The sequence below is a fragment of the Burkholderia sp. MSMB1588 genome (assembly GCF_001546925.1).
In the GTDB taxonomy this organism is placed as follows: Bacteria; Pseudomonadota; Gammaproteobacteria; order Burkholderiales; family Burkholderiaceae; genus Burkholderia; species Burkholderia humptydooensis.
The window spans coordinates 2,063,122-2,178,464 of sequence record NZ_CM003770.1; the positions used below are offsets into that span (position 1 = coordinate 2,063,122).

At 68.4% G+C, this 115,343-nt stretch carries 93 protein-coding genes and 11 pseudogenes (2 of these 104 only partly in view); 37 read left to right on the forward strand and 67 right to left on the reverse strand.

Going from position 1 to position 115,343, the window contains the following annotated elements:
* The 3 genes from WS92_RS08280 to WS92_RS08290 all read right to left on the reverse strand — a co-directional run.
* On the reverse strand, positions 1-301 hold the start of the coding sequence (locus WS92_RS08280) for a carbohydrate ABC transporter permease (protein WP_059933769.1). The gene continues 578 nt to the left of window position 1, outside the view; 301 of the gene's 879 nt are visible here — the first part of the coding sequence; the start codon lies at positions 299-301; its stop codon lies off the left edge, out of view.
* 115 nt (positions 302-416) lie between these two features.
* Entirely contained in the window at positions 417-1,697 is a 1,281-nt protein-coding gene (locus WS92_RS08285; RefSeq protein WP_006027111.1) for an ABC transporter substrate-binding protein, read from the reverse strand.
* A 91-nt stretch (positions 1,698-1,788) separates the two neighbouring features.
* Positions 1,789-2,790 carry an alpha/beta fold hydrolase gene (locus tag WS92_RS08290; protein WP_059933766.1) on the reverse strand — a complete coding sequence of 334 codons (1,002 nt, stop codon included), beginning with the start codon at positions 2,788-2,790 and terminating at the stop codon, positions 1,789-1,791.
* Between the two features lie 89 nt (positions 2,791-2,879).
* On the opposite strand from WS92_RS08290, the gene WS92_RS08295 reads away from it, so the two are divergent.
* Together WS92_RS08295 and WS92_RS08300 are read left to right on the forward strand one after the other, a co-directional pair.
* Positions 2,880-3,266 carry a MerR family transcriptional regulator gene (locus WS92_RS08295; protein ID WP_059933764.1) on the forward strand — a complete coding sequence of 129 codons (387 nt, stop codon included), beginning with the start codon at positions 2,880-2,882 and terminating at the stop codon, positions 3,264-3,266.
* A gap of 214 nt (positions 3,267-3,480) precedes the next feature.
* Positions 3,481-3,951, forward strand: a complete 471-nt coding sequence (locus tag WS92_RS08300; RefSeq protein WP_006027114.1) for a DM13 domain-containing protein — start codon at positions 3,481-3,483, stop codon at positions 3,949-3,951.
* 13 nt (positions 3,952-3,964) lie between these two features.
* On the opposite strand, the pseudogene WS92_RS08305 reads toward WS92_RS08300, so the two are convergent.
* A pseudogene (locus tag WS92_RS08305) lies at positions 3,965-4,126 on the reverse strand (transporter); the annotation flags it as partial.
* Between the two features lie 170 nt (positions 4,127-4,296).
* Between WS92_RS08305 and WS92_RS08310 the strand changes: the two are divergent.
* Together WS92_RS08310 and WS92_RS08315 are read left to right on the forward strand one after the other, a co-directional pair.
* A pseudogene (locus WS92_RS08310) lies at positions 4,297-4,764 on the forward strand (CorA family divalent cation transporter); the annotation flags it as partial.
* Positions 4,765-4,868: 104 nt separating this feature from the next.
* The gene (locus WS92_RS08315) at positions 4,869-5,342 is read left to right on the forward strand and encodes a VOC family protein (RefSeq protein ID WP_059933758.1); all 474 of its coding nucleotides are present in this window, start codon (positions 4,869-4,871) and stop codon (positions 5,340-5,342) included.
* A 25-nt stretch (positions 5,343-5,367) separates the two neighbouring features.
* Here the strand turns inward: WS92_RS08315 and galU are convergent, their stop codons facing one another.
* From galU to WS92_RS08335, 4 genes are all read right to left on the reverse strand, one after another.
* Positions 5,368-6,249 (reverse strand): UTP--glucose-1-phosphate uridylyltransferase GalU, encoded by an 882-nt coding sequence (gene galU, locus WS92_RS08320; protein ID WP_059933755.1) that lies wholly within the window; start codon positions 6,247-6,249, stop codon positions 5,368-5,370.
* A 72-nt stretch (positions 6,250-6,321) separates the two neighbouring features.
* Positions 6,322-8,661, reverse strand: a complete 2,340-nt coding sequence (mdoH, locus tag WS92_RS08325) for a glucans biosynthesis glucosyltransferase MdoH (protein WP_059933751.1) — start codon at positions 8,659-8,661, stop codon at positions 6,322-6,324.
* A gap of 1 nt (position 8,662) precedes the next feature.
* Positions 8,663-9,793, reverse strand: coding sequence for a polysaccharide biosynthesis/export family protein (locus WS92_RS08330; protein ID WP_059933747.1), 1,131 nt, complete (start codon positions 9,791-9,793; stop codon positions 8,663-8,665).
* Entirely contained in the window at positions 9,790-10,830 is a 1,041-nt protein-coding gene (locus WS92_RS08335; RefSeq protein WP_015603967.1) for a KpsE/RkpR family capsule polysaccharide export protein, read from the reverse strand. The genes WS92_RS08330 and WS92_RS08335 overlap by 4 nt, the downstream gene beginning before the upstream one ends.
* Positions 10,831-12,207: 1,377 nt before the next feature.
* On the opposite strand from WS92_RS08335, the gene WS92_RS34495 reads away from it, so the two are divergent.
* Positions 12,208-13,314, forward strand: a complete 1,107-nt coding sequence (locus tag WS92_RS34495) for an ornithine cyclodeaminase (protein WP_231755978.1) — start codon at positions 12,208-12,210, stop codon at positions 13,312-13,314.
* Positions 13,315-13,659: 345 nt separating this feature from the next.
* Here WS92_RS34495 and WS92_RS08345 read toward each other — a convergent pair.
* Positions 13,660-14,791 (reverse strand): annotated as a pseudogene (locus WS92_RS08345) (hypothetical protein); the annotation flags it as partial.
* Positions 14,792-14,941 (reverse strand): annotated as a pseudogene (locus WS92_RS35660) (metal-dependent hydrolase); the annotation flags it as partial.
* Between the two features lie 292 nt (positions 14,942-15,233).
* Here WS92_RS35660 and WS92_RS08350 point away from each other — a divergent pair.
* Positions 15,234-16,982, forward strand: a complete 1,749-nt coding sequence (locus tag WS92_RS08350; protein WP_059934796.1) for a cation:proton antiporter domain-containing protein — start codon at positions 15,234-15,236, stop codon at positions 16,980-16,982.
* Positions 16,983-17,114: 132 nt separating this feature from the next.
* Here the strand turns inward: WS92_RS08350 and WS92_RS08355 are convergent, their stop codons facing one another.
* From WS92_RS08355 to WS92_RS08390, 9 genes and pseudogenes are all read right to left on the reverse strand, one after another.
* Positions 17,115-17,900, reverse strand: a complete 786-nt coding sequence (locus tag WS92_RS08355) for an SDR family oxidoreductase (protein ID WP_059934795.1) — start codon at positions 17,898-17,900, stop codon at positions 17,115-17,117.
* Positions 17,901-17,949: 49 nt separating this feature from the next.
* Positions 17,950-18,951, reverse strand: coding sequence for an arabinose ABC transporter substrate-binding protein (locus WS92_RS08360; RefSeq protein ID WP_015602651.1), 1,002 nt, complete (start codon positions 18,949-18,951; stop codon positions 17,950-17,952).
* Positions 18,952-19,232: 281 nt separating this feature from the next.
* Positions 19,233-21,023, reverse strand: coding sequence for a peptidoglycan D,D-transpeptidase FtsI family protein (locus WS92_RS08365; RefSeq protein WP_059934794.1), 1,791 nt, complete (start codon positions 21,021-21,023; stop codon positions 19,233-19,235).
* Positions 21,024-21,556: 533 nt separating this feature from the next.
* On the reverse strand, positions 21,557-23,110 hold the full coding sequence (locus WS92_RS08370; protein WP_015603398.1) for a methyl-accepting chemotaxis protein: 1,554 nt from the start codon (positions 23,108-23,110) through the stop codon (positions 21,557-21,559).
* A gap of 244 nt (positions 23,111-23,354) precedes the next feature.
* A complete protein-coding gene (locus tag WS92_RS08375; protein WP_082761070.1) occupies positions 23,355-24,452 on the reverse strand; it encodes an IS5 family transposase in 1,098 nt (365 codons plus the stop codon).
* 298 nt (positions 24,453-24,750) lie between these two features.
* A pseudogene (locus WS92_RS08380) lies at positions 24,751-25,218 on the reverse strand (ThiF family adenylyltransferase); the annotation flags it as partial.
* Entirely contained in the window at positions 25,215-25,751 is a 537-nt protein-coding gene (locus WS92_RS34500; RefSeq protein ID WP_141667997.1) for an aminotransferase class I/II-fold pyridoxal phosphate-dependent enzyme, read from the reverse strand. The pseudogene WS92_RS08380 and the gene WS92_RS34500, both read right to left, overlap by 4 nt.
* Positions 25,718-25,963 (reverse strand): aminotransferase class I/II-fold pyridoxal phosphate-dependent enzyme, encoded by a 246-nt coding sequence (locus tag WS92_RS36975; RefSeq protein ID WP_269435028.1) that lies wholly within the window; start codon positions 25,961-25,963, stop codon positions 25,718-25,720. Before WS92_RS36975 ends, WS92_RS34500 begins: the two co-directional genes overlap by 34 nt.
* 254 nt (positions 25,964-26,217) lie before the next feature.
* Entirely contained in the window at positions 26,218-27,204 is a 987-nt protein-coding gene (locus WS92_RS08390) for a helix-turn-helix transcriptional regulator (protein WP_015603795.1), read from the reverse strand.
* A 576-nt stretch (positions 27,205-27,780) separates the two neighbouring features.
* Here WS92_RS08390 and WS92_RS08395 point away from each other — a divergent pair.
* From WS92_RS08395 to WS92_RS08415, 5 genes are all read left to right on the forward strand, one after another.
* Positions 27,781-28,512, forward strand: a complete 732-nt coding sequence (locus tag WS92_RS08395) for a methyltransferase (RefSeq protein WP_059929843.1) — start codon at positions 27,781-27,783, stop codon at positions 28,510-28,512.
* Between the two features lie 76 nt (positions 28,513-28,588).
* Positions 28,589-30,328: an ABC transporter ATP-binding protein/permease gene (locus WS92_RS08400; protein ID WP_059929841.1), complete on the forward strand. Its 1,740-nt coding sequence runs from the start codon at positions 28,589-28,591 to the stop codon at positions 30,326-30,328.
* Positions 30,325-32,109, forward strand: a complete 1,785-nt coding sequence (locus tag WS92_RS08405) for an ABC transporter ATP-binding protein (protein ID WP_059929839.1) — start codon at positions 30,325-30,327, stop codon at positions 32,107-32,109. Before WS92_RS08400 ends, WS92_RS08405 begins: the two co-directional genes overlap by 4 nt.
* Positions 32,110-32,372: 263 nt before the next feature.
* Positions 32,373-34,568 carry a TonB-dependent receptor gene (locus tag WS92_RS08410; RefSeq protein WP_059929854.1) on the forward strand — a complete coding sequence of 732 codons (2,196 nt, stop codon included), beginning with the start codon at positions 32,373-32,375 and terminating at the stop codon, positions 34,566-34,568.
* An 11-nt stretch (positions 34,569-34,579) separates the two neighbouring features.
* Entirely contained in the window at positions 34,580-35,854 is a 1,275-nt protein-coding gene (locus WS92_RS08415) for an MFS transporter (protein ID WP_059929835.1), read from the forward strand.
* 22 nt (positions 35,855-35,876) lie between these two features.
* Here WS92_RS08415 and WS92_RS08420 read toward each other — a convergent pair whose 3' ends face one another.
* The 4 genes from WS92_RS08420 to WS92_RS08435 are packed head-to-tail and all read right to left on the reverse strand — an operon-like array spanning position 35,877 to position 39,471.
* Positions 35,877-36,473 carry a peroxidase-related enzyme gene (locus WS92_RS08420; protein ID WP_059929833.1) on the reverse strand — a complete coding sequence of 199 codons (597 nt, stop codon included), beginning with the start codon at positions 36,471-36,473 and terminating at the stop codon, positions 35,877-35,879.
* On the reverse strand, positions 36,470-37,000 hold the full coding sequence (locus WS92_RS08425; protein ID WP_059929831.1) for a CMD domain-containing protein: 531 nt from the start codon (positions 36,998-37,000) through the stop codon (positions 36,470-36,472). The genes WS92_RS08420 and WS92_RS08425 overlap by 4 nt, the downstream gene beginning before the upstream one ends.
* A gap of 45 nt (positions 37,001-37,045) precedes the next feature.
* Entirely contained in the window at positions 37,046-38,470 is a 1,425-nt protein-coding gene (locus tag WS92_RS08430) for an NAD(P)-binding domain-containing protein (RefSeq protein WP_059929829.1), read from the reverse strand.
* Entirely contained in the window at positions 38,467-39,471 is a 1,005-nt protein-coding gene (locus WS92_RS08435) for a LysR family transcriptional regulator (RefSeq protein ID WP_059929852.1), read from the reverse strand. Before WS92_RS08435 ends, WS92_RS08430 begins: the two co-directional genes overlap by 4 nt.
* A 356-nt stretch (positions 39,472-39,827) precedes the next feature.
* Here WS92_RS08435 and WS92_RS08440 point away from each other — a divergent pair, with 356 nt between their 5' ends.
* The 4 genes from WS92_RS08440 to WS92_RS08455 are packed head-to-tail and all read left to right on the forward strand — an operon-like array spanning position 39,828 to position 44,497.
* Positions 39,828-41,021: an ABC transporter substrate-binding protein gene (locus WS92_RS08440; protein WP_059929827.1), complete on the forward strand. Its 1,194-nt coding sequence runs from the start codon at positions 39,828-39,830 to the stop codon at positions 41,019-41,021.
* A 34-nt stretch (positions 41,022-41,055) separates the two neighbouring features.
* Positions 41,056-42,867, forward strand: coding sequence for an ABC transporter permease (locus WS92_RS08445; RefSeq protein ID WP_006027143.1), 1,812 nt, complete (start codon positions 41,056-41,058; stop codon positions 42,865-42,867).
* Positions 42,868-42,878: 11 nt separating this feature from the next.
* The gene (locus tag WS92_RS08450) at positions 42,879-43,736 is read left to right on the forward strand and encodes an ABC transporter ATP-binding protein (protein WP_015602895.1); all 858 of its coding nucleotides are present in this window, start codon (positions 42,879-42,881) and stop codon (positions 43,734-43,736) included.
* Positions 43,733-44,497, forward strand: coding sequence for an ABC transporter ATP-binding protein (locus WS92_RS08455; RefSeq protein ID WP_059929825.1), 765 nt, complete (start codon positions 43,733-43,735; stop codon positions 44,495-44,497). Before WS92_RS08450 ends, WS92_RS08455 begins: the two co-directional genes overlap by 4 nt.
* A gap of 80 nt (positions 44,498-44,577) precedes the next feature.
* Here the strand turns inward: WS92_RS08455 and WS92_RS34505 are convergent.
* From WS92_RS34505 to WS92_RS08475, 4 genes and pseudogenes are all read right to left on the reverse strand, one after another.
* Positions 44,578-45,374 (reverse strand): annotated as a pseudogene (locus WS92_RS34505) (transposase).
* A gap of 96 nt (positions 45,375-45,470) precedes the next feature.
* Positions 45,471-45,983, reverse strand: a pseudogene (locus tag WS92_RS08470) (DUF4158 domain-containing protein); the annotation flags it as partial.
* Positions 45,984-46,460: 477 nt separating this feature from the next.
* Complete coding sequence (locus tag WS92_RS35665; protein WP_015604080.1) at positions 46,461-46,610, reverse strand: hypothetical protein; 150 nt, start codon at positions 46,608-46,610, stop codon at positions 46,461-46,463.
* Positions 46,611-46,718: 108 nt separating this feature from the next.
* On the reverse strand, positions 46,719-47,321 hold the full coding sequence (locus WS92_RS08475; RefSeq protein ID WP_015602737.1) for a nucleotidyltransferase family protein: 603 nt from the start codon (positions 47,319-47,321) through the stop codon (positions 46,719-46,721).
* Positions 47,322-47,831: 510 nt separating this feature from the next.
* Here WS92_RS08475 and WS92_RS08480 point away from each other — a divergent pair.
* Together WS92_RS08480 and WS92_RS34510 are read left to right on the forward strand one after the other, a co-directional pair.
* Complete coding sequence (locus WS92_RS08480; protein WP_006027150.1) at positions 47,832-48,407, forward strand: cysteine hydrolase family protein; 576 nt, start codon at positions 47,832-47,834, stop codon at positions 48,405-48,407.
* 106 nt (positions 48,408-48,513) lie between these two features.
* Positions 48,514-48,798, forward strand: coding sequence for a hypothetical protein (locus tag WS92_RS34510; RefSeq protein WP_141667998.1), 285 nt, complete (start codon positions 48,514-48,516; stop codon positions 48,796-48,798).
* Positions 48,799-48,861: 63 nt separating this feature from the next.
* On the opposite strand, the gene WS92_RS08485 is transcribed toward WS92_RS34510, so the two are convergent.
* The 4 genes from WS92_RS08485 to WS92_RS08500 all read right to left on the reverse strand — a co-directional run bounded on the left by WS92_RS08485 (position 48,862) and on the right by WS92_RS08500 (position 54,083).
* The gene (locus WS92_RS08485) at positions 48,862-49,545 is read right to left on the reverse strand and encodes a Fe2+-dependent dioxygenase (protein WP_059929821.1); all 684 of its coding nucleotides are present in this window, start codon (positions 49,543-49,545) and stop codon (positions 48,862-48,864) included.
* Entirely contained in the window at positions 49,542-50,285 is a 744-nt protein-coding gene (locus WS92_RS08490; RefSeq protein ID WP_006027152.1) for a tetratricopeptide repeat protein, read from the reverse strand. The genes WS92_RS08485 and WS92_RS08490 overlap by 4 nt, the downstream gene beginning before the upstream one ends.
* A gap of 4 nt (positions 50,286-50,289) precedes the next feature.
* A complete protein-coding gene (locus tag WS92_RS08495) occupies positions 50,290-52,536 on the reverse strand; it encodes a TonB-dependent receptor (protein ID WP_059929819.1) in 2,247 nt (748 codons plus the stop codon).
* Positions 52,537-52,787: 251 nt separating this feature from the next.
* A complete protein-coding gene (locus tag WS92_RS08500; RefSeq protein WP_059929817.1) occupies positions 52,788-54,083 on the reverse strand; it encodes an aspartate carbamoyltransferase in 1,296 nt (431 codons plus the stop codon).
* Between the two features lie 272 nt (positions 54,084-54,355).
* Between WS92_RS08500 and WS92_RS08505 the strand changes: the two genes are divergently transcribed.
* Entirely contained in the window at positions 54,356-54,490 is a 135-nt protein-coding gene (locus WS92_RS08505; protein ID WP_004528487.1) for an entericidin A/B family lipoprotein, read from the forward strand.
* Positions 54,491-54,932: 442 nt separating this feature from the next.
* Here the strand turns inward: WS92_RS08505 and WS92_RS08510 are convergent.
* The 5 genes and pseudogenes from WS92_RS08510 to shiA all read right to left on the reverse strand — a co-directional run.
* Positions 54,933-55,178 (reverse strand): annotated as a pseudogene (locus WS92_RS08510) (cupin domain-containing protein); the annotation flags it as partial.
* An 84-nt stretch (positions 55,179-55,262) separates the two neighbouring features.
* The gene (locus WS92_RS08515) at positions 55,263-55,700 is read right to left on the reverse strand and encodes a carboxymuconolactone decarboxylase family protein (RefSeq protein ID WP_006027157.1); all 438 of its coding nucleotides are present in this window, start codon (positions 55,698-55,700) and stop codon (positions 55,263-55,265) included.
* Positions 55,701-55,930: 230 nt separating this feature from the next.
* Entirely contained in the window at positions 55,931-57,412 is a 1,482-nt protein-coding gene (locus WS92_RS08520; RefSeq protein ID WP_059929815.1) for a MocR-like pyridoxine biosynthesis transcription factor PdxR, read from the reverse strand.
* A gap of 189 nt (positions 57,413-57,601) precedes the next feature.
* Entirely contained in the window at positions 57,602-58,372 is a 771-nt protein-coding gene (locus WS92_RS08525) for an IclR family transcriptional regulator domain-containing protein (protein WP_059929813.1), read from the reverse strand.
* A gap of 25 nt (positions 58,373-58,397) precedes the next feature.
* On the reverse strand, positions 58,398-59,705 hold the full coding sequence (gene shiA / locus WS92_RS08530; RefSeq protein ID WP_059929811.1) for a shikimate transporter: 1,308 nt from the start codon (positions 59,703-59,705) through the stop codon (positions 58,398-58,400).
* 368 nt (positions 59,706-60,073) lie between these two features.
* On the opposite strand from shiA, the gene WS92_RS08535 reads away from it, so the two are divergent.
* Positions 60,074-61,207, forward strand: a complete 1,134-nt coding sequence (locus WS92_RS08535) for a 4-hydroxyphenylpyruvate dioxygenase family protein (protein WP_015603142.1) — start codon at positions 60,074-60,076, stop codon at positions 61,205-61,207.
* Between the two features lie 92 nt (positions 61,208-61,299).
* Here WS92_RS08535 and WS92_RS08540 read toward each other — a convergent pair.
* Positions 61,300-61,470: pseudogene (locus WS92_RS08540) on the reverse strand (acyl carrier protein); the annotation flags it as partial.
* Between the two features lie 282 nt (positions 61,471-61,752).
* Between WS92_RS08540 and WS92_RS08545 the strand changes: the two are divergent.
* Positions 61,753-63,471, forward strand: a complete 1,719-nt coding sequence (locus WS92_RS08545; RefSeq protein WP_059929809.1) for a CocE/NonD family hydrolase — start codon at positions 61,753-61,755, stop codon at positions 63,469-63,471.
* A gap of 337 nt (positions 63,472-63,808) precedes the next feature.
* Here the strand turns inward: WS92_RS08545 and fnr are convergent, their stop codons facing one another.
* The 5 genes from fnr to WS92_RS35670 all read right to left on the reverse strand — a co-directional run bounded on the left by fnr (position 63,809) and on the right by WS92_RS35670 (position 68,520).
* Positions 63,809-64,534, reverse strand: coding sequence for a fumarate/nitrate reduction transcriptional regulator Fnr (fnr, locus tag WS92_RS08550; protein ID WP_231755891.1), 726 nt, complete (start codon positions 64,532-64,534; stop codon positions 63,809-63,811).
* Between the two features lie 69 nt (positions 64,535-64,603).
* The gene (locus WS92_RS08555) at positions 64,604-65,014 is read right to left on the reverse strand and encodes a response regulator (protein ID WP_009915080.1); all 411 of its coding nucleotides are present in this window, start codon (positions 65,012-65,014) and stop codon (positions 64,604-64,606) included.
* A 226-nt stretch (positions 65,015-65,240) separates the two neighbouring features.
* Positions 65,241-65,888: a response regulator gene (locus tag WS92_RS08560; protein WP_059929806.1), complete on the reverse strand. Its 648-nt coding sequence runs from the start codon at positions 65,886-65,888 to the stop codon at positions 65,241-65,243.
* Positions 65,885-67,936 carry a PAS domain S-box protein gene (locus WS92_RS08565; protein ID WP_059929803.1) on the reverse strand — a complete coding sequence of 684 codons (2,052 nt, stop codon included), beginning with the start codon at positions 67,934-67,936 and terminating at the stop codon, positions 65,885-65,887. Before WS92_RS08565 ends, WS92_RS08560 begins: the two co-directional genes overlap by 4 nt.
* Positions 67,937-68,244: 308 nt before the next feature.
* Entirely contained in the window at positions 68,245-68,520 is a 276-nt protein-coding gene (locus WS92_RS35670) for a hypothetical protein (protein WP_156442977.1), read from the reverse strand.
* 8 nt (positions 68,521-68,528) lie between these two features.
* On the opposite strand from WS92_RS35670, the gene WS92_RS08570 reads away from it, so the two are divergent.
* The 6 genes from WS92_RS08570 (at position 68,529) to WS92_RS08595 (ending at position 77,376) form a co-directional block, all read left to right on the forward strand.
* Complete coding sequence (locus WS92_RS08570; RefSeq protein WP_059929801.1) at positions 68,529-72,278, forward strand: nitrate reductase subunit alpha; 3,750 nt, start codon at positions 68,529-68,531, stop codon at positions 72,276-72,278.
* The gene (gene narH, locus WS92_RS08575; RefSeq protein WP_059929799.1) at positions 72,275-73,804 is read left to right on the forward strand and encodes a nitrate reductase subunit beta; all 1,530 of its coding nucleotides are present in this window, start codon (positions 72,275-72,277) and stop codon (positions 73,802-73,804) included. Before WS92_RS08570 ends, narH begins: the two co-directional genes overlap by 4 nt.
* Positions 73,801-74,493 carry a nitrate reductase molybdenum cofactor assembly chaperone gene (narJ, locus tag WS92_RS08580; RefSeq protein ID WP_059929797.1) on the forward strand — a complete coding sequence of 231 codons (693 nt, stop codon included), beginning with the start codon at positions 73,801-73,803 and terminating at the stop codon, positions 74,491-74,493. The genes narH and narJ overlap by 4 nt, the downstream gene beginning before the upstream one ends.
* Positions 74,494-74,587: 94 nt before the next feature.
* Positions 74,588-75,271: a respiratory nitrate reductase subunit gamma gene (gene narI / locus WS92_RS08585; protein WP_006027170.1), complete on the forward strand. Its 684-nt coding sequence runs from the start codon at positions 74,588-74,590 to the stop codon at positions 75,269-75,271.
* An 8-nt stretch (positions 75,272-75,279) separates the two neighbouring features.
* Positions 75,280-76,077, forward strand: a complete 798-nt coding sequence (locus WS92_RS08590; protein WP_059929795.1) for a peptidylprolyl isomerase — start codon at positions 75,280-75,282, stop codon at positions 76,075-76,077.
* 24 nt (positions 76,078-76,101) lie between these two features.
* A complete protein-coding gene (locus tag WS92_RS08595; protein WP_059929793.1) occupies positions 76,102-77,376 on the forward strand; it encodes an MFS transporter in 1,275 nt (424 codons plus the stop codon).
* Positions 77,377-77,389: 13 nt separating this feature from the next.
* On the opposite strand, the gene WS92_RS08600 is transcribed toward WS92_RS08595, so the two are convergent.
* The 6 genes from WS92_RS08600 to WS92_RS08625 form a co-directional block, all read right to left on the reverse strand.
* Entirely contained in the window at positions 77,390-77,719 is a 330-nt protein-coding gene (locus WS92_RS08600) for a hypothetical protein (RefSeq protein ID WP_006027173.1), read from the reverse strand.
* Positions 77,720-77,759: 40 nt separating this feature from the next.
* A complete protein-coding gene (locus WS92_RS08605; protein ID WP_006027174.1) occupies positions 77,760-77,978 on the reverse strand; it encodes a ribbon-helix-helix protein, CopG family in 219 nt (72 codons plus the stop codon).
* A 106-nt stretch (positions 77,979-78,084) separates the two neighbouring features.
* Positions 78,085-78,894 (reverse strand): fused MFS/spermidine synthase, encoded by an 810-nt coding sequence (locus WS92_RS08610; protein ID WP_006027175.1) that lies wholly within the window; start codon positions 78,892-78,894, stop codon positions 78,085-78,087.
* A gap of 41 nt (positions 78,895-78,935) precedes the next feature.
* Complete coding sequence (locus WS92_RS08615; protein WP_059929791.1) at positions 78,936-79,196, reverse strand: HPr family phosphocarrier protein; 261 nt, start codon at positions 79,194-79,196, stop codon at positions 78,936-78,938.
* A gap of 60 nt (positions 79,197-79,256) precedes the next feature.
* A complete protein-coding gene (locus tag WS92_RS08620) occupies positions 79,257-79,703 on the reverse strand; it encodes a hypothetical protein (protein WP_006027177.1) in 447 nt (148 codons plus the stop codon).
* A 342-nt stretch (positions 79,704-80,045) separates the two neighbouring features.
* The gene (locus WS92_RS08625) at positions 80,046-80,819 is read right to left on the reverse strand and encodes a YoaK family protein (protein ID WP_006027178.1); all 774 of its coding nucleotides are present in this window, start codon (positions 80,817-80,819) and stop codon (positions 80,046-80,048) included.
* Between the two features lie 375 nt (positions 80,820-81,194).
* Between WS92_RS08625 and hyfB the strand changes: the two genes are divergently transcribed.
* The 7 genes from hyfB to WS92_RS08660 all read left to right on the forward strand — a co-directional run bounded on the left by hyfB (position 81,195) and on the right by WS92_RS08660 (position 89,276).
* Positions 81,195-83,201 (forward strand): hydrogenase 4 subunit B, encoded by a 2,007-nt coding sequence (gene hyfB / locus WS92_RS08630; RefSeq protein ID WP_015603842.1) that lies wholly within the window; start codon positions 81,195-81,197, stop codon positions 83,199-83,201.
* Positions 83,195-84,145 (forward strand): respiratory chain complex I subunit 1 family protein, encoded by a 951-nt coding sequence (locus WS92_RS08635; RefSeq protein ID WP_006027180.1) that lies wholly within the window; start codon positions 83,195-83,197, stop codon positions 84,143-84,145. Before hyfB ends, WS92_RS08635 begins: the two co-directional genes overlap by 7 nt.
* Positions 84,146-84,805 carry a formate hydrogenlyase gene (locus tag WS92_RS08640; RefSeq protein WP_004533049.1) on the forward strand — a complete coding sequence of 220 codons (660 nt, stop codon included), beginning with the start codon at positions 84,146-84,148 and terminating at the stop codon, positions 84,803-84,805.
* A complete protein-coding gene (locus WS92_RS08645) occupies positions 84,798-86,258 on the forward strand; it encodes a hydrogenase 4 subunit F (protein WP_015603024.1) in 1,461 nt (486 codons plus the stop codon). The genes WS92_RS08640 and WS92_RS08645 overlap by 8 nt, the downstream gene beginning before the upstream one ends.
* Positions 86,259-86,261: 3 nt before the next feature.
* A complete protein-coding gene (locus WS92_RS08650; protein ID WP_059929789.1) occupies positions 86,262-87,950 on the forward strand; it encodes a hydrogenase large subunit in 1,689 nt (562 codons plus the stop codon).
* Positions 87,950-88,474 carry an NADH-quinone oxidoreductase subunit B family protein gene (locus WS92_RS08655; RefSeq protein ID WP_006027183.1) on the forward strand — a complete coding sequence of 175 codons (525 nt, stop codon included), beginning with the start codon at positions 87,950-87,952 and terminating at the stop codon, positions 88,472-88,474. Before WS92_RS08650 ends, WS92_RS08655 begins: the two co-directional genes overlap by 1 nt.
* Positions 88,475-88,859: 385 nt before the next feature.
* On the forward strand, positions 88,860-89,276 hold the full coding sequence (locus tag WS92_RS08660) for a hypothetical protein (protein WP_059929787.1): 417 nt from the start codon (positions 88,860-88,862) through the stop codon (positions 89,274-89,276).
* 83 nt (positions 89,277-89,359) lie between these two features.
* Here WS92_RS08660 and WS92_RS08665 read toward each other — a convergent pair whose 3' ends face one another.
* The 4 genes and pseudogenes from WS92_RS08665 to WS92_RS08680 all read right to left on the reverse strand — a co-directional run bounded on the left by WS92_RS08665 (position 89,360) and on the right by WS92_RS08680 (position 92,488).
* Positions 89,360-90,319: a universal stress protein gene (locus WS92_RS08665; protein WP_041861913.1), complete on the reverse strand. Its 960-nt coding sequence runs from the start codon at positions 90,317-90,319 to the stop codon at positions 89,360-89,362.
* Positions 90,320-90,466: 147 nt separating this feature from the next.
* Positions 90,467-90,610 (reverse strand): annotated as a pseudogene (locus WS92_RS36460) (taurine catabolism dioxygenase TauD); the annotation flags it as partial.
* Between the two features lie 364 nt (positions 90,611-90,974).
* Entirely contained in the window at positions 90,975-91,757 is a 783-nt protein-coding gene (locus tag WS92_RS08675; RefSeq protein WP_015603156.1) for a hydroxyethylthiazole kinase, read from the reverse strand.
* A gap of 173 nt (positions 91,758-91,930) precedes the next feature.
* Complete coding sequence (locus WS92_RS08680; RefSeq protein WP_006027188.1) at positions 91,931-92,488, reverse strand: PadR family transcriptional regulator; 558 nt, start codon at positions 92,486-92,488, stop codon at positions 91,931-91,933.
* A gap of 146 nt (positions 92,489-92,634) precedes the next feature.
* Between WS92_RS08680 and WS92_RS08685 the strand changes: the two genes are divergently transcribed.
* The 3 genes from WS92_RS08685 (at position 92,635) to WS92_RS08695 (ending at position 96,353) form a co-directional block, all read left to right on the forward strand.
* Positions 92,635-94,656, forward strand: a complete 2,022-nt coding sequence (locus WS92_RS08685) for an NADPH-dependent 2,4-dienoyl-CoA reductase (protein WP_059929785.1) — start codon at positions 92,635-92,637, stop codon at positions 94,654-94,656.
* A 76-nt stretch (positions 94,657-94,732) separates the two neighbouring features.
* A complete protein-coding gene (locus WS92_RS08690; RefSeq protein ID WP_059929783.1) occupies positions 94,733-95,173 on the forward strand; it encodes a nuclear transport factor 2 family protein in 441 nt (146 codons plus the stop codon).
* Between the two features lie 406 nt (positions 95,174-95,579).
* Positions 95,580-96,353, forward strand: coding sequence for a helix-turn-helix transcriptional regulator (locus tag WS92_RS08695; RefSeq protein ID WP_009915055.1), 774 nt, complete (start codon positions 95,580-95,582; stop codon positions 96,351-96,353).
* A gap of 45 nt (positions 96,354-96,398) precedes the next feature.
* On the opposite strand, the gene WS92_RS08700 is transcribed toward WS92_RS08695, so the two are convergent.
* The 14 genes and pseudogenes from WS92_RS08700 to WS92_RS08760 form a co-directional block, all read right to left on the reverse strand.
* Positions 96,399-97,817, reverse strand: a complete 1,419-nt coding sequence (locus WS92_RS08700; protein WP_059929781.1) for a DUF6687 family protein — start codon at positions 97,815-97,817, stop codon at positions 96,399-96,401.
* Between the two features lie 18 nt (positions 97,818-97,835).
* Positions 97,836-98,327, reverse strand: coding sequence for a DUF2165 family protein (locus tag WS92_RS08705; protein WP_006027193.1), 492 nt, complete (start codon positions 98,325-98,327; stop codon positions 97,836-97,838).
* A gap of 64 nt (positions 98,328-98,391) precedes the next feature.
* Positions 98,392-99,795 (reverse strand): MFS transporter, encoded by a 1,404-nt coding sequence (locus tag WS92_RS08710; RefSeq protein ID WP_015604081.1) that lies wholly within the window; start codon positions 99,793-99,795, stop codon positions 98,392-98,394.
* A gap of 32 nt (positions 99,796-99,827) precedes the next feature.
* Positions 99,828-100,694 (reverse strand): VOC family protein, encoded by an 867-nt coding sequence (locus tag WS92_RS08715; RefSeq protein WP_006027195.1) that lies wholly within the window; start codon positions 100,692-100,694, stop codon positions 99,828-99,830.
* Between the two features lie 2 nt (positions 100,695-100,696).
* The gene (locus WS92_RS08720; RefSeq protein ID WP_059929778.1) at positions 100,697-101,749 is read right to left on the reverse strand and encodes a methyltransferase; all 1,053 of its coding nucleotides are present in this window, start codon (positions 101,747-101,749) and stop codon (positions 100,697-100,699) included.
* A 58-nt stretch (positions 101,750-101,807) separates the two neighbouring features.
* Complete coding sequence (ribD, locus tag WS92_RS08725) at positions 101,808-102,935, reverse strand: bifunctional diaminohydroxyphosphoribosylaminopyrimidine deaminase/5-amino-6-(5-phosphoribosylamino)uracil reductase RibD (protein ID WP_059929776.1); 1,128 nt, start codon at positions 102,933-102,935, stop codon at positions 101,808-101,810.
* A gap of 124 nt (positions 102,936-103,059) precedes the next feature.
* Positions 103,060-104,043 (reverse strand): formylglycine-generating enzyme family protein, encoded by a 984-nt coding sequence (locus tag WS92_RS08730; RefSeq protein ID WP_015602818.1) that lies wholly within the window; start codon positions 104,041-104,043, stop codon positions 103,060-103,062.
* Complete coding sequence (locus WS92_RS08735) at positions 104,040-104,750, reverse strand: 1,6-didemethyltoxoflavin N1-methyltransferase (protein ID WP_006027199.1); 711 nt, start codon at positions 104,748-104,750, stop codon at positions 104,040-104,042. Before WS92_RS08735 ends, WS92_RS08730 begins: the two co-directional genes overlap by 4 nt.
* Positions 104,747-106,444: a WD40 repeat domain-containing protein gene (locus WS92_RS08740; RefSeq protein WP_059929773.1), complete on the reverse strand. Its 1,698-nt coding sequence runs from the start codon at positions 106,442-106,444 to the stop codon at positions 104,747-104,749. Before WS92_RS08740 ends, WS92_RS08735 begins: the two co-directional genes overlap by 4 nt.
* Positions 106,441-107,085: a GTP cyclohydrolase II gene (gene ribA, locus WS92_RS08745; protein WP_045554747.1), complete on the reverse strand. Its 645-nt coding sequence runs from the start codon at positions 107,083-107,085 to the stop codon at positions 106,441-106,443. Before ribA ends, WS92_RS08740 begins: the two co-directional genes overlap by 4 nt.
* Positions 107,086-107,103: 18 nt before the next feature.
* Positions 107,104-107,309, reverse strand: a pseudogene (locus tag WS92_RS31560) (hypothetical protein); the annotation flags it as partial.
* 55 nt (positions 107,310-107,364) lie between these two features.
* A complete protein-coding gene (gene oprB / locus WS92_RS08750) occupies positions 107,365-108,987 on the reverse strand; it encodes an efflux RND transporter outer membrane subunit OprB (RefSeq protein WP_242425343.1) in 1,623 nt (540 codons plus the stop codon).
* Positions 108,988-108,989: 2 nt separating this feature from the next.
* A complete protein-coding gene (locus WS92_RS08755; protein WP_059934811.1) occupies positions 108,990-112,100 on the reverse strand; it encodes an efflux RND transporter permease subunit in 3,111 nt (1,036 codons plus the stop codon).
* Positions 112,097-113,194 carry an efflux RND transporter periplasmic adaptor subunit gene (locus WS92_RS08760; protein ID WP_041861912.1) on the reverse strand — a complete coding sequence of 366 codons (1,098 nt, stop codon included), beginning with the start codon at positions 113,192-113,194 and terminating at the stop codon, positions 112,097-112,099. The genes WS92_RS08755 and WS92_RS08760 overlap by 4 nt, the downstream gene beginning before the upstream one ends.
* Before the next feature lie 150 nt (positions 113,195-113,344).
* Here WS92_RS08760 and WS92_RS08765 point away from each other — a divergent pair, with 150 nt between their 5' ends.
* Positions 113,345-114,037 carry a helix-turn-helix transcriptional regulator gene (locus tag WS92_RS08765; RefSeq protein WP_059934810.1) on the forward strand — a complete coding sequence of 231 codons (693 nt, stop codon included), beginning with the start codon at positions 113,345-113,347 and terminating at the stop codon, positions 114,035-114,037.
* 10 nt (positions 114,038-114,047) lie between these two features.
* On the opposite strand, the gene WS92_RS08770 is transcribed toward WS92_RS08765, so the two are convergent.
* Positions 114,048-115,343, reverse strand: partial view of an N-acyl-D-amino-acid deacylase family protein gene (locus tag WS92_RS08770; RefSeq protein WP_059934809.1) — the 3' portion only. The gene runs 459 nt beyond the window's last position; the window shows 1,296 of its 1,755 coding nt (coding positions 460-1,755); its start codon lies off the right edge, out of view; the stop codon is at positions 114,048-114,050.

A 115,343-nucleotide genomic window follows, 5' to 3' on the forward strand; every position in this document is an offset into this window, starting at 1 on the left:
AGCGGCCGCGCACGCGCTCGAACAGGAACACCGCGAGCGCGATGCCGACCACGACCGCGCCCGCGACCGTGACGATCTCCCACAGCGCCGACACTTCGATCGCGTTCACGAAGCGCCGGTCGGACGCGAGCCGCGCGAAGTTGCGCAGGCCGACGTAATCGCTGTCCGCGTAGCGCAGCACGCGGTTCTTCAGCGCGAGGTTGATCGCGGCGATCGTCGGCACGAGGCCGAGCACCGCCATCAGCGCGAGCGGCGGGCCGAGAAAGAGCCAGGGCAGGCTCGTCTTGCCATGATTGAACATTGGAATCTCCTGCGAGGCGGGCGACGGGGCGACGGGGCGATGATGCGAAGCGGGCGAAGGCGCGCGGCCGCGTCGTCCGATGGCCGCATGGCCGCCGCGCCGCCCGCGCATGGCGTCACTTGCGTGCGCCGTGCGCCATCGCGTCCTTCGCGTACTGCGCCGCGTCGTCGAGCGCGCCCCGCACGTCGGTCTGCGTGCCCGTGAAGATTTCCTCGAGCGCGATGCCGAGGTTGTCGCCGATGTCGGGCCATTGCGGCGTCGCCCAGATCGTCGCTTTCGTCACCGGGTTCGTATCGGCGAGGCCCGCGAGGATCTGCGGCTTCACGTGCTGCCTGAAGTAGTCGCCGCCGATCGTGCTCGTGCGGTTGTAGTCGCTGAACACGCCGTTGCGCAGCCGCGCCTGCTCCTGCTCCTTGCTCGTCGCCCACGCGATGAAGCGGCCCGCTGCCTGCCGCGTGCAGTCGTCCTTCGCGCCGACCGACGAGATCGCGAGCCCGTGTCCGTAAGCGGCCGACGGCAGCGGCGCGGGCGGCCGCACGTAGCCGACCTTGCCTGCGACGCTCGACTTGGACGGGTCCTCCATCCAGTCGGCGAACGGCGTCGATTCGATCATGAACGCGACCTTGCCCGAGCGGAACGCTTCGAGCGCGTTGCTCCAATCGTAGGTCGCCGCGCCGGGCGGCGCGTACTTGAAGAGATCGCGGTAGCGTTCGGTCGCCTGCACCGCGGCGGGCGAGTTGAACGCCGGCTGGCCGCTCTTGTCGGTCCACGCGCCGCCCTGCGCGAGCATGAACGGCGCCCAGCGCCACACGTTCATGCCCGAGCCGCGCTGGCCGCGCGCGACCCAGCCGTACAGCTTCGGCGGCGCGTTCAGCTTCCTGATCGCGGCGACGAGCTCGTCGACCGTCTTCGGCACCGGGATGCGCGCGGCGTCGAGCAGGTCGCGGCGATAGAACAGGAAATCGCCGCCGCCGATGAGCGGCGCGAAGTACGCGACGCCCTTGTAGCTCGCGACCGCGCGGCGGCCGGGGAGGAAGTCGTCGTAGTCGTATTCCTTCGGGTAGTACTTGAGGAGCGGCGCGATCCAGCCGGCCGACGCGAATTCGGCGACATTCGCCTCGTCGACGTAGTAGACCTGATACGAGCCCGCGCCCGTCGACGCGTCGAGGCGCGATTTCGCGCGGCGGTCGTTTTCGCCGAAGTAGCTGATCTCGATTCGGGTGCCGCTCGTCTTTTCGTAGTCGGGCAGCGACTTCTCCATCACCGAAAGGCCGAGGCTCTTCTGCGCGAGCACCTTGAGCGTCGGCACCTTGCAGACTTGCGTCGCGGCCGTCGCCGCGACCGGCACGCACGCGCCGACGAGCGCTGCGGCCAACAGGAATCGCATCGTGTTCACCAGTGTCTCCTTGATTCTGCTTGTCTTCCGTCGTGCGGGCGGCGCCGACGGCAGGAGCAACTGTAGTGAGTCGCAGCGCGGGTTCACTACGTCAAAAGAAATCGGCTGCCGATACTTTTTTGTCACGTTGGCGTTGCGCTGCACAATTCATGTCGGTCGGCGCGACTCCGCCGCATCGCCCTCCATTGCCCCCATCGACTCCATCGACGAAATCGGCGAGATCGCGATTGAAACGCTCGGGCTCTTCGAGAAACGGCGCGTGCCCCGAGTCGGGATACAGCGTGCTCCGGACCCGCGTGTTGACTGCCTTCGCGCGGGCAATCGACGGCTCGGCATGAACGAGCGCGTCCCGCGCGCCGTAGACGAGCCATATCGGCACCCGGGCTCGCCCGAGCCCGTGCGCGAGCGGAATCGTCATCGACGGAACGGCCCGTTGCATGTCCCACGAAGCGAGCGCGGCGTTCGCGAGCAGGCGCTCGAACGTCTCGCGATCCGGCGGCCGATGGAAGCACCGGCCGACGAACGCGCGCTCGCCGTCCAGATGCGTTTTCAGATCGGCGGACGTCATGTCGCGGTAGACGTCCGGATGCGCGACGATCTGATCGGGCGCCAGCTCGATCACGCCGTCGACATACACGGCGCCCGCGATGTCGCCGTCGCCGTAGGCCGCCAGATAGTTCGTGATGACGGCCGCGCCGAGCGACCAGCCGACGAGCACGGGCTTGCGCGCGTGCGACGACCGGATCACGGCCGCCAGATCGTCGGCCCAGCGGCGGCCGTCGGCATAGGCGCCTGTCCCGGCCGGTTTGCCGGACAGGCCGTGGCCGCGCAGGTCGTACGTGATGAGCCGGTGCCGCAGAAGCCGCGGGTCTTTCAGTTGCGCGTCCCAATTCAGGCGGCTGCCGAGGAGGCCGTGGACGAAGATGATCGGCGAACCGTCGGGGTCGCCCGACTCCTGGATCGCCAGCGTCACGCCGTCGGGCGCGACGGCCGTGTAGCCGTGCGTGTCAGCCGGCGCGCCGGCAGCGGCGACGCAGAGCCAGAGCGCCGCCGATAGCGCGGCGAAGGTGCGGCGAAGCAGGTGTGAACGCATGAATCGAGACTCCGGAGTGGATGGAGCCGGTAGTTTCAACCCTCACACCGGTGTCAGAGTCAAGCGGAAACGGTGCTATCCTCGCCGACATGAACGAGACCCCGGCACCGCGCGCGTTGTCGATCGGCGAGCTCGCGCGCGAGACCGGCGCGAGCGTCCGGTCGATCCGACATTACGATCAGCACGGCCTGCTGACCTCGGCGCGGGCGTGCAACGGCTACCGGTCGTTCCCGATCGCGGCGATCGCGCAGGTCGCGCAGATCCAGCGCCTGATCGCAACAGGATTCAGCCTTGCCGAGATCCGTTCGTTTCCTGACTGCATGCGCATGATCGAAGGCGCGGCCATGTGCCCGGAAACCACCGATGCGCAGCGCAGGCGGCTCGCGTCGATCGAGCGCCAGATCGTCGAGCTCGAGCGCCGGCGCGCGCGTCTGATCAGGACGCTGACCGAAGGCACGGTGCCGCCGCTCGACTGAGCGGATTCGGGTGCTTCAGGACGAGCTGCTGCGGATACGCGAGCGCGGCGGGAGCGTGACGGGCGAAGGGCGGCCGCTTGCTGGGCGTGTCGGCATGCCGCACGCGGCGCGTGCCTCGCCATCTGTCATATTCCGGCCGCCGCGCCGACTGTAGTCGTGCCGGGCCCGTTCGCGGGCGTCCGGCGCATCGATTCGACTACGGAGGACGGCAGTCATGAAAAAAGCAGGGTTCCGGATCGGCTCGCACGCGATCGCGCTCGCATTGGGTTTCGCGCTCGGCGTGTATGCGTTGCCGATCCTGACCGCCGAGCCGGGCGCGACCGAAACCGAGCTGCGCCCGCTCGCCGATCGCGCGCTCTACACCGGGCGCTTCGAGCGGGGCCTCACGCGCGGCGATCCGCTGCACTGGGCGGACGGCAAGCTGTCCGTCGCGCGCACGGCGCTCGCATTCGAGGGGCGCGTCGCGCCGGGCCCCGACTACAAGATCTACCTCGTACCGGGGTTCGTCGCATCGAAAGAGGCGTTTCTCGCGGTGAAGCCGCGCGCGCGGCGAGTCGGCGAGCTGAAGACGTTCGGCGATTTCGTCGCGCCGCTCGCGGCGGACGTCGATGTCGATGCGTACACGACCGTCGTGATCTGGTGCGAACGGTTCTCGCAGTTCATCGGCGCGGCGCAGTACCGGTGACGCGCGCCGCCCGTTACGTTCGGTTCGCCGTCACCACGCGAGCGCAAAACGGAACGAGGCACAGCAGGGCGGCGAGCATCCAGAGCGCGCTTTCGAGCCCGACGCTGCGCGCGACGAAGCCCATCCCGGCCGGGTCGACCAGATGGCCCGCGTAGCCGGTGATCAGCAGCGCGCTCCAGTCGAGGCATCGCGCCGACGCGATCTCTCCGAAAAACGGCCTCGCGGCCATCCGGCCGTCATCGTGATTCCGCTCTGGTATCGTACGCTTCGCATCAGGCGCGGCCGCGTCGCGTCCGGCCCCGCCGCGCGCGGGCGGGCCGGCGGCCGAGAACAGCGGAACAGTCGATGAAACCCGAAATGATCATTCAAACCTACGGCGCGGACACGTCCGGCATGGTGTGCGGATTCCGCTTCGCGTCCGCGGCCGAATGGGCGGCGGGCCGCGACGCGCGGCCGGGTGAATTCCTGTGGCTGCACTTCAATCTGGCGCACGGCGCGAGCGAGCGCTGGATGCGCGCGCACCTCGATCTGCCGGAGACGTTCTACGAGTTCCTGCGCGAAGGCTCGCACTCGACGCGGATCGAGCAGCAGGAGGGCGCGCTGCGCGCGGTCGTCAACGACGTGATGTTTAGCCTCGATCTGGAGGCGTCCGAGAGCGCGACGATGTGGGCGTACGTGGATCGCCGGATGAGGGTGACCGCGCACGCGAAGCCGCTGCGCTCGCTCGGCACGTTGCGCGAGAGCGTGCGTCAGGGCGGCGAGTGGCGGACGGGGGGGCATCTGCGCACCGCAGCAACTCGCCAGGAAGAACGAAACTTTTTTCTCGCAAAGTGTCGATTTCGGCGGGCCCGTCCGTCGTCTGCATGACCGCATGCGACTCGCGCATGCATCGAGCCACCCCTGACAGGAGATTTGCGATGGCGATTCAAAAGATCACGCCTTTTCTTTGGTACTCGACGCAAGCCGAGGAGGCCGCCGCTTTCTACGCGGGCATCTTTCCGGATTCGCACGTGGTGCGTGTCACCGCGGTGCCGAGCGCCGGCTCGACGAAGCTCGTCGAGTTCGTGCTGTTCGGGCAGCCCTTCTTCGCGATGAGCCACCCGCGGACCGAGTCGTTCAACCACGCGATATCGTTCCTGGTGAGCTGCCGCGATCAGGCGGAGCTCGACCGCTACTGGAACGCGTTGCTCGAAGGCGGCGGGGCGCCCGACGACTGCGGATGGCTGCGGGACCGCTTCGGCGTCTCGTGGCAAATCGTGCCGGACGATCTGATCGCGATGATGGCCGACGCCGACCCCGTGAAGGCCGCGCGCGTCGCCGATGCGATGATGAGCATGCGGAAGTTCGACGTCGCCGCGCTCAAAGCCGCCTATGCGGGGGCGACGGATTGACGAAAAGGGGCCGCCGGCGAATCCGTCAGCCGTTCAGCGGCAACGTCCGCTCGGCAAGATACCGCGTGAAGTCGCCGCGAACTTCGGGGTGGCGAAGCGCGAACTCGACCGTCGCCTTCAGATAGCCGAGCTTGCTGCCGCAGTCGAAACGGGCGCCGTCGTATTTGTACGCGAGCACCTGCTCTTCGGACAGCAGCGACTGGATCGCGTCGGTCAATTGCAGCTCGCCGCCCGCGCCGGGAGTGAGTTCGCGCAGATGCTTGAAGATCCGCGGCTTCAGCACGTAGCGGCCGACGACGCCCAGGTTCGACGGCGCATCTTCGGGCGCGGGCTTCTCGACGATCGCCGACATCTTGACGACCGACTCCGCCCACTCCTTGCCGTCGACGATTCCGTAGGATCGCGTATCGTCGGGCGGAATCTCTTCGACGCCGATCACCGAGCTGTGATAGTGGTCGAACACATCGACCATCTGCTTCATCACGGGCGGCCTGCCGTCGAGCAGGTCGTCCGCGAGGATCACGGCGAACGGCTGGTTGCCGACGAGCTTTTCCGCACACAGCACCGCATGCCCGAGGCCGAGCGCTTCGGACTGGCGCACGTAGAAGCAGTCGACGTGGCGCGGCTTGATGCTGCGCACGAGATCGAGCAGCTTTTCCTTGCCGCGAGCTTCCAGTTCCGCCTCGACTTCATACGATTTGTCGAAGTGATCCTCGATCGCGCGCTTGCTGCGGCCCGTCACGAAGATCATTTCGGTGATGCCCGCCGCGATCGCCTCTTCCACCGCATACTGGATCAGCGGCTTGTCGACGACAGGCAGCATCTCCTTCGGGCTTGCTTTGGTCGCCGGCAGGAATCGCGTACCCAATCCGGCCACGGGGAATACGGCTTTCGTTACTTTGAGCATGGTGTTTTCCTGGTGCGTGCAGTGTTTGTGTGTAGAGGGCGGCGTGGCGCGCCTTGCCGACGGGAGCGCCGGTCATGCGAAGGACTCCGCCTCGTCGCGAACCGGCGTCCTCGCGTCGTCGTGCGGCATCGCGCGGCGGCTTCGCGCCTGCGCGTGCAGCGCGTCGAAGCAGCGCCGCTCGCTCAGCGCGAGCAGCAGGTTCTTGCCCGCGAGCGGCTTGCCGGCGATGATCGACGGCAGAAGCCGTGCGGCGACGTGCGGGCGGCCGCGCGTTTCGGGCCGGTGCTTGACATAGAAGCCGACGTCGCGCACGGCGAAATCGATGACGGCCTGCGGATCGTCAATGTCGGGCAGATCGCTTCGCAATCGGCGCTCCCACGCAATCGTGTCGTCGATGACCTGCGGGCGATCGATTTCCTCCGGAATGCAAAAGAGTTTGCGCGATTGCACGGCGTCGATGGTCAGGCTGGTGAATCTCGCTATCCACACGCTGCCCGTGAATCCGGCGAGAATCGGGAAGAACCACAGCATGATGTCGCCGGGCGAGACCCAATTGCGCGAGAGCGCCGCGATCATCAGCGCGCGGGCGCCCGAGATGCCATGAACGGCGTAAGCCATCGAGGCCCAGCAGACGACGCCGATCACGCTGATCCAGCCGAAGTGCCGAAAGCATGCGGACCAGGGCAGGGGCTCGTCGTCGCGCTGCTGGGTGCCCCATGAAATGCTGCGCCGTTTGATCCAGAGCCACACGAAGCGGGTCACGTAGATCATCATGATCGGCGAGAAGAAGAACGAGAATATCGTCTCGAGCAGCAGCGACCACATCAGCTTGTCCTTGCCGCCGAAACCGCGCGCGCGGTCGCGCTTCACATGCACGACGAAGGCGAGGACCCGCGGCATGAACAGGAACACGAGCGACGAGATCAGCAGCATCAGCATCGGCATCTGCAGAACCTGGATCGCGCCGATGACGAGCGCGCCGTGGCTCAGGAAGTGAACCATTCCGTAGGCCGAGACGACGAGGAACATCGCCCACAGCGGCGCGGCGAGATAGCCCATCGAGCCGTTCAGGAACGTCTCGCGATGCACCGAGCGCAGGCCGTCGATGAACAGGAACCGCAGATGCTGCATGTTGCCCTGCATCCACCGGCGTTCGCGGATCAGGAATCCGAGAAGATTCGCCGGAATTTCCTCGTAGCTCCCTTCGAGCTCGGGCAGGAACCAGACCTCGTAGCCCGCGCGGGCCATCATCGCGGATTCGATGATGTCGTGGCTCAGCGGCTTGCCGCCCCAGGGCGGCGTTCCGGGCAGCTCGGGCAGGATGCAGTACTTGATGAACGGCTTCATCCGTATCATCGCGTTGTGGCCGATGTACGACGCGTGCCCCATGAACATCGCCTGCAGGCTGTACGAGAAGACCGAGCCGTACAGCCGGGCGGCGAACTGCTGCATCCGGCCGAAGAGGCTTCGCCGCATCACGGGCTTCGGGTTCGTCTGCAGGATGCCGATCCGGAGGTTGCCCTCCATCATCCGGAGCAGCGCGACGATCGCGTTGCCGTCCATGATGCTGTCGGCGTCCATTACGAGCATGTACTCGTACTTCTTGCCCCAGCGGCGGCAGAAATCGGTGACGTTGCCGAGCTTCGCGTTCAGGTTGACCGGACGACGGCGATAGAAGAACCGGCCGCCCGGGAACTGCTCCCTCAGCTTGTGAACGGCCGCCTGCTCGACGACGCCGTACTCGAGCCTGCGGCTGTCCGACAGCAGGAAGTTGTCGAAATGATGGCTGTATTCCGGGTGATCGCGCTCGATCGACGCCCACGTGGCGGCCATCCCGGCGGCGACGCGCGCGACGTCCTCGTGATACACCGGATAGACGATCGCGACCTTTGCGCCCGCGCGCGGCTCCTGCGCGGATTTCGACGGATGCCACGGATTGTTGCCGGGCCCGCGCAGCGTATGCCACGTCCCGATGAGGAGCTTGAAGAAATTGGCGGCCAGGAACCACGTCATGATCCCGTAGATCACGAGATAGATCCTGATCGTGATCTCGGGCATTTGTTGCGCGCGCAACGTGTAGTGGGACAGCATCAGGATCACGATCGTCGTGATCAGCGTGAGCGCGAGCGACACCTTGCGCCGGTATTCGACGACCTGCTCCCAGCCAGGCGGCTGGCCGACAGGCGCCTTCAGCGATCGGGACCGACGAAAGCGCCGCCAGACATTGTGTTTCCACGACACGTTCAGCGGCGGCGGTGCGACGGTGATCCGCTCGGGCCTCGGCTGGATGACGGGCGCCTGATTCGCGTCGAGCCACGCGTGGAGGTCGTCCCACGTGCGCACCGATGCGCGAAGCCGCCGGGCCTCGCCGGCGGGGAGGCCCAACTGGTCGATATAGGCGTCGAACGTCATGTCACTTCACGGCCTGCACGGGCAGCGCGAGCTGGAACAGGATGCCGATGGCCCGCTCGACCGGGACGATCGGCGCTTCGGCGACGTAGATCATGTCGCCGTCCTTGATCGGGAAGCTGTGCGAAGCGATGAGGCCCTGCAGGTTGTTCCATGCGAAGTCGTAGAGCACCGGGCGTTCGCCTTGCGGCGTCTGTTCGAGAACGAATACCGCGTGGTCGTCGGCGAGGTTCGCGTCGAGCCCGGACGCCGACGCGAGCACTTCGGCCAGCGTCGGCGGATGGGCGAAGCCGAATTGCCCGTTCTTGCGCACGCCGCCGCCGACGACGGTCACGCGCACGAGCGGCGCACGCTTGACCAGCACGCGATCGCCCGGTTCGAGCGCCGCTTGCCGCGCGAGCGCTTCTTCGAGCGGCAGCGTGACCGATGCGCCTTTGCGCAGGACGGTCACTTGCGTCGCGACGTTGTCGCTGTCGCGCCCGCTGGTGGTGCCGACGAGATCCGCGCCGTTGCCGAGCGCCTGCGTGAGGGCGGATGTCAGCGACAGGCCCGCGGGCGTCCACGCAATGAGCTTCGGTGCGCCGATCGCGCCCGTCACGATGACGCTGCTCTGCGACGTCGATGCAATGGTGATCTTCGCCGACGGGCTTTGCAGGATGCCGAGCGACGCGTAGCGGCGCGCGACAGCCCTCTGCGCGTCGTCGGGGCCGAGTGCGCCGACAGGCGTCGGGCCGACATAGGGCAGATCGATCGTGCCTTTTTCGGACACCGTATAGTTGCCGAGATCGATGGGCGACGGGACGTTCGACGCGCCTTGCTGCGAATCGGCGCCCGGCCACGGGGAGATCGTCCACAGGGTCACGTGCAGGACGTCGCCTGGGGCGAACGTGAACGCGCCGTGATGCGTCGCTTGCGACAGATCGGAAACGGCTCGCTCGATCGCGGCCCGGCGGCTCGCCGCTTCCTTCTCAGCGCGTTCCCGCGCGAGCGCCGGCGTGACGTTGACGATGTCGACGTCGGTGTTCGACCTGACGGTCGAGACGGACGGGCCGGCGGACGGCAGCAGGCCGCATGCGGACAGCGCCAGCGTCGCGCCGGCGAGCCCGGCGCGAGCGGCTCGGGAGAAGTGGGTCATCGGAGTAGTCCCCAAAGAACGAGAGTCGCAAGGAAGACGCCGGCGATCCATTCGAGGCGCCGGGGCAGTTCGGGCGCGCGCGGGCTGGACGGTGCGCTGATGATGTTCAAGTAGTACTTGTTCTTCATCGCGTTCAGTTGCGCCTGCTGCACGGCCGTTTCGATTTCCCGCAAGAGCGCGACGTCGTTGTTGCGCGCGACGGTCAGCTCTTCATAGCGCGCGGCGCGCCGCGACAGCGTCTTGCCTTCCGCTTCGGTGCTCGCGATCTTGGCCTGAATGGCCGTCATCGCCGCGCGCAGGTTTTGCGCGACCGGATTGTTCGGCGTTGCTTTCACGATTGCGTCGTACTGCGAGGCGAGGCGGGTCTTCTGCTCGTTCAGCGAGTTCAGCAGCGCGAGATTGGATGTGTACAGCTCCGACGGATCGTGGATGCCGGTCGACACGCGATACGCCGACAGCGCCGCTTCGTCGCTCTTCAGCTTCGCCTCGATGGCGGCGCGGCGATCGACGGCGTTTTTCATGTAATCGCTTTCTTGCTGGCGATTCATGTTGTCGATGTGGCGGACGGAATCCTGCAGCACCCGCTCGGCGACGGCTGCGGCCGCCGTGGGCGAATAGCCTTGCACCGACAGCGACACGATCCCGCTGTTCTGGTCGATCGCCGCATTCACCCGATTCTGGTAGTAGTGCCACAGCGCGACGTCGTTCTTGCGGAAAAGCGTCGCGAGGCCGCCGTAACGGCTCACGAAATCGCCTTGACCGTAGTGTTTCGGCAGATCGACGGACTTCGCGACGTTCCGGTACTCGTCCCACGATCCGATGTAGTCCTTGACGATGTAGGCGCCTTCGATCGAATTGCCGCCGCCCGTGCCGGACAGCATCGTCGCGAGGCTCTGCGACGACTGCTGGGGCTTGTAGACGATCAGCGACGCAGTCGAAACGTAGACCGGCGATGCGAGGAGAAGGAAGTAGGCAAGGCAGATGAGATTAGGAATCCCGACGATAGCCCAAAAGAGAGGCTGGCGAGGCGTTTTCATATTCTCCCGAAGGTGATTGTGAGTTTTGGTGTCGGGCGTCGCCCGCGCGTGCTAAGTGTTCAAATCAACGGCGATCGAGAAGAGGTCCGCGCGCACCGGATACGGATGGACTGTGGATGTCGTCGCGCCACGGTGGAAGGCGGCGAGCGCGGGGCCGAATCGCCGGCAATCGGTTTGACCGAAGCGGCGGCGCATGGACAGGCGTCGTGGTCGATGATCCGGGGGGCTGCGATGTCGTGCTTTGCACAGGTCTGGTGAAACTCGTATTTCGAAGGTGAAGCCAATACGCAAGCTGCTGTACCTATGCACTATCGACAACGGGAGGGATGACGCAATAGCAGGTCAGGCGAGTTGCAAATTCAATAAATTGTTACAAATTATGAGGGAAACTACCTATATGGTCAAGGCGGTATTCGTCTCTTTTTGTCTTAATCCGTCAAATTGTTTTGACCTTCCTTGCGTCGCGAGAGGAATAGGCGTTGCGGCGAAAGGGCGGACTGAATGTGCAATACACAGCTTTTTGCACAAGTCGAGCGTTTCATTGCGACGGAATTAATCCTTTTGCATCGGAAACATTATGTGCCCGACCCCGAGTGTGCCGCCGTTGCGTCGTTCGACCGGATTTTCGACCACACATGCCGGCTGCGAAGACCGCACGGCGATATTCGGCGGGTAAGCTTACCGGGGGGGCGGAAGGTAAGGTTCGTATCTATCGGTTTCGCCGAGTAAGGTGGGTCGATTTGTATTCGATCATTTCGCGGATTTATGCTCGTCCATGTATAGGCAATCAGGCCGATCGTGCTCGGACGAAAGCAATTCGCTACGTACTGCGATGCGAGTCGGCCGGCTGGCTGAATTGAATCGGACATTCATGCGAAGCAGCGAGTGCCGATCGATATCGCGAAGAAGCCTGTCTGCAATTCGCACTGTCCGACGCGCCGGCGATCGACGGCAATCCTGCGCATCAGATCGGCCATACGCTCATGCCGGATATGGACTCGCAATGAAATGGAAATCTGGCGGGAGATCGTCGCTGTGCGAATTCCCGACGTTGACGATATTGCGGGCATGCTCGTCGGCGCGATGCTCGGTGAGCGGTGACGAAGCACGTGTCGATGAGGGGGGCATTTCCGGCCGCCGTTCGGTGCAAGCGGTGTTCGATGCATGCATCGGCGTCATGCGCGCTTCGCGGCGTCCTGATATTACTGGCGCTGCCCGCGCCGTCGCGCCGCGAATGGTTCGGATACCGGATGGATCGATCCGTATCGTCGCCGGCAGCGCAGCGGCACGATGGTGCGGATTCGGCTTGACTTGCTCTCGCCGCGTTCTATGCTTGCCTCAAATGAGGATGGGGGAGTCGCTCGTGGCGCGGCGTGAATGTTCGGGCGCATGATGACGTCATGCGTGATCGGACAGCGCCGGCCGCGCGGCACGGCGCGTACCGGGGACGTTGCCATGATGAAAAGAAGTTGTGTTGCGTTCGTAATGTGCGCTGCGATGCTCGCCGGATGCGATGACCGCAAGCAACTGGACGCGCCGCGCACGACGGTCTCGGCATTCGCGTCGGGGACGGACGAGGCGGCGGAGAACGCGGCCGCGCCGGACGCATCGATGCCAGATGTCATCGCGCCAGGCGAAAGCCCGCAGGGGGCGATGCCGGCGGCCTCCGCACCAGGGGCCGCCGCGCCGAATACTTCCACGGCCGATACTTCCGCGTCAGCGATCGCATCGGCTCCGGACGCGCAAACACAGGAAAAATTCCTGCTGATGCGACCGCTCCGGCCGCCGCCGGCGACCACATCGAATCAACCGATCACGCCCGACACGATTTCGAAAGCGAATCGCGTCACGCAGGCGAACCCCCAGCCGTCGCCATCCCCGATACAGCCGACCGGGCAAGCGCCGTCCGCGACGCCGCCGTCCGCATTCGCTTCGGTCGACGAGGCGCTTGCGAAGATGATCGAGGGCAATGTCGTGTTCAACGTGCCAACGCCCGTCGATATCGACGGCACCTGCCCCTGCCAGATCGACGCAGTGTTGAGTCCGAAGGAGAGCGTCGCCGCGTTGCAACAGCAGATCGCGGAGAACAATCCGTCGGCGGGCAACTTTCAGCACGCACGCATCAAGATCAGCGATCGGATGATCGCACGGCTCAGCGCGGACCCGGACGATTTCTCGATCGATCCGGCCGGCGATCAGGAGCAGGCGGTCGGGGTGGCGGCGCCCGTCGTGTGGTCCTGGCGGATCACGCCGAATCACTGGGGCCGGCACAGGCTTCGGCTCGTTCTCAAGGCGCTCGTCACGGTCGACGGCGGGGCCGTGCCCGCTCGCCTGACGACACTCGACAAGCCGATGCTCGTGACCGTCACGCCGCTCGGCCGGGTCAGGCATTTCGCCGGCGACAACTGGCAATGGCTGTGGGGCGCGCTGCTCGTGCCGGCCTTCGGATGGATGTGGAAAAGACGCCGCCGGACGGCGAGTTGACGGCGCTCCTTCCGCAGCCGGGAAACGAGAAAACGCTTCGATTCCTGCGTGGCGCGCGGATCACGAGGAGCGAAGCGATGGCGTATCAGGACTTGCGCAGCTATCGCGATGCGCTAACGATGCGCCCGCGCTGCTGTTTGACAACGTGTGCGACGCCGAGCACTATCCGGCCGCGTTCAAGCTCACGCACGCCGCACGCACAGCCGCGCGACGAGCATCACGACGATCCACGTCACGCCGAACGACGCGAGCATGAACCCGGCGTCCGCGATCACGCACGCGATCGCGTAGCGCAGGCGATTGCCGATGCGCGCGCGATGCGTGCGAACCCGCGCGCCCGCCTGCGATCCCGTACGGGAACGCGTCGCGCCCCTGGAACGCCCACTTGTGATGCGTGAGCGCGAGCTGCAGGTTCTGGCCCGGGAACCACGCGGCCATCTTCACGACGAGCGGAAACAGATAGTGCGACACGGCGCGCCAGAAGCCGCCGTCGGGCAGGTGGATGATCGTGAACGTCCCGGTTTTCGGATCGAAGCGCGCGACCTCGTTCGATGCGACGATCGTGAACCAGACGATGCCCGCGCGATCGATGCGGATCGTGTGCGGGTACAGGTGCGAGTGGCCGAGCGGGTAGAGCTTGAAGCGCTTCGTCGCCGGGTCGAACGATGCGAGCGTCGACGATAGCGCGTTCATGATCTAGAACCGGCCGTCGGCCGCCTGCGCGAGGCTGTGCGGCCCGTGTGCCGCTGAACACGCCGATCGGCAACTGCACGCCGGAGAGGATGCCGCCCACGGGCAGATCGATGTCGGGCTCCTTCCATCCGGTGAGCTTGCCGGTCTTGCGGTCGAGCTCCCAGATCTTGTCGTGGCCTTCGTCGGCGCCGTACAGGTGATCGTCGGCGCCGACGTCGGCGTCGTGAATGAACGTGAGGCCGTCGCCCCCCCCCCCCCCCCCCCGCCCATTCGCGGATCTTCCCGGGCGCGAGCCGGTCGTCGTACAGGTATTTCTCGATCGCTGCGACCGCGCGTCCGTCCATCCCCTGATAGAGCGTGTGCGTGATGTCGCGCGCCTGCCGGTTCGTCAGCAGCGCCGCGTAGCCTTCCATCCGGCGCACGGTCGCGCCCCACGCGCTTCGTCGCGCGGCGTGCGCGTGAGCGCGTTGCCGACCTGATGGCAATAGTTGCACTGGCTGATGAACGTCGTGCGCGAGTCCTGGCTGCTCCACGGCAGCGTGGCCAGATGCGCGGACGCGGGCAGGCTCGCGGACAGCTCGTCGGCCACCGTCTGCCACGCGAGCGCGAAGTCGAGCGTCTTGCTCGCATCGGGCGCGAGCGCGAGGTCTTGCGCGGCGTCCCTGAAGTATGGCGTGCGGGTGCGCCCGCGCAACTCGCCCGCGAAGTCGACGGTGATGCGGTAGCGGCCGTTGCGGTCGGTGTAGACGGTGTCGCGGCGCGTCTGCGCCGCGTCGAACACGGTGAACCACAGCTCGCCTTCCGGGAACAGCAGGTTCAGCGTGTCGATGATGTGCGTGCTCGCCGGGTCGCCCGGAATCCATTGGAGCGGCGTTTCGCCGAAGTCGAATTTGACGTGACGCGCCTTGATCAGGTGATGGTTGCCGACTGCTATGTGTACCTCCCTGTAGTTTGAGTTCATCGGACGGCGCGAGGCCGTTCCGTATCGCGTGTGGCTGGAGAAAGCGGGATCGCAACAAACCATTGCATTGAGCGATGTAACAGTGATAATCGCTTGGCCGGCGAGCACCAGTCGATTTGCGTGGGGATTTCCCCTGATCGGAGATGGGAATATCGGTACTTCGGAAAATGGCGAAGAAGGGCAAATTTTGGCCGGTTCGCACATTTGTCGCCGCAATCCCTTATTCTTCGATTCTTACGAAATAGTTACATTCAATGGAGCACGGATGCCTCATGACGTCAGCCTGATTGCACTGCTCGCGGCCGGTTTCGGTCTCGCGATGATCCTCGGTTACTTCGCGTCGCTGCTGAAGATGCCGCCGCTCGTCGGCTATCTGCTCGCCGGCATCGTGATCGGCCCCGGCACGCCCGGCTTCGTCGGCGATCTCGCGCTCGCGCAGCAGCTCGCCGAAATCGGCGTGATGCTGTTGATGTTCGGCGTCGGCCTGCATTTCTCGCTCGGCGATCTGCTCGCGGTGCGCAAGATCGCGCTGCCCGGCGCGATCGTCCAGATCGCGGTCGCGACCGCGCTCGGCGGAGGGCTCGCGCTCTTATGGGGCTGGAATATCGGCGGCGCGCTCGTGTTCGGCCTCGCGCTGTCGGTCGCGAGCACGGTGGTGCTGCTGCGCGCGCTCGAAGGGCGCGGGCTCATCGAATCGGTCAACGGGCGGATCGCGGTCGGCTGGCTCGTCGTCGAGGATCTCGTGATGGTGCTCGTGCTCGTGCTGCTGCCGCCGCTCGCGGGGCTCCTCGGCGGCGGCGCGAACGCGCCCGGCGAACCGGCCGCGCACGCGGGCGACGCAGGCGCCAGCCTGTGGGGCGCGCTCGGCGTCACGCTGCTGAAGGTCGCGGCGTTCGTCGCGCTGATGCTCGTCGTCGGCAAGCGCGTGTTTCCGCGCATCCTGTGGCTCGTCGCGCGCACCGGCTCGCGCGAGCTGTTCACGCTGTGCATGATCGCGGCGGCGGTCGGCGTCGCGTTCGGCGCGGCGAAGCTGTTCGACGTGTCGTTCGCGCTCGGCGCGTTCTTCGCCGGGATGATGATGCGCGAATCGGAATTCAGCCGCCGCGCGGCCGACGAGACGCTGCCGCTGCGCGACGCGTTCTCGGTCCTCTTCTTCATCTCGGTCGGCATGCTGTTCGATCCGCGTGTGCTGATCGACCAGCCGCTGCACGTGCTCGAAGTGGCTGCGATCGTCGTGCTCGGCAAGACGATCGCGGCGGTCGCGCTCGTGCTCGCGTTCCGCTATCCGCTGAACACCGCGCTCACGGTCGGCGCGGGCCTCGCGCAGATCGGCGAGTTCTCGTTCATCCTCGCGAGCCTCGGGCGCGGGCTCGGGCTGCTGTCGGCCGAAGGGCAGAGCCTGATTCTCGCGGTCGCGCTGCTGTCGATCGCGCTCAACACGCTGCTGTTCGCCGCGATCGATCCGGCGCTCGCGTGGGTCCGCAAGCACTCGGCGTTCGCGCGCCGGCTCGAGTCGCGCGACGATCCGCTCGCCGCGCTGCCGATGTCGACGCCGCAGACGCATCTGACGGGGCAGGTGGTGATCGTCGGCTACGGGCGCGTCGGCACGCGGATCGCGCACGCGCTCGATGCGCGCGGGATCGCGTATGTCGTCGTCGAGCAGAACCGCGAGACGGTCGAGAAACTGCGCGCGGACGGCGTGGCGGCGGTGTCCGGCGACGCGATCGAGCCGATCGTGCTCGTGCAGGCGCACATCGCGCGCGCGGGGATGCTCGTCGTCACGCTGCCGGACGTGTTCGACGTGCGGCAGATCGTCGACATCGCGCGCACGCTGAACCCCGCGATCGAGGTTGCGCTCTGCACGAACGGCGACGAAGAGGCGGCGCTGCTCGCGAGCGAAGGGATGGGCGAGGTGTTCGTGAGCGAGACCGAGCTCGCGCGCGGGATGACCGAGCACGTGCTCGCGCGGATGGGCGCGGCTGAGGGCCACGCGCGGCGGGCGGCCGCGCATTGATCGAACGCGGCGGAACGCGCGCCGGCGCGCGATGAGGGGCCGTCGCCCGGCGTAGCGACGCCCGGCGTAGCGACGCCCGGCGTAGCGACGCCCGGCGTAGCGACGCCCGGCGTAGCGACGCCCGGCACAACGTCAATAGAACGACTCGAGCGTCAGCTCCTGCGCCATCACGCGATTGCCCGCGAGCAGCCCGCCGTCGACGGGCAGCATCGCGCCGGTGATCGCGCGCGCCGCGTCCGACGACAGGAAGAGCGCCGCGTTCGCGACGTCCTCGGGCGTCGCGAAATCGTCGAGCGGATACCACTTCTTCAATTGCTCGAACACCTGCGGGTTCTGCCGCACCCGCGCTTCCCACGCGGGCGTTTTCACGGTGCCGGGGCACACGACGTTCGCGCGCACGCCGTCGCGCCCGTATTCGATCGCGAGCGATTTCGCGTAGCTGATCAATCCGGCCTTCGCCGCGCTATAGGCGGGGTGGCCGAGCGCGGCGACGCCGTTGACCGAGCCAACGATCGTGATCGCGCCGCGCCGCCGCGCGCGCATGCCGGCGAGCACGGCCTCGACGCTCACGTAGGTCGCGGTGAGATTCGCGTCGAGATCCGCGCGCCACGATGCGCTCGTCGTCGTGCGCAGCGTCGCCGACGCGGCGGTGCCCGCGTTCGCGACGAGCACGTCGACGGGCTCGTTCGCGAGCGCGGCCGCGAGGCGTTCGGCGTCGCTCAGATCGTCGACGATCGGTGCGACGGCCGAATTGCCCGCTGCATCGCCCAACGCGTCGACGAATGCGGCGAGCGCGGCGCGGTCGCGGTCGAGCGCGAGCACGCGGTCGCCCGCGGCGAGAAAGCGGCGCACGAGCGCCTGGCCGATGCCGCCCGCGGCGCCCGTGATCAGCGTGGTGCGTGGTGTCGTCATGCGCATTCCTCCGGTTCGAAACGCAACGTCGGCGCCGCTTGCCGCGCGGCTCCGCTCACAGCCCGAGCTGCGCGCGCGCCGTCTTCTCGTTCGCGCGCGTGATCAGCGTGCCGGACGTCAGCACGAGCGGCGGCGGCGTCCGGTTCTGCGTGATCCAGTCGTACATGTTGACCGACGTGTCGTAGCCGTGCAGCCGCGGATTCAGCAGGATCGAGCCGAAAAAGCCCGTCGGCTTCGGTTTCGCGAATTCGTTCAGCGCGACCTGGCTGCCGTTGATGCCGACCGCGATCATGTCGTCCGCGCCGATGCCGCGACCTTCGCCCGCGCGCACGGCGCCGACCGTCGTGTCGTCATTCGATCCGAACGCCACCCAGTGCCTGAAGTTCCGATGCTTGGTGAACGCGATGTTGGCGGCGTTGAACGCGCCTTCGGTGTCGGCCGTCATCTCCGGCGCGTCGACGACGTTCGCGGCCGGAAAGCCGGCGGCCTTCAGCGCGTCGACCGCGCCCGTCGTGCGCTCGCGCGCGGTCGGCAACTGGTCGTACGCGAGCCGCAGCACGCCGACCTCGGCCGGGTTCCAGCCGCGCCGCTTCGCCTCGGCGGCGATCGCTTCGCCGACCTGCCCGCCGATCCTGTATGCGGAGATGCCCATGTGCGGCACGTCGGCAAGCGGCGCGCCGCGCCCGTCGACGAGCTGGTCGTCGACCGACATCAGCTTCATCCCGGCGCGCTTCGCCTTCGCGGCGATGCCGGGGCCGAGCTTCACGTCGGGCGCGCAGATGATCACGCCCTGCGCTTTTTGCGCGGCGAGGCTGTCGAGCGCGGTCGATACTTTCTCGCCGCTCGGCGCGGCGATCTTCACGAGCGTGAAATGCCTGTCTTTCGCCGCCTGCTCGGCGAAGCGCCATTCGTCCTGAAACCACGGGTCGTCGGGCTGCTTGACGACGAAGCCGATCTTCACCGGGGCCGTGCCTTGCGCACGCGCGGGCGCCGCCGCCGACAAACCGGCGGCGAGGCTCGCGCAAACGAGGGCGGCTTGGGGCCAACGCAATCCCATGAGCGTCTCCTTCGTGCTCCGTTTTATGGATGCGGCCTTGCGAGCCGCGCAACGGCATGCATGTCGTGCGGCAGATTGTAGGAGGCGGGTCGGCGGGCTTCCAAATAATGCGAGGCGATCCTAGAGAATGGGATCGGGGCGGCGGGGCGAAGGTGGGGCGTGGGATCGAAAAACCGAAAAACTGAAACGCTGAAGAGGCGAAGCCGCCGAAGCAGCAAAGATCGAAGGCGGCGGCGTATCGAGCGAAAGGAAAGAATCGCGTCGGCCGCCGCCCGGCTCCGTCACGTCCTCGCTTTCGCCGGCGGCTTCGCGCCGCCTGCACTCGTCGCCGGCTTGTCGGCGACGACGGGCGCGTCGGGCGGCACGCCGAGCAGTTGCAGCGAGCCGCTCATCACCGACGAGAACACCGGCCCCGCGACCGTGCCGCCGTAATAGCTCCGCGCGGCCGGCTCGTCGATCATCACGGCGATGATGAGGCGCGGATGACTCATCGGCGCCATCCCGGCAAAGAGCGCCCGGTACTTGCCCTTCGCGTACGACGCGCCCACCTGCTTGCGCGCGGTCCCCGTCTTGCCGCCGACGCGGTAGCCGTCGACACGCGCCGCGCGCCCGGTGCCGCCCTGGCCGACCGCCATCTCGAGCATCGAGCGGATCGCCGCCGCGGTGGCGGGCGTCGTCACGCGATGGCCGCGGTGCGTATCGGCCGATTGCGGATCGGCGTTCGCCTTCAGCAGCGACACCGGATGGATCGTGCCGTCGCCCGCATACGCGGTGTAGACCTGCGCAATCTGCAGCAGCGACGCCGACAGCCCGTAGCCGTATGCCATCGTCGCCTGCTCGATCGGCCGCCAGCGTTTGTACGGACGCAGCCGCCCGGACGCGACGCCAGGGAACGTCAGCTCCGGCGCGCGGCCGATGCCGTATTCCTGGTACTTGTTCCAGATCGTCTCGGCGGGCAGGTTGAGCGCGAGCTTCGCGAGCGCGATGTTGCTCGACATCTGCAGCGCCTGCGCCACCGTGATCGCGCCGTGGTTCGACGTGTCGTGAATCACGTTCGGGCCGATCCTGTATGAGCCCGGCGAGGTATCGACGATCGTCTGCGGCCGCACCTTGCCCGTGTCGATCGACAGCGCGACGACGACCGGCTTGATCGTCGAGCCCGGCTCGAACGTGTCGATCACCGCGCGGTTGCGCAACTGCTGGCCCGTCAGGCGCGTGCGATCGTTCGGGTCGAACGTCGGATAGTTCGCGAGCGCGAGGATTTCGCCGTTCTGCGCGTCGAGCACGACGACGCTGCCCGCCTGCGCATTGTTCGCGATGATCGTCGATTTGAGCTGCGCGTACGCGAGTTGCTGAATCCGCCGGTCGATCGTCAGCTCGATCGTCGCGCCGTGCTGCGCGGGCACGAGCGGGCCGGTATCGGAGACGATCCGCCCGAGCCGGTCGCGGATCACCTGGCGCTGGCCCGCGGTGCCGGACAGCCGCCCGTTCGCGGCAAGCTCGACGCCTTCCTGCCCGTGATCCTCGACGTTCGTGAAGCCGACGACGTGCGCGGCCGATTCGCCTTCCGGATAGAAGCGCTTCGAATCGGCGACTTGCGTGACGCCGTCGATGTCGAGCTTTTCGATGCGGGCGGCCGTTTCGGGATCGACCTGGCGCTTGAGCAGCACGAACGAGCGATCGCCCGTCAGGCGCCGCCGCACTTCGGCGAGCGGCATGTCGAGCAGTTTCGCGAGCGGCGCGTATGCAACCTCGTCGACCTGTTTCGGATTCGCCCAGATTTCATAGGTCGTGAGGCTCACGGCGAGCAGCGCGCCGTTGCGATCGACGATGCTGCCGCGCATCGCGCCGAGCTCGATCGTGCGCTGATAGCGCTTCTGGCCCTGACCGACGTAGAAATCCTGGTTCGCGACCTGCACCCAGAACGCGCGGGCGATCAGCGTGCCGAACGCGAGGAACACGAGGATCACGACGAGTTTCGAGCGCCACATCGGCAGGCTCGTCGGCAGCATCGGACTTTTCGCGACGGCGACGTAAGGATCGGACGACTTCGGTTTTTTGTTCAGGCGCATGGGCTGGCTATCGCTGGGCAGGACGGCAAATCGCGTCCCGAAGACGGAATTGTAATGAATGAGTAATGATTTCGTCTGGTTTGGCGGCCAAATCGTTGAAAAATCTGACAAACCTCCAAGAACCGCGCGTAGCGCCGGGACCGGCGCGGGGTGAAAACAGGGAGAGCGCGGCGCGCGGACACGTCGATCAGCGGGCGCGAGATCGCCCGCATGTGGCGAAAGAGCCGGCGTTCGGCGAACGGAAACGGGCGAACCGCGAATAGTGGCCGGGCGCGGCGCGTCGGCAGTGCAGGCGGAAAAACGTCGGCTCGTGACGATCATCCGCGCGACGTCGCTCAACGCAATCCAGTCCACCGCAATGCTGCGTGCCGCGGCGGGAATGTGGGGCGGTCAGCGCACGTTTGCGAGCGTGCGAATGGCGAGGGCGCGGCTGCACAGCGAGAAAAGGATGCCGGCGCGGCAAAAAAAGGATGCAGTCCGACGAAAGAAGAAACGGAGCGGCCGAACCGCCCCGTTTCGCCCGCCGGCGCCGATCAGGCGGGCAGCGCGAACTGCGCGACCGCGGAGCGCAGCGCGTCCGCCTGATCCTTCAGCGAGTGCGCGGCGGCGGCCGCCTGCTCGACGAGCGCGGCGTTCTGCTGCGTGACCTGGTCCATCTCGCCGACCGCGCGATTGACCTGGTCGATGCCCGCGCTCTGTTCGCGCGACGCGTGGCTGATTTCCTCGAGGATTTCGTTCACGCGCCTCACCGATTGCACGATTTCCGTCATCGTCGTGCCCGCGCGCGTGACGAGCGTCGCGCCGTGCTCGACCGTCGTGTTCGACGTCTCGATCAGCGACTTGATTTCCTTCGCGGCCGTCGCCGAGCGCTGCGCGAGCGTGCGCACCTCGCCCGCGACGACCGCGAAGCCGCGTCCCTGTTCGCCCGCGCGCGCCGCCTCGACGGCCGCATTGAGCGCAAGGATGTTGGTCTGGAACGCGATGCCGTCGATCACGCCGATGATGTCGCCGATCTTGCGCGACGCGTCGGTGATGTCGTCCATCGTCCGCACGACGTCGTCGACGACCGCGCTGCCGCGCGTCGCGACCTGCGCCGCCTGGTCGGCGAGCTCGGCCGCCTGCGACGCGCTGTCGGCATTCTGCTTCACGTTCGTCGTCATCTCGTCCATGCTCGACGCGGTCTCGACGAGCGCGGCCGCCTGCTGCTCGGTGCGCTGCGACAGATCGGTGTTGCCGGCCGCGATCTCCGATGCGCCCACGTTGATGTTCTCGGTGCCGAGCCGCACGCGCGACACCATGTCGATGAGCGCCGTCTGCATCGTGTGCAGCGCGTGCAGGAGGCTCTTGCGGTCGCCGTGGCGAATGTCGACGTGCGCGGTCAGGTCGCCCTGCGAGATCCGCTGCGCGGTCGCGACGGCCGCCTCGAGGGCGCCGCCGAGGCTGCTGCGCACGCTGCGCAGCACGAGCACCATCAGGATCGTCGCGGCGACGCCGAGCACGACCGTCATCGCGAGCCAGCGGGCGGTGTTCGCGAGCATGGCGGCCTGCAGGTCGTCCATGTACATGCCGGTCACGATGTACCAGTCCCACGGCGCGAAATGGCGAACGGCGCTCGTCTTGTCGATCGGCTTGTCGGCGCCAGGCTTCGGCCACATGTAGTCGACGAAGCCGAGGCCGCCTTGCGCGTTGCCCGCCTTGACGATTTCGACGAACAGGTGCTTGCCGCCCGGATCGGTGAAGCCGGATACGTCCTTGCCGTTCAGTTCCGGCTTGATCGGATGCATGACGACGACGGGCTTCGAATCGTTGATCGACAGATAGCCGTCCTTGCCGTAGCGCATCGCGGCGATTGCTTCGAGCGCGGCGCGCTTCGCGTCCGCCTCGGGCATCGCGTTCTGCTGCGACAGCTTGTAGAAATGATCGCTGACGCTGTATGCCTGCGCGGTCAGATACCCGAGCTGCTCGCGCCGGTCCGCAATCATCGACGAGCGGTTCTGCCACGCCCCGGTCGCCCCGATCAGCAGCAGGCCGATCCAGAGGATGACGATCATCGACGTGAGCTTTTGGTTCAGTGAAAGAGAGCGCATGGTGGGTGTCGTGGGGCGGCTGACGCATGGGGACGAATGCCTGTTTATCGGCGCGGGAGACGGGGGGCGCAGGCGGGTATTCCCTAGCAGGCTGTTGAAAAGCCCTCCGTCATGACAACCGGAGCGCTGGTTAAAAGGATTTCACGTGCGATCAAGCGGTGAATTACAGCAGCACCATGCAAATCTCCCGGCTGGTGGACATGCCAGCCGGCATGCCGACGCACGTCGGCCCCGCTCAGGCGGCTTATTGCGCAACTCGGGGCGACGCCACCGTCAGTATTCGAGCCATGCGAGTCAGGTTACTGGCGAGCATCGTCAGCTTGAAGTGCTGATCGACGCGCCGGATGCCGCGATACACCGTCTGCCGAATCCGGCCCACCGTCTTGCCCCAACCGAAGTGCTCTTCGATGCGTTTGCGGATGACTTGGCTGATCCGGTAGCCGGCATGCCGCGAGGTGCGGCCGTCGATCGCGCTGCCGCCTTGGCGGGTGTCGTTGCGTGCCACGTGCGGCGTCACCTTGCGTGCCCGGCAATCGCCAACGAAGTCGCGCATGTCGTAACCCTTGTCGGCGCCCAGCGTCTTGGCATGGCGGCCCGGTACACAATCAAGCAAGCGCAGGGCGCTCGCGCGTTCGGCAAAGCCGTCGGCATGGCTCACCACGGCACCCACCACCAGGCCCGAGCGGTTCTCCATGAGAATGTGTCCTTGGTAAGCGAGGATGGCCCCGCTTTGCTTGCTCTTCCTGAACAGGCGTGCATCCGGATCGGTACTCGACTGGTGTGTCTCGTTGCTGCGCCGCTGGCCACGCCAGTCAGTGTCGGCGTTGCGAGCGCCACCCGCGGGCGGCTCGTCGCCCGGGCCGTCCTTGGGGCGGAAACTCTTGTGGCTGGCCCAGGCCTGGATCAGCGTGCCATCGACCGAGAAGTGCTCGCGCGAGAGCAGGCCACGCTGCTCGGCCAAGCCCATGACCTTGGTGAAGAACGCTTCGACGACCTCGTGTTCGAGCAGCCGGTCGCGGTTCTTGGAAAACGTCGAGTGGTCCCACACGGCGTCCTCGATCGCCAGCCCGACGAACCAGCGGAACAGCAGGTTGTAGCGCATCTGCTCCATCAGCATGCGCTCGCTGCGCACCGAGTACAGCACCTGCAGCAGCAACGCCCGCAGCAGCTTCTCCGGCGCAATCGACGCGCGGCCGCTGTCCGCGTAGATCACGCTGAACAATCCGTTGAGCTGCTTGAGCGCTTCGTTGACAAGTTGCCGTACCGGCCGCAGCGGGTGATCGGCCGGCACGAAGTCTTCCAGCTTGACCGTTGTGAACAGCGGTTCTTGCATCTCGTCCATTCCGCGCATCGCTCTCATTGCCCAAGGTCATGAACACGATATCCATAACGCGCGACTCTCAACGCCCGTTTACGCTGGGCCCAAATTCAACAGCCTGCTAGGGTCTGTTTATATACGGAACGCATGTGCGTTCCGCTTCTTACCAGACCCTAGGTGCGGGGCGAGGGCGAGCAAGTGCTGGCAGAGATTGGGCGGATGCGGGGTGGTGCGGGCGCGTGTCGGCGGAGTCGGGGTATGACCAAGATTCGTTATGCGCTGCAGAGCATAAACGCTCATCCCGGCCGACCCTCACGTAGGTTTTGCCGGCCAGCACGCAGGCGTCGTTGACGAGGTAGCGCGTCGCGAAGTTGTCGGTGCCGTCGACGATCAGGTCGTACTGCGAGAACAGCGCGATCGCGTTGTCGTTGTCGAGCCGCTCGTCATGCAGCCGCACGTCGACGTGCGGATCGAGCGCGACGATCGGGTTGCGCGCGCTGGCCGTCTTCGGCATGCCGACCGTCGACATCCGGTGGATCACCCGCCGCTGCAGGTTCGATACGTCGACGCGGTCGAAATCGATCACGCCGAGCGTGCCGCCCCCCGCGGCGGCGAGATAGAGCAGCGCGGGCGAGCCGAGGCCGCTCGCGCCGACCACGGGCACGCGGGCGGCCTTCAGGCGCTGCTGGCCGGTCAGGCCGAGTTCCGGCAGCAGGACATGCCGGCTGCAGCGGGTCAGTTCGTCGCCGGACAGCGGCGCGAGCGTCGTAACGAGAGGCGGTAGTTTCATGGCGGATCATCGGTAGGCGGTTGAACGGAATGACGGGGCGCGCTCATGTGGCGTCGCGCCCGGCAGGCTCGCCGAGCACGCGCATGAGCGCCTCTTTCAGCGCGTCCATCTCGTCGCGCGTGCCGATCGTGATGCGCATCCAGTTCGGCATGTCGGGTCAACTGCGTCCGACATGCACGCCGCGCGCGGCGAGCGCCGCGATCACGGGTGGCCCGGCGCGGCCGAGGCCGACCATCACGCAGTTCGCGCGCGAAGGCAGGCACGCGAGGCCGCGCGGCGAACCAGCGGATCAGGTCGTCGCGGCCGGCCGCCGTGTATGCCTTGCACTCGCCGAGCCGGTCGCGCAGCGCAAGACTCGCGAGGGCCGCGGCGGCGGCCGGCACCGACACGTCGTGCGGCGGCATGGTGTGGATGCACCCGATGGCATCGGGTTGCGCAACCGCATAGCCGAGCCGCAGGCCGGCCATCCCGTAGATCTTCGAGAACGTGCGCGCGACGATCAGCCCCAGGTCCGTACGTACCGCGTCGAGCATCGACGGTTCGTGCTGTACTCGATGTACGCCTCGTCGACGAGCACGGTCGTGCCGGGCCGGCGGTCGCTCAGCAGGCGTCGCAGCGCGTCGTGCGGGGTCACGGTGCCGGTCGGGTTGTTCGGGTTGGCGACGTAGATCAGTCCGCGCGGCGCCGCCTCGCACATCGCGGCAACGTCGTGCGCGCCGTCCGCGCGAAGCGGTACGCGGCGCACGGGCCGGTTCGCGAGCGTCGCGTAATGCAGCGCGCGATTCGAGCCCGGTACAGCGACACCCAGCCGGTGGGCACGTCGTGCGCGGCGGCGATCGCTTCGCGCAGCCGTTCGACGAGCGGGAACTGGTAGCGGCCCGCCTCGCGAGCGAGCGCGCGGCGGCGGCTTCGGCTTCGTCGAACGGGCCGAACGGCGATTCGTTGCGGTTCAGGAAGATCTCGCGCCGGCCGGCGGCGCGGGCGGGTGCGGCATGCAGGTCAGTCGTGGCTGGCACATTCGGCGGATCGGGGGAGGGCTCGGCAGGATCGGTTGCCGAGGACGGATTTCGGCGTGCATCCGAAGAAACGCGTGAACGCGGCGCTGAGATTGCTCGGATGCTGGTAGCCGACGCGATAGGCTGTCTCGGCCACCTGGTGGCCGGCTTCGAGCAGTTCCTGCGCGCGGTGCATCCGCAGTTCGAGCAGGTGCTGCGCGGGGCTCGTGCCGTAGGCCTGGCGGAAGCACTCCTTCAGCTTGTATTCGCTGATGCCGAGCGAGGCCGACAGGTACGCGTTGTTGAGCGGCTTGTCGAGGTGCGCACGCATGAATGCCTCGACGTGCGCGAGCTTGTCGAGGTCGCGCGCGCCGAGGCGACCGGTTCGCACGGGTGCCGGTGCGATCGTGTGCAACTGGTCGGCGAGCAGGCTCAGCGCGTGGATGCGCAGGCTCAGGCCGTCCTGCTGCAGCAGGTCGGGGTCGCGGAAGAAGCGCAGATGCGGGCTCGTGCCGTTCGCCATGAATGCAACTTGCCGGAATCCTTCGAAATGGCCGAGCATCGGGCCGAGCAGCTCGCGGCAACGGTCCTCGCCGACGAAGCTCGACAGCGTGCTTTCCGATACGACGAGCCGCAGTTGCCGCACGAACTGGTTCGCCGCGAAGCGGCGTTCGCCGCCGCCGCTGCGGAACACCGACGCCGTCGTGTGACCGGACGAGAACGGCAGGCGTTCGCCGCGCCGGTCGCAGAACTCGGAGTCGCCTTCGAGCCCGATCGCGACGACGAGCTGGCGTTCGGCGCCGTCGTGGCTGCAGGCCTCGGTCAGCTCGCGCTCCGACAGCACGCTCGAGCGCACGACCGAGAAGCCGGGCTCGCAATTCAGGCGTTCGACCGCGTAGCTGCCGCATTCGGCGTCCCCGCGTGCGACGGTCCAGGTCTGGTTTGGGGCGACGTCCATTGCGGACGCGCTGGGCATGGTCAGTGCGTGCATCCGAACAACTCCTCTCAGGTTCTCCACGGCAGACCGGGCGTCTCGTATGAGTCTCAGGCGCCTCGGTGGCCGCAAGACTAGCTACAAAGTTTTTGGGATGGAACGGCTTCACCCGGCCTGCATATGAAATTCGCCGATATCCATATGAAATGAGAATGATTCTCATTAATACGTAAAATATCATTGTGGATGTCGACCATCAACCGATGGCGTGGCTGCCGGACAGGCGGGAAGCGGTGCGTTTCCTCCGCTCGGGGCTAGATCAATATCCATGCCTATGACATACGTTGAACGAAATGCCGCGAGGCTCGCGGCCGGCGCGCCCGTGTCCGATGCGCTGCTGCAGGCCGCGACCGGCATGACGGGCTGGCATGCGCGTGCGGCGCGCGCGTGGCGGCCGCTCGGCGTCGACTACGCGTCGACGCTCGGCGCGTCGCCTGCCGTGCTGTCGCAGTGTCTTGCCGATGCCGCGCTGTTCGCGATGAGCCAGTACCTCGCGATGGATCATGCCGGGCAGCACGCGCAGCAGCCGCGCGACGCGAACGATCGTCCGCCGCCGTTCGAAGCGGCGACGGCATGCGCTTCGAACTCGAAGCGCTCGACCCGGACGCGTGGGGGCGCTTCTGGCGGCGCGCGGCGGCCGGCGCGGACGATATCGCGGCCGGGTGGCGTCCGTTCATGCTGCGCTACACGCAGGCGCGCGCGCCGCTGCCGGCCGGCCTGTTTCGCGCGGCGGCCCGGCTCGACTATGCGTCGCTGGGCGCGATCGCACGCGAGACGGGTACCTACGTGAGCGCGGTGCGCGATGCGGCCGCGCTGCGCGACGATCCGCGCGACGCGCGCAGGCGCGGCCGAAGGCGACCGTGTGCGGCGTCGACTGGCCGTCGATGCGCGACGCGTGTGCGCGCCGCGCACGAATTCGGTGTCGAGGCGCGCGCGCGGTTCGTCGGCGGCGACCTGTTCGACGTCGAGATTCCGGGGCAGTACGACCTCGTCATCATGAGCCAGATCCTCCATCACTTCGACGAGGACGCATGCCGCCGGCTGCTCGCGCGCGCATGCAGCCTCCTCGCCCCCGGTGGGCGGATCGCGGTCTGCGATTTCATGATCTCCGACGCGCCGCCCGCGAGCGAGCCCGTGCCGCGCCTGTTTGCCGCACAGATGCTCGGGCTTACGCAGGCGGGCGATTGCTATCCGGTCGCCGCGGTCAGGGCGTTGCTCGCCGAGCAGGGGCTCGTCGACGTCATGGCCACGCCGCTGAAGGGCGTACCGGTGCACTGCGTGACGGGCGACCGCGCGGCCGGCTGACCGGCGCGTCGCATCCATGCCATTGCGGCGCGGCGCGAGCCGCATCGATCAGGTATCCAGACGAAGGAGAAATCAGATGCAACCTCAGTTGTGGCGGCTCGCGGGAGTCGTCTATGCCGATATCGCGGCGAACGTCGCGATCGGGCTGGCCGTCACCGCGTGCCACGCGGCCCAGGCGCTGTGTCTCGCGCTCGGGATCGCGGCCGTGCTGTCGGGCGCGCCGCCGTCGGGCGTGTTCGGCTGGGCGCTTGGCTTCGCAGCGTTCGCGCTCGTGCGGATCGCGCTGATGTGGGCCGGTGAAGTCGCGGCGCTGCGCACCGCGAGCCGCACCAAGGCGCGGCTGCGCGCGCGGTTGCTGCCGCAGGCGCTGGCACTCGGCGCGGACGGCGGCGCGGGCCGTACCGCCGAACTGCAGAACACCATCGTTGGCGGCGTCGAGGCGCTCGAGATGTATTACGGTCGCTACATCCCGGCCGTTTGCGTCGCGCTCGTCGGCTGTACCGGCGTGATCGGCGCCGTCGCGTGGCTCGATCCGCTGTCCGCCGGCGTGCTCGCCGTCTGCGTGCTGGCGGTGCCCGTGGTCGACCGTGTGTGGCTGCGGCTGTGCCGGCCGAAGGCCTCGGGGCTGATGGCGTCGATGGGGCGTTTCGGCGCGACGATGCTCGACAGCCTGCAGGGCATCGTCACGCTGAAGGCGTTCGACGCGGCCGGTACGCGCCGCGCGGCGCTGGTCGCCGCGGCGGCCGAATTGCGCCGCGAAGCGATGGGGATTCTTTACGCCACACTGATGCGCAACGGCGTGACGGGCCTGTTCGGGCTCGGCTGCATCGCGCTGGTCGCGGCGCTCAACGCGTCGCGCGCGGCGTCGGGCGCGCTGCCTGCGACGACCGCGCTGATCACGCTGTTCCTGGCGCGCGAGGCGTTCCGGCCGGTCGACCGGCTCGACAAGACGTTCCATATCGCGTGGGGCGCCGCGAGCGCGGCCGCGCCGGTCGCTGCGCTGCTCGACGCCGAACCGCCGGTGCGCGAGCCTGCGTCGCCGCGCGCGCCGGGCGCGCGCTCGGACGTCGCGTTCGACGACGTGACGTTCGCATGGCCGGGCAGCGATCGTCCCGCGCTCGAGCGCGTGTCGCTCGCGGTCGGCGAGCGCGAATTCGTCGGCGTCGTCGGGCCGTCGGGCGCCGGCAAGTCGACACTCGGCGCGCTGCTGATGCGGATGGCCGATCCGCAGCGCGGCGCCGTGCGGATCGGTGGCGTCGACCTGCGCGACCTGCCGCTGGCGGCGATGCGCGCGCAGATCAGCGCGGTGTTTCAGGACATCGTGCTGTTCCACGGCAGCATCGAAGACAACCTGCGGTTCGCGCGTCCCGACGCGGACGCGCAAGCGATCCGCGACGCGGCGCGCGTCGCGCACATCCACGATTTCATCGAAAGTTTGCCGCATGGCTATGCGACCGCGGTCGGCGAGCGCGGCGCGCAACTGTCGGGCGGCCAGCGGCAGCGGCTCGCGATCGCGCGCGCGTGGCTGAAGGGCGCGCCGGTGCTGCTGCTCGACGAGGCGACCTCGAACGTCGATCCGGCGAGCGAGCAGGCGATCCAGGCGTCGATCGAGGCGTTCGCCGGGCAGCGCGCGCTCGTCGTGATCGCGCATTGCCTCGCGACGGTGCGGCACGCGGACCGGATCGTCGTCGTCGACGGCGGCCGGATCGTCGAGGAAGGCAATCACGACACATTGACGGCGCGCGGCGGACTGTATGCGCGCCTGCTGGCCGCGCAGGATGCGCAGGCCGGCGCATCGCAGGAGAAAACCGCATGAGCACGACCTCGACAACGATCCGCGACCGCGCGGCGGCGCCGCGCGACGACGCGCCGCGCGCGCGCAGCGGATGGGCGGACTTGATGCGGCTAGCGGGCGGGCAGGAACGGCTGATGGCGCTGACGATCGTCGCGACGGTTCTCGCACAGGGCGGGATGGTCGCGACGCTCGCGACCTGCGCGTGGCTGGTGGGGATGGCGGTCACGGGCGCGGGCGCCGCACAGTGGCAGCCTGGCCTGTGGGTGCTCGCCGCGGCGGTGGCCGCGGGCGCAGGCGGCCGCTGGTGGCAGGCGCACGTGTCGCACGAATTCGCGTTCGCGCTGATCGAGACGATGCAGATCGGCATCTACGACGGGCTCGAACGCGCGGCGCCCGGTTCCGTGGCCGGGCGCCGCACGGGCGAACTCGCGGCGACGGCGACGCGCGACGCGCAGGCGATGGAGCATTTCTTCGCGCACACGCTCGCCGACGCGATCGCAGCGGGCGTCGTCCCGCTGCTGGCGCTCGTGGCGCTCGCGTTCGTGCAGCCGTGTCTGACGCTTGCGCTGCTGCCGTTCCTGCCGCTGCTCGCCTCGGTGCCGTTCTGGCTCGGCGATCGCGCGCACCGCCAGGGCCGCAAGCTCGCGGAAGCGGCTGCGCGGCTCGACGCCGACGTGATCGAAGGGATCCAGGGGCGCAAGGAGATCGCGCTGTTCGGCCAGGCGCGCGCATGGCTCGACCGCGTCGCGTCGCGCGTGGCCGAGATGGAGGACGAGCAGCGCCGCTACGGCGTGCGCGCGGGGCTCGAGCAGGCCGCGATCGAACTGCTGCAGGCATGTGCGCTGCTCGCCGCGCTCCTGACCGGCGCGGTGCTCGTCCAGAGCGGGCTGCTCGGCGGCGCGTTGCTGCCGTGCGCGGTCGTGCTGGTCGGCGCCGCGTTGATCCCGCTTGCCGAAGTTGCGCAGGCCGCGCGCAAGCTCGGCGAGCTGAAGGCCGGCGCCGAGCGCATTCTCGCGATCCAGCGGCAGCCCACGCAGATCGTCGACCACGGCAGCGCGGAACCGGCCGATGCGACGGTGCGCTTCGAACAGGCCGCCTTCGCGTACGACGGCGCGCGCGCGCCGGCGCTGCGCGGTGTCGATCTCGACGTGAAGCCGGCCGAGACGGTCGCGCTCGTCGGTGCGTCGGGAGCGGGCAAGAGCACGTGTGTGAGCCTGCTGCTGCGCTTCCGGGACGTACAGTCGGGACGCGTGACGCTCGGCGGCGTCGACGTGCGCGACATCCCGGTCGCGCGGCTGCGGCAGCTCGTGTCGGTGGTGCCGCAGGACGTGTACCTGTTCGACGATTCCATCGCGAACAACATCCGCCTCGGGCGGCCGGAGGCGAGCGACGCGGACATCGAGCAGGCCGCGCGCGACGCGCAGGCTCACGACTTCATCGCCGCGTTGCCGAACGGCTATGACACGCGCTGCGGCGAGCGCGGCGCGCGGCTGTCGGGCGGCCAGCGGCAGCGGATCGCGATCGCGCGCGCACTGTTGCGCGACAGTCTCGTGCTCGTGCTCGACGAAGCGTCGTCGAGCCTCGACACCGAAAGCGAGCGCGCGTTCCACGACGCGCTCGCGCGGCTGCGCCGGCATCGCACGGTGCTGATGATCGCGCACCGGCCGTCGACGATCCGCCAGGCCGACCGCATCGTCGTGCTCGACGAAGGCCGCGTCGTCGAGCAGGGTACGCACGCCGAACTCGTCGCGCGCGACGGACGCTATGCGCGCCTGATTGCCAGCGATGCCGGGCACGCGTGAATCGCGTCGCCCATTGCAACCACCACTATCACCACGCTTCACGGGGTTCGCGACGAGGCCGTTGCCGGCCGGTCGCGAACGGAGCATCAGCAGGGGAAGGTTTCATGAGTCGTCGTTGCTGTCGTACCGCCCGGACTCGCCGGGCGATTTCTCGTATCGCTTCACCGGATCGATTCGCCGTTCAATTGTTCCGTTCACGGAACGTTTCACCCGTCGGCGTCGCGGAATCCGCCGATGCCGGGTTGCGCCGCAAGGTCCCGTCGATGCTGCCGCTGTCGCTTGCGCTGGCTGCCGCGTTGGCGCCGACGCCGTCCGCGCACGCGGCTGAAACGGCGACGCCGGCCGCGGCCCGGCCGTCAACTGCCGCTTCGTCCGATCCGGCCGACGGCTCGCAGCTCGAAGCGGTGACGATCACCGCGCGCCGTCACAGCGAATCGCAGCAGAAGGTGCCGGTCAGCGTGACGGCCGTGAGCGGTGCGGATCTCGCGGTCGATGCGGCGCCGTCGGCCGGCAACGCGGGCCTGGCGCGCTCGGTGCCGAACCTCGCGTTCGCCGATATCGGCGCGACCTATGCGAACGTGTTCAGCATCCGCGGCGTCGGCTCCTTCATGCCGCTCGCGGCCGACGACGAATCGGTCGTGATGTACGTGAACGACGTGCCGCGCGCGACCACGGGCGCGCCGCCGACCTTCATGGACGTCGACCGCGTCGAGGTGCTGCGCGGCCCGCAGGGCACGCTGTTCGGCCGCAACACGCAGGGTGGCGCGATCAACGTGATCACGAAGCAGCCGACCTTCAAGCGCGAATTCTCGGCCACTGCGGAAGCCGGCACGCACGGCCGCTGGCTCGGCGAGGTGATCGGCAACGGGGCGGTGTCGGACGATGTCGCCGCGCGCGTCGCGGTGCGGATGTCGAACCTGAACGGCAACGTGCCGAACCTGGCGACGGGCGGCGCCGACGGGCGCGTGAAGATCGGCGCCGCGCGCGGCACGGTGCTGTGGGTGCCCGACGACCGTACGTCGGTCACGGTGTCGGGCTTCGTCGACCAGACAGAGACCACCGCGCCGCGCTTCGTGATGCTGCAGAACCGCGATTTTCCGCAGGTCGAGCTGAATCCGTCGACGTACAGTCGCTGGCGCGACGCGGGCGGCAGCGTGCGGGTCGACCGCGAGTTCGAGCGCGTCAGGCTCACGTCGCTGACGAGCTACCAGGATTCGCGCAACGTCCAGCAGTTCGACCTGACCGACGGGCTCATCTATTCGGCGCTGTCGAAGCGGCCGGCGACCGCGTTCGACGTGCCGGGCGCGGACTATACCGAGATGCATTTCGGCGAAACGACGTTCCAGCAGGAGGTACGGGTGAGTTCGCGCGACGACAGCCCCATGATGTGGACGGCCGGGCTCAACTATTTCCATTCGCGCTTCACGAACGACACGTCGGCGGTTGCGTCGCAGGCCGCGTTCAATTTCGTGACGACGCAGAACGGCCAGCAGCACAACCGCATCAATACCGACAGCGTGTCGCTGTTCGGCGAGGCGAGCTGGCCGCTCACGGCGCGCCTGAAGGCGATCACGGGCGTGCGCGCGACCTGCGAGCGCAAGGACGCGCGCTATGCGTTCGACGGCAACGGCAACCCGAAGGTCGTGAGCCGGTTCCGCGAGGAGGACAGCCTGAGCGACACGTTCGTCACAGGCCGCGCGGGCCTGACGTTCGACTGGACCGATACGCTGATGACCTATGCGACCGTGTCGCGCGGCGAGGCGTCGGCCGGGTTCCCGGCCGTGACCGTGAACGGGCCGCAAGGCAGGCGCGAGTCGTCGTTTCCGGCGTCGACGAGCTGGACCTACGAGCTCGGCTTCAAGTCGCTGTGGCTCGACCGGCGGCTCAGCGTCGACGGTTCGGTGTTCTACAACGACGTGAAGAACGGCCACCTCGTCGCGTTCTTCCCGTCGAACGGGTTGTTCATGCCTGCGTCGCTCGACTACCGGACCTACGGCGCGGAGCTCGAACTCGGCGCGAAGGTGTCGCGCTACGTGCGGTTGACGGCGGGGCTCGGCTATACGCAGGGCGAACTGCGCTCGGTGCCCGCCGGCGATGTGACGGGCGCGCGGTCGGGCAACCGGTTGCCGAACGTACCGCGCACGACGGCCAACCTCGGCGTGCACGGCGAACTGCCTGGCGGCGCGGTCGGCATGCCGGGACGCTTCAACGCGGACGCGGCGTGGCAATTCGTCGGCTCGCGCGCGGTCGACGTGCGCAACAGCTTCAATCTCGCCGCGTACAGCGTGGTCAACCTGCGGGTCGGCTGGACGTACCGGAACTGGACGCTGTACGGCTTCGCGGAGAACCTGCTCGACCGCCGCTACGTCGTCGCGGGGCAGAGCTGGGCGCCGGGCGTCGGATCGGTGCGCGTCGGCCAGCCGCGCGTCGTCGGCATCGGCATCACGACGCAGCTTTGACAGGAGATCACATGAGCGAACCGCATCGTCTCGCCGGCGATCGATCGCCGGCCGTTGCGCAGGTGCCCGGCATCGCGCGCGTGCTCACGGTCGTCGCGATCCTCTACATCGCGATCGGCAGCGTGCTCGGCTTCGTGCAGGGCGGCCTCGGGCCGATCCTGCGCGCGCAGGGCGTGACGCTGGCGTCGCTGCAATGGGTCTATGCGCTGTATCTGCCTTTCGGCGTCGCGTTTCTGTGGGCCCCGTGGCTCGACGCGCGGCGGCTGCGCCGGCTCGGGCACCGGACCGGCTGGATCGTCGCGGCGCAGGGCGTCGCGGTCGTCGCGACGCTCGGCATCGCGGCGTTGCCGGGCGCGCCCGTCGCGTGGTTGTTCGCGCTCGGGCTCGTCGCGACGGCGGCCGTCGCGACGATGGACCTGTCGCTCGACGCGTTGACGGTCGAGCAGACGCCGCCGTCGGGGCGGACGCTCGTCGCGGCCGCGAAGATGGGCGGGATGGCGTTCGGCCTGCTGCTGGGCGGCGGCGTGCTCGTGTGGGCGTATCCGTCGGCCGGCTGGCGGCTCACGTTCGCGCTGCTGGCTGCGATCCTCGCCGTGTCGCTGTTGCCGGTCGCGCTGCTGGTCGCGGCCGATCGCGCGGCGCCGCGCATCGCGAACCGGTCGCTGCCGGGGTGGCGCGATGCACTGCGCGACGCGCCGACGCGGGCGCGGCTGCTCGCGACGATCGCGCTGACCGTGATGCTGATGCTGCTGTTCAACTTCAACCGGCTGCTGCTGGTCGATCTCGGCCTGCCGCTGCAGCGGATCGGCGCGCTGCTCGGCACGCTCGTGCCGGCCGCGAACCTCGCGGCGGCGGTGGCGGCCGGCTGGGCCGCGCGCCGCTGGCGGCCGGCGACGATCTGTGCGACGGGTGCCACGGCCTGCGTCGCGAGCGTCGCCGTGCTGGCGGTCGCCGCCGCGCGCGGCGATGCGGCGCTGGCCACGACGGGGGCGGTGCTGGTCGGCGCGGCCAGCGCATGGACCTTCATCAGCATCGGCGGTGCCATTCTCGGCTGGGCGGCCGGCCGTCAGCCGGCGACCGTCTATGCGCTGTTCTACAGCAGTGGGCGGCTCGTCGGCACGTTCGGTCTGCTCGGGATGCCGAAGCTGATCGCGACGGTGGGCTGGCCGGCGTTCTATGCGGGCGCGGGTGTCGCGTTCGCGCTGGCGGCGGCGGTGTTTCTCGCGTTGCTGGCGCGCGGCTGCGCGGTGCCGGCGGAGCCGGGGCGGTGCGGCCGCGCAGCTTGAGGGCCGGCCCAGGCGGGCGCGTTCACGCGGATCGCTCGCCCGCTGCGGGAAACACCGGCTCCCCGAGCGTCAGCATCAACCGGTTCGCCCACGCGAAAATCGCGATCGCATGCGACAGGTCGAGAATGTCCTCATGCGTGAGCCCTTCGGCTTCGAGCGCGGCGATGTCGTTTGCGTCGACCGTATCGGGGCGTTCGGTCAGCGCGATCGCGTAACGCACGATTGCGCGTTCGCGTGGCGTCGTGCCGGCCGTCGCCGGATCGTCGAACACCTGTTCGATCGCGTCGGTGCGCTTCGCGAGCTGCGCGAAGCGCTGCGCATGCACCGACGCGCAATACACGCAGCCGTTCATGCGCGACACGGCCGTGCTCGCGAGTTCGCGCTCCGCGCGCGGCAGGCCGCCGGGGCCGTACATGATCGCGTTGAACACGCCCGAGCGCTGCCGCAGAATCTCCGGCTGGTGGACGAGCAGCAGGTAGTAGTCGGACGTCTTCGCGTGCGGATGGCTTGCTTCGAGCACCGCGATCTGATCGGGTGTCGCGGCATCCAGCGGCACCGTGTCGAGCCACGCGCGCCAGCCAAGCGTGCCGGACGTGAAGCCGTGGGCGGGCGTCGTCATGCGGCCTCCTCGGTCGCGCGTGCGTGCAATGCCAGCGCGGCCGCCGCGACGCGCACCTGATAGGCAACGAACGCCACGAGCTGCGACAGCGCGACGATCGCGGGCGTCGTGAGGCCGGCCGATTTCAGCGCGCCGAGATCGGATGCGCGCGCGTAGACGGGGGAGAGCGTCACGCGCTTCGCATGCACGAGGATCGCGCCGAGGCGTCGAGGCAGCGCGTCGAACGCCTCCGCATCGACACGTTCGACGTCGTCCAGCGTGCCGCCTGCGTCGATCAGCCGGGCGCGATATACCTCGGCCAACGCATGCGCATTCGACTTCCGCGCGACATATCGCGCGGCATGCAGCCGCTCGACCAGGGAAAGCTCGGGCAACGCAGGATCGAACAGCGCCGCTTCGCTCAACTGCGCATGCAACAGCACCTTGCCGCGCGTGCGCCGCAGCGCCGCGACCGCATCGCCGTCGCGCAGGCCGGCCACCGCGTCGATCGTGTCCGGCACGGCGGCCGGCGTGATGGAGTCAGTCATCGTTTCGGTTTTCCTTCTTCGTCCAGTTGATCGATGGGCGCGCGTTCACGCATCGGCGTCGCGCCACTCGTCGCCTTGCAGCTCCGCGTGCGCATACGCGACGAGCGCGTCGTAGTGGCGATCGCGATCGGCGTCGAACAGCCGGCTCGCGATGCCGCGCGCGAGCCGTTCGGCGCCCGCGCTGATCGCGGGAATGTCGCCGGACAGCTTGCCGTGGCTCAGGCTCGCCGCGTGATTGAAGCAATGGATCCGCGTGACGGCCGGGCACACGCCGGGCTCGCGCTCCTGAAACGCGAATGCGGGGCCGAGGTCGGGCGACTCGGCCAGCTCGTCGAGCCACGCGCCCGGTTCCGGCCGATAGCGATCCTTCCAGCGCCGCACGTGCGCGCCGAACGCGGCGAATTCCGCACGCGTCGTCCAGTCCGAATGAAAGCCCGTCGCGAAGATCAGAAAGTCGATCTCGTAGCGCCCGCGCGGCGTCGTCACTTCAAGGCCGTCCGCGCGTTCCGCGAGCGTCTCGATCGGGCTTGCGGCGTGGAAATGCGCATGGCCGTGCCGCGACACGCGCAGCACGCTGTCGCGCGGCGGCGGCGTCTGCGACGTCAACGCGTAGTGCATGAAGCGCCACTTCGTCGCATCGTCGAGATCGGCGTAGCCGTGCACGAGGCCCGGGCTGCCGATGCCGGTCAGCTTGTTGATGCGCGGAATGTCCGCACGGCGGAAGAACAGGTCGACGCGCGCGGCGCCGGCTTCGAGCGCTGCGCCCGCGTTGTCGAACGCGGATGCGCCCGCGCCGACCACGCCGACGCGCTTGCCGGCCAGCGCCGCGAAATCGATCGGCTCGGATGAATGCGCCCAGCGCGTGCGCGGCGCGCGTTGCGCGACGGGCGGCACGTACGGGCCGCCGAGCCCGTCGCGGCCGGTGGCGAGCACGACGTGCCGCGCGAGGAGCGTCCGCGCTTCGCCGCTGCCGCGCACGTCGAGCGCGAGCAGCCCGTCGTCGCGCGGGCGCAGCGCGGCAAGCGTGGTGTCGTTGCGCACCGGCAGGTCGAGCACGCGCCGGTACCAGCGCAGGTAGTCCATCCATTGCATGCGCGGAATCTTGTAGAGCGCGTCCCACGCGTCGCGGCCGTTCTGCGCTTCGAACCACGCGCGGAACGTCAGCGCGGGCAGGCCGAGCGCGGGGCCCGCGAGCTGCTTCGGCGAGCGCAGCGTCTCCATCCGCGCGAACGTGACCCACGGGCCTTCGTAGCCGGCCGGCGCGCGATCGATCACGCACTGGTTGTCGATGCCGAGCAGGCGCAGTTCGGCGGACGCCGCGAGCCCCGCCATCCCGCCGCCGACGATCGCGACGTCGAGCACGCGCGTGCCGTCGGCCTCGCGCGGCGGCACCCACGACGGGGCAGGCAGGTCGAGCCAGCGCAGGTCCTGCGCGAGCCGCGCTTCAAGTGCGTCGAGCGGCGTCGTCATGCGGCCTCCGGGCGGGTGCGGCGCGTCCGGGCGGTGTGCGGCGTGCGCTCGCTGCGCAGCCGCTCGCCGCGCAGCAGCGCATCGTGCGCGGCGGCGTCGTGAAAGATCACGTCGTCGAGCAGCGCGCGCGTCGTGCGATGCAGTGCGTCGAGCAGCGCATCGACGGCCGCGGTGCGCGCCTTGCCGGCCGGCGTCGCGACGCCGAACGCGAACGGAATGTCCACGTCGAGCGGGCGTGCGACGACGCCGTCCATCGGCAGCGCGACGCCCGTGGCCGGGTCGACGATGCCGATCCCGACGCCCGCGCGCGCGGCCATCACCGCATTCAGCGACGCATTGGTTTCGATGAACACGCGCGCGTCGACGCGCGCGGCCGCGAATGCCGCGTCGATCCGCTGGCGCAGCCGGTGCCGGTTCGCGACCGTCACGACGCGGCGGCGCGCGAGATCGCGCAGCGCGATGCGCGGCTTCGCCGCGAGCGGATCGCCGACGGGCAGCACGGCCACGCACGGCGTCTGCGCGATCCAGTGCACGTCGAGCCCCGCGTGCGCCATCGGCAGCGTGACGACGCCGACGTCGGCCGTGCCGGCCAGCACTTCATGCACGACGTGTTCGGCCGATTCGCTGCGCAACTGGTAGTGCGGCGCGTGCGCGCCGTCGGGCAGTGCGGCGAGCGCGGCCGGCACGAGCGTGGCCGCGAGCGCGGGCGTGGCCGCGATGCGTACCGGCTCGGCCGTCTCGTTGCCGATCGCACGGGCACGGGCCTCGATTGCGCGCAGCCCGATCAGCGAGCGCTCGACTTCCTCGTACAGCAGGAACGCGCGCCGCGTCGGCGTGACGCGCGGGCCGTGCCGGTCGAACAGCGCGTAGCCGAGATCGGCCTCGAGCTCCTGGATCTGCCGCGTGACGGCCGGCTGCGAGCGGCCGAGCAGTGCGGCTGCGCCGGTCACGCTGCCGGCCGACATGACCGCGGAAAAGGCTTCGAGTTGATGCAGCTCCATGACGCGTTCCGATGATGCAATTTGCGCATTGTAGGAGTGCGAGTATGCGAAATTCATATAATGATTTTTGCTATCGACAGCGCGAAAACTGCGAAGCGGGCCGGCGCGGCGAACGCCGGATGTGCGCGCATGCGCAACCGGCGGGCCCGACGTCGGCCGAGAAACGGCAATCGAATCAATGCGATGCGATGTATGCCCGCGCCTCGCGCGATGCCGGATTCGAACGCGGCTGCTGGTGCGCGGCCCGCGCTGCGCGTCGCCCGCAATATCGATATGCGCAAAACTTCGTTGGATCGACCTGAACCGGATGGTTACATGCCCTCACTCTTTTCGACTGACTGACGTTTGGGGGATGAATGAACGTTTCGGGGAACGGCGCACGCGGCGGATGGCGGCGCGTGCTGGGCACGGTGGCGGCACTTGCCGCCGCATGGGGATTGTCGACGGGCGTCGCGCTGGCCGCCGGCGTGTCGGGCGAGCCGGTGGTGATCGGCGTGAGCGGGCCGCTCACCGGCCAGGATGCGCAGTACGGCGAGCAGTGGAAGCGCGGCTTCGATCTCGCGCTCGACGAGATCAACGGCGGCGGCGGCATTCACGGCCGGCCGCTCGCCGTCGACTTCCAGGACAGCCGCAGCGACCCGCGTCAGGCGGTGGCGATCGCGCAGAAGTTCGTCGCCGATCCGCGCGTCGTGATCGAGCTCGGCGATTTCTCGAGCGCGACGTCGATGGCCGCGTCGCCGATCTACCAGCGCGGGCAACTGATCCAGTTCGGCTTCACGAACTCGCATCCGGATTTCACGAAGGGCGGCGACTATCTGTGGAGCACCGCGCTGAGCCAGGCCGAGGAGCAGCCGCTGCTCGCGCGCTACGCGGTGAAGGAACTCGGCTTCAAGCGGATCGCGGCGCTGTACCTGAACACCGACTGGGGCCGCACCAGCAAGGACATCTTCGCGAAGGCGGTGGCCGGGCTCGGCGCGCAGGTCGTCGCGGCCGAAGGCTATCAGCCGGCGGAGAAGGATTTCCGCTCGACGCTCGTGCGGATCGGCGCATCGAAGCCCGATTCGATCGTGCTGATTTCGTACTACGCGGACGGCGCGCAGATCGTGCGGCAGGCGCGCACGTCGGGCGTCACGCTGCCGATCGCGGCGGTCGGCTCCGTGTATTCGCCGAAATTCCTCGAGCTGGGCAGCGCGGCCGTCGACGGCGTCTATACGGAATCGAACTTCTTCCCGGCCGAGCCGCGCCCCGAGGTGCAGGCGTTCGTGCAGCGCTACCGCGCGAAATTCCATGCCGATCCCGATTCGTTCGTTGCGCGCGCATACGATGCGCTGATCCTGTCGGCCGAAGTGCTGCGCCGTTACGGCACGACGCGCCAGGCCGCGCACGACGGTTTCGCGAAAATCAGCGACGTGCCGAGCGTGATCTTCGGCAAGGTGCGCTTCGATCCCCAGACGCGTCGCGTCGCGGGCGCGCGCACCGTGTATCTCGTCGTGAAGCAGGGGCAGTGGGCGCTGTGGGACGGCGCGAAACCGCAGCTCGCCGCGCGCTGACCCTGAACCGCATGCAAGTGACGGACGCATCGTGATGGCTTCCTGGCTCGACTACACGCTCAACGGCCTCATCGTCGGCAACATCTACGCGCTGCTCGCGGTCGGGCTCGCGCTGATCTTCGGCGTATCGCACCTGATCAACTTCGCGCACGGCTCGGTCTACATGGTCGGCGCGTTCATCGGCTGGCTGTGCCTGACGCGCTGCGGGCTGCCGCTGCCGGTCGCGCTTGCCGCGGTCGTGGCCGGCTGCGGCGCGCTCGGCATCGCGATCGAGCGGATCGGGTTGCGGCCGCTGCGCCACGCCGCGCGGATCGCGCCGCTGCTTGCGACGATCGGCATCAGCTTCATCCTCGACCAGCTCGCACAGCTCGCGTTCGGAGCCGACCCGCGCGCGGTGCCGACGCCGCTGCCGGACTGGCATCTGCGGATCGCCGGCGCGACGCTCGGCTCGCTCGACCTGCTGATCGCGGGCATCGGCATCGCGGCGGCCGCGCTGCTGTACGGGTTCCTGCGCTTCACGCGGCTTGGCTGGGCCGTGCGGGCGACCGCGCAGGATCGCGACGCGGCGCTGCAGATGGGCGTCGACGTGAATCGCGTGAACCAGACCGTGTTCGCGATCGCATGCGCGCTCGGCGGCGTGAGCGGGCTGCTGGTCGGCATGTACTACAACAGCATCGACCCGGCGATGGGCTTCCAGGCGACACTGAAGGGCGTGGTCGCGCTGCTGATCGGCGGGCTCGGCAACGTGCCGGGCGCGATCGCCGGCAGCCTGCTGCTCGGGCTCGTCGAGAGCTACGGCGTCGCGCTGTTCGGCACGAGCTATCGCGACCTGTTCGCGTTCGCGCTGCTGATCGTGTTCCTCGTGTGGCGGCCGAACGGGCTGTTCAGCGCGAACCGCGCGTTGCCGCCCGAGCCAATGACGGGCACCTTCCTCGCGGCCGCGAAGGCCGTGCGCGTGCCGCGCCCGGTGCTCGTCGCGCTGGTCGTGCTCGCAGCCGTGCTGCCGTGGCTCGGCGCATCGCCGTACGTGCTGCAGACGCTGACCAACGCCTGGCTGTACGGGCTGCTCGCCCTGAGCCTCACGCTCGTCGCGGGCACGGTCGGGCAGATTTCGCTCGGCCACGCGGCGCTGCTCGTGATCGGCGCCTATGCGTCGGCGCTGCTGTCGTCGGATCTCGGCTGGTCGCCGGCCGTGACGATTCCGTGCGCGGGCGCGATCACGGCCGTGCTCGGCACGCTGCTCGTCTATCCGGCGTTCCGGCTGCGCGGGCACTACGTGTCGATCGCGACGCTCGGCATCGGCGAAGTGGTGAGCCTCGTGATCCTCAACTGGGACGGCCTCACGCGCGGGCCGCTCGGCATCGCCGGCATCGCGCCGCTGCCGTGGGCGACGACCGCGCGTGCCGCGTACTGGTTCACGTTCGCGGTGCTGGTCGCGTTTGCGCTCGTGCAGGTGCGGCTGCTGCGCTCGCATCTCGGCCGCACGCTACGCGCGGTGCGCGAGGATGACGTGGCCGCGCGTGCGCATGGCATCGCGCCGAACCGCTACAAGGCGATCGCGTTCGCGGTCGGCGGCGTCGCGGCCGGCGTGAGCGGCGGCATCGCCGCGCATCTGTACAGCTACATCAATCACCAGACCTTCGACTCGCAGGTGTCGATCCTCGCGCTGACGATGGTGATCCTCGGCGGGCTCGGCAACGTGCTCGGCGGCATCGCCGGCGCGCTCGCGCTGATCGGGCTGCCCGAGCTGTTCCGCTGGGCGGCCGACTACCGGATGCTGATCTACGGCCTCGTGCTGCTGCTGCTCGTCCGGTTCCGGCCGCAGGGCCTGCTCGGCACGGTGTGAGGAGGAAAGCAATGACGACCCATCGACCGCTGCTCGACGTGCAGGGGCTGACGCGCCGCTTCGACGGCGTGACCGCGCTCGACGGCGCGAGCCTGACGCTCGCCGACGGCGAACTGCTGAGCGTGATCGGGCCGAACGGCGCGGGCAAGTCCACGCTGTTCAACCTGATCGCGGGCGCCGACCGGCCCGATGCGGGCCGCGTGACGTTCGACGGCCGCGACGTCACGGGCACCGCGCCCGAGCGGCTCGCGGCGCTCGGCATCGCGCGCACGTTCCAGCATGGCCGCGTGTTCGGCAACCTGAGCGTGCTCGACAACGTGCTGATCGGCGCGCATGCGCGGCTGCGCGCCGCGCGGCCGGGCTGGCCCGCGCTGGGCGCGGCGGCGGAAGTGTGGCGCGCGCTCGTGCGGCCGGCGTCGGTGCGGCGCGAGGAAGCCGCGCTGCGCGAAGAGGCGCGCGCGATCGTCGCCGGGTTCGGCGAGCGGCTCGCGCCGCGCATCGATCATCCGGCGCACAGCCTGTCGTATGCGAACCGGCGGCGCGTGGAGATCGGCCGCGCGCTCGCGCTGCATCCGCGCCTGCTGCTGCTCGACGAGCCGACCGCCGGGATGAACGAAACCGAGACCGCCGAGATGCTGCAACTGATCCGGTCGCTGAAGGCGCGCGGCCTGACGATCCTGCTGATCGAGCACAAGCTCGAACTCGTGATGCGCGTGTCCGACCGCGTGATGGTGCTCGACAACGGCGTGAAGATCGCCGAAGGCGCCCCGCGCGACGTGCGGCACGATCCGCGCGTGATCGAGGCGTACCTCGGCCGCCGCCATGCGGGCGGCGCGCCGGCCGGGCACGCGGCGCAGGCGGCCGCATGACGGCGCTTTCCGACGGACACGATACGGCCATGACCGACGCCTTGCTGAAACTGGAGCACCTCGACACGTTCTACGGGCCGGTGCAGGTGCATTTCGACGTGAATTTCGAAGTCGGCCGCGGGCAGATCGTCAGCCTGCTGGGCGGCAACGCGAGCGGCAAGTCGACGACGATGAAGCTGATTCTCGGGCTGATGCGGCCGCGCCGGGGCGTCGTGCGCTTCGACGGCGACGACGTGACGGCGCTCGCGACGCCGCAGCGCGTGCGGCGCGGGATCGCGGCCGTACCCGAGGCGCGGCGGCTGTTCGGCGACATGAGCGTGCGCGAGAACCTGCTGATGGGCGCGTACACGCGCGGCGATCGCGCGGCGGTGGCCGACGACTGCGAACACGTGCTCGACCTGTTTCCGCGCGTGCGCGAGCGGCTCGCGCAGCGCGCGGGCACGCTGTCGGGCGGCGAGCAGCAGATGCTCGCGATGGCGCGCGCGCTGATGGCGCGGCCGAAACTGATCTGCATGGACGAGCCGACGATGGGGCTGTCGCCGCTCTACGTCGACAAGGTGCTCGAACTGATCGACGCGATCAACCGGCAGGGCGTGACGGTGTTCATGGTCGAGCAGAACGCGAGCCTCGCGCTGGAGATCGCGCATTACGGATACGTGCTGCAGACCGGGCGTGTCGTGCTCGAAGGGCCCGCGAAGGCGCTGCTCGACGACGAGCGCGTGCGCGATGCGTATCTGGGCGGGGAGGCGGCGCTCGCGTGAGCGCCGCGCGCACCGGCACCGCCGGCCGCGCACGCACGCACGCGGATTCTCCGCTATTGAGAATTACGTAAATCATGACATCAGCAAAGCTCAGCTTGCTTCCAACAAGCAGCGATGATCGATTTGCGCTTCTGGCCGCTCTTGAGTTTGCATCGAGCGGTGTACTTCAGTTCGATCAGGTTGCTGGGACAGAAGTTGGCCAAGGCGTGCCGCATGAGCCAGGCCCAGAGGTATTCGACTGGATTCAGATCGGGCGCGTAACCGGGCAGCAGGGTCATCTGTACGGCGCCATCCGTGCTGTCGAGGTACTCGCGCACGACGCGGCTCTTGAGTTGCGCTGCACCGCCCCACACGATCATCAGCTTGCGTCGGAGTTGCGCGCGCAGTGCTTTGAGGAATTCGACGATCTGCGCGCTTTTGATCGCGCCGTCATGCAGGCGGAACAGGAAGTTTGTACGGGTGAGGCCGGCGACGGCCGAAACGTGCTTCCAGTTGAAGTGATACTGAATGATCGGCGTGCAGCCCTTGGGCGCCCACGTACGCACCCGCGTTGGGCGCTCCGAGAGACCCGATTCGTCAATGAAGACGATCAGTCGTCGCTCGGGCTTTTGCGAGCTGAACCCCAATGCGCTCAGCAGCCGCCCTGCAGCAGCGCTACGCGCAATCCTTCGAGCTGGCTCGTATCCAATTGCGCCGGCCGCCCCGCGGCTATCACGCGAAGCGCCTCGATGCCGCCTTCGTCGAGCCGGGCTTTCCACGTGTATGCGGTTTGCCGCGCGACCCCGACCGCCCTGGCTGCTTCGACGGGTGTTTTGCCTGCCAACATCAGGCGTCCAGCACGCACCCGCTTGCGCGGGGCTTCGTCCATTCTGGCCATCAACCGAGCCTCCATTCAGCGTGATGACTGTATAACGCGTCGGCAGAGAATCGGTTGTCATGGATTTAGTCATTCTCAATTCTCAATAGATCGACGCTTCCGCCCGTCGGTGAGCCGCCGTGCGACGCGCCGGAGCAGGCGCGTCTGCGTCTTCGCGTGAATCTGCTCAGCGATCCGGTCCAACGTGGAGAACGCCGGCAGCTCGATGTTCTGCGCGATGAACTCGTCGATCGTCGCGTTGATGATGTCGACAGGCTGGTCCATCGCCAGCGCCGCCGTGTGCGCCGCCCTCGTAGCGATCGCGTTGGCGTCGCTCCCGTAGTAGGGCGTCACGCCGAGATAGTCGCGGATCGCCGCATAGTGCCGGAACGAGGTTGGCGACGACTGCGTGTCGTAGCCGAACTGGACATCGACGCCGATGCCCGCAGCGACCCGCACGTGGTGGAAGATTTTGAACAGCACCAGCAAGCCGAGACGCGGCCTTTCGCCTCGTGTTGAGCGGCGCACCCATTCCAATTCCTCGGGCAGTGGCGTATAGCAGGCTTCCAGATCCCCGGCGGCAAGAACCTTGGACAAGCGTGGGTACGCGGTGCGTTCGATGGTGGCCATGCGAATCCTCTGGATCGCAGCGGGCCGGTCAGATTAGCGCAAGAAAAGTTCGCGCTACAGGGGCGGATCGGAATGATTCGTCTGATCTTCATAACCAGACGTATTATGGTAGGAATTTACGCTTATCTTGGTCATACCTCGAGTCGGGCGGGTGTTTGGTCGGATGATTGCTTGGCTGCTTGACCGATTGGCACGTCGGTCGCTCTGGCCGAATGGACGAGGCGACCGGCGCGATCGGTCGTGTGATGATTGCAACATGCGAGCCGGAAGACAGTGGCGGGCCGCGCAGTCCGCCGCCGCCGGATCGACGCCCGGATGTGAACGCCGATGTCGGGCCGAGGGTGATGGCGCTCCGGGCAAAGAAACGGCGCGAAGCGGCATGCGTGGAGCCCGGCCTGCGCCATGATCGGGCGCGGCCGAATCCCGGATGCCTCTCCGAAAGCTGAACGAATGCCGGCTTGCTGCTGCGTTGGCGCGTCAAACCGGGTCTTTGCTCGGCGGCTCTTCCGGCTTTTGCGGGTTTTCGTGATGGTGGTGGCCGGGTGACGAAGGCGAGAGCGTGTCGTCTTCGGGGTCGCGGGTCGGGTCGGCGGGCGGGTCCGGCAGCGGCGTCGTGTGGTCGGTCATGGGAATCGGCGAATCTCGGTCAATACGGAGGACCGGCGCGGCACGCGCCGGGTTCGTCTTCCGTTATAGGCAATCGGGCGCGCGTTTGCCGGAGCGATGCGGCGGGCGTCAGTCGCGCGGCGGCGGCGTATGCAGGTCGGCGCGCGTATCGATGTCGCGCAGCACGGCCGGATCGGCGACGTCGACGAGCGCGGGCGGCGCGGCCGCCAGCAGCGCGCGGGCGCCCGTGTCGCCGTCGAGCGCCGCGAGCGCATCGTAATGGCGGCTCGCGAAGCCGACCGGATGGCCGCGCTGCCCGCGATAGACGGGCGCGACGGTCGACGCGAGCCCGGCGTCGAGCGCGCGCGCGACCGATTCGATCGTTGCCGGCGTGATCCATGGCATGTCGGCGAGCGCGACGATCCAGCCGGAGCTGTCGGCGCTTGCGCGCACGCCGGCCGCGAGGCTCGCGCCCATTCCGCGCTCGGCGTCGGGCGCGAACACGACCTGAGCGCCGACGTCGTTGAGCAGGTGCGCGAGCTTTTCCGCGCCGGGACGAACGACCGCGATCACGTCGGGGAGCACGGCGGCGAGCCGTTGCGCAGCCGCGACGGCGACGGGCGTGCCGTCGGGTAACTTCGCGAGCAGCTTGCTGTGCACGCCGCCGGGGTCGAAACGCGTGCCGAGGCCCGCGGCCAGCAGCACGCCGGTGGCGAGCGACGCATGAGTCATGGCGATAACCGGTGGCGAAGGTGCTGCGATTGTGCGGTGCGGCGCGGGCGGCGCGCAAGTTCGGGGAAGCCCTTTCTTCGTGCGGGAACGGCGAGGGCGCGGGATGCACGGCAAGGTGTCGGCGTTCATCGCGATGGCGGGAAGGAGGCTGATGTCGCACAAAGTGCGGCGTGCCTGGGGCGATCGAAGCTTGCATGATTCGAGATGTTCCCGGCTGCGAACGAGGGCCGCGAATCGCGAGGCCAAGCGATGGCCCGAAGGCGTCATGCCGCTAAGCTCCGAAGCCAAAAACCAACTGATGGAAAACCGAAGGATTGAATCGGAACAGCGAAGGACGGCCTTCCGGCAAACCGCGAACCCGTCTCGAATAGCGGCACACGGCGAGCGACGGCGACGTCGTCGCTTCGAGGAGTTGGACGAAGGTCCGCGATTCATCGTCGATATCGATGGGCGAAACCGCCGATACAATCGTCGCTCGATCCATTCCTTCGCGACCGATTCGCTTTCCACATGAACGCATCCACATCGCTTTCCGCGCGCGCCGCGTTGCTGCTCATCGACCTTCAGAAAGGCATTCATGAGCCGAAACTCGGCCGCCGCAACAACCCGGACGCGGAGGCGCGCGTCAAGACGTTGCTCGATAGCTGGAGGCGCAGCGGGCGTCCGGTCGTGCATGTCCGGCACATTTCGCGGTCGCCGGATTCGGTGTTCTGGCCGGGGCGATCCGGCGTGGAATTTCAGGAGGCGTTTTCGCCACTCGATCGCGAGCACGTGGTCGAGAAGAACGTCCCCGATGCGTTCGCCGCGACCGGGCTCGCACGCTGGCTGCATGAGCGCGGAATCGCGCAGCTCGTGATCGCGGGCGTGATCACCAACAATTCAGTCGAATCGACCGCGCGCGCGGCGGGGAACCTCGGTTTCGATGCGATCGTCGCGGGCGATGCGTGCTTCACGTTCGATCAGCGCGATTTGTCGGGGCGGCTGTGGCCGGCCGAGGATGTGCACGCGCTGTCGCTCGCCAATCTGGCGATGGATTACGCGCGGGTGATGACCGTGGCGGATATCGTCGCGCGCGCGGGTGGCTGACGAATGCATCGGCGAGCGTCGCTGTCGGGTCAGGGGCGTGTCTGCTGTAAGAAGCAAAGAGGAACTTATGTCAGTCGAATCAGAATATTTCCCGTAAATTGCTACCATGAAAATCGAATCGATCATCAAGAGCGGAGGGATCAATGCAACTGACTTCGCTCAAATTCTAGGCAAGACCGGCACGATAATTGATTTGATGGAAACAGGCGAGCCAGCACTGGCGCGATCGAACTGGCGAATGCAGGGAGATACGCTCGCAGAGCCGCAGAGTCGTGATGTCTATCAGGCGGATGGTCAGCCGAGCAAAACTGCGCTAGAAGCACCGGACAACGAATACCACGGTGAGACCGCAATCTCGATTGGGATTTGGGACGGTGTGGGGCATCGATAGAGGTCTTTGCGGGCGGCGGAGATTTTCCGGATACCGTTTTTCGAGGTCGTTGCCCATCGTCCCTCACGCATCCGCCCACCGCCGCAACAGATTGTGATAAATCCCGGTCAACGCGATCACGCCTGCATCACGCCCGCCTTTCTCCGCGGTCAACTGCTGAATCTGCGTATCGAGCTGATAAAGCAGCGTCCGGTCCGCATCGTCGCGCACCATGCTCTGAATCCAGAAGAACGACGCCACTCGCGCGCCGCGCGTGACCGGCGTCACCTGATGCAGGCTCGACGCCGGATACAGCACCATGTCGCCTGCCGGCAGCTTCGCGCGGTGAACGCCGTAGGTGTCCTCGACGCACAGCTCGCCGCCGTCGTAATGCTCCGGCTCCTCGAGAAAGAGCGTCGCCGACAGATCGCTGCGCACGCGGAAATCGGTGCCGCGCAGCAGCCGGATCGCATTGTCGACGTGCGTGCCGAACGCGTCGCCGCCCGCGTAGCGGTTGAAGAGCGGCGGAAACACCTTGAGCGGCAGCGCCGCCGAAAAGAACAGCGCGTTGCGCGCGAGCGCATCCTGGATCGCATCGCCCGCCGCGCGCGCGGCGGGCGAACCCTCCGGCAACTGCCGGTTGCGCTTCGCGAGCGCCGATTGCGCGCCGGACGTCGCGTTGCCGTCGGTCCAGTCGGCGGTGTCGAGGAGGTCGCGGCATTGCGCGACCTGTTCCTTCGTCAGCACGCCGGGAATGTGAAGCATCATGTTGCGAACTCCTTCTGTCGCGCCGCAATCGCGCGGAACGCGTCGATCGGCGACGCCGCGAGATATGCGCGCATCTTCGCGACGAACGCGGGCGTCGCGGTGCGCGGCACGCGCGCGAGCCACTCGAGCGCCTCCGCGACGCGGCCGCGCTCGGCGAGCAGCCGCGCATAGTTGAACTGGCCGCGGAAGTCGCCCGCGGCGGCCGCGCGCCGGTAGCAGTCGAACGCGGCGTCGCGGTTGGCCGCGACGACCCAGCCGTCTTCGTAGAAGCCGCCGATCAGGTTGATCGACTTCGCATGGCCGAGCGCCGCCGCTTTCTCGAGCCACGCGAGCGCGGCCGTGCGGTCCTCGTCGACGCCGTTGCCGAGCGCGAGCATCGTCGCGTAGTTGTACATGCCCCAGTCGAGCCCCGCGCGCGCGGCCTCGCGATACCAGTACGCGGCGACGGTCGCGTTCGCGGCCGTGCCCCAGCCGAACTCGTAGCAGCGGCCGACCATGTTCATCGCCATCGGATGATCGGCGCGCGCCGCATGCTTGAACCAGTCGAGCGCGGCGGCGGGGTCGCGTGCGAGCCCGTGGCCGTCGAGCAGGTACTGCCCGTAGACGGCCTGCGCCTCGACGATCCCGTTCTCCGCGGCCGCCGCGACCCACGCGGCCGCGCGCTCGGGCGCTCCGGCGAGGATCCCGGCGAGATCCTCGCGCGACGCCGACGCGAGCGCCTTCAACGATACCGGCCGCATCGCGTCAGTAGCGCGCGTTCAGCGTGACGAACGCCGAGCGGCCCGGCGCGATCGACGCATAGTGCGCCGGATACGCCTGATCGAAGTACGCGCGGTTGAACAGGTTGTTCACGTTCAACTGCAGATCGAGCTTCTTGTTGATCCGGTACTGCGCCATCGCGTCGAAGCGCCAGTACGACGGCACGGCGCGCAGGTTCGCGGTGTCGCCGAACACCTTCGACATGTAGAACGCGCCGCCGCCGACCGTGAACTTCGGCGTCACGTCGTAGTTCGTCCACAGCGTGAAGCTGTGCTTCGGCGTGTTCGGGAACTGGTGGCCGTTGTCGGCCGTGTTCTTGCCGTTCCCGCGCAATTCGCTCTTCATGTACGTGTAGCCGCCGAACACCTGCCATGCGCGCGTGAGCTGCCCCGCGAAGCCGAGCTCGAGCCCTTGCACGCGCTTGCTGCCGGCCATCGCGTACTGGTTGTCCGGCAGCGTGACGCGCGCGTTCGTCGTGTCGATCTGGAAGAGGGCGGCCGTCAGCGCGAGCTTGTCGTCGAGCACGTTCCACTTGGTGCCGAGCTCGATGCTGCGGTTCTTCTCCGGCGCGAGCTGGTCGGCGTTCGCGCCGACGCCGCCGCGGCCCGGCGTGAGCGACTGCGTCTCCGAGCCTTCGCCGAGCAGCGCGCCCGCGGGCGTCGACGACGTCGCGTACGACGCATAGATGCTGCCGTTCTGCGCGGGCTTGAACACGAGGCCGAGCTGCCAGTTCACGAGCGTGTCGTCGCGCGTATAGGTCTTGCCGCCGTTCGCGCGGGTGTCGGTGAAGCGGGTCGAGTAGTCGTCGACGCGCACGCCGGCGTTCACCTGCCAGTGCTTGCCGAGCTCGATCGTGTCGAAGCCGTAGATCGATTTCGTCACGGTGCGCGCATGCGCGTAGTCGTTGTTGCGCGTGATCGAGCCCGCCCACGGATCGTTCGGGTTCGGCGACCACAGGCTCGTGCAGTTGTAGCCCGACGCGGCGCCGATCCCTTGCTGGCAGATCTTGCCGGTGCCGGTGGCGACGCTGTACGAGTCGCGCTTGCCCCATTCGCGCGACAACTCGATGCCGGTCGTGAAGCTGTGCTTGAACGCGCCGGTGAGGAACTCGCCGAACAGCTCCGTCTGGTTCGCGATGCTGTTGATCGAGCTGTTGCGGTTGTTGTTGCGCCGCCAGACGCGGCCGTTGATCACGTTGCCCTGGCTGTCGTCGGGCTGCGTCCAGATGTAGTCCTGCGTCGATTCCGTGTAGCGCGTCGTGTTGCGGATCGTCAGCGATTGCGTGATGTCGTGCTCGATCTTCAGCGTGCTGATGTCCGACGTCGTCTTGCGGAAGTCGCGGTCGACGAGGCCGTAGAAGTTGTGCCGGTCGACGTTCGCCGGATAGATCGTGTCGACGCTCGCCGGCTTGTTCGCGGCCGTGTAGAAGTACGGAATGCCGCCGTCGGGCAGGTCGTCGGTCGACAGGTGGTAGTAGCTCGCGACCACGCGGGTCGGCGTGCCCAGCCCGAATGCGATCGACGGCGCGACGCCCCAGCGCTCGTTGTTCACCGCGTCGCGGCCCGCGACGTCATTGTTGTGGCTCATCAGGTTCAGGCGGAATGCCGCGTGGTCGGCGAACTGCCAGTTGCCGTCGGCGGTGAAGCGGCGATAGCGGTCGGTGCCGAGCCCCGCGCTCGCCTCGGCCGTCGTGCCGAGATGCGGCGCCTTCGTGACGAGGTTGATGCTGCCGCCCGCGCCGCCTCGGCCGCCATACGCGCCGTCCGAGCCCTTCGTGATCTCGATGCGCTCGGTGTTGAAGATCTCGCGCGTTGTTGCGCCCGTGTCGCGCATGCCGTCGACGAACATGCTGCCTTGCGTGTCGTAGCCGCGGATGAACGGGCGGTCGCCGAGCGGATTGCCGCCTTCGCCCGCGCCGAACGTGATGCCGGGCACGGTGCGCAGCGCTTCGGTGAGCGTCGCCGCGCCGCTGTTGTGGATCAGCTCCTGCGGAATCACCGTGACGGATTTCGGCGTGTCGACGAGCGGCGCGGTGAATTTCACCGACGACGAGACGTCCGTCTTGTAGCTGCGCTCGGCGGCGCCCTTGACCTGGATCGGCGCGAGCTCCTTGTCGTGATCGGCGGTTGCCGCGGGCGGCGCGGCGTCCTGCGCGAACGCCGGGCTCGCGGCGAGCATGCTGCAAAGGGTAGTGAATTTTCCGAGCTTCAACTCGTCGGAACGCGACTTCATCGGTGGTATTTCCTCGCCAGGTGTGACTCGATCGGGCGAAGCAACTGCCGGTGCATGACGCGTTTCGCCCGAATATTACAAATTGTTTTCGGGCGTCATTCTAGTGAATAAGTTTATGAATGAGAAGCGTTCTTGTTACGTTTCTCGAAACGAACGGCTGGATTCGATGCTATCCGCTTGAAAAGAAAGGAAATGTGCGATGCGGCCGGCAGGCTTCCCGTTCGGTCGCGCGCCGGCCCGCCCTCCGAATGTCAGTCGATCCCGTGAAACACCGCGTCCTCGGGCCCGAGGTACGCGGGCGGGCGCCACGTCGCGTCGCGCAACGAGTGCTGAACCAGATGCTCGACGCCGAGCAGCACCGCGAAGATCGCCATGCGCACCGGAATCCCGTTGTCGGTCTGGCGGAAGATCGCGAGGCGCGGGTCGCGGTTCAGGTCGGTCGACAGATCGTTCGCGCCGGGTCGGCTGTCGCGCGGCAGCGGGTGCATGATCAGCGTGTCGCGGCCGCACACCGTGTCGACGAGCGCCTGATTGATCTGGAAATCGGGCGTATAGCCTTCGAACGATTCGTCGGTGAAGCGCTCCTTCTGGATTCGCGTCGCATAGACGACGTCCGCGCCCTTCAGGCCCGCCGCGAGGTCGTGCGTCTCCTCGACGACGTGGCCGTTCGTCGAGATCTGGTCGACGATATAGGCCGGCATCTCGAGCGTCGGCGGCGATACGAGCGTGAACTTGAGCCCGCGATACAGCGCGAGCAACTTGACGAGCGAGTGGACCGTGCGGCCGTATTTCAGGTCGCCGACGAGCGCGATGTGCGCGCCGTCGACGATCTTGCCGAGGCGCGAGAACTCGCGCTGAATCGTGTACAGGTCGAGGAGCGCCTGGCTCGGATGCTCGCCGGGACCGTCGCCGCCGTTGATCACGGGCAGGTTCGTCGCGCGCGCGAACTCGGCGACCGAGCCTTTCTCCGGATGGCGGATCACGAGCGCGTCGACGTAGCCCGCCATCACGCGGCTCGTGTCGTAGATCGATTCGCCTTTCGCCATCGACGAGAACGTGAAGCCCGTCGTGTCGCACACCGAGCCGCCGAGCCGGCAGAACGCGGCGCCGAACGACACGCGGGTACGCGTGCTCGCTTCGAAGAACAGGTTGCCGAGCACCGCGCCTTCGAGCACGCGCGAGATCTTGCGGCGGCGCGCGATCGGCTGCATCACGTCGGCGACCCGGAACAGCGCTTCGACAGAGTCGCGCGAGAACTGGTCGACCGACAGCAACTGCGGCTTGCCCTCGAACAGGAACTGGCTCGCGAGCGGCTGCCGGGAGTCTACGCTTTGCGCATATCCCTCGGCGGCTGGCGCACGCCCGACGATTTCGGAGACGAAACGCTCGACGATCTCGGGCATTCCGCGCGATTCCTGCGAATCGTCGGGCAAAAGCCAGGTGTCGAGAGCGCGCCGGCTGACGCCGATGCGGTTCGCGAACGCTTCGCGGGTCATGTTGAGGCGGCGCATCGCGTCGCGCAGGAACGCTTGCTGAGGAACGGTCATCGGTCGGCTAGGCTCTCTGAAATATACGCGATGCGTATGGTAGGTCGCCAGCAGCCGAAGTCAAGCGAAAAATGCGGGCGGATTGACGGAGACGAGGCGCGGAAGCGGCGCGCGACATCGCCGCACGATCCGAAACACGTTTAACAATTGCTTTGCCCCGTGAGACGCGGCGCGTCCGTATAATCGGGACCCGTCCCCCGCGCCGCCGCGCGCGGGCAGATTCCGATACGCCGGACGCCCGTGAAGCGTCCGCATTGACCAGGAGAATGAGAATGAATCGCGCGATTGCCGCCGCCCTGTTGATCCTGACCGCCGCGCTTGCCGGTTGCAACACGATCGCCGGCGTCGGCCAGGACATCTCGAAGGGCGGCCAGGCGATCTCGAACACGGCCGAGAAGGCGAAGTAAGAAGCGAGGTCGCTTCCGTTCGAAGGGAGCGCCGCCGCGAGTGCGGCGGCATGAGCGGGCCCGGCATTCAGCCGGGCCCGCGTCGTTTGCGTCGCCGTTTTCGTCGGTCGGGCGTTCAGGCGTTCCTGCACGCGGATACCGTCGGCGCGAGTGCAGGGCGGCGCGCGGCGAAAGGCTTCGCCCGTGTGCGGCGGCAACGTACCGAGGGCGTGGGCACGCCGACGGGCGGCGTTCGAGCGAGGAGGGAGCGTTCGATCGTGTACTCGCGCCCGGATCGGAGCGCCGCTCGATCCGGCATCGCGATTGCCGTGGCGACGCGGCGCGAGCCGCCGTCGCTTCGCGAAACGAAACCGCGAACGCGCCGCATGAGCGCGAAGCGCGGCGCGCCGGCCCTGAGCCCGCGTTCATCCGCGAATCGCCCATCGAGCGACGACGCGACGCGTCAGCGCGGCAGCGGCGTCTTCAACGCGCGATGCTCGCCGACCGCGGCAAACACGACGATCTGCGCGGGCTCGGTATCGCTCGCGTTGCGCGACACGATGTGGCGCGAGCCGGGCGGCTCATACCACGTTTCGCCCCGCCCGTGAGTCCGCGGCGGCTCGCTTTCGAACTGCGACACGACGCGGCCCTGCGTGACGAACGCGAAGATCGAGCCCGCGTGCGCGTACGGATCGGATGCCGCACCCGGCCAGGCGCGCCGAGGCGAACGTGCCGGATCACGCGATTCTGTCGATCCTCGCGATCCATTTTCTGTCGAGCGTCGTGCTGGACCTCACGCGGGCAGCTTGCGAAACGACACGGCAAAGCGGTTCCAACTGTTGATTGTCGCGACGGCGAGCGTCAGATCGACGAGCTCCGCATCGGTGAAATGCGGCCGCACCGCGTCCCAGACGGCGTTCGGCACGTGGTCGCGCGCGACGAGCGTCACCGCCTCGGTCCACTCGAGCGCCGCGCGCTCGCGGTCGGTGAAGAAAGGCGCCTCGCGCCAGACGACGACCGTCGCGAGCCGGCGGTCGGTCTCGCCGCGCTTGCGCGCGTCGCGCGTGTGCATGTCGACGCAGTATGCGCAGCCGTTGATCTGCGACGCGCGCAGCCGCACGAGTTCGAGCAGCGTCGGCTCCAGCCCGCTTTGCGCGATCCGCTCCTCGAGCGCGAGCATCGCGTTGAGCGCGTGCGGGTTCGCCTGGCGGTAGTCGAGACGGGTTTCCATGATTCGTTCCTCGGTTTCGGGTGATCATCACCAGATTAACGATGCGACCGGCTATCTGAAATGACCAATTTTCTGGAAATTTGGGATACCGCTTTGCAAGTCTGCAAGAATGTAAACCCGCAAACCGCAAGCTCGTAAGCCGCAAACCGCAACTTCATCAGTCCTCGATCCGGAAATTCAGCAAGCCCGAATCCCCGAGCGCCTGCGAACCGCCATCCCCGCAGCGCGGCTCACGCGCACCGATTCAGCACGTCCGCGAGCCGCGCGAGCGCGACGTCGATCGTCGGCGCGTCGAGGCCGCCGTAGCCGAACAGGATGCCGGCTTCGGGCGGGCTGCTTGCGTAGAACGCCGAGATGCCGTGCAGATCGATGCCGGCTTCGCGCGCGGCGTCGAGCGTCGCGCGTTCGTCGATGCCCGCGCGAAAGCGCGCGGTCAAGTGAATGCCGGCCGCGGGAATCACGGGCTGAAGCCAGCGCGACAGCGCGCCTTGCAGATGCGCGGCGAGCAGCCGGCGGCGCGCGTCGTAGTGGCGATGGATGCGCCGCAGATGACGGCCGAACGCACCGCAGGCGATGAACCGCGCGAGCGCCGTTTGCGTGAGCGTGCACGCGTGCCAGTCGGCGATCTGCTTCGCCTTGCGCAGCGCGAGGTTCAGCGAACGCGGCGGCACCGCGTAGCCGATTCGCAGTTCCGGAAACAGCGTCTTCGAGAACGTGCCGACGTATGCGACGAGCCCCGCGCGATCGAGGCTCTTCAGCGGCTCTAGCGGCCGGCCCTCGAAGCGGAATTCGCAGTCGTAGTCGTCCTCGACGATCACCGCGCGCCGCCGCTGCGCCCATTCGAACAACTCGACGCGCCGCTCGAGGCTCATCGGCATGCCGAGCGGGAACTGGTGCGACGGCGTCACGTAGACGAAGCGCGCATCGTCCGGCAGCCGGGCGACGACGAGGCCGTGCGCATCGACGGGCACGCCGGCCACACGCGCGCCGAGCGCCGCGAACGCCGCGCGCGCGGGCGGATAGCCGGGCTCCTCGACGGCGACGACGTCGCCCGGCCGCACGAGCACGCGCGCGAGCAGGTCGAGCGCCTGTTGTGCGCCGTGCGTGACGATCACGTCCTGCCAGTCGCACGCGACCGCGCGGCTGAAGCCGACATAGCGCGCGATCGCGTCACGCAGTTCGGGTTCGCCCGCCGGATCGCGATAGTCGCCGCTGCTGCGCGCCTGCGCGCGCACCGCTTGCTGGATGCAGCGCCGCCAGTCGTCCCACGGGAAATGCGCCTTGTCGGTGACGCCGCCTCGGAAGTCGAATGCGAGCGGCGCGCGCGGCGGCGGCATCGAGAGCCCGGCCGGCACGTCGGACCAGCCTGCGTGCGCGCGGGCGAGCGCCTCGCCGCCGCTGCCGTCGCGAACCGCGTCCGCGTGCGCGCCGTGGGCGTTCGTCTCGTGCCCGCGCGCGCCGGGCACGCGCGTGAGGCCGTCCGCGACGAACGTGCCGTTGCCCGTGCGCGTGAGCAGAAAGCCTTCGCTCGCGAGGCGCTCGAACGCGTCGAGCGTCGTCTTGCGCGACACGCCGAGCTGCCGCGCGAGATCGCGCGTCGAAGGCAGCCGCGCGCCGGCGGCGAGGCGTCCGCCGACGATCGCCGCGCGCAGTTGCCGATAGATCTGGCCGGCGAGGTCGCGACGATCGTGGAGGCTGATCTGGAGATCCACGGAATGGCTACCTGAATGAGCGGTGAATTCGCCATTCTGGCATGCCGGCGAGCCGACAAGCCAATCAGCCAATCAGCCGATAAACCGTCGAGCCCGTGCGAGACACGTGGTCGGGCCGGCAGATCGAGCGCGCCTGGCGAGCCCGCAGCAGGCGCGACCGGCGCGGCGGCGACACCCGCAGGGTGACGCTCACAGTACGTTCATCATCGCCAGCGCGGCTTCCTGCAGGTGCGGCAGCACGCGTTCGAGCGCGGCATCGGCGCTTTCGCCGCCGATCGGCATGTTGGTGCTGAGCGCGGCGACGACTTCGCCGTGCCGGTTCTTGAGCGGCACCGCGATCCCGCGCACACCGACCTGCAATTGCTGCTCGATCAGCGCATGGCCGTCGATGCGCGCGCGGTCGATCTTCTCCTGCAGGCGCGCCTTGCTGGTCAGCGTGTGCGGCGTGAACGGCGGGAACTCGGTCGAGTCGAGCCACGCGCGCACCGCGTCCTGGTCCGCCTTGTGCGCGAGCAGCACGACGCCCGGCGAGATCAGCGGCGCGGGCACGCGCGCGCCGAGCACGAAGCCCGTCGTCATCACGCGCGACACGCCGTTGCGCGCGATCACGACGAGCTCCCATTCGTCGAGCACGCTGACGTATGCGGATTCGTTCAGCGTCGCGCTCAGTTGCTGCAGATACGGCTGCACGGTGCGCGGCAGGCGCGCCGAATCGAAGTACGACCAGCCGACCCGCAGCACGCGCGGCGTGAGCCCGTAGAGCCGCCCGTCGGTGTACACGTAGCCGAGCGATTCGAGCGTCAGCAGATAGCGGCGCGCGGCAGTGCGCGTGAGGCCCGTGCGCGCGGCGGCCTGGGTCGGCGTCATCCGCGCGTGCTGGTTGTCGAACGCCTCGAGGATCGCAAGGCCCTTCTCGAGGCTCGCGATCCAGTCGCGTCGGTCGAGCGGCGTCTTCTTCATTCTCGATGTCGCGATGGGCGCTCGCTCAGGCGGCGCGCATCCGCGCGGCGACGAGCGTGGACACCAGGCAGCCGGCCGCGAGATACGCGGCGACGAGATGCCACGAGCCGCCGCCGAAGCCGACGAGCGCGACGGCGATGAACGGCGTGAAGCCGCCGCCCACCACGCTTGCGAACTGATAGCCGACGCCCGCGCCGCTGTAGCGGTACTCGGCGCCGAACAGCTCGGTGAAGAGCGGCTGCTGGACGCTCACGACCATGTCGTGCGCGAGGTTCGCGAGCATCACCGAGCAGATCACGATCCAGAGGGTCGCGCGTGCCTCGAGCGCGACGAAGAACGGCACCGCGCACGCGAGCCCGACGAGCGCGCCGGCGATGTAGACGCGGCGCAGTCCGAAGCGGTCGGCGAGCCACGCGAAGCACGGGATCGTCACGCAGCTCAGCGCGCCGACGAGCAGGCCGATGTTCAGGAACAGATCGCGCGACATGCCGAGGTTCGACGTCGAATAGCTGAGCGCGAACGCGGTGACGATATACATCGTGAACAGCTCGGCGAGGCGCAGCGCGACGATGTAGACGAATGCCTTCGGATGGCGGGTCAGCGCTTCGAGCACCGGCAGCTTCAGCTTGCGGTGGCCGTGCTCGACTTTCTCGACGAATTCCTGCGATTCGTCCATGCTCGAGCGCACCCACAGGCCGATCATCACGAGCACGATGCTGAACACGAACGGCAGCCGCCAGCCCCATGCGCGAAACGCGGCGTCGCCGAGCGTGTGGCTGAGGATCGACACGATGCCCGTCGCGAGCACGAGGCCGACGCCGTAGCCGACCTGCACGCCGCTGCTGTAGAACGCCTTCTGTTTCTCGGGCGCGCTCTCGACCGCCATCAGCGCCGCGCCGCCCCATTCGCCGCCGACCGCGAAGCCCTGCACCGCGCGCAGCACGACGAGCAGCACGGGCGCCCACCAGCCGATCGCGCCGAAGGTCGGCAGCAGGCCGATCGCGACCGTCGACACGCCCATCAGCATCACGGTCAGCACGAGCATCCGCTTGCGGCCGAGCCGGTCGCCGTAATGGCCGAACACGACGCCGCCGAGCGGGCGGAACAAGAAGCCGACGCCGAACGTCGCGAACGCGGCGAGCGTGCCCATCGTCGGGCTGACGTTCGGAAAGAATGCATGGTTGAACACGAGCGCGGCGACGATGCCGTACAGCAGGAAGTCGTACCAGTCGACCACCGCGCCGACGAAGCTGCCGATCGCGGCCTTGCGGGCCTGGTTGCGGCGGGCGGGCGCGGCGTCGATCGTGCCGGCCGCGTCGAATGCTGGGGTCATGCTATGTCTCCTTTTGTCGCCGGCGCATGCCGCCGCGGTGACGCGATGCGTGGGCGGCGTTGCCGGTGCGGCTCGTGCGAGCCGTCGTGTCGGGGTGACACGCAGCATAGGAGCGGCAGCGGCTTCGGAGCAACGTGGCGATGAAACATTTTGCGCGATTATCGAACGAAAGCGTGCGATTATCGATCGATTTCGGGGTTTGCACTAGGCGAGCGACCGATGCGCGATGGGAGACGATGCGGATGTCGGGTGCGGCGACGCTTTGCGTCATGAACGATTTGGTTAAAATTGCCGGCGCAGGCCGGCCGCGCGGCGCGATGCGTCGCCGCCGGCCCAAGACGATTCCCCCGCCAGCCAAGGAGCCCTCGATGTCCAGCCCAGCCAGTCCCGCGTCCAGCGCCCCCGCGTTTACCGGCCCGCCGGGCGAGAACCCGCTCGGCATGGCGGGGCTCGAATTCGTCGAGTTCGCGGCGCGCGAGCCCGACGCGCTCGCGCGCCGCTTCGAGCAGCTCGGTTTCAAGGCGATCGCGCGGCACGTCAGCAAGGCGGTCGCGCTGTACCGGCAAGGGCAGATGAACTTCCTCGTCAACGCGCAGCCCGATTCGTTCGCCGCGCGCTACGCGCACGAGTACGGCACGGGCGTCTGCGCGATCGGCATTCGCGTCGACGACGCGCAGCGCGCGTTCGACCGCGCGATCGAACTCGGCGCGTGGGCGTTCGAGGGCGAGCGGATCGGCGTCGGAGAGCTGACGATTCCGGCGATCCAGGGCATCGGCGCGTCGCACATTCATTTCGTTGACCGCTGGCGCGGGCGCGGCGGGCTGCGCGGCGGCGTCGGCGACATCTCGATCTTCGACGTCGATTTCCGCCCGATCGACGTCGCATCCGCGCAGGCCGACCTCGACTGCTTCGGCGCCGGCCTGCGGCGCGTCGATCACCTGACGCAGACGGTCGGCAGCGGCCGGATGCAGGAGTGGCTCGATTTCTATCGCGATCTGCTGCATTTCCGCGAGATCCACGAGCTCAACGCGAACTGGCACGTGTCGGAGGAGTCGCGTGTGATGGTGTCGCCGTGCGGCGACGTGCGGATTCCTGTGTACGAGGAGGGCGCGCGGCGCACCGCGCTGATGCACGAATACCTGCCGGACCAGCCGGGCGAGGGCGTCCAGCACATCGCGCTCGCGACCGACGACATTCTCGCGTGCGCCGATGCGCTCGCGGCGAACGGCGTCGAGTTCGTCGAGCCGCCGGCGCGCTACTACGACGAGATCGATGCGCGGCTGCCCGGCTGCGGGATCGACGTCGATGCGCTGCGCGCGCGCCGCATCCTCGTCGACGGCGAGATCGGCGGCGACGGCGCGCCGCGGCTGTTCTTCCAGACGTTCGTCAAGCGCCGGCCCGGCGAGATCGTCTTCGAGATCGTCGAGCGGCAGGGGCATCACGGCTTCGGCGAGGGCAACCTGCGCGCGCTCGCGCGCGCGAGGGACGCGGCGCGCGGTTAGAGCAAGCCCGTCATGAGCGGGAACAGGCTCTAACCGACGGCGCGCGACGGAGCGCGGCCGGCCGCGCCGGCATTCGGCGGGCTCAGGCGGGCTCAGGCAGCGAGCGGCCGCGGCGCGCATGCGTCGCCGGGCCCGTCGTTCAGCGTGCGAATCAGCGCGTCGGCAAAATCGCCGATGCACGCGCTGTTCAGCAGCAGGTGCAGCGGGATGTCCGCGCAGAGCCGTAGCTGGAACTGCGCGACCACGCTTCATCGCGCGCATTCCGTTTCGAGCGTTTACTTCACACGCGCGTCGCCCCTCGGTTTCAAACGATCGTTGCCCGCGCGGACGAGATTTCCGGCTTCCGCCGCAACGATTCCGCTGCGTTGCTCAAACGGTCAACAACGAAGGCCATCGTGCCGGCCGGTCGATCCCGGTCTTTGCCCGTCTTGACCCTGCGCGCGACGGATGGCTCAATCAGCCGGTGCCGCGCGGGATTCCGCCGAAAACGGGCCGCCGATCGCACCTTCCACCGAACAAGATCCAAGAAGAATTGGAGGAGAGACATGAAACTTGCGCGTTTGATCGCGGGTGCGAGCGTCGCGCTTGCCGCGTCGTTCGCTCATGCGGGCGTGTCGTGCCGGCCCGCGACGCCCGCCGAAGCGGCCGTCTACACGACGCCGTTCCAGTTTCCCGGCGTGAGCTCGCCGAAGGACGGCACCTGCTGGGTCAACAACCAGACCGTCACCGCGACGGACGGCACGCGGCTCACCGCGAACGTGTTCCTGCCGAAGATCACGCGCCCCGATCAGACGTTTCCGGCGATCGTGATGATCTCGAGCTGGGCCGCATCCGATTTCTTCGAATATCTCGGCCAGCAGCGCAAGCTCGCGCAAGACGGCTACATCGTGCTCGCCTACACCGCGCGCGGCTTCTACCTGTCGGGCGGGCAGGTCGAGGTGGCGAGCCCGCAGGACGTGAAGGATGTGTCGTCGGCGGTGGACTGGGTGTCCGCGAACACGCCCGCCGATCCGGACAGACTCGCGGTGAGCGGCATCTCGTATGGCGCGGGGCTGTCGCTGCTCGCGCTCGCGCAGGACAGGCGGCTGAAGACGGCGGCCGCGCTCTCCGGCTGGGGCGATCTCGCCGATCAACTGTACCCGGCCCAGTCGCCGAACGCGACGTGGAGCGCGGTGCTGTTCCTGTCCGGCAAGGTGACGGGGCGGCTCGATCCGATCGTCGACCAGTACGTGAAGGCGCTGCTCGATCCGAACACGACGCAGGCGAAGGCCGACGAGATCATCGCGTGGGCGCGGGTGCGCTCGCCGTCGACGTATCTCGACGCGCTGAACCGCCGCGGCGCGCCGGTCTTCATCAGCAAGAACTTCGAAGACGACATGTTCACGCCGAATTCGTCGATGAAACTGTTCTCGAATCTGACGGTGCCGAAGAAACTGCTGCTGAATCCGGGCATCCATGCGCAGGCCGAGATTCCGGGCGCGCTCGCCGGCCTGCCGAACTATCCGTACGATCAGGCGCATCGCTGGTTCGACCGCTGGCTGAAGGGCGTGCGCAACGGCGTGGACACCGAGCCCGAGGTGTCGATGCAGATCAAGTTCACGAACACGCGCGAGTCGTTCGACACATGGCCCGCGAGCAACGTGCGTGCACAGACGCTGTACGTCGGGCCGCGCGGCGCGCTACGCTGGGATCTTTCGTGCCTGTGCACGAAGGGCGTCTCGGGCACGCTGCAGAGCGCGCCGAACCGCACCGCGGGCAACGACCTGATCCAGAATTTCTCGGACACGACCGCGACGAGCGGCCCGATTCCGGTGCTGTCGACGTTCGGCGAGAGCATCGGCGCGCCCGTCGTCAATCAGCTCGCGACCGTCAATCTCGCGACGGGCGTGCGCTACGAGGGCACGGCGCTCGCGCAGCCGCTGCATTTACGCGGCGCGGCGCAACTGAACCTGCGGGCGACGCCGTCGCAGGCGCGCGCGCAGGTGGTCGCGTATTTGTACGACGTCGACGCGCTCGGCTTCGGCAAGCTGATCACGCACGGCGCGCGGACCGTGCACTGGGCGAGCCCGGGCGCGACGATCGATTTCCCGATCGAGTTCTCGGCGATCGCGTACGACGTGCCGGCGGGCCATCACATCGGCATCGTGCTCGACACGTACGACAGCCTCTATCAGCCGCCCGTCAATCCGGGCGAGCGGTTCGGGGTGACGTTCCAGTTCGATCCGGACCGGCAGGCGACGCTCGTGTTGCCGGTGCGCTCGTGACCCGGGGGCGCTGAACGCGCGGCGCGCGCATCGCCGCCCGGCTGCGCGCATGTGGAAAAACGCCCGGCGCGGACGGCCGGGCGGCGGCAAGAAAAAAAGACGGTCGCATCGCTACGCCGTCCTGAAGCGCCTCTTTCGAGGTAGGGTATTCATTCGTCGATCTTCATCTCGTTTTCCTCGTGCCAGCCAGTTTGCTCCCCGTATGGGTTGGCCCCGTCGCGGTCCGGTTGGCCTGTCCTGGCCGGGCCTATCCTGTCCTGTCCTCGTCGCGTTCGGCCTGCCTGTCTTTCTTCTTTCCCCGTAGCGATTGTTCTGTCCGCGGTCCGCATTGCCCGCGTCATACGCGAGCGAGGCCGACCGGATCGATGATGCGGATCTGCTTGCCGCGCGGCGCGATCAGCTTGTCGCGCTGGAACTTCGACAGCATCCGGCTGACCGTCTCGAGCTTCATCCCGAGATAGCAGCCGATTTCCTCGCGCGTCATCCGCAGGTTGAATTCGGCCGCCGAATAGCCGCGCTTCTGGAAGCGCTCCGAGATGTTGAGCAGGAACGCGGCGACGCGCTGCTCGGCCGTCATCGTGCCGAGCAGCATCATCTGGCTCGATTCGCGGACGATCTCGCCGCTCATCAGCCGATGGACGTGGTGCTGCATCGGCTTCACTTCGCGGCACACCGCCTCGAGCTGCGCGAACGGGATGATGCAGACGGTGCTGTCCTCGAGCGCGATCGCGTCGCTGTTGTGACGGCCGGCGCACACGCCGTCGAGGCCGAGCGTTTCGCCGACGATCTGGAAGCCCGTCACGTGCTCCTGGCCGTCGCGATGCATGACGACCGTCTTGAACGAGCCGGTGCGCACCGCGTAGATGCTCTGGAACACGTCATGCGTGCGGAACAGCGCGTCGCCGCGCTTGACGTGGCGCGCCGAGCAGATCAGCGCGTCGAGCTTCGCGAATTCGTGGGTGCTCAGATCGAACGGCATGCAGACGCTGCGCATCGCGCAACTCGAGCAGCGCGGGGCCGGGCACTTCGCCGCGTCGTCGCGCGCAGCCGCGCGCAGCGGCATCGTCACGCGCTGCCGCTGCGCGGGCGTGAAAGCGTTCGACGTATGCGCTTGCAACATGATCTGCTCCTGTCATTCGGCCGCGCTCGGTCGGTGCGCGCTGGCCAGGGTTTTCACGGTGCGGCAGGCGGCGTCGACGTCGGCGATCTTGTCGAAGAAGAAATTCGCCCCCGCGTCGCTGCATGCCGCGCGAAATGCCGGTCCGGACAAGTTGGTCAGCACGATCTTGACCACCCTCGGAGCGGCGCGCGTCAGCGCCGAAATCAACTCGAGTCCATTGCCGCCCGTCAATCTCAGCTCGATGACGGCGACGTCGGCGCCCGTTTCCAGAATGCCGGCCAGCGCGGCCGGGACGTCCTCGGCCTCGCCGACCACCTCGACCCCGAGGATCGTCTCGAGCAGCGAGGTAAGGCGATCTCTGACCGGGGCCGCATAGTCGACGAGAAACACTCTCAGCGGAGGAGTCGGCTCGCGTGCATTCATGGCAGGCAGTATGGCCCGCGCGGTCGAGGCGCGAAATCAGCGCCGGGTGAAAATGGAGTAGGCAATGACGCGTTTGCTGTAGGGATAATCCTACGAGGGTTTGCGCGGATGCGGACAAGAAGCCGGAGCCGGACGCCGGGCGAGTGACGACGATACGGACGACGGGCACGCGGCAGCGCAGGGAACGCGCGCGCGTCGCCCGGCCCGCGTCCCGCCGCGTCGTCGATCAGGCCTCGTCGCCGTCGTCGAACAGCTTGTGCCGGATCGCGTAGCGCACGAGCGCCGCATCGTGCGGCATCTGCATCTTCTCGAGGATGCGCGCCTTGTAGGTGCTGATCGTCTTCGCGCTGACGTCGAGCGCCTGTGCGATCTCGGTGATCGTCTCGCCGGCGGCGATCCGCCGGAATACGTCGAACTCGCGATCGGACAGCCGCTGGTGCGGCAGCGACTCGGCGGGTTCGTTCAGGCTCTGCGCGAGCCGCTCGGCCATCGCGAGGCTCACGTAGACGCCGCCCGCCGCGATCTTCGTCAGCGCGCCGACGAGCTCCGCGCTCGCGCTCTCCTTCGTCATGTACCCGGACGCGCCCGCGCGGAACGCGCGCGACGCGTATTGCTGCTCCGCGTGCATCGTCAGCACGAGAATCCGCAGCGCGGGTTTCTCTTCCTTGATCTGCCTGATGAGGTCGATGCCGTTGCGGCCCGGCATCGACAGGTCGAGCACGAGCAGTTGCGCATCGGTCGAGCGCATCAGCTCGATCGTCGAGACGCCGTCGCACGCTTCGCCGACGACTTCGAAGCCCGTCGCGCTGCCGAGAATGTGGCGCAGGCCGTCGCGCACGAGCGCGTGATCGTCCGCGATCAGGACCCTGATCACAGGAGCGCGTCCGTTTGCCGGATCGCGGCGAGCGGCAGCGCGACCTTGATCGAGAAACCCTGCCCGGGCGCCGAATCGATCGTGACGGTGCCGCTCAGCATGTGCGCGCGCTCGCGGATGCCGATGAGGCCGAACGACTTGTCGCCGTTCGCGCCGAGGCGTTCGTCGGGCTGCACGCCGCGCCCGTCGTCCCTGATCTGCAGCAGGCAGAAGTCCTGGTCGATCGCGAGCGTCAGGTCGACGCGGGTCGCGTCCGCGTGGCGCGCGACATTCGTCAGCGCCTCCTGGACGATCCGGAACAGCGTCGTCGCGCCGGCGCTGGTGAAGCGCGTGTCGGCGGTGTCGAGCCGGCGCTCGACGTCGATGCCGTAGCGGTTCGTGAAATCGTTCACGAGCCATTCGATCGCGGGCACGAGGCCGAGATCGTCGAGCATCACGGGCCGCAGGTCGGCCGCGATGCGCCGCACCGATGCGACCGTCGAATCGATGAGCCGCCGCATCCCGTGCAACTGCTGCTCGACGGCCGCGATCGGCTGCGCGTCGGCCCGCGCGTCGCGATAGCGGGCGAGCGCGAGCGCGATCGCCGACACGTCCATCTTGAGCGCGGTCAGTTGCTGGCCGAGGTCGTCGTGCAGCTCGCGCGCGATGCGCGTCTTCTCTTCCTCGCGCACGTTCTGCAGGTTCGCGGACAGCTCGCGCAGCTCCTCGCGCGACTGCCGCAGCGCGCTCTCGTTGCGCACCCGCTCGGTGACGTCGCGCAGCATCACCGTGTACAGCTTGCCGGAGCCGTCGCGGATCTGCGAGATCGATGCCTCGATCGGGAACTCCTCGCCGTTCTCGCGCAGCCCGTACAGCACGCGCTGACGGCCCATCTGCCGCTCGGATACGCCCGTCACGCCGAACTGCTCGACGTGCTTCTCGTGCGCCTCGCGAAAGCGCTCGGGGATGAAGCGCGACAGCGGCGAGCCGATCGCGTCCATCGCGGACACGCCGAACACGCGTTCGGCGGCCGGATTGAAGATCACGATCGTCTGCATCTCGTCGACCGTGATGATCGCTTCCATTGACGAGCGGATGATGCCCATCATCCGCGCTTCGTTGAGCGGGCTGTCGTCCGCGTAGCCGTCGCGCGCGCCGACGCGCCCGACGAGCAGATACGCGAGCACCGCGAGCAGCGCGGACGTCGCCGCGCCGGCGACGAACACCGTGGTCGCCACGGCGTCCGAGCGGATCGCCGCCCAGCGGTTTTCCGTCGTATAGGCGAGCGCGAGCGGCATGCCGCCGAAATTGAGCGAGTCCGTGCGCGCAAGCGACGGACGCGACGCGTCGGCGCCGCCGTAGTCGCGCTCGGTCGTGTAGACGAGCACGCCCGCTTCGCCCGCCGTCAGGCGCAGGTCGATGTCGCGGTCGTTCGCGGTCGACAGCTCGACCAGGCGGCGCGCGTCGAGCGTCGCGACGACGAAGCCGGCCGTGTCCGCGCGGCGACGCTCGGGGGCGGGCAGCGCGCCGTTCGCCGTGTAGACGGGCAGGTAGAGCGCGAGCGTGCCCGCGCCGCTGTCCGGCGCGTAGGTGTTCTCGGGCGGCGGCGCATGCGCGTCGAGCGTCGCCAGGCCGGAATCCGCGGCGCGCAGCAGTGCGGCGCGCGTCTGCGGATCGACGCCCGGTTGCGCGGCGGCGCCGCTGGCGGCCTTCGCGTCGACGAAGCCGAGCGAGCGGATCGGCGAGCGCGCACGATCGAGATCGAGCTGCGCCTGATAGTTCGCCCAGCCGACGGCGGCGGGCGACGCGTTCTCGCCGAGCATGCCGCGCGCGCCGCGCAGCACCGTCGTGGCGGTCAGCAGTTCCTGCCGCAGCGTCGTCGTCACGTGCGCGGCGCGGCGCTCGAAACGGGCCTGCGCGGCATTGCGCTCCTGCTGCAGCACGAGCCGCGCGACGCCATACGACGCAGCGATGCCCAGCGCGGCGACGGCCACGGCGACGAGCGCGCCGCGCCGGTCGGTGCGGGACGCATCGCGCGATGCGCCAGGGCTGATCCCGCTGGCGGTCATGAATTCATACCTATGCTTCGTTATGCCGGTGCGGCTGGTTGGGGGAGCGTCGAGTGAACGGGCCCGATGCGCGGCGGGAATTGGAATGCCGACATTTTGCGTGATTCCCGTCATTTTCGGCAATGCGACAACGCGAAAGCGTTGCGGACCGAATTCTTTCAAATATTACGCGCCAACGCAATCCGTTCGATCCGGCGCCGCCGCGTGGGGCCGGCGCTTGCCCGCGCATGCGTCGCCGGCGCGCGGGCGCGGCGCCGGGCATCGTGCAGTGCGGAATCGGTGCGCCAGAAAACGACTCCGTGCGCATTTCATCGCGATTTTCCATTGGCTGACTTCAGGCTGACTTCATGGGTTGCCATACGCTCGCCATCTGATTCGCCGACATTGGGCGGCGCATCGCCGTCGGCATTTTTCGCGCTTTGCGTCCGTGCGGCTATCGCGTCGCATCGGATTTTCATGACCGGTTTTTTCGTGGCCGCCGCGGCGGAGTCGATCGTGCGATCGCGAAGGGGCGCGTTTCCGTTTCCTTTACTTTGCGAAAGGCCGTTGCTAGATTCAAAACCGAGCGCCTCGCTCCCCCACAAGGATCGCCATGAGCCATTTCCTCGACAGGCTGCGCTTTTTCACGACCGCCCGACCGCAGTTTTCCGACGGGCATGGCGCGGTCACCGACGAGGATCGAAAGTGGGAGGAGGGCTACCGGCAGCGCTGGCAGCACGACAAGATCGTCCGCTCGACGCACGGCGTGAACTGCACCGGCTCGTGCTCGTGGAAGGTCTACGTGAAGGGCGGCATCGTCACGTGGGAGACGCAGCAGACCGACTATCCGCGCACCCGCCCGGACATGCCGAACCACGAGCCGCGCGGCTGCTCGCGCGGCGCGTCGTACTCGTGGTACCTGTACAGCGCGAACCGGCTCAAGTACCCGCTCGTGCGCAGCGCGCTCGTCAGGCTGTGGCGCGCGCGGCGCCGCACGATGGAACCCGTCGACGCATGGCGCTCGATCGTCGACGACGAAGACGCGCGGCGCAGCTATCAAAGCCGGCGCGGTCTCGGCGGCTTCGTGCGCGCGACGTGGGACGAGGTCAGCGAGATCGTCGCGGCGGCGAACGTGCATACGGTCGCGCGCCACGGGCCGGACCGCGTCGTCGGGTTTTCGCCGATCCCGGCGATGTCGATGGTGTCGTATGCGGCGGGCTCGCGCTACCTGTCGCTGATCGGCGGCGTATGCCTGAGCTTCTACGACTGGTATTGCGACCTGCCGCCCGCGTCGCCGCAGACGTGGGGCGAGCAGACCGACGTGCCTGAATCCGCCGACTGGTACAACTCGACGTTCATCATGATGTGGGGCTCCAACGTCCCGCAGACGCGCACGCCCGATGCGCACTTCCTCGTCGAGGCGCGCTACCGCGGCACGAAGATCGTGTCGGTGTTTCCCGACTACTCGGAAGGCGCGAAGTTCGGCGATCTGTGGCTGCACCCGAAGCAGGGCACCGACGCGGCGCTCGCGCTCGCGATGGGGCACGTGATCCTGAAGGAATTCCACGTCGAGGGCGCGAGCGACTATTTCGCAGACTATTGCCGCCGCTACACGGACATGCCGTGCATCGTGCGGCTCGTGCCGCATGGCGCGGGCTACGTGCCCGAGCGGCTCGTGCGCGCGTCCGATTTCGACGGCGCGCTCGGCGAAGCCGAGCACCCGGAATGGAAGACGGTGATGATCGACGACGCGACGGGCGAGTTCGCCGTGCCGGTCGGCTCGATCGGCTTCCGGTGGGCGAAGCCCGACGGCGGCAACCAGGGCAAGTGGAACCTGAAGGCCGAGACGGCGGGCGGCCGCGCGCTCGCGCCGCGGCTGTCGCTCGCGAAGGCGCACGACGAAGTCGTCGACGTGCTGTTTCCGTACTTCGGCAACCAGCCGCATGCGCATTTCGAGCCCACCCCGCACGCGTCCGAGCTGTCGCGCAGGATCGGCGCGCGGCGCGTGGCGACGCCCGAGGGCGAGATGCTCGTCGCGACCGTCTACGATCTGTTCGTCGCGAACTATGGAATCGACCAGGGGCTCGGCGGCCGCGACGTCGCGACGAGCTATGACGACGACGTGCCGTACACGCCCGCGTGGCAGGAAGCGATCACCGGCGTGAAGCGCGAGGACGCGATCTCGGTCGCACGGCAGTTCGCTCAGAACGCGCACAAGACGCAGGGCAAGTCGATGGTGATCGTCGGCGCGGGGATCAACCACTGGTTCCACATGGACATGACGTACCGCGCGATCATCAACATGCTGATCATGTGCGGCTGCGTCGGCAAGTCGGGCGGCGGCTGGTCGCACTACGTCGGCCAGGAGAAGCTGCGGCCGCAGACCGGCTGGACCGCGCTCGCGTTCGCGCTCGACTGGCACCGCCCGCCCAGGCAGATGAATGCGACATCGTTCTTCTACGCGCATACCGATCAATGGCGCTACGACCCGATGGACCCGGCCGCGTTGCTGTCGCCGCTCGCCGACAAAAGCCGCTTCCACGGCGCGCCGATCGACTACAACGTGCGCGCCGAGCGGATGGGCTGGCTGCCGTCCGCGCCGCAACTCGCCGCGAATCCGCTGCGCGTCGGCGCGGACATCGCCGATCCCGCGCTTGCGGGCGCGGAAATCGCGCGGCGGCTCGCGTCGGGCGAACTGAAGATGGCGTGCGAGGACCCCGACGCGCCTGAGAACTTCCCGCGCAACCTGTTCGTGTGGCGCTCGAACCTGCTCGGCTCGTCGGGCAAGGGCCACGAGTATTTCCTGAAGCATCTGCTCGGCACGACGCACGGCGTGCAGGGCGACGAGATCCGCGAAGGGAACGGCTCGCGTCCCGAAGAAGTGACGTGGCATGCGGACGCGCCGCGCGGCAAGCTCGACCTGCTCGTCACGCTCGACTTCCGGATGTCGACGACCTGCCTGTACTCGGACGTCGTCCTGCCGACCGCGACGTGGTACGAGAAGGACGACATGAACACGTCCGACATGCATCCGTTCATCCATCCGCTGTCGGCGGCGGTCGATCCGGCATGGCAGTCGAAGAGCGACTGGGAGATTTTCAAGGGGATCGCGAAGCGCTTCTCGGCGCTCGCGGAAGGCCATCTCGGCATCGAGCGCGACGTCGTGCTCTCGCCGATCGCGCACGACAGCGCGGCCGAGCTCGCGCAGCCGTTCGACGTGCGCGACTGGAAGCGCGGCGAATGCGACGCGGTGCCCGGCAAGACGATGCCGGCCGTGACCGCCGTCGATCGCGACTATCCGAGCACGTACCGCAAGTACACGTCGCTCGGGCCGCTGATGGACCGGCTCGGCAACGGCGGCAAGGGCATCGGCTGGGACGCGAAGGACGAGGTCGCGCTGCTCGGCGCGCTCAACTATCGCGTGACCGAAGCGGGCTGCGCGCAAGGCCGCCCGCGGATCGACAGCGCGCTCGACGCGGCCGAGGTGATCCTCGCGCTCGCGCCCGAGACGAACGGCGCGGTCGCGGTGAAGGCGTGGCAGGCGCTGTCGCGCGCCACCGGCATCGAGCACGCGCATCTCGCGCACGCGCGCGAGGACGAGAAGATCCGCTTTCGCGACATCCAGGCGCAGCCGCGCAAGATCATCTCGTCGCCGACGTGGAGCGGGATCGAATCCGAGCACGTGTCGTACAACGCGGGCTACGTGAACGTGCACGAGCTCGTGCCGTGGCGCACGCTGAGCGGCCGGCAGCAGCTCTATCAGGATCACCCGTGGATGCGCGCGTTCGGCGAATCGCTGTGCGCGTACAAGCCGCCGATCGATACCGGCAGCTACGCGCACATGGTCGGCCAGCGCCCGAACGGCAATCCCGAGATCGTGCTGAACTTCATCACGCCGCATCAGAAGTGGGGCATCCACAGCACGTATACGGACAACCTGCTGATGCTCACGCTGTCGCGCGGCGGGCCGATCGTCTGGATCTCGGAGCGCGACGCGCAGACGATCGGCATCGCCGACAACGACTGGATCGAGTGCTACAACGCGAACGGTGCGCTGTGCGCGCGCGCCGTCGTCAGCCAGCGCGTGCCGCGCGGGATGGTGATGATGTATCACGCGCAGGAGAAGATCGTGAACACGCCGGGCTCGGAGATCACCGGCACGCGCGGCGGCATCCACAACTCGGTCACGCGCGTGTCGCTGAAGCCGACGCACATGATCGGCGGCTACGCGCAACTGTCGTATGGCTTCAACTACTACGGCACGGTCGGCTCGAACCGCGACGAGTTCCTGATCGTGCGCAAGATGAAGCGGATCGACTGGCTCGACGGCGAACGCAACGCCGATGCGGGAGAAACCCGATGAAGATCCGCGCGCAGATCGCGATGGTGCTCAATCTCGACAAGTGCATCGGCTGCCACACGTGCTCGGTCACGTGCAAGAACGTGTGGACGAGCCGCGAAGGGATGGAGTACGCGTGGTTCAACAATGTCGAGACGAAGCCCGGCATCGGCTATCCGAAGGACTGGGAGAACCAGGAGCGCTGGCGCGGCGGCTGGAAGCGGCGCGCGGACGGCAGGATCGAGCCGCGCCTCGGCGGCAAGTGGCGGCTCCTCGCGCAGATCTTCGCGAATCCGCATCTGCCGGAAATCGACGATTACTACGAGCCGTTCACGTTCGACTACGCGCATCTGCAGGAAGCGGGCGACACGAAGGCGATGCCCGTGGCGCGGCCGCGCTCGCTCGTGAGCGGCGAGCGGCTCGAGAAAATCGAGTGGGGGCCGAACTGGGAGGAGATCCTCGGCGGCGAATTCGAAAAGCGCTCGAAGGACTACAATTTCGACCACGTGCAGAAGGACATCTACGGACAGTTCGAGAACACGTTCATGATGTACCTGCCGCGCCTTTGCGAGCACTGCCTGAATCCGGCGTGCGTCGCCGCGTGCCCGTCGGGCTCGATCTACAAGCGCGAGGAAGACGGGATCGTGCTGATCGACCAGGACAAGTGCCGCGGCTGGCGGATGTGCGTGTCCGGCTGCCCGTACAAGAAGATCTACTACAACTGGCAAAGCGGCAAGGCGGAGAAGTGCATCTTCTGCTATCCGCGCATCGAGGCGGGCCAGCCGACCGTGTGCTCGGAGACCTGCGTCGGCCGCATCCGCTATCTCGGCGTGCTGCTGTACGACGCCGACCGCATCGGCGCCGCGGCGAGCGTCGAGCGCGAGACCGATTTGTACGAAGCGCAACTGTCGCTCTTTCTCGATCCGGACGATCCGACCGTCGCCGCGCAGGCGGAGCGCGACGGCGTGCCGGCCGCGTGGCTCGATGCGGCGCGGCGCTCGCCCGTCTACAAGATGGCGATCGACTGGAAGATCGCGTTCCCGCTGCATCCGGAGTACCGGACGCTGCCGATGGTCTGGTACGTGCCGCCGCTGTCGCCGATCAACGCAGCCGCGAACAGCGGCTCGCTCGGGATGAACGGCTATCTGCCCGACGTCGAATCGCTGCGCATTCCGCTGCGCTATCTCGCGAACCTGCTGACCGCAGGCGACGAGGCGCCCGTGAAGCACGCGCTCGAGCGGCTGCTCGCGATGCGCGCGTTCATGCGCGCCCGGCACGTCGATCGGGTCGACGCGCCGGGCGTGCTGAAGCAGGCGCGCCTGTCGGTCGCGCAGGTCGACGAGATGTACCGCTATCTCGCGATCGCGAACTACGAGGATCGCTTCGTGATCCCGACGACCCATCGCGAATACGCGGAGGACGCATTCGACCTGCGCGCGTCGTGCGGCTTCTCGTTCGGCAACGGCTGCTCGGGCGGCACGTCGCGGGCGAGCCTGTTCGGGATGAAGAAAGGCCGGAGGACGATTCCGATCAAGGAGGCGGAGCAATGAGCGACGCACCGGCCGAGCCGCGCGGCGCCGTGTATTCGGCGCTGTCCGCGCTGCTCGATTATCCGAGCGACGCGCTCGTCGACGCGCTGCCCGCGATCGATGCGTGCGCGCGCGACGCGAAAGGTCTGACGAAAGAGGCGCGCGCGGGACTCGCGCGCCTCATCGCGTATCTCGGCGAGCGCGATTTGCTGACGCTGCAGGAGAACTACGTCGCGCTGTTCGATCGCGGCCGCGCGACGTCGCTGCACCTGTTCGAGCACGTGCACGGCGAGTCGCGCGATCGCGGGCAGGCGATGGTCGACCTGCTGCAGATGTACGAGCGGCACGGGCTCTTTCTGAGCGCGCACGAGCTGCCCGATTATCTGCCGGTGTTCCTCGAATATCTGTCGCGATTGCCGGAGCGCGACGCGCGCAATCTGCTCGTCGAGACAACGGACATCCTGCAGGCGCTCGCGGCGGCGCTCGCGAAGCGCGGCAGCCATTACGGCTTCGCGATCGGCGCGCTGCTGTCGCTCGCGGGCAAGGGGCAGGCCGACGCGCCCGATGCGCCGGACGACGATGCGCATACGAGCGTCGACCACCGCGCGCTCGACGCCGACTACGCGGACGAGCCGGTGCGCTTCGTCGGCGCGGCGACGCCGGGCGCGGCGGAGCCCGTGCGGTTCTACGACCGGCGGCCGGACCGCTAGGCTGCGGAACGAGGCGAGGCGGGACGAAAACCGGCGGCGGTGAAAAGGCCGGAGTGCAGGACCGAAGCACCCGACGAAGAATCAGGAGAAGCCCATGAGCGATGACCTGAATACGTTTCTGTTCGGTATCTATCCGTACCTCTGCGTCGCGGTGCTGCTGATCGGCAGCCTGATCCGCTTCGATCGCGAGCAGTACACGTGGAAGAGCGATTCGTCGCAACTGCTGCGGCGCGGCGCGCTGCGGCTCGGCAGCAATCTGTTCCACTGGGGCGTGCTCGTCGTCGTGATCGGCCATTTCGGCGGCTTTCTCGCGCCGCACTGGCTCGTGTCGCCGTTCCTGTCGGCGTCCGCGCATCAGCTCGTCGCGATGGTGGGCGGCGGCGCGGCGGGCGCGGTCGCGATCGTCGGGCTCACGATCCTGATCGTGCGGCGGCTCGGCGACGCGCGCATCCGCCACAACAGCCGCAAGTCCGACATCCTGATCGTGCTGATGCTGTGGGCGCAGCTCGCGCTCGGGCTCGGCACGGTCGTGCTGTCCGCGCGCCACATGGACGGCGCGATGTTCGAGGTGCTGACCGGCTACGTGAAGGGCGTCGTCACGTTCCAGCCGGGCATCGCGGGCCTGCTCGCCGGCGTGCCGTGGACCTATCGCGCGCACATCCTGCTCGGCTTCACGATCTTCCTCGTGTCGCCGTTCACGCGGATGGTGCATATCTGGAGCGGATTCGCGTCGGTTGCGTACCTGATCCGCCCGTACCAGCTCGTTCGCAAGCGTTGACGCGGCCGATGAACACGATCGACGAAACCCTCGATACGCGGCCGCACGCACGCGTGAGCGTGAACGGCGTCGAGATCGGCGCGGCCGACATCGCCGCCGAGCGCGCGCATCATCCCGACGCCGACGATCCGCTCGACGCGGCGCGGCGCGCGCTCGTCGTGCACGAGCTGCTGCGCCAGCGCGCGGTCGCGCTCGGGCTCGCGGCCGACGGCGCGCCGCTCGGCGACGACGCGCTCGACGCGCTGCTCGCGCGCGAGCTCACGCATCTGCCGGAGCCGGCGCGCGACGATTGCGAGCGCTACTACCGCAACCATGCGGCGCGCTTTCGCCGCCGCGACATCGTGCATGCGAGCCACATCCTGTTCGCGGTGACGGACGCGACGCCGCTCGCGCCGCTGCGCCGCGAGGCCGAGGCGGCGCTCGCGCGCGCGCTTGCCGCGCCGCAGACGTTCGAGACGCTCGCGCGCGAACTGTCGAACTGCCCGTCGGCGGCGGTCGGCGGCAATCTCGGGCAATTGCTGCGCGGCGATTCGGTGCCGGAATTCGACGCGGCCGTGTTCGACACGCCGGAGCTCGGCGTGCTGCCGCGCCTCGTGAACACGCGTTTCGGCTTCCATATCGTGCGGATCGAGCGCCGCGAGCCGGGCGATCCGGTGCCGTTCGACGCGGTCGCGGCCGACATCGCCGCGTTCCTCGCCGAGCGCGTGCGGCACAAGGCGATCCAGCAATACGTGACGATTCTCGCGAGCCGCGCGCGGATCGAGGGCGTCGCGTTCGGCGACGCGAACGGCCCGCTGGTTCAATGAACTGATCGGAAAAGGAGGGCGGACATGGTCTCACAGCACGATTCCGGCGCGTTCGACCATGCGCCCGCGATTCCCGCGCGCGCATGGTCGGTGCTTTTCGCGAGCACGTTCGCGTTCCTCGTCTGCTTCGTCGTCTGGATGATGTTCGGCGTGCTCGGCATCCAGTTGCGCGAAGACCTGCGTCTGAACGCGACCGAGTTCGGCATGCTCACGTCGACGCCCGTGCTGACGGGCGCGCTGATGCGGCTGCCGCTCGGCGCATGGACCGACCGCTTCGGCGGCCGCATCGTGATGACGGTGCTGCTCGTCGTCTGCGCGGTGCCCGTCTACGGGGTCAGCTACGCGAACGCGCTGTGGCAGTTCCTGCTGATCGGGCTCTTTCTCGGCTGCGTCGGCGCATCATTCGCGGTCGGCACGCCGTACGTCGCGCGGTTCTTTCCGCCGCAGCGGCGCGGGCTCGCGATGGGCGTGTTCGGCGCCGGCACGGTGGGCGCGGCGGTCAACCTGTTCGTCACGCCGCTGTTGCTCGCCGCATACGGCTGGCGCTTCGTGCCGCGCGTGTACGCCGTTGCGCTCATCGTCACCGCGGCGATCTTCTGGCTCGCCTCGGCGCCCGATCCCGGCGCGGGCGCGCAAAAGGGCTCATGGGTCGATTCGTTCAAGGTGCTGCGCGATCCGCGCGTATGGAAGCTCTGTCAGTACTACTCGATCACGTTCGGCGGCTTCACCGCGCTGTCGCTGTGGATTCCGCAGTATCTGAAGAACGGCTATGGGATGTCGCTCGTCGCCGCGTCCGCGTTCGCGGCGGGCTTTTCGCTGCCGGGCTCGGTGCTGCGCGCGCTCGGCGGCGCGCTCGCCGACCGCTACGGCGCGCACGCGATCACCTGGTGGGGGCTGTGGGTCGCGTGGATTTGCCTGTTCCTGCTGTCCTATCCGCCGACCGACCTCGTGATCCATACGATCGACGGCACCGCGACGCTGCGGCTGCATGTTCCGCTCGCGGCGTTCGTCGTGCTGACATTCGCGCTCGGCGCGGTGTTCGCGTTCGGGATGGCGTCGACGTTCAAGTACGTCGCCGACGATTTCCCGAACGACATGGGGGTCGTCACCGGCATCGTCGGGCTGGCGGGCGGGCTCGGCGGCTTCCTGCTGCCGGTCATCTTCGGCGCGCTCGTCGATCTGCTGCGCGTGCGTTCGACGTGCTTCATGTTCCTGTACGGGATCGTGTGGGTGTCGCTGATCATCCTGTACTTGTCCGAGATCCGGCGCGTGCCCGTCGCGGGCGCCGCCGCGCGCTGATCGATCCGGCCGTTCAGGCGATCCGCTCGGCGTCCGCCGGCTGCGCGGCCGGCTCGGCCGCGGCGGCGCGCTCGACGCCGGACTGCCGGCGCCTGCGCGCGACGGGTTCGAGGATGCTCGTCGCGTCGCCGAGGAAGAGCCAGTGGGCCTCGCCGGGCGCGGCCGCATCCGATTCGCGGATCCAGTTCGCGCCGCACGCGCGGCAGCGGAATTTGGCGATCACGACCGGCTTGCGCGACAGCGGCCGCAGTTTGGTCGGCTTGCCGAGCGCGTCGAGCGGAACGTCGCTCGACGCCGGGTGCCGCTCGGAAACGAGCGGCTGACAGACATCGCAAGGTATCATTGCTGCTTTTCTACGGCACGGGCGCACACGCGCCCACGAATCAGGCGGCGGGCTTGCGGCGCGACTGCGGCTTCGCGGCGCCGCGCACGGCAACCGTGCTGCGCGTCTTGTAGCTCACGCCGTGCTGCTCGAGATAATCGCGAATCATCTGCCGCACGACCTGCGACGGCGTCAAATCCTGCGCGGCGCACAGTTGCTCGAACGCCTTTTTCTTGAAGGGGTCGATCAGGACGGTCAGACGGGCGCTTTTCGTTTCCATGACGGGACACAGTGGCGAGTATGTTAATCAAATTATAATACATGCCGCCTCCCCGTCGACTTTTTCATCCGTTCCTCATTTGCGGCCCCGCTTCGCGCGCGCCGCATCACGCGTCGACCGGTTCGCCGAACCTGCTCCAGTCGTAGCTCGCGCCCAGTTCGAGCCGCACTGCCGCCTCGGCGAGATCGACGCTGTGCCGATCGGCCAGCGCGTTCGCGCGCTCGATCATCGTCTCGAGCGACGGCAGCGGCGCGTCGGTTTTCCAGGCGAAGACGATCAGGTTCAGCGCGCTGTCCTCGGCGGGCGCGAGCGCCGCCGATGCGCCGAACGCGTCGCGCAGCGCGGCGAGGCTGTCGGCCACCCGCGGATCGTCGACGAGCAGATTGACGACGAGCACGCCGTCGTCCGCCAGATGGCGGCGGCAGTCCGCGTAGAACTGCCGGGTGCCGAGCTCGAGCGGCAGGCCGCCGGCGTCGAAGCCGTCGACGATCAACACGTCGGCGCGCGCGTCGCCCGCCGACGCGACATAGCTTGCGCCGTCCGCGCACAGAACCGTGAAGCGCGCGTCGTCGGGCGGAATCCGGAACCGGTCGCGCAGCGCGATCACGTCCGGATTGATCTCGATCGACGTGATCTGCGCATCGGGCAGGTACCGGTAAAAATATTTCGCGAGCGAGCCGCCGCCCAGGCCGATCATCGCGATTCGCCGCGGCCGCGGGTGCAGCAGCAGAAAGCCCGCCATCGTGCGCGTGTAGCCGAGCGCGAGCAGATCCGGGCCGTCGACGTACATGCAGCTTTGCATGCCGCGCTCGTCGAAGCACAGCGACACGAGATGCGGCGTCTCGATCACGACGGGCGAATTCGCGCGAGCGCAACGGTGCGGCGCGGACAGCGGGCCCGACGAGTTCGCGGGCATGCCGGGAAAGCGAGGTCGCATCGGTCGGCTCTCCCGCGCGCTCAGCGTTGGGTCAGCAGCGACGCGAGGGAATCGAGCGCATCCTCCTCGTCAGGGCCGCTCGACAGGATCTGCATCCGCGTGCCGCATTTCGCGCGCAGCGCGACCACGGACATCACGTCCTTCGCGTTCGCATGGCGACCGTTCGCGACGACGACGATGTCGCTCTGGAAGCGGCCCGCCGCGCCGGCGAGCGCCTCGCCTGCGAACGCGGCGTCATAGCGCCCCCATTTCGGACCGATTTCGATCAATGCGTGTGCCACCGGGATTCCTTCAAGTGATGCATCGGGCGCGCCGTTCAGCCGGCTCGCGCGCTTGCCCGCTCAGTGCATGACGCGCGCCTGCGCACGGGCGAGGAACGCGAGCAGCTCGTCGGCCCACGCGTGATCGTGCAGGACGATCTTCGCGGTGTCGAGCGGCGTCATGTCGCGGCTCAGATGCACGAGCGCAAGCGAGCGAGGCGGGCAGGGCCGCTGGAAGAAGCGGCCCTCGTCGTCGAGGAAGAGGCACGGGCGCTGCCGGATCTGCGCGCTCGATACCGAGACCGGGTCCAGCACGTGCCGCGCCGACTCCTTCGGGTACACGAAGATGACGTTCGTGCCGAGCGCCTCGAGGCGCTCGCACGCGTCCGAGAAGCGGTACAGCATCTGAAAGCCGCGCTCGCCGCTCCTGCCGACGCCGACGATCACGAGCCCCTGCGCGCCCATCACGTCCCGCGGCTCGCGGCGCGCGTAGTCGTGCGCAAGGAGCGCTACGCGCATGTCGAACATGCGTGCGTCCGGGGCGAGCCGCGCATCGGAAGGCGCGAGCGGTTGAGCCAATCGCCGGAGCGGGCCGGCGCGCGATCGATCATTTTCATGCGAGAAGAAGTATATGCACATAACATTAACATGGTATGTGCGTTCCCGGAAAGTGGGCGAGCGCGCGGGCGAGGTCGGCGCAACGCGCGGGAGGGCGGCAAAACGCGCGTCGACGCCTGTCAGGCGGCTTTCGGAACGGCGAGAGGGCCGTTGCGCCTCGCGCGACGATTCCGCCGGCCGGGCCGGGGGCCGGGCGGCGGCATCGGGATTCGGGCGTCGACGCCCGAGCGCGCCGTCCGGCTCCCCGCGCCGTCAGCGCACGCGCCCGCTGCCCGGCCGGCCGGCCCATTCGCGCAGGTCGTCGAGCATCGGGATGCCGGCCAGCACGACGAGCAGGCCCGCGAGCGGAATCGTCACCGAATAGCCCACATGCTTGAAGCCGAGCGCGCCCGCGAGGCCGCCCGAGAAGAACATCGCGAGCATCGTGCCGAGCACGCGCAGCTTCTGCCGGTTCGCGTACACGTCGGGCTCGCCGGGGTCGACCTGCGTCGAGTTCCAGTAGAACAGCTTGCCGAGCTCGATGCCGAGATCGGTGACGATGCCCGTCATGTGCGTCGTGCGGATCTCGGCGTTCGAGAGCTTCGTGATGATCGCGTTCTGCAGGCCCATGATGAAGCACAGCAGAACGACCGTGACGGGCACGAAGAACGCCCGCCAGAGCGCCAGATGGCTGCCGAGCAGCCCGAAGCACAGCAGCAGGAACGCCTCCAGCAGCAGCGGGAACGCATAGCGGCTGTGCAGCCCCTTGCGGCGGCCCCAGTTGACGAGCACGGCCGACGTGGCCGCGCCCAGCAGGAACGACGCGAGCGACGCGATTCCCGCGAACACGAGCACGATGTCGCCGAGAGCTGCCTGATCGGCGATCGCCGAGACGATGCCGCTCATGTGCGACGTGTACTGCTTGACGGCGAGAAAGCCGCCGGCGTTCGCGGCGCCCGCGACGAACGCCAGGGAAAAGCCGAGGTGGCGGTTCGCGTCGAGATTGCGGTCCTTTCCGGCGAGGCTGCGAAAGTAGGCGACAGGCATGGTGTGGCGACGGGAGGGGCTGCGCGTCCGCTCACATGTCCGGGCCGGCGCGTGCGTGCGCCGCACGGCCGCGACGCGGGGTATACCGGAGGAACGAGGCGATGCGTATCGACGCGTATGGTGACAGATCGACAATGGTGCTAGGATGATAACGTCATTATCATACTCTTGTAACGAGATGGTCCTGCGATGACGCTCCGCCCGACGCCCGAAACCAAAGAGGAGACGCGCTGCGCGGGCGCGCGATGCGCGCACCGCGCGCGTTGCGGCGCCGCATGCGCGCGGCCTTTCGCCGCTTGCGCGGCGCGCGCCGCTTCGCCATACTCGTTCGCACGTCGGCTGGTGCGACGCTAGGCGAACCGCGAGTCATACAACATGGAACAGGGCCTGCTTCTCCGATGCGTGCTGTTCATCGCGCTCGCGTGGCTCGCGCTCGGCTGCGCCGGACTCGCGAACATGCGCCGCACCGGTGTGATCGCACACGGTCTCTATCCGATCGGCGCGCTGGCGGGCCTCGCGCTCGCGGCAGCCGGTCTCGCCGGGGTGTTCGCCGGACCGTCGACGGCCGTGCTGCCGCTCGGCCTGCCCGATCTGCCGTTCCATCTGCGCATCGATGCGCTGTCCTCCTATTTCCTGTTCGTGCTCGGCGTGGTGACGGCGGGCGTCGGCGCGTTCTCGTCCGGCTACTTCCGCAAGGGCGAGGGCACGGCGCCCGGCCTCATCTGCTTCGAATACCACGTGTGCGTCGCGAGCATGGCGCTTCTGCTCGTCGCGGACGACGCGTACTGCTTCATGGTCGCGTGGGAGACGCTGACGCTGTCGGCGACCTTCCTCGTGATGACGAACCACCGGATCGCCGAGATCCGCCGCGCCGCATTCCTCTATTTCCTGATCTCGCACGTCGGCGCGCTCGCGCTCCTGCTGTGCTTCGGCCTGCTGCAGGCGGGCACGGGCGATTACACGTTCGCGAACATGCGCGTCCAGCATCTCGACGGGCTCGCCGCGTCGGCCGCGTTCGTGCTCGCGCTCGCCGGCTTCGGCGCGAAGGCGGGCATCTTCCCGCTTCACGTGTGGCTGCCGGACGCGCATCCGGCCGCGCCGTCACCCGTGTCCGCGCTCCTGAGCGGCTTCGTGCTGAAGGTCGGCCTGTACGGGATCCTGCGCACGGTGCTCGACCTGCTGCACGTGCAGGTGGCGTGGTGGGGCGTGCTCATGCTCGCGCTCGGCCTGTTCAGCGCGTTGCTCGGCGTCGTGTTCAGCACGATCCAGACCGACATGAAGCGGCTGCTCGCCTATTCGTCGATCGACAACGTCGGCCTGATGTGCGTGAGCCTCGGGCTCACGATCCTGTTCCTCGGCTACCGGCTGCCCGCGCTCGCCGCGCTGTCGCTGACGGCGCTGCTGTATCAGATCGTCGCGCACGCGTGCTTCAAGAGCCTGCTGTTCCTCGGCACGGGCGCCGTGCTGCACGCGACGGGCGAGCGCAATCTCGGCCGGCTCGGCGGCCTGATCCGCTTCATGCCGTGGACCGCGTGGGCGATGCTCGTCGCGGTCGCCGCGAGCGCCGGGCTGCCGCCGTCGAGCGGCTTCGTGTCCGAATGGCTGCTCGTGCAGAGCTTCCTGTTCACGCCGGGCCTGCCGGATTCGGTGCTCGGGATGACGGTGCCGCTCGTCGCGGCGCTCGTCGCGCTGACGGCGGCGCTCGCCGGCTACACGATGGTCAAGTTCTTCGGCATCGTGTTCCTCGGCCAGCCGCGCGAGGCCAAGCTCGAGCGCGCGCGCGACGCGAGCCCGTGGGAGCGCGTCGCGTTCGGCTGGTTCGCGGCGGCGAGCGTGCTGCTCGGCCTCGCGCCCGTCCAGTACGTGAAGGTGCTCGACGCGGTCACGCGCGCGCTGATCGGCGCGGGCATCGGCGGCACGAACCACGGATGGCTGCTGTTCGCGCCCGTGTCCACCGCGCGCGCGAGCTACATGCCGGCGCTCTTCATGCTGTTCTTCGTCGCGTGCTGCGCGCTCGCGTGGCTGCTCGTGCGGCGCTTCTACCACGGGCAGCTCCGGCGCTCGGCGCCGTGGTCGTGCGGCAATCCGTTCGTGACCGCGCGGATGCAGGACACGGCCGAAGGCTTCGGTCAGCCGATCCGCGAGATCTTCACACCGTTCTTCCGCGTCGAGCGGCGGCTGCCGTCGCCGTACGACCGGCAGCCGGAATACCGGATGAGCGTCGCGGACCGCACGTGGCATCTGCTGTACGAGCCGATCGCCGCGCTGGTGAACCGCGTCGCCTCGCTCGTCGGGCTGTTGCAGACGGGGCGCATCGCGGTCTATCTGACGTACAGCTTCATCGTGCTGATCGTCCTTTTGACGGTGGTGAGACGATGGTGACCGCATCCGGCATCCTGTCGCAGACGCTCGAGATTCTCGTCGCGCTCGCGGCCGCGCCGCTGTTGACGGGCTGGGTCAACCAGTGCCGCGCGTGGCTGCAGAACCGCCGCGCGCCGAGCATCTGGCAGCCGTACCGGATGCTGCACAAGCTGTTCAACAAGGAATCGATCGTCGCGGCACACGCGAGCCCGCTCTTTCGCGGCGCGCCTTACGTGGTCTGGGCGGCGATGACGCTCGCGTGCGCGATCGTGCCGACGCTGTCGACCGAGCTGCCGTTCTCGCCCGCCGCCGACGCGATCGCGCTCGTCGGCCTGTTCGCGCTCGCGCGCGTCGCGCTGTCGCTCGCGGCGATGGACATCGGCACCGCGTTCGGCACGCTCGGCGCGCGCCGCGAAATGCTGATCGGCTTCCTCGCTGAACCGGCGCTCCTGATGGTGCTGTTCTCGGCGTCGCTGATCACGCGCTCGACGCTGCTGACGAGCATCGTCGCGACGCTCGGCCACCGCGAGATCGTGATCTATCCGAGCCTCGCGTTCGCGGGGATCGCGTTTACGCTCGTGTCGCTCGCGGAGAACGCGCGGCTGCCGGTCGACAACCCCGCGACGCACCTCGAGCTGACGATGATTCACGAGGCGCTGATCCTCGAATATTCGGGCCGCCATCTCGCACTGATGGAATGGGCGGCAAGCCTGAAGCTCTTCGCGTATTCGTGCATCGGCCTCGCGCTCTTCATGCCGTGGGGGATCGCCGAGGCGGGCAGTCCGCTCGCGCTGCTGTTCGCGCTGCCGGCGCTCTTCATCAAGCTGCTCCTGGGCGGCGCGGCGCTCGCCGTCGTCGAGACGACGAACGCGAAGATGCGCCTGTTCCGCGTGCCCGAATTTCTCGCGACCGCGTTCCTGCTCGCGGTGATCGGCATGCTCGTCCATTTCCTGCTGGGGGCGTAGATGCACGGCTACGCGACGCAGCTCGTCAATTTCCTCGCGGCGATCCTGCTGCTCCTGTCGTTCGCGATGCTGAGCCAGCGGCGGATCCTGTCGCTGATCCATCTGTATACGCTGCAGGGCGTCGCGCTCGTGTCGGCGAACCTGATTCTCGGCTTCGTGACGGCGGACACGCATCTGTACGTGTCCGCCGCGCTCACGCTGCTGCTGAAGGTCGGGCTGATCCCGTGGATCCTGTACCGGCTCGTGCAGCGGCTGAACGTGAAGGCCGACGTCGAGCCGCTCCTGAACATCCCGACGACGCTCGTCGCCGGCATCGCGCTCGTGATCGTCGCGTTCAACGTCGCGGCGCCGATCAGCCGGCTCGCCGAATCGGCCGCGCGCGGCACGCTCGGCATCGCGCTCGCGTGCGTGCTGCTGTCGTTCATGATGATGATCACGCGCGCGAAGGCGATTCCGCAGGTGATCGGCTTCCTGTCGATGGAAAACGGCCTGTTCTTCGCCGCCGCGGCGGCGACCAACGGGATGCCGATGATCGTCGAGCTCGGGATCGGGCTCGACGTGCTCGTCGGGATACTGATCCTCGGCGTATTCATGTTCCAGATCCGCGAGCAGTTCGACAGCCTCGACATCCACCATCTCGAGAAACTGAAAGATGATTGACGTCTACGTGCTGCTCGCGTCGCTCGGCCTCCCGCTCGTCGCGGGCGGATGCCTTGCGCTCGTGCGGCGGCAGCACGTCGCGCGCGCGCTGAACGTCGGCTTCAGCTTTCTCACGTGCGCGGCGACGCTCGCGCTCGCCGCGCGCACCGTCGCGAACGGGCCGATGTACGCGGTGGGAAAGCTTTTCCTCGTCGATCCGTTCAACGTGTTCCTCGTCGCGCTGACGGCGTTCGTCGGCTGGACGACGTCGCTGTTCTCGAATCCGTACATGCGCATCGAGCAGGACCGCGGCAAGATGAGCGACGGCCGGATGCGGCTCTATCACTGCATGTATCAGTTGTTCATCTTCGCGATGCTGCTCGCGCTGCTCACGAACAACGTCGGCGTGCTGTGGGTCGCGATGGAGGCGGCGACGCTCGCGACGGTGCTGCTCGTCAGCGTCTACCGGACCGCGGCGAGCCTCGAGGCCGCGTGGAAGTACTTCATCCTGTGCGGCGTCGGCATCGCGCAGGCGCTGTTCGGCACGATCCTCCTGTATCTCGCGGCGGGCCGGCTGCTCGCGGACGGCGACGCGCTGCTGTGGACGAGCCTGAACGCGGTCAAGACGCAGCTCGATCCGACGATCATGTCGATCGCATTCGTGTTCCTGCTCGTCGGCTACGGGACCAAGGTGGGGCTCGTGCCGATGCACAACTGGCTGCCCGACGCGCACGCCGAAGGCCCGACGCCGATCTCGGCGGTGCTCTCGGGGCTGCTGCTGAACGTCGCGCTGTACGCGGTGCTGCGCTGCAAGGTGCTCGCCGACGGCGCGCTCGGCAACGCGCTGCCCGGGCACCTGCTCGTCGGCTTCGGGCTCGTGTCGGTGCTCGTCGCGTCGTTCTCGCTGTTCCGGCAAAAGGACGTGAAGCGGCTGTTCTCGTATTCGTCGATCGAGCACATGGGCCTGATGACGTTCGCATTCGGCCTCGGCGGCCCGGTCGCGACGTTCGCGGGGCTGCTGCACATGACGGTTCACTCGCTCGTCAAGTCGGCGATTTTCTTCGCGGTCGGGCACGCGGCGCAGAAGGCGCACACGCAGGCGATCGACGGCATCCGCGGGCTCCTGCAGGTGAGCCCGACGGTCGGCTGGGGGATGATGCTCGGCACGCTCGCGATCCTCGGCATGCCGCCGTTCGGCGTGTTCGCGAGCGAATTCCTGATCCTGACGACGGCGATCGCGAAGCTCCCGTGGAGCGCACCGTTCCTGCTCGTCGCGCTCGCGGCGGCGTTCGCGGCGATCTTCATGCGCGTGCAGCGGATGGTGTTCGGCGAATCGAACGTCGCATCGCTCGAGCATCCGCCGGCGCTGCTGCCGGTGTTCGTTCACATCGCCCTCGGCTTGATGCTCGGGCTCTACGTGCCGCCGTATCTCGCGACCTGGTATCGGCAGGCGGCGGCGATGATCGCGGGGTAGCCGATGCGAACCGACTCCTTCCAGATTCCCGGTCAGACGCGCGTGGCAAGCGCGGCGGGGCAGGCGCGCGTCGTGTTCGCGTCGGTCGACGCCGATGCGTGGACGTGCGCCGCCGAGACGGTTTGCGAGGCCGGCGGGCGGCTCGTCACGCTGTGGGGCGGCGAGCCCGTCGCCGGATGCTTCGAGGTGTGCGCCGCGTTCGAGCTGGACGACGGGCTGTTGTGGTTGCGTCTGCCGGTCGAACCGGCGTCGAACGAAGGGCGGGAGGCAGGCGAAGCCGGCAATGAGAAAGAAGCCGACGGCGCGGGCGACTACCCGGATCTGTCGACGATCTTCGCCGGCGCGGCGCGAATGCAGCGGGCGATTCGCGATCTCGTCGGCCTGCGCGCGCGCGGCGCGGACGACATGCGGCCGTGGCTCGATCACGGTGCATGGCCGCGCGGCTACCATCCGCTGCGCCGGCGTGCGACGGGCCGCGAACGCTTCGAGACCGCGACGGCCGACTATCCGTTCGTGCCGGTCGCGGGCGACGGCGTGCACGAGATCGCGGTCGGGCCGATTCATGCGGGCGTGATCGAGCCTGGGCATTTCCGCTTCTCGGTGGTCGGCGAAAAGGTGCTGCGGCTCGAGGAACGGCTCGGCTACGCGCATCGCGGCGTCGAGCGGCTCTTCGAGCGCGCGGATGCGCTCGCGGGCGGCCGGCTCGCCGCGCGCATCGCCGGCGATTCGACGGTCGCGTTCACGTGGGCGTACTGCATGGCGCTCGAACAGGCGCTGAAGGTCCGCGTGCCGGACCGCGCGCTGCGGCTGCGCGCGCTGCTGCTCGAGCGCGAGCGCGTCGCCAACCATCTCGGCGATCTCGGCGCGCTCGGCAACGACGCGGGCTTTGCGGTCGGCCTCGCGCATTTCTCGCGGCTCAAGGAAGACTGGCTGCGCCTGAACGACCGGATCTTCGGGCATCGCTATCTGATGGATCGAATCGTGCCGGGCGGCGTCGAGCGCGACGTCGCGGCGGACGACGCCGCGGCGATCGTCGCGCAGTGCGACCGGATCGAGGGCGAAGTGCGCACGATGCAGTCGATCTACGACGATCAGTCCGGCCTGCAGGACCGCTTTGCCGGCACCGGGCGGCTCACCGCGCGGACGGCCGCGCACTTCGGCGTGTGCGGGCTCGTTGCGCGGGCGAGCGGGCAGGCGCGCGACGTGCGCGGCGACCACCGGCTCGCGCCGTACGACGCGGTGCCCATCGACGTCGTCAGCGACGCGCGCGGCGACGTCGCGGCGCGCGTTGCGGTGCGCTTCGCCGAAACGTACGAGTCGATGCGCGCGATTCGCGCGCTGCTCGCCGGCCTGCCGGGCGACGGAATTGCCGCCGAGGTCGCGCTCGCCGCGAACGTTCCGGGCAACCCGGCCGATGCGGAAGACGCGGAAGATGCGGCAGACGGACGCGGTGCGGGAAGCGCAGCCGACGATGCGCGGCGGCGCGGCATCGGCTGGGTCGAAGGCTGGCGCGGGCCGGTGCTCGTCGCGCTCGAACTCGATGCGCGCGGCGCCGTCGCGCGCTGCCATTGCCACGATCCGTCATGGCACAACTGGCCCGCGCTCGAGCATGCGATCATCGGCAACATCGTGGCCGACTTCCCGTTGATCAACAAGTCGTTCAACCTGAACTACGCGGGGCACGACCTGTAATGTGGCAGCTCATCAAACAGATCGCACGCACCGGCCGGCCCGACGAGCCCGCGCCGATGGGCGAAGACGCATGGCAGCGGGATGCGCAGCCCATCCGGCAGGAGATTCTCGACATCCTCGGCCGCGCGCTGTGCATCCGCGCGGTCGATGCCGGCTCGTGCAACGGCTGCGAGCTCGAACTGCACGCGCTCGGCAATCCGTACTACAACATCGAAGGCCTCGGCATCAAGTTCGTCGCGAGCCCCCGGCACGCGGACATGCTGCTGATCACCGGGCCGCTTACGCTGAACATGCGCGACGCCGTGCGTCTCGCGTATGACGCGACGCCCGCGCCGAAGCTCGTCGTCGCGGCAGGCGATTGCGCATGCACGGGCGGCGTGTTCGCGGGCAGCTACGCGGTGTGCGGGCCCGTCGAGACGCTCGTGCCGGTCGACATCGCGATTCCGGGCTGCCCGCCGCGGCCGCTCGATCTGCTGCGCGGCATCCGCAGCGCGCTCGAACGCGTGCGCACGGACATGCGTTGACGCCCTCCGGGCGTCGTCGATGCGCTGCACAACACTCGATTATTCGTCGGCGACTCCTCTTCGCATCGAGATACATTCAAACTGTTCGATCGGCGCGTCGTGACGGCCGGCGCAGCCGTGCGCGCGATCCGCAAACGTATCCATTCCACTTGTAGGGGAATCCCTACGTCCGCTGCGCATAATCCTACGCCGCTCTCGTCTTTTACTGATTTCCAATCGGGCACTTTTTATCGCACCCTTGATGGATCGAAAAATACAAAAAATTGCCGCGCCTGCCCGAAGCTGTACCTGATTCGTACTCCGCCAGTTTCCCGAAAGACGCGAAAACTCCTTGTCAAGGTCATGTTCGGCCGAGCGAGCAACGAAATAGAAAGGCACGAAGTCGATGGGATTACTGCGGAGTTTCCGAGCGTGGCGCAAGCTGCGGCGTCTGCCGTCGATCAAGATCGAGACGAAGGCGGCCGAAGCGAAGAGCGAGCCCGCGGCGCATGCGAAGTGGGCGGTCGTGATTCGCAGCGCGGATGGCGCACGGGTCGGCGAAGCGACCTACGGCCTTTCGCGGCTGACCGACCGGCTGTACGTGCATAGCCTCGAGATCGCGCCGTCGGCGCGGCGGCGCGGCTACGCGCTCGCGTTCCTGATGATGCTGAACCGCTACTACAAGGTGCCGATCGTGCCGATGTCCGACAGGGCGGGCGGCAGTCCGTTCTGGGCCAGCGTGAAGAAGCTGAGGCCGGGCGGCCTCGCCGTGCTGTTCGAGGAAAGAGCCGATGGCGCGGGCATGCCGCCGCCGCACGCATAGCGGCGCTTGCCCGGCTCGCGATGCGATGCCGCCACCAAGCTGCCCTGGGGCGTTCGAGCATGACGCGCCGGCCCGCGCCGCGGTCAGGCGTTCGGCCCGTGCACGAGCAGCAACGGAATCTGCGTGAGCCGCGCGACGCGCTGCGCGACGCTGCCGAGCAGCCAGCGCGACACGCCGCGCCGGCCGTGCGTGCCCATCACGAGCAGATCCGCGGGCCAGCGGTCGGCTTCGCGCACGATCGTGTGCGCGACGTCGTCGCTCGTCAGGTCGGTGCTGACCACCGCGGTGCTCGATTGGCCGGGCGCTTCGTCGAGCAGTTGGCGCGCGACGGCGAGCGCCTTCTCGCTTTCCTCGACAAAGGCGTCCTCCAGCATGTGGATCGGCACGAAATCGGTGAGCCGCACCGCGCGGTCGATCACGTAGATCGCGCGCAGATGCGTGTCGGGCGTCGCGAATTGCGCGCCGTAGCGTAACGCGCGCGCGGCGATCGGGCTGCCGTCGGTCGCGAGCAGCACGCGCTTCGGCGCATGCGTGGCCGATTCGACGCCGGGCGGCACGAACAGAATCGCGCAATCCGTCCTCGCGAGCAGCGGCTCGGACACGCTGCCGTCGACCCAGCGCAGCACCCCCTGATACTGATGCGAGCCGACGACGAGCAGATCGGCTTGCCAGTCGCGCGTCTCGTCGAGAAGCGCGTCGACGACGTCGCCGCCTTTCTTCGCGAGATCGACGATCGCCGTTTCGACGGTGACGTCGTCGCGGCCGAAAGTGACCGTCGCGTCGCCGAGCGCGTTCGACGCGTCGTTGACGAGTTCGGTGTGCGCCGCAGCGAATTCGGACGGCGCGAACGTATGCGGCAGCGTGTACGCGCGCGGCGTGTCGACGACGCTGACGAAGCGCACCGTCGCGCCGGCGGGCACCACGTGCTTCAGATAGGCGACGGCGCGCTGCGACGCCTTCGACGCGTCGGTCGCGACGAGAACGCGCTGCGGCAGCGACAGCGGGGCGGGATTCGAGGTATCGGTAGGCATCGTCGACTCCATCAACGTATGAGGCGGACAACGGCCCGTTTATTGTGTGGCACCAGCCTCGCCGTTCGTTGAGCGAAATCAAGCTTTTCGAGCGCCGAGAAAGGGCGTGCGGACGGCGAAACCGGGCCGAGGATCGGCGCGAAACGCCCCGCCGAACGGCTTGAGCGCGAGCAGGTCGTCTCTTTCCGACGATTCGTAGTCGAGAATCACGAAGCCGTAGCGATTGAAGGTTCCGATCATGCCGGAGACATCGTCATCGGTCATCGTGCGGGGAGAGCGGATGGGCAGCGTCACTGCGGACAACGGCAACGCGCCGCCGAACGGCTGGCTGGAATTGCCTCTGAGACGTTTGTTCTGCTGAAGCGGCCGGCGTGCCGCGGAAGCATCGGCGCGCAGTCCGAATGCACGAAATATGGAAAGGGGGAGTGTCTTTTGCCGATGCCCGTATCCGGCACGCGCAATCAAGAAAAGATATTCGAGCGTTTCAAAAACGAAGAATGAGAGAGGCGCGGAGGAAACCGATCGAATCGGCTTTGACGGTTTAAAGAGCGGGCGTCGATTCCCGCATCGCATGGCGGAAAGAAAGGGCGTGAACGCAGCGCGGACGCGCAGCGACGATGCACGCCTGCTTCGTCGGGCGAATCGTCTCGGGCGATCTGTCGCGCGATCATTCCGCGGGATCGAGCAGCGACAATTCGTCGACGAAGCGCACGGCGAACGATGCAGTGCCGCGCGCATCCGCCGCGCGCTCGGCGGCAATTGCATAGATCGCGTGCGCCGCAGCCGTCGCGGCGAGCGGCGCGCCGCGTTGCGCGAGCAACGCCGCGATCAGCGCGCCGAGCGCGCATCCGGCGCCCGTCACGCGCGTGAGGCGCGCGTCGCCGCCCGCGATGGCGAGCGTCTCGACGCCGTCCGTCACGTAGTCAGTCGGGCCGCTCACCGCGACGACAGCGCCGCTGCGCCGCGCGAGATCGCCGATGAACGCGAGCGCGCTTTCCGGGCTCGCGGTCGTATCGACGCCCTTGCCGGCCGCCGCGCCGCCCGCGAGCGCGATCAGCTCGCTTGCGTTGCCGCGGATCACGGTCGGCTCGAGAGCGAGCAGATCGCGTACGATCGCGTCGTATTCGGGCGCGCCCGCGCCGACCGCGACCGGATCGAGCACCCAGCGCGTGCCTGCCTCCGACGCGGCGCACGCGGCCGCGCGCAGTGTGTCGGCGCCGCTGCTCATCAGCGCGGCCGTGTTGATCCACAGCGCGCCCGCGCCGGCGCCGAAACGCGCGGGCCAGTCGGCCGCGGCTCCGATCGCGGGCGCCGCGCCGACGGCGAGCAGCACGTTCGCGCTCAGGTTCGCGGCGACGTAGTTCGTGAGCCCGTAGACGAACGGCGCCGCGTGCTTGACGGCGGCGAACTCGTCGCGAACGAGCGGCGTGTTCCAGTTGACCGATTTCATGTTGTCGTTCCTTGTCGCGTCCGCGTCCGCGTATCGTGCGCCCGATCCCGCCGGCGATGGCCGGAAAAGGGCGGCCGCGGCACTGTAAACGTTACGGCGCGCGCATGCATCGATCGCCGTCAAGCCGCCGCGAGTCTTTGCATGATCGCGATGCTCGGCCGCGCGAACCGGCATCACGCGCGGCGCGCCTTCGCTCGCTCGCCGGGCATCGACAGAATGTCGAGCGCCTGCTGCATCAGCTCGATGCTCTGGCTTTCCTGCATGATGCCCGCGTGCAGCACGAGATGTTGCAAGCGCCGCTCCTTCGTGTCCATGCCGTGCGTGAAATCGCGCGCCTCGATCTCGCGGTACAGCGCGAGCTTCTGCCGGTGCAGCTCGAGCCGCCGCCGGATTTCGTCGGCGAGCCCGGTCGGCCCGACGACCGCTTCCGCGCGCAGCCGGATCATCAGCTCGTCGCGCACCGGCTTCGGATTGTCGTGCTGCGCGATCCAGCGCTTCAGCTCCTTGCGGCCCGCGGGCAGGATCCGGTACGCGCGCTTGCGCCCGCGCGCCTGCTCGACGGGCGTCGATTCGACCCAGCCTTCGTCTTCGAGCCGTGCGAGCTCGCGGTAGATCTGTTGATGGGTCGCGTGCCAGAAGTAGCCGATCGAGCGATCGAAGCGGCGCGTCAGCTCGGAGCCGGAGCCCGGGCGTTCGGCGAGGGACGTGAGCAGCGCGTGGGGCAGGGACATTGCGGTGGAGCCGGGGATCGAAATCCCCGCATCTTGCCACACCGCGGGGCGCGCACCCGTTTAGAGGACGCACTTTATGCAACGCGTTGCATCGGCTGGCGGGCGCCGATATATTTATGCAATCCGTTGCAAAAAAAGAGCGACCGATGACCTTCTATCCCCACCTGACGGCTCCGCTGGAGCTCGGTTTCACATCGCTGAAGAACCGCGTGCTGATGGGCTCGATGCACGTCGGGCTCGAGGAGGCCCCGAACGGCTTCGAGCGGATGGCCGCGTTCTACGCGGAACGCGCGCGCGGCGAGGCCGGGCTCATCGTCACGGGCGGCATCGCGCCGAACGAGCGCGGCCGGATGACGCCCGGCGGCTCGATGCTCGCGACCGAGGAGGAGGCCGAGCGCCATCGGATCGTCACGCGCGCGGTGCACGACGCGGACGGCAAGATCGCGATGCAGATCCTGCATTTCGGCCGCTACGCGCATCACCCGGCGCTCGTCGCGCCGAGCGCGCTGAAGGCGCCGATCAATGCGTTCACGCCGCATGCGCTGTCGGCGAGCGAAGTCGGCGCGACGATCGACGACTTCGCTCGCTGCGCGGCGCTCGCGCAGTACGCGGGCTACGACGGCGTCGAGATCATGGGTTCCGAAGGCTATCTGATCAACGAGTTCATTGCCACGCGCACGAATCATCGCGACGACGAATGGGGCGGCGCGTACGAAAACCGCATCCGCTTTCCGGTCGAAATCGTGCGGCGCGTGCGCGAGCGGGTCGGCGCGAACTTCATCGTCATTTATCGGCTGTCGATGCTCGATCTCGTCGAAGGCGGCTCGACGCTCGACGAGGTGATCCGCCTCGCGCAGGCGATCGAGGCGGCCGGCGCGACGATCCTGAACACCGGGATCGGCTGGCACGAGGCGCGCATCCCGACGATCGCAACGAAGGTGCCGCGCGCCGCGTACGCGTGGGTGACGAAGCGGCTCGTCGGCCATGTCGGTATTCCGCTCGTCGCGACGAACCGGATCAACACGCCCGAGCTCGCCGAGCAACTGCTCGCCGACGGCTATTGCGACATGGTGTCGATGGCGCGGCCGTTCCTCGCCGATGCGCAGTTCGTGCGCAAGGCGCGCGAAGGGCGCGCGGACGAGATCAACACCTGCATCGGCTGCAACCAGGCGTGCCTCGATCACATCTTCAGCGGCAAGATCACGTCGTGCCTCGTCAACCCGCGCGCATGCCACGAGACCGAGCTCGTGATCGAGCCGGCCGAGCGGCGCAAGCGGATCGCGGTCGTCGGCGCGGGCCCGGCGGGCCTGAGCTTCGCCGTCACGGCCGCCGGGCGCGGGCATCGAGTCGAACTGTTCGAGGCGTCGCCGGAAATCGGCGGGCAGTTCAACATCGCGAAGAAGGTGCCCGGCAAGGAGGAATTTCACGAGACGCTGCGCTATTTCCGCCGGCAGATCGAGCTGCGCGGCGTGACGCTGCACCTGAGCACGCGGGCGGACGTCGCGCGGCTCGCGGGCGGCGGCTTCGACGAAATCGTGCTCGCGACGGGCGTGACGCCGCGCGTGCCCGACATCGACGGCATCGATCACGCGCGCGTGCTCGGCTATCTCGACGTGCTGCGCGACGGCAAGCCGGTCGGCGCGAGCGTCGCCGTGATCGGCGCGGGCGGGATCGGCTTCGACGTCAGCGAATATCTGACGCAGGCGGGCGAGAGCGCGAGCGTCGCGCCGGCGAAGTTCTATGCCGAATGGGGCGTGGACATCGGGCACGACGCGCGCGGCGGCGTGCGCCTGCCGCACGTCGACGCCGCGCCGCGCGACGTGCATCTGCTGCAGCGCAAGGCGTCGAAGGTGGGCGACGGGCTCGGCAAGACGACGGGCTGGATTCATCGGACGTCGCTGAAGGCGCGGCGCGTCGCGATGTCGTCGAACGTGTCGTACGAGCGGATCGACGACGCCGGGCTGCACGTGCGCATCGACGGCGAGCCGCGGACGCTCCCGGTCGACAGCGTCGTCGTCTGCGCGGGCCAGGAGCCGCAGCGCGAGCTATACGACGGCCTGCGCGCGGCCGGCTGCTCGGTGCATCTGATCGGCGGCGCGCACGTCGCCGCGGAGCTCGACGCGAAGCGCGCGATCCTGCAGGGGACGACGCTCGCCGCGTCGATCTGACGCGCGCGGATCGCCGCGCCGCGCGACAGTGCAACATCCACGATTTGACCGACTTCGACCGACAAGGAGACGCAACATGACTTCGATTCCCGCCACCGTGCAGCCGGCCGTGCGGCAGTCGCTCGAGCGCTGGCACGCGATGGTCGCCGCGCGCGACATGACGGCGCTCGCCGACATCGCCGATCCGAACGCGGTGTTCCGTTCGCCGATCGCGCATTCGGCCTACGCGGGCGCGCCCGCGCTCGTGCTCGCGATCGGCACGGTCGTCAACGTGTTCGACGATTTCGTCTATCACCGCCAGCTCGTGACCGACGACGGCCTGAGCGTCGTGCTCGAATTCAGCGCGCGGGTGGGCGACAAGCAGTTGAAGGGCATCGACCTGATCCGCTTCGACGAGGCCGGCAAGATCGTCGAGTTCGAGGTGATGGTGCGCCCGGCAAGCGGCCTGCAGGCGCTCGGCGCCGAAATGGGCGCGCGCATCGGCGCGCGCCTGCCCGAATTCAAAGCGAATGTGTAAACGACAAGCGAATAAAAATAGAAATAGAGATTTTCGCTTGATAAAACACGAATAGCGCTTTCAGGCTAAATGTTAAGGTTGCATTGCTCTAAACTCCGAAACAGGTCGCGCGGTCGTTGTGCCACGCACGCGTGACGCTCCTTTTTATCGATGATTCTCAAATGATGTCGCGGATCGTTTTGTTTCGTTTTGAATAAGCGACGGCCGTGTTTCACGGCGTAGCGGAACACCGATATTCCGATCGTGCTCCAGCGAGCGCGTGTGCCACGCGCGCCGCCCGGCGGCGTTGCGCATACCGGCATGCAGTGATCGATCAAGCAGTGGAGGGGACTGTTTCGTCCGCTCGCCTATTTGCGCGTGCGGCGAAAGCGTATATGCGGACAAAAAAATGCCAATCGGAGGCCAGATGACCTGCTTCGTTGACCAATTGAAGTTGATTTTCGATCATTATCCGGGCCTCTGGGGCTGCCAGGACAGCGAGTCACGATTCATTCATGTCAACGATGCGTTCGCGAAAGTGGTCGGCGTGCGCGATCCGCGCGAGCTCGAGAACAAATCAGCGTTCGATCTGCCATGCGGATCGTCGAATTGTGCGGCCCAATTCCAGGCCCAGGACCGCGAGGTGCGCGAAACCGGCCGGGCGATCAAGGTGCTCGACATCCATCCGTACGCATCGGGTGTCTGGATGGCGTTCGTCTTCACGAAGATTCCGCTCGTCGATCGGAACGAGGAGATCGTCGGCACGATCTTCCATGCGACGGAGCTGTCGCAGATCGACATGATCACGCTCGGCCGCGTGATCGGCGATTCGTACGCGGGCAAGCGGATCGGCGGTCCCGTCGAGCAAGGCTCGTACCGGATCGATTCGCCGAAGGACGCGCGCGAGCTGACCGAGCGCGAGCGGCAGGTGTTGTTCTTCCTCGCGCGCAACAAGACGGCGAAGGACATTGCGAACATTCTCGGGCTGTCGGCGCGCACGATCGAGCAATACATGGAAAACCTGCGCTGCAAGTTCTCCGCGTCGAGCAAGAACGAATTGATCGATCTCGCCGCGGGCGCGGGCTATTGCAACCGGATTCCGCAGTCGCTGCTGCGCAACCAGCTATCTGTCGTGCTGGAACGCGGAGAGCCGCAGATGCGCGACGATGCGTGCCCGCCTGCGCTCATCGCGATGCTTTAGGGTTTGCTCACTGTTCGCGCAAGCCCGTGATTGCGTGAACAGCCGCTAGCCGAGCGCGCCGCCCGCGGCGCAAGCGGACGACGCATTGTCGCGCCGCCCGGCCTCGGGCGTCGGCTCCCAGGCGGCGGGCGCGACCGCGAGCAGCCGCTTCAGCTCGCTCACGATCGCATCCGCCGGTATGCCGCTCGATCGCGCGCCGTCGTGGCCGAGCCTCGGCATGATGTGCTGCACGCCGTCGTACCGCCAGCGGCACGCGTGCGGCTCGGCCGCCTGCAGCGCGCGCGCGAGGATCGACAGGTCGCGCCGCGGCCGGGGCGCCGCCGACACGCGCTCGACCCAACCCTCGTAGCGCTGATGCACGACGACGTCGCCGTGCGCGACGATCGCGAGCGTCGACAGCGGCGTGCGGTTGTGAAAGGCGATCGGCGACAGGCCGAAGTAGCGCTGCGACGCGCATCCGCGCGGCGCGTGGGCGTCGGGCAGGCGAAACACCGCGAGATCGAGCGCCGGATGCTGCTCGAGCGTCGCGTCGGGGTGGTCGAGCAGCGCTTCCGTCGCCGCATGGTGCCGATCGGCGGCGCGCCACAGCTCGTCGGGCGGCGACGGCGCGTCGAGCAGGTCGCGCAGCGCGGGTAGCATCGCACGGAAGATCCGCGCGATGCGCGTGCCCTCGTCGCCGGGCGTGCCGATCTCGCGCGACGTGTGCGCGACGATGGCGTTCAGCGCGAACGCGAGCCGCCGCGCCGCATCCGAGCGGCCGCGCGCGAAATCGCCGAAGCGCGCGACATCGACAAGCAGCGCGTGGTGGCGCAGCGCATGGTCGGGCGCGACGAGGCCGTATACCGACGCGAGCCCGTCGAGATCGAAGTGATCGGTCGTCACATGGCGCACGTCGGGATCGTCGGTCATCTCGGGCGCGAAGCGCAGCACGCTCTCGGTCGACAGGTTCGCCTTGTAGCGCGCGGGCGTGCGGTTCGCCGGCCAGTGCGACAGCGTGAGCCGCGTGGCCGCGTTGTGCGTCGCGTCCGCCGAGATGTTCGGCACGTCGCGCGCATGCTCGAACGGCAGGAACGCGAGCCGGCAGCCGGGCGAAAGGCGGACGGCGTCCGTTCGCGGCTGCGGCGCGGCCGTCGACGACGGCCGCTCGAGCCCGCCCGGGTGCGCGAGCGCGGCGGCGAGGCGGGCGGCGTCGGTCGCGGCGTCGCGCAGCGCGAGTTCGCCATGACCGCCGAAATCGTAGTGGAGCGTGCCGAGATTGCTGCGCCGCAGGTCGTAAGGATTGCCGTCGTGCGTGAGCGCACCGTCGCCCGCGATCAGATTTTGCAGGTCGATGAACCGATTGTCGCGGATCGCGACGATGCGGCCCGCGAGCAGCCGCAGCTCGAAGCCGTCGAGCCGGGCCGCGACGTCGTCGTCGAACTGCACGGCGTGATCGCCGTCGTGGAGGGGAAGCAGGGTGGTCATTGCAGGGATTCCGTCAAATCAGGGTGTCGTACCGAGGTGGAACAGCAGATAGGCGGCGATCGACCAGACGACGAGCGCGATGTGCGTCAGTTGCAGGCCTTCCTGGCGTATCCAGTAGCCGTACCACAGCCCACCGAGCAGCAGCACGAGCGCGCATGCGGCGAAGCCGGCCACGCCGGCGTCGAGCCACGGCAGCGCGGCCGCGTGCGGCGCCGCCGTCGCGAGCAGCAGCCGGACGCCGCCCCACATCGCGATCGCGGTGAACGCCTGCAACAGCACGATGATCGCGAGCGCGGCGCGGTGCAGCGCGCGAGAAGCCGTCGCGCGGCGCAGCAGCGGCGTGTCGACGGGGGGACCCTGCTTCAGCAGCGCCATGCCCATCGTGCGGCCGACGGTGTTCGTCGTCGCGGCGAACGTCTGCACGTTATTGATCGTGACGATCGTCGCCCACCCGGCGATCGCGAACGCGTGCAGGGTCTTGAACAGATCGACGCCGGTCAGCGGGATCATCGTGCGCCCCCTTTCGCCGGACGCGGCCGGACGATGCGCGCCCCGTTCGGCGCATGCGCGGCGCTCATCGGATGCGCACGCGACGCGCGACGACCGCGGCGAGCACGGGCGCCGCCGCGAACACCGCGAATAGCCACGCGGCCGCATGCTGCGCGCCGGCGAGGCCGCCCGGCTCCGAGAAGCCCGCGAGGTTCGCGACGAGGCCCGCGAGCGCGGAGCCGATCGCGGTCGCGTAGAGCTGGACGGTCGTGATCGACGTCGACGCGAGGTCTTCCTGGCCCGCCGGCGCGTTCGTCAGCACCTGCGTGAGCAGGTGCGGCCAGCCGACGCCGATGCCGACGCCCACCGCCGCGAGCGCCGCGCACAGCGCCGCGAGACCGGGGCCGCCGGCAAGCAGATGCTGCGGGGGCACGACGATCGCGAGCGCGACGAGCGCGATCGTGACGACGAGCGGGCCGCCGCGCACGAGCGCCTTTGCGGCGCTCGCGCCGCGCCCGGAACTGAACAGCGAGCCGACGGTCCAGCCCGCCGCCATCAGCGCGGTCAGATACCCGGCGACGAGCGGCGGATAGCCGTGGATGATCTGCAGGAAATACGGCACGAAGATCTCGGTCGTCATCCCGATCACGAGCAGGCTCATGCATGCGTAGATCGCGCCGAGCGGCGCGCGCACGTCGTATGCGCCCGTCGGCAGCAGCCGGATCGTCGCGCCGCGCTCGACGCGCGCGATCAGCAGCGCGATCGCGAGGCCGGCGGCGACGCCCGCGACGTTCGCGACGATCTCCTTCGACAGGCTCGCGACCGACACGACGAGCACCGACACCGCGAGCAGCAGGATCTTGCCGATCGCTGGCCGCGCGGCCCGCGCGCCCGACGCCTCGCGCGCGGGCAACTGGACGATCACGATCAGCGCGAGCACGGCGGCGACGGGCACGAGCGCGACGAACGCGAACCGCCACGTGCCCGACTGCGCGAAGACCCCGCCGATCGCGGGTCCGCACAGCGTCGCGACGCCCCACATGCCGGACACCATCGCCATCGCCCGCGACCACAGCCGCTCGTCGAACACGATGCGGATCAGCGCGTAGCTGAGCGCGAACAGGATGCCGCCGCCGAAGCCTTGCGCGGCGCGGCCGGCGAGCATCCACGGCATGTCCTTCGCGAGCGCGCACGCGAGCGTGCCCGCGCAGAACACGACGAGCGCGACGAGATACGCGGCGCGCGGACCGAACCGGCTCAGCACGTTCGCGGACAGCGGCGCGCCGATGATCGAGGCGGCCATGAACAGCGTGGTGTTCCATGCGTAATACTCGAGCCCGCCGATGTCGCGCACGACCGAAGGCAGGATCGTCGTCGCGATGTAGATGTTGATCGCGTGCAGCGCGACACCGCCGGCCAGCGCGATCGAGCGCAAGCCGTTGCGGCCGGACAGCAGCTCTCCCCACGAAGGGGCGGTGATGGAACTCATGGACTACCTCGTCAGTTGCTGGGGTGGGTTTGTCAGGATGGCGACAGATGCTGCGAGATCAGTTGCGGATTGCTCTCGAGCATCTCGATCTCCGGCGAATAGACTTCGATCTCGAGCCCGTCGGGGTCCTGAAAGTAGAACGCGGTGCGCACGCGGTCGGGGCCCGCGTGATATCCGGGCGCGGGGCCGTTGCCCTTGACGATCCGGATGCCGCCGTCCGCCTCGACGAGCGCGGCGATCGTCTTCACGCCGTCCGGGTCCGCGCGCACGCCGAAGTGATAGCCGGGCGGGTAGGCGACGGCGTCTGCCTGCTCGATGAAGAAATCGAAGCCGTTCAGCTCCATTACAACCTTCTTCGGGCCGAGGTTGTAGCAGTACGACGCTCCGAAGATTCGGCGGTAGAAGTCGACTGACCGGTCGAGATCGCGCGCGAGGATGTTGATGTGGTTCACGCGCAGCTCGCGCGGCCGGCCTTGCTCGGGCGCGTCGCGCAGCCGGCGCCACATCTTGATGCACGCGGCGAACGTCGCGAAGCTCGCGAGCCAGTCGCGCGCGATGTCGGACGACGCGTCGGCCGTCTTCAGCGAGAGCGCGAGCGGATAGCAGAACGCGCCCGGAAGGCCTTCGCGCCAGATCGCGGGCGCTTCGCCTTCGTTGCCGGCCGCACCGATGCGGATCTGCGCGGCGGCCGCCCAGCCGGCCGGGCCGGCGCGCTCGGCGTGCGCCGCCGCGGCCGACGCCGAGCGCGACAGCACGAACACGCCGTCGGGCGCGGGACCGTCGGCCTGCGGCGCGCGCAGCCGATAGCCAGCCGCCGCGCACTGCGCGGACAGCGTGTGCGTGATTCGCTGCGCATCGGCCGGGGAGGCGTCGAGATTGATCAGTTCGAAGACGAGCATGGTTAGACCTCGCTGGCGGAACGTTGACCGGTGAGCAGCGTGTAGCGGCCGATCGACCGCTCGCCGACGGCGAAGCCGTGGTCGCGCACGACGTTCGCGATCCACGGCGTCGGGTGCAGCTCGCCGTGATTCGTGTTCACCATCATGTGCAACGAGAAATCGGCGGACAGCGCGGGCGTCACGCGGTCGTCGTGCATCGTCATCGTGAGGATCAGCAGCGCGCCGCCGGGCTTCACGAGGCGCGCCGCGTGGCCGATCACCGCGCGGGCTTCCGGATCGTCGAAGTAGTGCAGGCAATCGTTGAGCATCACGACGTCCGCCGCGCCGCCCTCGAAATTGCGCGCATCGAGCAGGTTCTTCTCGAAGAACTCGACGCGCCCGCCAAGGCCGTGCGCGTGGATCGTCTTGCGCGCGGCGTCGCGGGTCGTCGGCAGATCCCAGATCTCGCCCGTCAACTGCGGATGGCGGCGCAGCACCTGCGCGAGATACGTGCCGTGGCCGCCCGCGAGGTCGATCACGGTGCGCGCGCGCGCGAACACGCCGAGCTCGCTCACGACGTCGACCATCGGCTGGCTCAGGCGCACCATCGCGTCGTTGAACGCGTCGCGCGCGCGCGTGTCGTGCGCGAAGCGGCTTTCCTGCTGGAACGCGAGCGGCTTTTCGCTGCGCAGGATTTCGCCGAGGCGCGGCCAGTTGTCCCATTGAAGGTGCTGGTGCTCGACGATCGGGCCGATGTAGTCGGCGCTCGTCGTCGTCAGGTAGCGCGCGGTCAGCCCGGTGTTGCGGAACGCGCCGCCTTCCTTCGTCAGCAGGCCGAGCGCGACGAGCGCATGCAACAGGATCGCCGCCTTGCCCTCGACCATGCCGAAGCTCGCCGCGACTTCGGCCGGCGTGCGGTGCGTCTGCGTGAGGTCGAACAGCTTGTCGGCGACGGCGTAATGAAGGATCGCCGATTGCCGGTATTGATCGGACAGCTTCACCAGATCGACGACCGAAGTCAGTGCCGCCTTGTCTTCGGTCGACTCGTAGATGGTCTCGACTGCGGGTGCGTTCATTGAGGTCCTCGTTCGATGTGGTCCTGAAATAGGCCGGTGCGCGGCTTGCGCCGCGCGGCTATGGGCTGACGCTTGACTCGGGGCGCTCGGGCATGCGCGCGCGCCGGCGCAGCAGGACCCGCTGGCCGCAGCCGAGCGCGAGATGATGGAGCGGCCGCAGACCCCAGCGGTGCGCGACGCCGTCGACCGACGCGGCGAGCCACGGCGCCGGCGCAGGCGCGCCGCAGCGCGACGGGTGCACGTACAGCAGCAGCTCGTCGGCGAGATCGCTGTCGAACAACGCGTCGCACAGCGCGGGATCGGCGTCGACGAACAGCTCGTTGACGCCTTGCGCGGCGAGGCGCGCGAAGGCGTCGGGCAGGCGCAGGTCGGCGTCCGGATCGGCCGATGCGCGGGGGCGCCTCGCATCGTCGACGCGCGCGTTTTCGCAAGGGGCGACGGTGGGCGCACCTTCGTCTTCGCGATGGAGCGCGAGCGTGGGCACGCCGTCCGTCGTCGCGCTCGCCGCGGCGAGCGCCGCGCAGTCGCGTGCGCGGACGACGTAGCGCGGCGCGGCGCCGCTTCGCCCGGCGGCGCGGATCGCGTCGTGCGCGTGCGAGAGCACGACCGAGCTGCGCGCGCGCCAATGCCGGATGTCGTCGCGCGATTCGGATCGCATCGCGTCGAGCACCGTCCGGTCGATCGCGTCGAGCGGCCGGTCGATCGACACGGTCAGCTTCGCGCGCGTCCACGGCCGGCCTCGCTCGATCCGGCTGAAAAAGCCGATGTTCAGCTCGCGCGCCTGCGCTTCCAGCAGCCCTTGCTCGACGACGATGCCCGCGCCGGCGAGGCGCGCGATTCCGCGTCCCGCGACCTGCTCGAACGGATCGCGCGCGGCGATCACGACGCGCGCGACGCCCGCCACGACGAGCGCGTTCGCGCACGGCGGCGTCCTGCCGAAATGCGCGCACGGCTCGAGCGTCACGTAGGCGGTCGCGCCGCGTGCGCGCTCGCCCGCTTCGCGCAGCGCGTGCACTTCCGCGTGCGGCTCGCCCGCGCGCCGGTGCCAGCCGGTGCCGAGCGTCTGCCCGCCGCGCGCGATCACGCAACCGACGCGCGGATTCGGATGCGTCGTGTAGAGACCCTGTTCGGCGAGCCGCAGCGCATGGGCCATGTGCGCGCGGTCGATGTCGGAGAACGCGCTCATCGCCGGCGATCCGTCCGGTCAGTCCGGTCCGCCGAAGGCGCGGCGCATGCCGCCCGCTTCGCGCGGGGGCGGGCGAGGCGCGCCGGGGCGGGGCGCACGCGCCGGTTGGCGATCGATCCGGCGCTCATCGCGACTCCGCGAGCCGGAAGCCCATTGCGTAGATGTCGCGCTGATAGCGGCCGTGGCGGCGCGCGCAGCGCGCGAGATCGCCGAAGCGCGTGAAGCTGCCGCCGCGCGCGATCCGGTAGCTGCCCTGCGTGACGGCGAGGTCGTCGGCGATCGGCTCGCCGCCCGGATACGGTCGATAGTCGTCCGACACGTATTCCTCGACGTTGCCGGCAAGGTCGTCGACGCCGAACGCGCTGCGGCCGAGCGGGAAAATGCCGACGGGCGTCGTCGACAGCGGCCCGGCCTCGACCGTGTTCGCCGCGCGCGGATCGAACGCGTCGCCCCACGGGTACTCGGCGCCCGTGCCGCCCGACGCCGCGTATTCCCATTCGGCCTCGGTCGGCAGCCGGAAGCGCCGGCCGGTCGCTTCGCTCAGCCAGTCCGCATATGCGTCGGCGGCCTCGGCGGGCACCGACCAGACCGGATGGTTCGCGCGCTCGACCGGATAGACGCCGAACGTCCAGGCGCTCGGCAGCCAGCGTGCGCCCGTTTCCTCGAGGAACAGCCGGTATTCGAGGTTCGTGACCGGGTAGCGCATCACGCGGTACGCGGCGAGCTCGGCCGTATAGCGCGGGCATTCCTTCTCGATCCATTCGCCGGTCACGCCGACGCGCGCCCATTCTGCGATCACCTGCGGCACGCGCTCGGGCTCGGTGCCGAGCCGCGCCTGCGCGGCAGGCACGTCGCACATCTGCGGATCGAGCGGGCGGATGCGCGGGTCGCCCGCGAATCCGAGCAGCGTGCCCGCCGCATAGCGCCGCTCGAACGGCGCGTCGGCATCCTCGGCGATCGCGATCCACTGCGCGCTCGTCATGCGCAGCAAGTCGACGTGCGTCGAGAAGACCGTCGCGCTCGTGCGCGCGACGAACAAGTCGTCCGGCAGCGCCATTGCCGCGCGATCGCTGAGACGGTTCGGGTTATCGGCCAGCTTGAACGTCATGGGCATCCACTCGCGTCAGTCGGATCGGATTTGCGGACCGTCATCACCAGGTAGTGCAGGCCGGCTTTCGGCCGCGGCACCCGCTGGCTGCCGACGGGCGTGAAATGCGCGGCGCCCAGCAGTTCGGCGAGCTCGGGCTCGGTGAACTCGCGATAGAGGCGCTGCGCGTGATTCGCGTAGAGCCGGCCGGGGCCGTCGGATTCGAACACCGAGATCGTGAAGAGCCCGCCCGGCCGCAGCAGGGCGTGAATGCGCGCGAGGTACGCGCGATACGCGTCCGGATGCTGGTGATGCAGGCAGCCGTTGTCGAGCGCGCCGTCGAAGCGGGCCGCGCCTTCGAGCTCGGTCACGGGGCGCGCGACGAAGCGCACGCGCTCGCCCCAGCGCTGCGCGAGCTGCGCCCATTCGGGCGGCTCGACGAGGTCGACCGCCGTCACCCGGTGCCCGTGCTCGAGGAGGTACGCGGTGTCGCGGCCGCGGCCCGCGCCCGCGTCGAGGATGTCGGCGCTCGCGCCGAGATGCGCGTGCAGGATCGCGCTCGCCGGGCGCATCGCCGCCTCGTCGGTCCAGACGTCGCGGCCGTCGTGATAGCTCGACACGAAATCCGAGCGCAGCACCGCCGCGTATTCGCGCGGCGCCGCGAGCGGCCCGTCGACGGGCGCGATCGTGCGCTGCGCATCGATGTAGTGCGGTTCGGTGGCGCTCATGCGTGCTCCAGCGGGATGCGGTACACGTTGCCGTCGTATGAGCTCGCGACGAACGCGCGTGCGGCCGGATCGTACGCGAGCGACGACACGCCCGCCGTCGTCACGCGCGCGTCGATCGCCCAGCGCGCGCCGGTGCGATCGTAGACGGCGACGCGGCCGTTGTAGCTGCCCGTCGCGACATAGCGCCCGTCGGCACTCGCCGCGACGCACTTGATCGAGTGCGTGTGCGGCGTCGCGATCACGTCCGCGTGATGGTCCGGCGACCAGATCCGCAGCTTCAGGTCGCGGCTCACGGACGCGAAATAGCCTTCGCCGAGGCCCGCGCAACCGTTCGCGATCTTGTCGTGCGCGTGCTTGAGCTCGAACACCGGCTCGAGCGTCGACGCGCGATACCAGCTTGCCGACGCGTCGGCCGCGACCGAGAAGATCAGGTCGCCGGAGATCGCGATGCCCTTGACCGCGTTCGCGTGCAGCGGCAGATCGGTCACATGCGTCGCCCGCGTGCCGTCGATGCGCAGCACGATGCCTTCGCCGGTGTACGCGCCGATCACCGCGTGCGCCGCGCCGTCGCGCGCGAACGCCACGCCGCAGTTCAGCGGCGACCGATGCTGATGCAGCTCGCGGCCGCTGCGCGCGTCGAACATCTTGCCGAGCTGGCCGCCCGTCACGATCAGCTCGCCCGCCGGCGTAAGGAAATTGCACAGGCTGCCCGTGCGCGCATGCTCGCGCTGCTCGACGCGCACGATGCCCGCGTCGCCGATCGTCCACAGATGGCCGTCGACGGGCTGCACCGCGTTCACGCCGTGCGTCGGCGGCAGCTCGGCCGCGTCCCAGCGCTCGGTCTTCCAGTTGTAGCGGCGGTAGCTCGAATGGAACGTCGAGAACACGATGTGCTCGTCGCCCTCGAACGAGCACGAGCGCGGCCACACCTCGGGCGGCAGCGCCGCGCCGCCGAGCGCCTGCGGCTCGCCGGCCGCGCCGATCTTCCAGAGCCGCATCGTGCGGTCATACGACAGCGACACGAGCAGGCCCCGGTCGCCGTCGAGCACGAGGCGCTTCACGCCCGCGTCGTGCGCGTCGATCGTCGCGCGCGCGCCGTCGGCGCCGATCGCGATGATCTCGCCTTCGTCGTTGCCCGCGAAAATGCGCCCGTCGGCGGCGATCGCGATCGTGTCGGTCTCGATGCCGTCGAGATCGATGTCGGCGACGAGGCCGTTCTTCGCGAGCGACCAGCGCTTGATCGTGCCGTCGTCGCTCGACGACACGATCTCGTCGGCGCCGCGCATCCATTCGACCGAGATCACGTCGGCGGTGTGGCCGCCGAACGTGTGCAGCAGCTTGCCGCCGAAATCGTAGACCCGCACGCGGTGATCGCGCGACGCGGTCGCGACGAGCGGCTTGTCCGGATGGAACACGCTCATCTCGACGTCGTCCTCCTGGTCGGCAAATACGGCGACGAGCCGCAGATCGGGCACGGTCCAGAGGCGGGCGCTGTAATCGGACGACGACGTGACGACGTACGCGCCGTCGGGCGAGAACGCCCCCTGGTTCGCGAGGTGGTCGTGCATCGCGCGGGCGAGCGGACGCTGGGTCTTCGCGTCCCACAGGATGACCTGGTTGTCGTAACCGGCCGTCAGGACGTACTGGTCGCGGTGCGCGGCAATCCCGCTGATCGGTGCGCGGTGAGTGATCATTGGAGTTCCTGGCTGAGGTTGATGGCGTGACGGTGGTGATCGATCTTCGCGCGCAGGTAGCCGTGGTTCGTGGTGTTGACGAACACCCCCGTCTGCCTCACGCGCCGAATCCGGATGCCGTGCCTTTCGATCTGCGAGACCTTGTCCGGGTTGTTGGTGACGAGCGAGATCTCGGTGACGCCGAGCGCCTGCAGCATTTGCGCGGCGACGCGGAAATCGCGCATGTCGTCGGGGAAGTTCAGCGCGCGGTTCGCGGCGAACGTGTCGAGGCCTTGCGCGATCTGCAGGCGGTACGCGTCGAGCTTGTTGTACAACCCGATGCCGCGGCCTTCCTGGCGCAGATAGAGCAGGATGCCGCCTTCGCGGCCGAACATCGCGACCGACTCGTCGAGCTGCTCGCCGCAATCGCAGCGCGCGGAGCCGAACACATCGCCCGTCAGGCACTCGGAATGCACGCGCACGAGCGGCGCGTCGGCGAGCGGCCCGAAAACGAGCGCGAGATGCTCGGCACTGTCGCACAGGCCCTGGAACGTCACCATCTCGGGCTCGAACCGCTGTTGCGCGGTGCGCGGACGAATGGGGACCTTGACGCGCGTACGGACGGACGCGCTCAGCGTTGGGGGGATTCGACCATCGTTCATGCTGTGCCTCAAGGTTATTCAACATTGAGATACGCATCGCGAAGAACACGGAAGTCTTTTGGGATTGTTGTGTCGAATGCTTGAATCGATTTCCGGGTTGTTGCTGTCTCTCGGGTTCTAGGCGAGCTCTTGATTGGCTGCTGCGTCCGATTGTGCAAAAGCATCGCCGATTGTGCATCCGTACCGATTACGGTATCGCCGGTCATTTTCCGATCCGCTTTTCGATTCGTTTCCGATTCGTTTCCGATCCGCTTCATCGCCGCGCGGTTGGTTGCGCGCTCAACCAACTTCCGACGCCGCTCGCGATAACGACGCCGGCGCGGCCGCCTTGCCGTAGTCGACGGGCGCATCGGCCGGGCGCGGCGTCTCGCCCGCGCGCTCGATCCAGCCGCCGCCCAGCGCGCGATACAGATCGACGAGGTTCGTCCAGCGCGCGAGCCGCGCGCTGATCAGTTGCTGCTGCGCCGAGTACAGGTCCGTCTGCGCGGTCAGCACCGACAGATAGCTGTCGACGCCGTTCTTGTAGCGCAGGTCCGACAGATCGTAGCGGCGCTGCTGCGCATGCTCGTTGCGCTCGAGCGCCGCGATCTGCTGATCGTACGTGCCGCGCGCGGCGAGCCCGTCCGACACCTCGCGGAACGCGCTCTGGATCGCCTTCTCGTAGTTCGCGATCTCGATGCGCTTCTGCACGTGCGCGAGATCGAGGTTCGCGATGTTCTGCCCGCCTTCGAAGATCGGCAGCGCGATGCTCGGCGCGAACGACCACGCCGCCGTGCCCGCCTTGAACAGGCCGCCGAGCGTCGGGCTCGCGGTGCCGAACGCGCCCGTGAGCGAGATCTTCGGGAAGAACGCCGCGCGCGCCGCGCCGATGTTCGCGTTCGCCGCGCGCAGCGTCTGCTCGGCCTGCATGATGTCGGGGCGCCGCGTCAGCAGATCGGACGGCAGCCCGGCCGGGATGTCCGTCAGCAGGTTCTGCGCGTTCAGCGGCAGGCCGGCCGGCAGATCGTCGGGCAGCGGCTCGCCGATCAGCAGCACGAGCGCGTTGAGCGCCTGCGCCCGCGCGCGCGCCTGCGCCTGCTGGTTCGCGAGCGCCGTCTCGACGACCGTCTGCGCCTGCCGCAGATCGAGCTCCGAGCCGGTGCCGTTGTCGAACTGCAGCTTCGTCAGGTCGTACGACGCGCGCGCCGTCTTCAGCGTGTTCTGCGTGATCTGCAGCAGGTCGTCGGTCGACAGCAGCGTCAGATACTGATCGGCGACTTGCGCGACGAGCGAGATCTCCGCCGCCTTGCGCGCCTGCGCGGTCGCGAAGTATTGCGCGAGCGCCTGGTCCTTCAGGCTCTGCACGCGGCCGAACAGGTCGAGCTCCCACGACGCGGACACGCCGACGTTGTAGGTCCGCGTGATGAGCGGCTGGCCCGTCGTCGATACGCCGGCCGGATAGCGCTGGATCGTGCCCGTGCCGGTGCCGTCGAGCGTCGGGAACAGGCCCGCGCGCGTGATCTGATACTGCGCGCGGGACGCCTCGACGTTCAGCACCGAGACGCGCAAATCGCGGTTGTTCTTCAGCGCGATCTCGATCAGCCGCTGCAGGCGCGGATCGACGAAGAACTCGCGCCAGCCGATGTCGACGGCCGACTGGCCGTTCGCGCTGCGCGCGCCGGACGCGGCGCCCGGCTGCGCGGCGTAGACGCCGTCGGTCGGGAACGCGCCCGACACCGGCGCGGCCGGACGCTCGTAGCGCGGCGCGAGCGTGCAGCCCGCGGCGAGCAGGGCGGCCGCGACGGCGGCTGCACGGACCGTCGCGCGTGCGATCGAAGCGGCGGCGAAGCCGCGCGCGCCGCGGTGACGACGGCGCGAGGCCGCGGCCCCATCGTGAGGAAAGCGATGCATCGTGTCGTTCATGGTTATCGAATGGCTGCGAGCAGTTGCGCGCGCTCGCTGCGCATCGCCGCGCCGTGATCCTTCGCGACGAACGTGTAGACGGTGGGGAGCACGAACAGCGTGAAGAGCGTGCCGACCAGCATGCCGGCCGACACCGTGATGCCGATCGCGAAGCGGCTCGCCGCGCCGGCGCCCGCGGCGAACACGAGCGGCACGAGGCCCGCGACCATCGCCGCCGTCGTCATCAGGATCGGCCGCAGCCGCACCGCCGCCGCGCGCTCGATCGCCGCGCGCCGGTCGAGCCCGTCGTGGCGCTGCAGATCGTTCGCGAAGCTGACCATCAGGATTCCGTGCTTCGAGATCAGCCCGATCAGCGTGACGAGCCCGATTTGCGTATAGATGTTGAGCGTCGCGAAGCCGAGGTAGAGCGGCGCGAGCGCGCCGCAGACCGACAGCGGCACCGAGACGAGGATCACGAGCGGATCGCGCAGGCTCTCGAACTGCGCGGCGAGCACGAGGAAGATCACGATCAGCGCGAAGCCGAACGTGACGGCGAGCCGGTTGCCTTCCTGCACGTACTGCCGCGATTCGCCGAGCCAGTCGATCGAGACGCCGGGCGGAAGCTTCTGCGCCTCGAGGAACGCGACCGCCTCGCCCATCGTCACGCCCGGCGCGGGCACGGCGGAAAACGTCGCCGCATTCATCTGGTTGAACTGGCTGAGCGCGTTCGCCTGGCTGCCGTTCGTCACGTGGATCACCGTCGACAGCGGGATCATCTGGCCGGAACCCGTCTTCACGTAATAGCGGCTCAGCATCTCCGACGACAGCCGCTCGCCGCGCGACACCTGCGGAATCACGTCGTACGAGCGGCCCTTGAAATTGAAGCGGTTCACGTAGTTCTCGCCAACGAGCACGGCGAGCGTATCGGCGATGTCCTTCATCGTCACGCCGAGCGTGTTCGCCTGATTGCGGTCGATCGTCACGCCGACCGCGCGGCTGTCGAACGTCAGGTCGCTGTCGACGACCGCGAAGAGGCCGCTCTTTTGCGCCGCCGCCTTGATCCGCTCCATTTGCGCGTAGAGATCCGCGAAGCTCGACGGCGCGCGCAGCACCATCTGGATCGGCAGCCCGCCGCTCGACGCGGGCAGCGCCGGGAGCTGGAACGCGAACACGCGGTCGCCGCGGATCTCGTCGCCGCGCGCCTGGATCAGCGCCTGCAGCGCCGACGCGCTGCGCGCGCGCCTGTCCCAGTCGACCAGGTTCACGCCGGCGAAGCCGAGATTGCTGCCGCCGTAGCTGTTCAGGATGAAGCTCGTGTCGGCTTCGGGCAGCGTGCGGAACACGCGCTCGATGTCGGGCGCGTAGCGCTCCATGTAGTCGAGGTTCGCGTACTGCGGCGCCTTCACCGCGACCATGATCGAGCCCTGGTCCTCCTGCGGCGCGAGCTCGCGCTTCACGCCGGAGAAGAGCAGCACGATGCCCGCCAGCACGCCGGCGCCGATCAGCAGAATCGCGGGCCGCGCGGCGAGGCTCGCGCGCAGGCCGCGTCGATAGACGCGCGTGACGCGCTCGAGCGCGTGTTCGATCGCTTTCGCGACGCGGCCTTCGGACATCTTGCTCGTCAAGAGCAGCGAGCCGAGCATCGGCGACAGCGTGAGCGCGACGATCCCCGACACGAGCACCGCGCCCGCGAGCGTGAACGCGAACTCCTTGAAGAGCGAGCCGGTGAGGCCGCCCATCAGCCCGATCGGCGCGTAGACGGAAATCAGCGTGGCCATCATCACGAGCACGGGCGACGCGATCTCGCGCGCGCCGATCAGCGCCGCGCGCACGGGCGGCTCGCCTTCCTCGATGTGGCGGTGGATGTTCTCGACGACGACGATCGCATCGTCGACGACGAGCCCGATCGCGAGCACCATCGCGAGCAGCGTCAGCAGGTTCAGCGAGAAGCCCGCGGCAAGCATCAGCGCGGCCGAGCCGACGAGCGACAGCGGAATCGTCAGCACCGGGATGATCACCGCGCGAAACGAGCCGAGGAACAGGAAGATCACGACGACGACGATCGCGATCGCCTCGGCGAGCGTCGAGCGGACTTCGGCAATCGACGCGTTGACGAAGCGCGCGCCGTCGAACATGTTTGCGATCTGGATGCTCGCCGGCTTGTTGCGCTCCATCGCGGGCAGCACCGCGCCGACGCCGCGCACGATCTCGAGCGGATTGCCCGCGGGCGTCGCGTTGACCGCGATGTACACCGCGCGGCGGCCGTTCATCAGCGCGCTCGAGTTGTAGTTCTCGCCGCCGATCTCCGCGGTTGCGACGTCCTTCAGCCGCACGAGCCCGCCGCCGTTCGGCGCGTTTTTCACGACCATCTCGTTGAACGCGCCGACGTCGGTCAGATCGGTGTTCGCCGAGATGTCGGCGATCGTGAGCGAGCCCTTGACCTGGCCCGGCGCTGCCTGCACGTTGTTCGCGCGGATCGCCGCGGCGACGTCGCCCGCGGACAGCCCGTGCGCGGCGAGCCGCGTCGCGTCGAGCCAGACCCGCATCGCGAGGTTCTGGCCGCCGAGAATCTCGGCGGAGGCGACGCCCGGCACCGTCGTCACGAGCGGCTGCGCGACACGCACGACGTAATCGGTGATCTGCGGAATCGACAGCGTGTCGCTCGCGAAGCCGAGATACATCACCGCCGTCGGCGCGTCGGTGAGCTTCGTGATCACCGAATCGTACGCGTCGGCGGGCAGCTTGTACTTCACCTGCTGGACCTTGGCCATCACCTCGGTCATCGCGCGGTCCGCGTTCGCGTTCAGGCGCAGCCGAGCCTTCACGACGCTCTTGCCCTGCGTCGTCGTCGACGTGATGTACTCGATGCCGTCAGCGGTCGCGATCGATTGCGCGATCGGCGTCGTCACGAAGCCCTGCATCAGGTCCTGCGACGCGCCGGGGTAATCGGTCTCGACGCTGATCGTCGCGCTCTCGAGCGCCGGATACTGGCGCACCGGCAGCGACATCAGCGCGCGCAGGCCGACGAGCAGGATCAGCAGGCTGAACACGAGCGACAGCACCGGGCGGCGGACGAACACGTCCGTGAAGCGCGCGTGCGCCGCGCCCGAATCGTGAGGTGCGCCGGCGTTCATTGCGCGGCTCCCGAGCCCGCGCCGTCGTCGAGCGCCACTTTCACCCTGTCGCCCGCCGCGAGCCGCACTTGGCCCGATGCGACGACGACGTCGCCCGGCCGCAGCCCGTCGGCGATCGCGATGCGGCCTTCGGCGCGCCGCCCGGTCCTCACCGGTTGCAGCCGCACGACGCCAAGCCCGTCGCGGCCCGGCTTGCCGACGACGAGCACCGATTCGCCGCGCTGCGACGTCTGCACCGCCGTGTCGGGCACCGTCAGCGCGCGCTCGCGCGGCGGCAATTCGAGCCGCGCCTGGATGTACATGCCCGGGCGCAGCAGATGATCGGGGTTCGCGAGCGTCGCCTGCACGGCGACGTTGCGCGTGTCGGCGCCGATTTGCGGCTCGATCGCGCTCACGCGCCCGATGAGCGCGCGATCCGGATACGCATCCGTCGTGATCGATACGTTCTGGCCGAGGCGCAACTGGCTCAGGTTCTTCTGCGGCACCGTGAAGTTCGCGTACAGCGTATCGAGATCAGTGAGCGTCGCGATCGCGTCGCCCGCGCTCAGATACTGGCCGAGGTTCACGCGACGCAGGCCGAGCACGCCGTCGAACGGCGCGCGCACCGCCTTTTGCGTGATCACCGCTTGCGTCTCGCGGATGTCGGCCGCGGACGCGTCGAAATCGAAGCGGTGCTGATCGAAGATGTTGCGCGGCTCCGCGCCCGTCTGCGCGAGCGCCTGCGACCGGTCGAGCTGGCGCTTCGCGTACGCGGCCTTCGCCTGGATCGATGCGAGCTTCGCGCGCTCCGGCTCGTCGAAGAGCTGAACGATCAACTGCCCCTTGCGAACCGTCGCGCCGGCTTCGAAGTGCAGCGCGACGATTCGGCCGGCCACTTCGGGCGCGAGCGTCACCTGGCGGACCGCGTCGAGCGAGCCGACCGCGTCGAGCGTCACGCGCTCGGGCGCGGCGCGCACGGCGACGGCCGAGACCGTCAGCACGGTCGGGGGAGCGGGGGGATGATCGGCGGCCTGCACGCGGCTTTCCCGCCACAGGAACAGCCCGCCGAAAATGAACGCCAACAGCGCCAATGCAAGCAATAGCCGACGGCCCATGGAAATCTCTCAGTCATTTTGTAAGAATCGCGGACATGATTTGTCTGACAACGCAATAAGTCAAGCATATCCTTTGTTTATTTGGGTGATTTGCCGGTGCGTCTTGCAATATCATTGCATTGCACAAGTTCGACGTTTGATAATGCAGCGATGGACGATAATTTCTCAAAGCAGGAAATTCCGGTCTCCGAGCGCGTGCTGAACGTGCTGAAGCGGCGCGGGCCGCTGCAGGCGGCCGAGCTCGGCGCGTATCTCGGCACGACGGGCGAAGCCGCGCGGCAGCAATTGAAGAAGCTCGAGGCGGACGGGCTCGTCGAGGCGGAAAACGTGCCGCAGGGCGTCGGGCGGCCGGCGCGGATCTGGCGGCTCACGTCGCTCGGCCACGGCCACTTTCCGGACGCGCACGCGGACATGACGGTCGACCTGATCCGGATCATCCGCGCGACGCTCGGCCAGCCGACGCTCGATCTGCTGATCGCCGCGCGCGAGACGGAGATGCGCCGCACGTACGCGCAGACGCTCGCCGGCGTGACGGACCCGGAGAAGCGGATCGCGCGGCTCGCGGAGCTGCGCGACCGCGAAGGCTATTTCGCCGAGTGGTCGCGCGCGCCGGACGGCGACGGCTGGCTCTTCATCGAAAATCACTGCCCGATCTGCGCGGCCGCGACCGCGTGCCAGGGGTTCTGCCGCTCGGAGCTCGAGATTTTTCGCGAGATGCTGGGCGATGCGCTGAAGATCGAGCGCATCGAGCACATTCCGGCCGGCGCGCGGCGTTGCGCGTACCGGATTCGGCCGAGCGGTGCGAGGACGACCGACGAAGACGGGCGCGCGCGTGGCGAATGACCGGCTGGCTCTAGCGCGTCGCCGCGCGCAGGAACTGCCCCGAGCGCCGCGTCTCGCCGAAACCGTCGGCGAACGCGCCGTCGCGATACACGAGCTGCCCGTTGACGAGCGTCGCCGCGATCGCCGCGCCGCTGCGGTTCACGAGCCGCCGCAGCCCGCCGAACACGGCCATGTCCTCTTCGTGATAGGCGTCGACCGACGCGTCGAGATGCTCGGGATCGACGATCGCGATATCGGCGCGGTCGCCCGCGCGCAGCGTGCCGGCATCGATCCCGAAGTACGCACCGAGCTCGCCCGTCAAGCGATGCACCGCCTGCTGCACCGACATGAACGGCCGTCCGGCGCGCTCGGCCTCGCGCACGCGGCGCAGGAAGCGCACGGGCGCGTTGTAGAACGCCATGTTGCGCAGGTGCGCGCCCGAATCGGCGAAGCCGATCTGCAGCGACGGATGCGTCGCGATCCGGTCGAGCACGTCCGCGCGGTGATTCGCGATCGTCATGCACCAGCGCAGCTTCTGTCCGTGCGCGACGACGAGATCGAGGAACGCGTCCGCCGGATGGATGCCGCGCTCGTCCGCGACCCGGCCGAACGACTTGCCAACCACCGACGCATCCGGGCAGCCGACGATCCGCGTGTCGTGCAGATCGCGCGTCCACAGCCGCAGGTCGAGCCCCTTGCCGACCTGCTTGCGGAACTCGCGCCGGTAGCCTTCGTTCTGCAGCAGCCGGTTGCGCTCGAGCGCGTCGGCGAGATGCAGCGCCGCGCGGCCCGCGCCGAATTCCTCGAAGATCACGAAATCGATGCCGTCCGCATAGACTTCGAACGGCACCGGCAGATGCTGCCAGACGAGCTCGCCGCGAAACAGCGCGTTCGCGAGCCGCACGCCGCCGAGCAGCACGTCGACGGTGCCGCGCGGCGCGGCCTTGCTGTCGGCCGCGACGAGGAGCGACGTGCGCAGCGGCTTGCGCACGAAGTAGCCGCAGCTCTCGGCCATGAAGAGCAGGCCGTTCAGCGGATTCGTCGTGTTCGGCGCGCTTTGCAGCACGCGGCCGCGGCGGCGCAGCACGCGATTGAGCCGACGGTACTCGCGCCACGTCGCGAACGTCGACGGCAGCGACTTCGACCGGTAGCGCTCGCCGTCGAGCTTGTCCCACGGCGTCGTCATCGACGACAGGCCGACGAAGCCCGCGTCGAGCGCGTCGCCGAGCAGCCGCTCCATCCGTTGCAGCTCGGCCTCGTGCGGCCGCACGCGGTCGTCGACCGCGCGCCCGAGGCCGAGCACGTGCGTGCGCAGGTCCGAATGGCC

Bases quoted from the DNA above. Each gene is read 5' to 3' on its own strand.
- WS92_RS08740 (WP_059929773.1), bottom strand. From the start codon at position 106,444: ATGATCACTCACCGCGCACCGATCAGCGGGATTGCCGCGCACCGCGAC.
- WS92_RS08645 (WP_015603024.1), top strand. From the start codon at position 84,798: ATGATTGACGTCTACGTGCTGCTCGCGTCGCTCGGCCTCCCGCTCGTC.
- WS92_RS08445 (WP_006027143.1), top strand. From the start codon at position 41,056: ATGGCTTCCTGGCTCGACTACACGCTCAACGGCCTCATCGTCGGCAAC.
- WS92_RS08370 (WP_015603398.1), bottom strand. From the start codon at position 23,110: ATGCGCTCTCTTTCACTGAACCAAAAGCTCACGTCGATGATCGTCATC.
- WS92_RS08650 (WP_059929789.1), top strand. From the start codon at position 86,262: ATGCGAACCGACTCCTTCCAGATTCCCGGTCAGACGCGCGTGGCAAGC.
- WS92_RS08565 (WP_059929803.1), bottom strand. From the start codon at position 67,936: ATGACCGCCAGCGGGATCAGCCCTGGCGCATCGCGCGATGCGTCCCGC.
- WS92_RS08710 (WP_015604081.1), bottom strand. From the start codon at position 99,795: ATGAGTTCCATCACCGCCCCTTCGTGGGGAGAGCTGCTGTCCGGCCGC.
- galU (WP_059933755.1), bottom strand. From the start codon at position 6,249: ATGCTCAAAGTAACGAAAGCCGTATTCCCCGTGGCCGGATTGGGTACG.
- narJ (WP_059929797.1), top strand. From the start codon at position 73,801: ATGAGCGACGCACCGGCCGAGCCGCGCGGCGCCGTGTATTCGGCGCTG.
- WS92_RS08435 (WP_059929852.1), bottom strand. From the start codon at position 39,471: ATGGAGCTGCATCAACTCGAAGCCTTTTCCGCGGTCATGTCGGCCGGC.
- WS92_RS08375 (WP_082761070.1), bottom strand. From the start codon at position 24,452: ATGGACGAGATGCAAGAACCGCTGTTCACAACGGTCAAGCTGGAAGAC.
- WS92_RS08495 (WP_059929819.1), bottom strand. From the start codon at position 52,536: ATGAAGTCGCGTTCCGACGAGTTGAAGCTCGGAAAATTCACTACCCTT.
- WS92_RS08605 (WP_006027174.1), bottom strand. From the start codon at position 77,978: ATGGAAACGAAAAGCGCCCGTCTGACCGTCCTGATCGACCCCTTCAAG.
- WS92_RS08355 (WP_059934795.1), bottom strand. From the start codon at position 17,900: ATGCGCATGACGACACCACGCACCACGCTGATCACGGGCGCCGCGGGC.
- WS92_RS08440 (WP_059929827.1), top strand. From the start codon at position 39,828: ATGAACGTTTCGGGGAACGGCGCACGCGGCGGATGGCGGCGCGTGCTG.
- WS92_RS35665 (WP_015604080.1), bottom strand. From the start codon at position 46,610: ATGACCGACCACACGACGCCGCTGCCGGACCCGCCCGCCGACCCGACC.
- WS92_RS08360 (WP_015602651.1), bottom strand. From the start codon at position 18,951: ATGGGATTGCGTTGGCCCCAAGCCGCCCTCGTTTGCGCGAGCCTCGCC.
- oprB (WP_242425343.1), bottom strand. From the start codon at position 108,987: ATGAACGACACGATGCATCGCTTTCCTCACGATGGGGCCGCGGCCTCG.
- WS92_RS08335 (WP_015603967.1), bottom strand. From the start codon at position 10,830: ATGAAAACGCCTCGCCAGCCTCTCTTTTGGGCTATCGTCGGGATTCCT.
- WS92_RS08665 (WP_041861913.1), bottom strand. From the start codon at position 90,319: ATGGAGTCGACGATGCCTACCGATACCTCGAATCCCGCCCCGCTGTCG.
- WS92_RS08430 (WP_059929829.1), bottom strand. From the start codon at position 38,470: ATGACGACGCCGCTCGACGCACTTGAAGCGCGGCTCGCGCAGGACCTG.
- WS92_RS08690 (WP_059929783.1), top strand. From the start codon at position 94,733: ATGACTTCGATTCCCGCCACCGTGCAGCCGGCCGTGCGGCAGTCGCTC.
- WS92_RS08535 (WP_015603142.1), top strand. From the start codon at position 60,074: ATGTCCAGCCCAGCCAGTCCCGCGTCCAGCGCCCCCGCGTTTACCGGC.
- WS92_RS08600 (WP_006027173.1), bottom strand. From the start codon at position 77,719: ATGATACCTTGCGATGTCTGTCAGCCGCTCGTTTCCGAGCGGCACCCG.
- WS92_RS08475 (WP_015602737.1), bottom strand. From the start codon at position 47,321: ATGACTCATGCGTCGCTCGCCACCGGCGTGCTGCTGGCCGCGGGCCTC.
- WS92_RS08685 (WP_059929785.1), top strand. From the start codon at position 92,635: ATGACCTTCTATCCCCACCTGACGGCTCCGCTGGAGCTCGGTTTCACA.
- mdoH (WP_059933751.1), bottom strand. From the start codon at position 8,661: ATGACGTTCGACGCCTATATCGACCAGTTGGGCCTCCCCGCCGGCGAG.
- WS92_RS08455 (WP_059929825.1), top strand. From the start codon at position 43,733: ATGACGGCGCTTTCCGACGGACACGATACGGCCATGACCGACGCCTTG.
- WS92_RS08610 (WP_006027175.1), bottom strand. From the start codon at position 78,894: ATGCCCGCGAACTCGTCGGGCCCGCTGTCCGCGCCGCACCGTTGCGCT.
- WS92_RS08350 (WP_059934796.1), top strand. From the start codon at position 15,234: ATGCCTCATGACGTCAGCCTGATTGCACTGCTCGCGGCCGGTTTCGGT.
- WS92_RS08715 (WP_006027195.1), bottom strand. From the start codon at position 100,694: ATGCTCGTCTTCGAACTGATCAATCTCGACGCCTCCCCGGCCGATGCG.
- WS92_RS08640 (WP_004533049.1), top strand. From the start codon at position 84,146: ATGCACGGCTACGCGACGCAGCTCGTCAATTTCCTCGCGGCGATCCTG.
- ribD (WP_059929776.1), bottom strand. From the start codon at position 102,935: ATGAGCGCGTTCTCCGACATCGACCGCGCGCACATGGCCCATGCGCTG.
- WS92_RS34495 (WP_231755978.1), top strand. From the start codon at position 12,208: ATGTTCGGGCGCATGATGACGTCATGCGTGATCGGACAGCGCCGGCCG.
- WS92_RS08315 (WP_059933758.1), top strand. From the start codon at position 4,869: ATGGCGATTCAAAAGATCACGCCTTTTCTTTGGTACTCGACGCAAGCC.
- WS92_RS08330 (WP_059933747.1), bottom strand. From the start codon at position 9,793: ATGACCCACTTCTCCCGAGCCGCTCGCGCCGGGCTCGCCGGCGCGACG.
- WS92_RS08485 (WP_059929821.1), bottom strand. From the start codon at position 49,545: ATGATGCTTCACATTCCCGGCGTGCTGACGAAGGAACAGGTCGCGCAA.
- WS92_RS08595 (WP_059929793.1), top strand. From the start codon at position 76,102: ATGGTCTCACAGCACGATTCCGGCGCGTTCGACCATGCGCCCGCGATT.
- WS92_RS08420 (WP_059929833.1), bottom strand. From the start codon at position 36,473: ATGACGACGCCCGCCCACGGCTTCACGTCCGGCACGCTTGGCTGGCGC.
- WS92_RS08755 (WP_059934811.1), bottom strand. From the start codon at position 112,100: ATGAACGCCGGCGCACCTCACGATTCGGGCGCGGCGCACGCGCGCTTC.
- WS92_RS08290 (WP_059933766.1), bottom strand. From the start codon at position 2,790: ATGCGTTCACACCTGCTTCGCCGCACCTTCGCCGCGCTATCGGCGGCG.
- WS92_RS08625 (WP_006027178.1), bottom strand. From the start codon at position 80,819: ATGCCTGTCGCCTACTTTCGCAGCCTCGCCGGAAAGGACCGCAATCTC.
- WS92_RS08390 (WP_015603795.1), bottom strand. From the start codon at position 27,204: ATGCACGCACTGACCATGCCCAGCGCGTCCGCAATGGACGTCGCCCCA.
- WS92_RS08365 (WP_059934794.1), bottom strand. From the start codon at position 21,023: ATGCGCCTGAACAAAAAACCGAAGTCGTCCGATCCTTACGTCGCCGTC.
- WS92_RS08730 (WP_015602818.1), bottom strand. From the start codon at position 104,043: ATGACGTTCAAGCTGGCCGATAACCCGAACCGTCTCAGCGATCGCGCG.
- ribA (WP_045554747.1), bottom strand. From the start codon at position 107,085: ATGAACGATGGTCGAATCCCCCCAACGCTGAGCGCGTCCGTCCGTACG.
- shiA (WP_059929811.1), bottom strand. From the start codon at position 59,705: ATGACCCCAGCATTCGACGCGGCCGGCACGATCGACGCCGCGCCCGCC.
- WS92_RS08620 (WP_006027177.1), bottom strand. From the start codon at position 79,703: ATGTTCGACATGCGCGTAGCGCTCCTTGCGCACGACTACGCGCGCCGC.
- WS92_RS08765 (WP_059934810.1), top strand. From the start codon at position 113,345: ATGGACGATAATTTCTCAAAGCAGGAAATTCCGGTCTCCGAGCGCGTG.
- WS92_RS08695 (WP_009915055.1), top strand. From the start codon at position 95,580: ATGACCTGCTTCGTTGACCAATTGAAGTTGATTTTCGATCATTATCCG.
- WS92_RS08660 (WP_059929787.1), top strand. From the start codon at position 88,860: ATGGGATTACTGCGGAGTTTCCGAGCGTGGCGCAAGCTGCGGCGTCTG.
- WS92_RS08480 (WP_006027150.1), top strand. From the start codon at position 47,832: ATGAACGCATCCACATCGCTTTCCGCGCGCGCCGCGTTGCTGCTCATC.
- WS92_RS08395 (WP_059929843.1), top strand. From the start codon at position 27,781: ATGCGCTTCGAACTCGAAGCGCTCGACCCGGACGCGTGGGGGCGCTTC.
- WS92_RS08760 (WP_041861912.1), bottom strand. From the start codon at position 113,194: ATGGGCCGTCGGCTATTGCTTGCATTGGCGCTGTTGGCGTTCATTTTC.
- WS92_RS08490 (WP_006027152.1), bottom strand. From the start codon at position 50,285: ATGCGGCCGGTATCGTTGAAGGCGCTCGCGTCGGCGTCGCGCGAGGAT.
- WS92_RS08675 (WP_015603156.1), bottom strand. From the start codon at position 91,757: ATGAAATCGGTCAACTGGAACACGCCGCTCGTTCGCGACGAGTTCGCC.
- WS92_RS08410 (WP_059929854.1), top strand. From the start codon at position 32,373: ATGCTGCCGCTGTCGCTTGCGCTGGCTGCCGCGTTGGCGCCGACGCCG.
- WS92_RS08505 (WP_004528487.1), top strand. From the start codon at position 54,356: ATGAATCGCGCGATTGCCGCCGCCCTGTTGATCCTGACCGCCGCGCTT.
- WS92_RS08415 (WP_059929835.1), top strand. From the start codon at position 34,580: ATGAGCGAACCGCATCGTCTCGCCGGCGATCGATCGCCGGCCGTTGCG.
- WS92_RS08680 (WP_006027188.1), bottom strand. From the start codon at position 92,488: ATGTCCCTGCCCCACGCGCTGCTCACGTCCCTCGCCGAACGCCCGGGC.
- WS92_RS08525 (WP_059929813.1), bottom strand. From the start codon at position 58,372: ATGAAGAAGACGCCGCTCGACCGACGCGACTGGATCGCGAGCCTCGAG.
- WS92_RS08425 (WP_059929831.1), bottom strand. From the start codon at position 37,000: ATGACTGACTCCATCACGCCGGCCGCCGTGCCGGACACGATCGACGCG.
- WS92_RS08735 (WP_006027199.1), bottom strand. From the start codon at position 104,750: ATGAGCGCCACCGAACCGCACTACATCGATGCGCAGCGCACGATCGCG.
- WS92_RS08500 (WP_059929817.1), bottom strand. From the start codon at position 54,083: ATGACCGTTCCTCAGCAAGCGTTCCTGCGCGACGCGATGCGCCGCCTC.
- WS92_RS34510 (WP_141667998.1), top strand. From the start codon at position 48,514: ATGAAAATCGAATCGATCATCAAGAGCGGAGGGATCAATGCAACTGAC.
- WS92_RS08635 (WP_006027180.1), top strand. From the start codon at position 83,195: ATGGTGACCGCATCCGGCATCCTGTCGCAGACGCTCGAGATTCTCGTC.
- WS92_RS08720 (WP_059929778.1), bottom strand. From the start codon at position 101,749: ATGAACGCACCCGCAGTCGAGACCATCTACGAGTCGACCGAAGACAAG.
- hyfB (WP_015603842.1), top strand. From the start codon at position 81,195: ATGGAACAGGGCCTGCTTCTCCGATGCGTGCTGTTCATCGCGCTCGCG.
- WS92_RS08400 (WP_059929841.1), top strand. From the start codon at position 28,589: ATGCAACCTCAGTTGTGGCGGCTCGCGGGAGTCGTCTATGCCGATATC.
- WS92_RS08705 (WP_006027193.1), bottom strand. From the start codon at position 98,327: ATGATCCCGCTGACCGGCGTCGATCTGTTCAAGACCCTGCACGCGTTC.
- WS92_RS08590 (WP_059929795.1), top strand. From the start codon at position 75,280: ATGAACACGATCGACGAAACCCTCGATACGCGGCCGCACGCACGCGTG.
- WS92_RS34500 (WP_141667997.1), bottom strand. From the start codon at position 25,751: ATGCTCGACGCGGTACGTACGGACCTGGGGCTGATCGTCGCGCGCACG.
- WS92_RS08545 (WP_059929809.1), top strand. From the start codon at position 61,753: ATGAAACTTGCGCGTTTGATCGCGGGTGCGAGCGTCGCGCTTGCCGCG.
- fnr (WP_231755891.1), bottom strand. From the start codon at position 64,534: ATGCCGCTGCGCGCGGCTGCGCGCGACGACGCGGCGAAGTGCCCGGCC.
- WS92_RS08700 (WP_059929781.1), bottom strand. From the start codon at position 97,817: ATGACCACCCTGCTTCCCCTCCACGACGGCGATCACGCCGTGCAGTTC.
- WS92_RS08555 (WP_009915080.1), bottom strand. From the start codon at position 65,014: ATGAATGCACGCGAGCCGACTCCTCCGCTGAGAGTGTTTCTCGTCGAC.
- narI (WP_006027170.1), top strand. From the start codon at position 74,588: ATGAGCGATGACCTGAATACGTTTCTGTTCGGTATCTATCCGTACCTC.
- WS92_RS08515 (WP_006027157.1), bottom strand. From the start codon at position 55,700: ATGGAAACCCGTCTCGACTACCGCCAGGCGAACCCGCACGCGCTCAAC.
- WS92_RS08655 (WP_006027183.1), top strand. From the start codon at position 87,950: ATGTGGCAGCTCATCAAACAGATCGCACGCACCGGCCGGCCCGACGAG.
- WS92_RS08300 (WP_006027114.1), top strand. From the start codon at position 3,481: ATGAAAAAAGCAGGGTTCCGGATCGGCTCGCACGCGATCGCGCTCGCA.
- WS92_RS08570 (WP_059929801.1), top strand. From the start codon at position 68,529: ATGAGCCATTTCCTCGACAGGCTGCGCTTTTTCACGACCGCCCGACCG.
- WS92_RS08450 (WP_015602895.1), top strand. From the start codon at position 42,879: ATGACGACCCATCGACCGCTGCTCGACGTGCAGGGGCTGACGCGCCGC.
- WS92_RS08295 (WP_059933764.1), top strand. From the start codon at position 2,880: ATGAACGAGACCCCGGCACCGCGCGCGTTGTCGATCGGCGAGCTCGCG.
- narH (WP_059929799.1), top strand. From the start codon at position 72,275: ATGAAGATCCGCGCGCAGATCGCGATGGTGCTCAATCTCGACAAGTGC.
- WS92_RS08405 (WP_059929839.1), top strand. From the start codon at position 30,325: ATGAGCACGACCTCGACAACGATCCGCGACCGCGCGGCGGCGCCGCGC.